The following is a 105,240-nucleotide window of genomic DNA, read 5'->3' on the forward strand; positions in this document are numbered from 1 at the left end:
CCATGCTCAAGCACCGTGCCCTCTACCAGCCCGGACACGAACAAACAGCCTGACCAAGCCCACAGCCCTTGACCGAACAGATAGAAGCACCCCCCCCCGACGCCATCCCTGGCCTCAGGGCGGGATGGACCTGGCGATCGGCGCGAAGCGGGTGTGCGTGGTGATGACGCTGTTGGCCGGGAACGGCTCGCCGAAGTTCTGGAGACCTTCGGTATCACCCGCGACGACCTCGCCGAGAGCCCCGACATCCCGCTGGTGCGAGCGCCTCAGCCGAAGAACACCTGCTGAAGCAGGTACGCGTTGATCCCGGAGATGAGCAGCGCCGCCACCCATCCGACGAACGTCGTCACGCGACGGTTGACCAGATCCCCCATCAGATCCCGGCGGCGGCTGAGCAGGACCAGCGGGACGAGCGCGAAGGGGATCCCGAAGGAGAGCACCACCTGCGACATCAGCAGTACCGTGTCCGGCGACACCCCCAGCCCGAGGACGGCCAGCGCGGGCGCCATGGTGACGGCCCGGCGCAGGAACAGAGGGACCCGTATCCGCAGGAAGCCCTCCATGATGACCTGGCCGGAGTAGGTGCCCACACCCGAGGAGGAGAGGCCGGAGGCCAGCAGCGCGGCGGCGAAGGCCAGCGCCGCGCCGCCGCCCACGAGCCGGCCGAAGTCCTCGTGGGCGCTCGCCAGACTCCCGTCGAAGTCTCCGGCCGTGCCGTAGAAGACGGCGGCCGCGACACAGAGCATGGACAGGTTGATCAGCCCGGCCAGGCTCAGTCCCGCCATGGTGTCCACGCGCAGGGTACGCAGGGCGCGCCGGCGCTCCGCGGACCCCCGCGGCCGCTGCCGCTGCGCGGTGAGAGCCGAGTGCAGGTAGATGACGTGAGGCATGACGGTCGCGCCGATGATGCCGATGGCCAGGACCACCGAGTCGGTGCCGTGGAACTCCGGGACCATTCCCGCTGTCAGTCCCGAAGCGGACTGCCCGCCGGCCGCGATGACGGTGTAGGCGAAACCCAGGGCGATGATCGAGAGCAGGAAGACGATCACCAGCTCGAAGGGGCGGTAGCCGCGCTGCTGGAGGGCCAGGATCGCGAAGCTCACCACTGCGGTGATCAGCGCGGCAGGCAGCATCGGCACCTCGAGGAGGAGATAGAGACCGATCGCCGCGCCCACGAACTCCGCGAGGTCGGTGGCCATGGCGACGATCTCGGCCTGCACCCACAGCCCCCTGACGACCGGACGGGGAAAGTTGTCCCGGCAGAGCGTCGGCAGGTCCCGGCCGGTGGCCAGGCCGGTCTTCGCTGACAGGTACTGGATGAACATCGCGACCGCGCACGCCGCGACAAGGACCCACACGAGTAGATAGCCGTGCCGGGCTCCCGCCTGGACGTTGGTGGCGAAGTTGCCCGGGTCGACGTAGGCCACGGCGGCGACGAAGGCGGGCCCGTAGAAGGCGAACCGACGCCGGCGTGCGGCTCGGCGGAGTGCGGGGCCCCGCACGAGGGCGGGTGCTGCTGCGGAGGTACCGGTACTCATGTGGGCTCCTGCGGTGCAAGCTGTATCGGACCGTATGTGCGTATGATTGTCATACAAAAGTTCGGCGTATGGCAATGGGAGAGCAGTACCGCAGATGGGGATCGCCGGTTGCCGCGCGGCCGACGTGGACCGTCAGTCGCGGGGTGTGCCGGACTCGTTGGTGTCGAGGTCCGCCAGTGCGCTGAAGGCCGCCTGGTAGGACCGGTCCACATGGGTGCAGCAGGCTCGGACCGCCCGTTCGGCATCGCGGTCGGCCAGGGCGTCGTAGATCTCGCGCAGCTCGGCGCCCGCGACCCGGGCGCGACCGGGCGAACACAGCGAGACGCACATCAGTACGACGATCCGCGTCCGCAGTTTGGCCAGGGCGTCCAGGGTGGTCATGACGCCGGCGGCCCGCAGCAGCAGGCCGTAGAAGTTGTCCCGCGCGTGCAGCAGGGCCGCGGGGTCCGGCGGCAGCTCCGCCAGCGCCTCGAACTCCAGCAGGGTGCCGTGCAGCGCCCGCAGCTGGGAGTCGGAGGCCTGTGCGATGAAGCGGCGCACCGTGACCTCCTCCAGGGCGCGTCGTACCTCGTCGATCTCGGCGGCCTCCTCCGGTGAGGGCACCCGGACGACGGAGCCTTCGTCGACGCTGGTCAGCCAGCCCTGCTCGGAGAGGTCACGAAGGGCCTGGCCCACCACGGCCCGGGAGACGCCGGTGCGGGCCATGACGACGTTCACGTCGAGCCGCTGGCCCGGTGCCAGCCGCGACCAGCAGATGTCCTCGCGTACCGTCCGCAGGACGCGCTGCCTGGAGTCGGCCAGTACCGCCGCCGACTCCAGACGCGAGGGAGGCTTCCTTGCCCCTGAGCCTTCGTGCTCCACGGCAGCGAGGCTACGGTGACATCGTCATACGATCAATGCCTCATGTGGTGCCATTTCTATGCTTCCGCGCCGGGATGCGCGGGGGCCTCGTCGACGATCTCGACCCGTTCCAGCAGGCGCGTGCGCAGCATACGCCGCAGCCGCACGATCGAGTCCTCGTTGAGGTGGTGCAGGGGATCGTCGTACGTCGTGAACTCGACCCGGGCGCCCAGCGCGGCCAGTGCGCCGGCCGTCCGCTCGGCGCGGGGGAGCGGCACGAACTCGTCCTCCTCCGCGCACAGCAACACGATCTCGGTGCCCGGCAGGGCGTTTCCCGGCCCGGCCGGCCAGGGCACGGCGTCCGGCCCCAGATGGCCGCCGGTGTGCAGGAAGGCCCCCGCGTACGAGGGCTGGTCCCGCAGCAGGTACTCGGAGAGCAGACAAGCGCCCTGGGAGAAGCCGAACAGGACCACGTCCCGGGCAGCCCAGCCCGCGCGTGCGAGGTCGGCGAGGTGGGTTCGTACCGTGTCGAGCGCGTGGTCGAGGTGGGGCTGGTTCTCCTCCAGCGGCTCCATGAAGGCCCGCGGGTACCAGGTGTCGCCGTCGGCGCCGGGGATCACCCACGCGACCCCCGGCAGGTTCACCCGCTCGTACTGATCGACCATGAATCCGGGGCCCTGGCCCCGTCCGTGCACCGCGTACACCACCAGTCCGGCGTCGGCCAGAGGCGCGCCGCGCAGCAGGGGCGGCGCGGCGAGATGCGGGTTGCCGGGCCTCGTGCCGAATACCGTCGTGTTCATCTCAGTCCGCCTCACTGTCTCGTGGGGTCTCCCCGGCCCAGGCGCGGGTGAGCAGACCGGTCAAGATGTCCGCGTCCACCGGAACGGGGTTGTTCCGTGGCAGGTACGGCAGGATCAGCCGGGCCGCCTCCGGGATGTCCTCGCGTCGCATTCCGTGGTCGGCCAGGGCGCGCGGGGCATCGAGCTCCTCGCGCAGTGCGTTCAGTCCCGCCACCGGGGTGGCGCTGCCCAGCGCGGCGGCGATCCGGTGCGCGGAGTCCGGGGCTCCCGGGGCGTTCAGTTCCAGTACGTACGGCAGCACGGTGGCGTGGGTCTGCGCATGCGGGAGGTCGTACGCGCCGCCCAGTACATGGCAGATCTTGTGGTGCAGCCCCGAGCCGGCCGAGGCGAAGGCCACCCCGGACAGGTAGCAGCCGTACAGCGTGGCGTCACGCCCGGCGACGTCCTCCGGGTCCCGTACGACACGGCGCAGTCCGTCCGCCACCGCCCGCAGGCCCTCCATCGCGAAGGCCTGGTTCACGGGGTTGGCGCGCGGGGCCCACATGGAGTCGACGCAGTGGGCGATCGCGTTCAGCCCCGAGGCCACCGAGAGGCCGACCGGCAGCGAAAGGGTGAGCGCGGAGTCGTACACCACGGTGACCGGGAGGACCACGTCGTCGACGCCGGTGGTCTTGCGGGAGTTCTCCGTGAGCCCCCAGACGTTCGTGGCCTCGGAACCGGCGTACGTCGTGGGCACGGCGACGATCGGCAGCCGGTTGGTGAGTGCGACCGCCTTGGCCAGTCCGGTGGTGGACCCGCCGCCGACACAGACGACGAGGTCCGCGCCGCATTCGGCCGCCGCGGCCCGGGCGGCCTCGGCCTGCTCGACGGGGACATGGGGGCGTACGTCGCTGTGCCGGAGCACCACCGGCAGGTCCGCGGTGACGCGGTCGGTGATCGCGGACTCGGCCGGGGCGGCGATCACCATGACCCTGCGTGCGCCCAGCCGGTCGATCTCCGCGGCCAGATGCCGGGTGGCGCGTCCGTGGCCGAAGACGACGCGCTGGCCGAGCGTGATGTTCTCGAAGGTGAGGCTCACTGTCCGTTCCTGGTGGGAGTCGGGGGCCCGGACGCGTCCAGCGCCCGGGCCCTGGGGCGTACAGCGGGACCGTCAGTCGGTCGTGACCGGCTCCAGGCGCGACAGGATGCTCTCCCGCTCGCTCTCGAACTGCGGCGGCAGCATGAAGTTCTTGCCGAGTTCCTCGGGGGACTCGTCGCAGTCCCAGCCGCCGGCGTCGTCGGTGACCGCCAGCTCGAACAGGGCGCCGCCGGGGGTCCGCACGTAGTGGGACTTGAAGTAGGTGCGGTCCTTGAGCTCGGAGATGTCGGTGTAGCCGGCGCCCTCGATGTCGAACTTCACCGCGGACTGGTTCTCCAGGGTGTCCAGGTTCCAGGCGAAGTGGTGGTAGGTGCCGGCGCCGAAGGTCCAGGTGCCCTGGTCGTCGGTCCGGTTCCCGCGCAGCTCGATGAAGTTTCCGTACTCCTGGGTGCCGACCTGGAAGGAGGCGATGTCGCCCTCCTCCGAGACCTTGCCCTGGGAGAAGAAGGCGTCGTTGCCGAAGTCGACCATGCGGTCCTGGTCGTACACGTGGAGGCCCACGCCATGGATGCCGTGGACGGCGGCCGCGGCGTCCACGCCGTTGCCCGTGAAGCCCTCGCGCGGGTCGTTCTCGTTGCCGACCAGGACGTACTCGATGCCGGACGGGTGCTCGAAGGCGACGCGTCCGGTGCCGAGGGCCTCGAAGCGCCTGGCCTGGATGTCGTGCTGTGCGAGCCGCTTCGTCCAGTAGTCGAGGGAGTCGGCGGGGACGGAGAGGAGCACCTCGCGTGCCTGGTTGGTGCCCCGCTTGCCGTACACACCGGCCTGCGCCCAGGGGAACGTGGTGACCACGGAGGACGGGTCGCCGTTCGCGTTGGAGTAGTAGAAGTGGTAGATCGGCGCGGAACCGTCGTACAGCACGGTCTTCTTGATGAAGCGCATGCCCAGGACCCTGGTGTGGAAGTCCACGTCCTCCTGCGCGCCACCCACGGACAGCGTCACGTGGTGGGAGCCGACGAGATACGTCATTGCTCGAGTCTCCTTCTCTGGGGAAGTCAGCCGTATGATTGTCATACGATATGACGGCCCAATGTCAATGGGGAGACCCGAATCGGGCATGGTCGGCCTGGTGATCGCGCCGATCGCCCCCGTTGTCAGGGCGTTTGGTCTGCGCTAACGTGCCGACCGTGCTTTGTCGGACAATAATACGGAGATACCGTGAGTCGATTGCTCGCCGACGACACGTACGAAGTCCTCATCGTGCGGTACGCGTCCCGCATGACGACCCGCGGTCTGGTCTTCCTCAACCACCACCTGTACGGCGAACCGGACGGCCCGATCGGGATGGACTACTACGTCTGGGTCGTCCGCAACGAACGGCGCTGCATCGTCGTCGACACCGGATACAGCGAGCTCGGCGGGCGCAACCGGGACCGCGGCCACCTCATCCACCCCGGTGAGGCGCTGCGGCGCCTGGGCGTGGAGTCAGCCGACTCCACGGTGGTCCTCACCCACGCCCACTACGACCACGCCGGCAACGTGGACCTCTTTCCGGACTCCAAGGTGATCGTGCCGCGTACCGAGTTCGACTTCTGGACCGGCGACTGCGCGCGGCGCTTCCAGTTCCACCACACCGTCGAAGAGACCGAGATCGACCATCTGCGCAAGGTCCACGAGCAGGGCCGCATGGTGTTCCACCGCGGCCACGAGGAGATCGCGCCCGGCGTGGAGCTGATCGAACTCGGCGGCCACTCACCGGGGCAGGCGATCCTCACCGTCAAAACCGACGAAGGGCTCGTCCTGCTCGCCTCCGACGCCACGCACTACTACGAGGAACTGGAACGCGACCTGCCGTTCCTCGTGGTCGCCGACCTGGAGGCGATGTACCGGGGCTTCGACTTCATGAAGCAGGTCATCGCGGACCGCGAGGCGATCCTCGTCCCCGGCCACGACCCGCACGTACTCGACCGGCACCGGCGGCTCGACGGCCCGATGGGGGAGTTCACCGCGGTGATCGGCGCCCCGCGAAACGAAGGAGCACCAGCATGACCAGCGCCCCGACGCCTCCGGTGGGCTTCATCGGACTCGGCAACATGGGCGGCCGGATGGCCCGCCGCCTGGTGGACGCCGGGCACCAGGTGCTCGGACACGACACCCGCCCGGAGAACATCACCGCCTGCGGAGCCACCCCGGCCGCGTCCGTCGCCGAGCTGACCCGGCGATGTGACGTCGTGCTGCTCTCCCTCCCGGAGAGCAAGGTCGTCGAGGCCGTGGTCCTCGGCGAGGAGGGCCTGCTGGCCGGCGCCAGGGAAGGGCAGGTCGTCGTCGACCTGAGCACCTCGGCACCCGACTCCACCGTTCGCCTTCACGGCGAACTCGCCGACCGTGGCGCCACCCTGCTCGACGCCGGGATCTCCGGCGGCGCAGCGGCGGCCGAGAAGGGCACCCTCACCCTCATGGTCGGCGGCGACACCGCCGCCCTGGACCGGGTGCGCCCGCTGCTCGACGCCTTCTCCGTCAACGTGTTCCACTGCGGAGCCGTCGGCACGGGCCACACGGCCAAGCTGCTCAACAACTTCCTCAACGCCGTCGCCCTGTCCGCCACCGCCGAGGTGATGGTCGCCGGGCGCAAGGCGGGACTCGACCTCCAGGTCCTCCTGGACGTGCTCAACACCAGCTCGGGTGTCAACTTCGCGACACGGAACCGTTTCCCGAAGATCATCCACGGTGACTACCTCAAGGGCGGCCTGACCAACGCGCTGATGATGAAGGACGTCCTCGCCTACGTCGACCTCGTCACCGGTCTCGGCGTCGCCAGCCCCAACTCCGCCGCCCCGCTGGCCTCCTTCGGCCTCGCCCTCCAGCTGGGCTACGCGCAGGACATCAGCAACACCGTCGTCGACGCGATCGGCGATGTCTCCGGGCGCGTCCGCGTCCACGGCGGCGCGTACGACGCCGGAAAGGACAAGTCGTGAAGCTGATCCACGGAACCACCCAGCACGGAGCAGGCACCAAGACCGGCTCGCAGTTCACCGGCACCGTGCACGCCTACCTCACCATGCCCGCCACCGACGGTGTGACCATCAACACCGTCAACTTCGCACCAGGTGCCCGCACCTACTGGCACACCCACGAACACGGCCAGATCCTCCAGGTGCTCGCCGGAAGCGGATACGTCGCGACCGAGCAGGACGGCGTCCGGCTGCTGCGGGCCGGGGACACCGTGTGGTGCCCGCCGGGCGAGCGGCACTGGCACGGCGCCGCCCCCGACTCCTTCATGAGCCACACGGCCATCTCGCTCGGGACCACCGCCTGGGCCGAGGAGGTCGCCCCGGAGCAGTACCCCGCCCCCTCACCGCAGAGGACTGAGACACCATGACCGTCGAACCGCTCACCACCGACGTCAGCCCCCGCGACGCCACCCACCACGACACCTACGAGGCAGGCCTCGCCATCCGCAAGGCGGTGCTCGGCGCCGACCACGTCGAGCGCTCGCTGGCCGGGGTCAGCGACTTCGCCCGACCCATGCAGGAACTGGTCACCGAGTACTGCTGGGGCGCCGTGTGGAGCCGCCCCGGACTCGAACGGCGTACCCGCAGCCTGGTCAACCTCGCCATGCTCACCGCCCTGGGCCGCAACCACGAACTCGGAGTCCACGTCAAGGGAGCCCTCACCAACGGGGTGACCGTCGAGGAGATCCAGGAAGTGCTGCTCCAGACGGCCGTCTACGTCGGCGTCCCGGCGGCACTGGAGTCCTTCCGGGTCGCCGAGCAGGTCCTGAACGAGGTCAAGGGCGATGACTGACCACTCCGAAGCCCTCCCCGCGGTCGCCTTCGTCGGCCTGGGCAACATGGGCGGGCCGATGTCCGCGCGCCTGGTCCGTGCCGGATACCCCGTGACCGGCTACGACCCGGTGCCGGGGGCCCGCGCCGCACTGGCCGGGGCGGGCGGCCGTACCGCGGAGACCGCTGCCGAAGCGGCCCGGAACGCCGACGTCGTCGTCCTCATGCTCCCGAGCAGCGAGGTCGTCGAGGCAGTCCTCGGCGACCCCGCCGTTCTCGCGGCACTGGGCGAGGGCGGCACAGTCGTGGACATGAGCTCCTCCGACCCGATGTCCACCCGGCGCCTTGCCGCGAGCCTCGAAGCCCGCGGCGTCACACTCGTCGACGCACCCGTGTCCGGCGGGGTCAAGGGCGCGGAGAACGGCAGGCTCACCATCATGGCGGGCGGTGCCGAGGACGAGGTGAAACGGCTCTCCCCCCTGTTCGCCACCCTGGGCACCGCCCGGCGGGCCGGTGAGGTCGGCGCGGGACACGCCCTCAAGGCCATCAACAACCTGCTCTCCGCCACCCATCTGCTCGCCACGGCCGAGGGCGTCCTCGCCGGTGAGCGGTTCGGGCTCGACCCGGCGGTCATGGTCGAACTGATCAACTCCTCCAGCGGTCGCAGCGGTTCGACCGACAACAAGTTCCCGAACTTCGTGCTGCCCGGCACCTACGACTCCGGCTTCGGCATGAAGCTCATGGTCAAGGACATGCGCATCGCCGTCGGCCTGGCCCGTGCACTCGGCGTCGCCGGCCCCCTCACCGACCACGCCGTGGCCCTCTGGGAACAGGCGCTCGCCACCCTGCCCGACACCGCGGACCACACCGAGATCGCCCGCTGGGCCTTCGCGGGCGCCGCCGACCGAGAGCCGGTGACCGGATGAGCACGCCCACCCAGGACGAACTCCGACTCCGCGAGGCCGTGGTCGAGTTGCACGGTGCCTGGGACGAGCAGTGGCAGGCGGTCCTCGAACTCGCGCCCCACCTCCTCGCCGCCTACGTACGGCTGGCCGGTGTCCCGCAGCGCAAGGGGCACCTCGACCCCAAGACCCGCGAGCTGATCTACCTGGCCGTCGACGCGGCCGCCACACACATGTACGCACCCGGCGTACGGCGCCACATCCGCCGGGCACTCGAACTCGGCGCCACACCGGGCGAGATCACCGAGGTCGTCGAACTCACCACGACCCTGGGCATCCACGCGATGAACATCGGAGTGCCCCTGCTCGCCGAGCTTCTCCAGGAACGCGGCCTGCGTGACGGCCCGGCCGAACTCGACGCCTACCAGAAGGAGCTGAAAGAGCGGTTCACCGAGACCCGCGGCTACTGGCACGAGTTCTGGGACGAGATCCTCGAGCTCGACCCGGAGATGTTCGAGGCCTACACCGACTTCTCCTCGGTGTCCTGGGAGCACGGCTCACTGAAGCCCAAGGTCAGGGAGTTCGTCTACACGGCCTTCGACTGTGCCTCCACCCACCTCTACGTCAAGGGGTGGAAGCTGCACATGGACAACGCGCTCGGTTACGGAGCGACCGTCGGCGAGCTGCTCGAAGTCATGGAGATCGCCGCGGTGATGGGCATGCAGAGCGCTCTCCAGGCACTGCCCGTGCTGCGCGAGGAACAAGCCCGATCCCTGCGACAGACGGGAGCAGAAGGAAAATGACACTGCGTGGACTGGCCGGGAAGACGGCCGTCGTCACCGGCGCCGCCGGCGGCCTCGGACGAGCCACCGTGGAGCGGCTCGCCGAGGAGGGCGTGAGGGTCGTCGCCGTCGACCTCGACGAGGCGGCGGCCAAGGAGGTCGCCGCGTCGGCCGGCGGCGACGTCGTCGGTGTCGGGGCGGACGTGACGACCGAGACCGGCGTCGACACCTACATGCGGGCCGCCCTGGACGCCTTCGGACAGGTGGACCTGCATCATCTCAACGCCGGGATCGCCGGTTCCCTCGCCGACCTCGTCGACGTGACCGTGGAGGAATGGGAGAAGGTGATGGCCGTCAACCTGCGCGGCCCCTTCCTCGGCGTACGCGCGGCGTTCCGTCACTACCTGGAGCGCGGCGGCGTCGGCTCGATCGTCGTCACCGCGTCCATCGCCGGACTGCGCGGCAGCAACGACCTGCTCGCGTACACCACGTCCAAGCACGGCACGGTCGGCCTGGTCCACGGCGCCGCCGTGTACGGCGGGCCCATCGGCGTGCGGGTGAACGCGGTGGCGCCCGGTATCGTGCCCACCCCGATATTCGGCGAGGCCGGGATGGCCGACATGCGCCGCCGCGCGGGCACCTCGCCGCTGCGGCGGGCGGGCCGCCCGGACGAGGTGGCTGCGACGGTCGCCTTCCTGCTCAGTGACGAGTCGAGCTATGTCACCGGCGAGATCTTCTCCGTCGACGGCGGCGCCAGCGTGCAGAACACCAACCGCAGAGGCGGGGGAGCGGGGCTGTGGGACGTCTCGGTGACGGACGAGGCGCTCCTCGCACGCCATCGGGCAGCGGCCGCGGAACAGGAGACGACACGATGAAGACGATGCCGACCATGCGCGCCGCCCTGCTCCGCGGCTTCGAACAGCCCCTGAACGTCGAGGAGGTCGAACTCCTCGACCTCGCCCCGACCCGGGTCCTGGTCCGCACGAAGGCGACCCCGTTCTGCTCCACCGACGTGACCAGCTTCCACGGCCGCCTCGGCAAGGTCCCCCCGACGATCCTCGGCCACGCCGCCGTCGGCGAGGTGATCGAGGTCGGCGGCGAGGTCCGCGGCATCGAGGTCGGACAGCGGGTCGTCGTCCCCGGCACGCCCGAGTGCGGCGACTGCTTCTACTGCGCCCTCGGCCGCCCGGACCAGTGCTCCGAGCTGTTCGACCTCGCCGGCGTCTATCCGGACGTGGCGCGTACCTCCGACGGTCTGCTGGTGAACGCGGCGGGCTGCGTGGGCGGATACGCCGAGATCATGAGCGTCTCGCAGAACCAGGTCTTCCCCGTCGACACCGACCTGCCCTGGGAGGTGATCTCCCTCCTCGGATGCGGTATCACCACCGGGGTGGGGGCCGTCCTGAACGTCGCCCGGGTCGGGCCGGACGACGCGGTCGCCGTGGTGGGGGCGGGACACGTGGGACTGTGGGCCGTACAGGCCGCTCGCCTGGCCGGGGCCCGCGAAGTGGTCGTCGTCGAACCCCTGGAGCACCGCCGCGAGGTGGCGCTCCAGGTGGGTGCCACGGTGGCCGTCGCACCCGAGGACGCGCCGACCGCCGTACGGGACGTGACGCAGGGACGAGGCGCCGACAAGGTCGTCGAGGCAGCCGGCCCCCCGTCCGCCCAGCGGCTGGCCCTCGAACTCTCGCGGCGGGCCGGGACAGTGGTGCTCTCCGGCCTGAGGGACGCGGCGGCTGAGGTCTCGTTCTCGCAGATCCCGCTCGCGATCCACAGCCGCCAGGTGCTCAGCACACAGAACGGCAACGTCCGGATGCGCCGCGACCTCCCCGCCTACATCCGTCTCCTGGAACGCGGAGCACTCGACCCGGCGCCCGTCATCACCTCCACCTATCGCCTCGACGACATCAACACCGCGCTCCAGCGGTCCGAACGCCTCGAGGACCTCTCGGGCGTGTTCGTCTTCTGAGGAGGGGGACCATGCCAGTGCCAAGGACGGGGGCCACGCCGGCCGCCTCGAAGCCCGCCACCCCGCCCCCGACCGCGAACTCCCTCGCCTCGGCCTGGGCCACCAGCCCCGTCGGCCGCATCGCCGCACCCCTGCGCGAGCAGGTCGTCACAGCGCTGCGCGAGGCGATCCTCGACTTCCGCCTGGAACCGGGCCGACGGCTCGTCGAACGGGAACTCGTGGAGCAGCTCGACGTCTCCCGCACCACCGTCCGCGAAGCCCTGCGTGAGCTGACCTCCGAAGGACTGATCAAGGTCGTCCCCCAGAAGGGAGCCGTGGTCGCGGCGCCCACCCACGACGAGGCACGCGATCTCTACGACGTCCGGTGCGCGCTGGAGACCCTGCTCGTGCGCCGGTTCGTCGAGAAGGCTCCACGCTCGAAGGTCCACGCCCTCGAAGCGGCGGCTGAACACTTCGCCGAGGTCGCCTCGCGGGAGAACGTCGAGCCCCGCGAGGTCCTGGAGGCGCGGCGCGCGTTCAACGCCGTACTCCACGACGGCGTCGGCAGCGAGGTGCTCCGGCAGCTCGTGGACGGCGTCCAGGCCAAGGTGCGCGTGCTGGTCGTCAAGGGCATGTCGACGAACCACTCCGAGGTGATCTCGGAGCTGCGTGACATCGTCGCCGCGGTCAAGAAGCGGGACGCGGACACGGCGGTCGAGGTCTACACCAGGCACATGCGACGCGTTGCCGCGAACGCCCTGGAGGGCCTGAAGAGGCTGGAGGGGCACCAGAAGCCATGACAGCGCAAGGCGCACGGCAGTGCACCGGAGGGGCCGAGAAGAGAACGACTCGGCCCCTCCGGTGCTCCGTCAGAACGTCAGCGGCCGGCCGAAGTGGTAGCGCGACACCGACCCGTACGTGACATCCCACTTGGCGGCGATGTGCGTCCTGAACATCGCCACGTCCCGGTAGTACTTCTCCATCGGCGAACCCCTGCGTGCCGAACTGGACCCGGCGGTGGAGAAGGCCAGGTCCACGGCCTGGTTGGCGAGCTGAGCGCCCTGCAGGATGACTCCGCGCAGCCGGGCGTCCTCCTCGGGCGTGAACTCCTGACGGGTGCGCTCCCAGCGTCGGCCCAGCTCGGTGTACTGCCGCATCGCGCCGAGCAGCAGGGTCTCGCCGGCGTCGATCTGGGCGAGCATCTTGCCGTACCAGCGGTGGAACTCCGGCGACTCGGTGCGCGGCATCATCGGCGGGAAGCTCGTGGGGCGGGCGGTCATCAGCTCGTCGAAGGCGTCGAAGGCGGCCCAGGCGGCCCCGATCTGGGTGGCGACGAGTTCGCAGTTGAAGAAGGCGAGGGTGCGGCCCAGGTACATCGGGTTGCCGTGCAGTCGGTATCCGACCGTGCCGTGCTCGCCGAGCGTGTGGTCCTTGAAGTCGTAGACCACGCTGAGGTGTTCGGGCACGAGGGCGTCCTCGACACGGACCGAGTTGGAGCTGGAGGCCCGCATGCCGAGGACGTGGTCACCGCCCCAGTCGTCGAGGATCTCGTAGTCGCACCGCGGCACGAGATACGCGCGCAGCCCGAGCGGCTCCTCCCGCTCGGTGAAGGTCGGCGCGACGAGCATGGCGTGGGTGCTCCACATCGAGCCCGAGCAGTAGTCCCAGGTGCCGCTGAGCCGGTAGCCGCGCGCGGTGCGGACCGCCCGGCCGCGAGGGATGGTGCGGCCGGGCGCGATGACGTCCTGTGCGAACAGCTCTTCCTGCGCCTGCTCGGAGAAGAAGGACGCGATGTGCCACGCGTGCCCGGCGCCCAGCACGAACGACCACCCGACGCCCGGATCGCCGCGCGAGATCTCCACGGCGACCCGCAGGAAGTCCTCCAGCGGCAGCTCCAGGCCGCCGTACCGCTTCGGCTGGAGCATCCGGTAGAAGCCGGCGTCGAGCAGCTGTTTGTGGATCACTTCCGAGTAGCCGCCGAGCGTCTCGTGCTCCGCCTGCGCGGCCCGCAGGACCGGGCGGAGCCGGGTCGCCACTCCGAGGAGGTGGTCGACTGTGCCCTCCGCCGCAGACGGGGGCGCGGAGTCCGCGGCGTACAGGCTTGCGCTCATCGAGCTCTCCTCTCGACAGGTAACTTTGTATGACGATATTATCGTCGTGCAGCGGATGACGCCAGATGGAACCGCTCATCAGTGGGATGGCCCAGGTGGAAGCCCGCCATCCACCTCTTTACGTCATTGTGCGATCGTCATACAGTCCCCTCGACGTGCTCGTCGATGTGCCGGGACCTCAGAGGAGTTGGTTGTGATGTCCACGCCGTCCGTCGTCACCCAGTCCGGCGCCGGCCCGGTCACCGCGCGGGAGTTCCGCGACGTCATCGGGCGGTTCGCCACCGGCGTCACCGTCATCACGACGGAGCAGGACGGCACGCGCTACGGCAGCACGGCCAGCGCGGTCAGCTCCCTCACGGACGACCCGCCGATGCTGCTGATCTGCCTCAACCGCAACTCGGCCACCGCCTCGGCCGTCCGCGACAGCGGCTCCTTCGCGGTGAACGTCCTCGCCGAGGACCACGTCGACCTGGCCACCCGGTTCGCCTCCCGCGTCCCGGACAAGTACGACGGCGTGCCCACCGAGACCGCCTCCAACGGCTCACCCCTCCTGGTCGGGGCCATCGCGCACCTCATCTGCCGGGTCGCCGAGCAGGTCGAGGCCGGGACCCACTACGTCTTCCTCGCCCATGTCGAGGAGGCGATGTCGTACCCCGGCCATCCGCTCGCCTACTTCCGTGGCCGCTTCGGCCGGATGCAGACCGCGCCCGAGGCCGCCGTCCTGCGCGAGGTCCGCGCCCGTGTCCTGGACGCCGGCAGTGACGTCGAGGAGGTCATCGACACCAGCCGCTGGGCCGAGGAGTTCGGCGTCGACGTGGGCCGAGTCCACCGCGCCCTGGTCGCCCTCGCCGACGAGGGGATCGTCCGGCGTCAGGCAGGGGAATACCTCATCACCCCCGTCCCCGACTCGATCATCGACGAGGTCTACAGGGCCAAGCTCACCATCGAGACCGGCGTCGCGGAACTGACCGTCGGCCACGCCACCGACGGGCAGCTCGCCCGGCTGCGCGAGCTGATGGAGGACACCCTCGGCTTCGTCAAGGACGGCCACTTCACCGACCCCGAGGGCTGGGTTCGGGCCAACGAACGCTTCCACGAGTACATGGTCGAGCTGGCCGGCTCGGCGATCCTCCTCGACACCTACCGCCGGCTCTGCCTGCCGGGACTCAACCTGCGCGCCCTCGACGCTGCGAGCTACGCCTCCAGCTCCCTCCTCGACGACCACCGCAGGCTCGTCGAGGGTTACGAGGCCGGCGACCTGGCGCACGTCCTGGCCGTCCTCCGCCAGCACGCGCAGCGCCCGCTGGAGATGCGCCGCGAGGACCAGCTGCGCCGCTCCGCCGACGCCAACCCCGTCGGCTGACCCGGGCCACGCCCTTCAGGACGCTTAGGAGATCAGATGACCACAGTCCACGCCCCCGCACAGCCCGGCCTCGACGCACCCTCCGAGGAGGAACTCGTCGGACGGGCCCGCGCGATGCGCGAGGAACTCCTCGCCCGCCAGGAGGAGGCGGAGAAGCTGACCCACCTCCCCCCGGACCTGCACGAGCAGTTCCTCGCCCACGGCTTCTACGACATGTTCGTACCGAAGACCTACGGCGGCCTGGAGGTCTCGCCCAGGACGTTCTTCGAGGTCTGCAAGGAACTCGCCCGCGGCGACATGGGCAGCGCCTGGTGCTTCGCACTGGCCGCCAACCACGCTCTGCACGTGGCCTCCTGGTACCCGAAGGAGGTCCAGGACCGGGCCTTCGGCAACCGCGACTTCCGTGCCGCGTCGGTCTCCGCGCCCACGGTCAGGGCGAGGCGGACCGACGGCGGCTATGTCCTCGACGGTGTCGTCGACTACTGCTCCGGCATCCCCCACTCCACCTGGTACCTCGGCCAGTGCATGGTCGAGCAGGAGGAGGGGGCTGCCCCTGTGATGGGCATGTTCCTCGCGCCCCAGGACACCTTCGAGCGGATGCACAACTGGGGCGAGTCCACCGGCCTGAAGGCCACCGGCTCCGAGAGCATCCGCTTCACCGACGCGTTCGTCGCGGCCGACCTGGTCATCGAGGACGCCAACATGATCGACATCCCGGTGAAGGACGGCACGGTCGGTTCCCGGCTGCACGGCAACCCCATGTACGCCGGGCGCGGCCTGCTGACGTTCACCGTCTCCCTCGCCAGTCTCGCCGTCGGCGGCCTCTACCACGCCCTCGACGAGTTCGAACACCTCATGCGCACCCGCAAGACGCCGCTCCCGCCGGTCCAGCTGCGCCTGCACGACGTGGACTACCAGCGCCACTACGGCGCCGCCTGGACGAAGATCAGGACCGCCGAACTGGCCCTAGACGGCGTCATCGCACAGCACGCCGAGTACTGCCGCGGCACGGTCGACGGCACCCGCGAGTACACGTTCCTCGACGACTGGAGCCTGTCCTGCGTGGTCCGCGAGATCATCGTCCAGCTCTGGGAGACCCTCCAGCACGATCTGCTGCGCGTCGTCGGCTCCGGTTCCATGCGCCGAGGCGAACGCTTCGAGCGCATCTTCCGCGACATGAGCTCGCTGCTCACCCACCGCAACCCGATGCTGCGCGAGCAGGCGTTCCGCAACACCGCCAACCTGCTCCTGGAGATTCCGCCGCCCGAGGCCCGCTGACCTCGACTCCCGTATTTCCCTGTTGGGCCGCTGCGAGACAGGACGACCGAGCATGACCCACACACCGCCCCATCTGGACGACCGGATCGAGCCGATCACGATCCGCACCGGCTTCCTCTGGATCCCGGGCGAACAGATCCCCACCCCGCACGGCACCCTCCCGCGCGGCCCCCTCTACGTCGAGTGGCTGGCTCCCGCCGAGGTCACCCGACCCCACCCCCTCGTTCTCGTCCACGGGGGCGGCGGCCAGGGCACCGACTGGCTCGGCACCCCCGACGGACGTCAGGGCTGGGCCTACGACCTCGTACGCGCCGGATACGCCGTCTACGTCGTCGACCGCCCCGGCCACGGCCGCTCACCGCACCACCCCGAAGGCCTCGGCCCGACCGCCCCGCCGCTCCCGCTGGAGTTCGCGAGCTTCCTGTTCGCCCCTCCGGAATCCGCTGACGCGCACACCCAGTGGCCCTGGGAGCGCGGATTCGACGGCCCGGAGTTCCAGCAGCTCACCTCGGCCATGGGCTTCTTCCTCGCGGACTTCGCCGAGGGGCAGCGCCTGGACGGCGAACGGCTCGCCGCCCTGCTGGACCGCATCGGACCGGCCGTGCTGGTCACCCACTCCGCCGGCAGTCCCGGCGGCTGGCTCGCCGCGAACCGGCGCCCCGACCTGGTGAAGGCGATCGTCGCGGTCGAACCGATGGGACCGCCGTACGCCGACTTCCCCGGACTCGGCGAGATCACCTACGGCCTCACCTACGCCGAACTCACCACCGAACCGCCCATCGACGCCCCGGAACAGCTCAAGGCCGACCCGGCCGCCCACCGCGTCCCTGGTCTGAGCGGCACCCCGATCGCCGTCGTCACGGGCAGCGCGTCCGGCAGTGCGGCGCAGTCCCCACCCCTGGTCGACTTCCTGAACACGGTCGGCGCGGACGCCGAACTGCTTCCCCTGGAAGACTCCGGCATCGTCGGCAACGGCCACGGACTGATCCTGGAGGCCAACTCCGCGGAGACGGTCAAGCCGGTCATCGCCTGGCTCGACGCGCTGGAGGAGTCCCGATGACGGCCACCGCGAACGAGCGCACCGGCCTGCCGGAGGAGGTGGTGCGCCGGCTGACCGAGGCCGTGGGCGCCGACGCCGTCCTGCTCTCCGAAGCCGAACGCGACACCTACCGGGACCCCTACTGGTTCCAGGGCGACCGTACCTATGACTCCTCCGCCGTGGTCTTCCCCACCACCACCGAGCAGGTACGCGAGATCATCCGCGTCGCGAACGACCACCGCATCCCGCTGTGGACGTCCTCACAGGGCCGCAACAACGGCTACGGTGGCCCCTCGCCCCGCGTCCGCGGCTCCCTCCTGATCAGCTTCCGCCGAATGAACCGGGTCCTGGAGATCAACCGCGAACTGGCGTACGCCGTGGTCGAGCCGGGCGTGCGCTGGTTCGACCTGTACGAGGCTCTGGAAGCCTCCGGCAACGGCGACCTGTGGTGCTCGATCCCCGACCTCGGCTGGGGAAGCGTCATCGGCAACTCCCTCGACAACGGGGTCACCTACGGCCCGAACGGCTCCGACTTCCAGAAGCTGTGCGGGATGGAGGTCGTCCTCGCGGACGGTGAGGTGCTGCGGACCGGGATGGGCGCCCTCCCGGACAATCCCTCCTGGCACGTCTACCAGCGAGGCCTCGGCCCCGTCCTCGACCCGCTGTTCATCCAGTCCAACTACGGGGTCGTCACCCGCGCCGGAGTGTGGCTCCAGCGCCGCCCCGAGGCATACGCCCCGATCTACCTCACCGTCCCCCGGGACGACCAACTCGCCCAGGCCGTGGACATCATCCGCGAACTCCGCCTCGACGGCGTGCTCCGCGGTGTGCCGAACCTGCAGAACACCATCACCATGGCCGCGCAGTTCCCCGATCTGCTCGGGGAGTTCGCGGGCGCGGAGGGCCCGGCGAGCGAAGCGGCCCTGGACGATCTCGCCGCCCGCACGGGCCTCGGACGCTGGGGTCTGCGCACCGCGCTCTGGGGAGACGCCCCGGTCGTCGAACACCACCTGCGGCGCGTCCGCGCGGCCTGGTCGGCCATCGACGGCTCGCGTGTGGACCACCACCGCACCTTCCTGCGCCACGAGTGGGGCGAACTGACCACCTTCATGGAGAAGGTCCAGGCCGGCATCCCCAGCATGGACCTGATGGAGGTCCTCCCGCACTTCGTCGGGCACATCGGCTTCTCACCGGTGGTTCCGCTCACCGGGGGAGAGGTCCGCAAGGTGGTGGACGTCATTCACCGCCTGGTCACCGACCGGGCCGGAACGAACTTCGTCTGCGCGGTCTTCCCCATCAACGACCGCAGCGCCATCGTCGTCAGCAGCATCAGCTTCGACACCCGCGACGAGAAGCAGGTACGGGCCGCGGTGGACACCGCGAAGATGCTGGTCGGCGAGGTGGGCGCGCTCGGCTACGGCGAGTACCGCGCCCATCTAGACTTCATGGACCTCGCGGCCGACCAGTACTCCTTCAACGACCACGCCTACCGCCGCTTCGTCGAGCGGATCAAGGACGCGGTCGATCCGAACGGCATCCTCTCGCCCGGCCGGCACGGGGTGTGGCCGGCCGCCTACCGCAGGGAGCGCTCATGACCGGGATCAAGGACGTGACCGGCCTCGTCGCGGTGGTCACCGGCGGTGCGTCCGGCATCGGCAGGGGCATCGCGCAGCGGCTGGTGGAGCGCGGCGCGCACGTGGTCGTCGCCGATATCGAGCAGGGCCCGCTGGAGGCGACCGCCGAGGAGACCGGAGCGGTCGGGATCCGCACCGACGTCTCCGACGCCGCGAGCGTGCACGCGCTGGCCGGGCAGGTCGCCGAACGGTTCGGAAAGGTACACCTGGTCTTCAACAACGCCGGGGTCGCCCCCGAATCACGCCTCGCCGACATGACCCTCGCCGACTGGAAGTGGATCCTCGACGTCAACCTCTCCGGCGTCATCCACGGGATCGATGCCTTCCTGCCCCTGTTGAAGAGGCACGGAGAGCCCGCGTACATCGTGAACACCTCGTCCATGGGCGGCTTCGTCGCCGACATGCCCGGCCTCGGGGCGTACGCCACCACCAAGTTCGCCATCATGGGCCTCACCGAGGCACTGTCCCACGAACTGGAGCGGGAGGGCTCGAACGTGGCGGCGGCGGTGCTCGCACCGGGCACGGTCCGCAGCAACATCGCCCGGAGCCTGCGCACCCGGCCCGGCAGGGCGCGGGGCAGCAGCTTCGTGCAGAACGACATCTCGCAGAACGCGGACCTGGCCAACCTGCGCTGGCTCGACCCGACCGAGGTGGGAGACATCGTGCTGGCGGCCCTGGCCCGAGGCGCGACGCACATCGTCACCCATCCCGAGTGGTACCCCATGGTCGCCGAGCGTGCGGCCGGTATCGAGGAGGAGTTCAACCGGGCGGCAACCCTCACCGGGGGAGAACTCTGATGGCAACCGGCCCGAAGGACGTCGTCCGGGCGTTCGTCGACGCCCTCAACCGCCAGGACTGGGACCGCGTCGGCCGCATGGCCGCACCGGACTTCAGCTACACGATCATGAGCTATCACCTGCCCGGTGCGGGGACGCCGATGGACCGGGAGACCATGCTCAAGGTGCTCCCCGGGGCGTTCGCGCTCTTCGACGAGACCGGCCCGCAACTGGAGATCACCCGTCTTGTCGCCGAGGACGACTGGGTCGTGGCCGAGGCACAGGGGAGCGGGTTCTTCCGCGACGGAAGCCCGTACACCAACCGTTACGCCAACCTCTACGAGGTCGTGGGCGACAGGGTGAGAACGATCCGGGAGTACATGGACACGCAGCACATGGCGCACTCGTTCGCCGTCGTAGGCGTTGTCGGGCGCCCGGGTCGCCCAGTGCCGGACGGAGGATGACCGTGTCTTCGACACTGCGTGCGCTCGCCGGACACATCGCCGTGATCGGAGGGCTGGGCACCCTGTCCATGGTCCTGTACAAGGCAGCCCTGCGCCGGGCAGATATCGAGATGATCCCGGCCTCCGCCATGCCCAGGGTGCGCTGGTGGAGCACCCATGCTTCCGCGGTCCTCACCGTCAGCCTCGCCCTGGCAGTCCTCGGCCTCTCCCTGCTCGCGGCCACTTGAACACCCTCGGAGAACGGAACAGCGACAGGAAGGCGGTGAGGCCCCGGGCCTCACCGCCTTCCTGGTGTCACCGTCTCAGTCGCGATCGGCGTGGTGGCGGAACTTCTCCGGCCAGATGCCGTGCCGGCCCGGCGACAGGATGCCGTTCGGGTCGACCGCGTCCTTGACGGTCTCGCAGAAACGTCGGTAGGCGTGGTTGTTGAAGGAGTACTGCTCGGAGGCCAGGTCCATGAAGTCGAGGTGGGCGCGGTACTCGCCGTACCCCCGCCGTCCCGCCTCCGCGACCAGCACCTTCACGGCGTCGTACGCCCGTCGGCACTGCTCCGCGTCCCGGTAGTCGTAGTTGAGCCCGGTGACGTACAGCGCCGTCCGCTCATTGATGATCAGCAGGCCGCCGGCGACGTTCACCCCGACCTGCTCCCTGACGATCCGGTCGAACAGATCGACGACCTCCCGCACATCCGTCCCGACCAGAGGAATCGCGGGGGAGAAGCCGATGTGCGCGATCCCCTCGGGGATGGCCTCGATCAGGTCGAGACCGGGCAGGCCCGCCTGGCACTTGTCGGGGATCGTGCGGATCTCGTCGTACTCGCCGGGACCGTACGTCCGCTCGAACAGCACCTGCCCGCCGGGGATCGCGCTCCACGCCGCCCGGATCTTCGCAAGCTGGTGGTCCACCACGGGGCCGTCGCCCCACAGGGCTCCCCGGAGTGCCCATCGGCCGAGCCCGGTCGCGTCGGCCATCTCGTCCAGCGTCTCCTCGCTGAAGGCACCCTCGGCCCCCGCGAAACGGCCCATCACCTCGGGGAACTGGGCCGCCAGTGTGACGGTGTTGTACATGCTCGGCACCCCGCGCAGGGTGCCGTCCAGCCGCAGGCGGCGAATGATGTCGACGGCCTGTTCGAGGTGTTCGTCGCGCGGCACGGTGAGGAAGAACGGCGCATACGCCTCCGGGCGGGGCATCAGCCAGTAGCCCATCCGCGTCACGATGCCGAAGTTGGACTGTACGAACAGTCCGTCGAGGACCGGGCCGAGGCCGCGCTTGTAGGTGTGCCAGGACTTGTTGTCCGGGATGGCGCCCATGCCGGTGCGCAGCAACTCCCCGTTGGCCAGGACCACTTCCATGCCGCAGGGCGCCATGAAGTCGGCGCCGTAGGGCTGGTAGGTGATGCCGCAGTCGAGGGAGTTGCCGATGACGCTGCCCCAGCCGAGGTCGGGGACGGTCACCATCAGGTCCTCGTTGCCGGACTCCTTGAGCGCGTCGTACAGGTCGAACCAGCGCACGCCCGGCTCGACCACGGCGTACGCCAGCTCACGGTTGATCTCCAGGACCCGGTTCATCCGGGTCAGGCTGACCACCACGGTCGCCTTCAGCCGGGGCGAGGAGCCGCCATAGCCGTAGTTGCGGCCCTGGGAGGAGGTCCAGACGGGCACGCCGAACTCGTTCGCGATCCGGACCACCGCCTGCACCTCCTCGGTGCTGCGGGGGAGGAGCACGGCGGCCGGGTCGTAGGTGTCGTCGTCGCGGTGCCAGTACTTGTCGCGGTACTGCTCGTGGAAGCGGCCCTCATCGAGGACCACGCCGTCCTCGCCGAGCACGTCGGTGAATCGCCGCAGGGCCTTCTCGCTGAGGTAGCCGCCGTCGCCGACGGTGTCCGTGTGCGTGTCGGTGGTCATCGCGTGGCCTCCTCGACGGCGCCGGCGGGCGTCCAGGTCGCCGCCGCCTCCTCCAGTACCGACCGCATCGAGCGTGGCTCCCGTCCGGCCAGGGTCCGTACCGCGTCGCTCAGGGACGCCATGTGCCCGAGCCGGATCGCGCGGCTGAACGACACCATGTCGTCGCTGTTCCAAGGGATCGGTGAGGAGGCGATGGCCTCGGGGTCGTACTCCCGGGGCACGCCCAGGGAGTCGAAGATGGCGTACTGCTCATCGTCTCCGATCGGCACGTACGTCACGTCCACGCCGCTGATCTCGGAGACCAGCGCACATACTTGACGATAGGTCAGCTGCTCCGGGCCGGTGATCTCGTAGGCGCGGTCGTCCTCGCCGCGGCCGAGCAGCGCTCCCACGGCGGCGGCCGCGCAGTCGTCCCGGGACACGAAGCCGACCGTGCCCTCGCCCCAGGCGCCGACCATCTGCCCCAGGGCGACCGCGCCGGGGGCGATGAAGTAGGCGACCGCCTGCGCGTACTGGGAGTCGCGCAGCACGTTCCAGCGCAGGCCCGAGTCCCGGAGCATGGCCTCGGTCGCGCGGTGCTCGACGCAGACCACGGCGTCGTTCTCCGCGATGCCGGCACCGACGATCGAGGTGTAGGCGAGGTACCGGACGCCCGCGCGCCGGGCCGCGTCGATCGCGGTGCGGTGGAATCCGATCCGCGAGCCGACCTGGGCGGTCGACACGAGCAGCATCCGCTCCGCCCCGGCGAAGGCGGCCTCCAGGCTGTCCGGTTCGGCGAAGTCGGCGTATCGGACGTGGACGCCGCGGTCGGCGAACGCCTTGAGGCTGCCTGGCGCCCGCGTCGTCAGGACGACCTGGTCGGCGGGAACCGACTCCAGCAGCAACTCCGCTGCGGTCTGGGCCAGCCCTCCGCTGGCACCGGTGATGAGGTACACGCGCGCTCCTTGTGCTCGCCGCCCCGGCCCGCCCGGGTGTCGGTTTCGGCAAACCGTACTCTTTGTATGACGAGACGACAATCGTGTGTCAGGGCTTTCAGGTGGGGGAGGTCTTTCCGGAATTTCCTGGTAATCCACCTCTGGACGCCGGTTTCGCCGCACGCTACGGTCCTCCTCGCAGAGAATAGATTGTATGACCAGACGACAATCATACGGTCTGGGGTCCGTCTGTCTCGCTCAAGTCCGTCCCATCCAAGTCAGGAGGGGGTCAGTGTCGACCCACCCGCTCACCTGTCTCGACGACCCAGCCGAGCCGGAGGCCGTCCTGGCGGTCGACGGCCTTCGGAAGCGCTTCGGTCCGACGGTCGCCCTTCAGGACGCCGCACTCCGCCTGTTCCCGGGCGAGGTGCACGCCCTCGTGGGAGAGAACGGATCCGGGAAGTCCACCCTGGTCAAGATCCTCAGTGGAGTGCACCGCCCCGACCATGGGTCCATGACGGCCGACGGCCGGCCCTACACCCCGCACACTCCGGCCCACGCGCTTCGCGCGGGCGTCAACACGGTGTTCCAGGAGGTGCTCGGCGTCGAGAACCGCACCGTCCTCGACAATCTGTGGCTCGGCGCCGACCGTTTCCTGCGACCGGTGACCCGGGACACGGCCCGCCGCGAGAAGGCGGCGGAGATCCTCGCCGCGCTCCTGGTTGCGCCCCCCGCCCTCGACGCCCCCTTCGGCTCGCTGCGGCTCAGTGACCGCCAGGCCTGCGGCATCGCCCGCTCCCTCCTGCGCGACCCGAAGGTGCTGATCCTCGACGAGGCGACCTCGGCCCTCGACCACGACACCCGCACCCGGCTCTTCGCCCTGGTGAGGGAGCGCGCGGAGCGCGGTATGAGTGCCGTCCTCATCACCCACCGGATGGACGAGATCAGGGAGATCGCCGACCGCGTCACCGTCCTCCGCTCCGGCCACACGGTCGGCACCCTCGGCGCGGACTGGGACCACGACGAGATGATCCGGCTCATGAGCGGTGGCCCGCACCCGGTCCGGGACACCACGGCGGCCGTCCCCGACCCGTCCACCGACCCCGTGGAGCGCCCTGTCGTCCTGCGGGTCACGGGCGTTCGGCCTCGCCCGGACGCCGCTCCCTGCACCGCCGAGTTCCGCCGCGGCGAGATCGTCGGGCTGGCCGGACTGGAGGGCCACGGCCAGGACGAGTTCCTGCGGCTCCTCGTCGGACACGGCGACCCCCATGCGGTCGTACGGCTTCAGGGGGAGCGCGAACAGCGGGTCACCGATCCGCGGCGGGCGCGGGATCTGGGCATCGCCTATGTCGCCCGGGACCGGCGCGGGGAGTCGATCCTGCCGTGGATGTCCATCCTGGACAACTTCGCCGTGGCCACCACGGAGCAGGACGTCAGGAAGGGACTGCTGTCCGAGCGCGCCGCCGAACGGCGGTTCGGGCACTACGTCGAGCGGCTCGCCATCAAGTACGGCCGCACGGCCGACGCGATCACCACTCTGAGCGGCGGCAACCAGCAGAAGGTCGTCATCGCCCGCTGGCTGGCCGCCGATCCCGACGTCCTGCTGCTCAACGACCCGACGAGGGGAATCGACCTGGGAGCCAAGCGCGACCTCTACCGGCTGCTGCGCGAGCTGTCGGAACGGGGCCTGACCGTCGTCATGCTGTCCTCGGAGGTCGACGAGCACGTCGAGCTGATGGACCGTGTGCTGGTGTTCCGGGAGGGCTCCCTCGCCACGGAACTCGACCGCGCCGACCTGAGCCGCGACCGGCTCGTCGACGCCTTCTTCGCCGACGCGGCGGTGACCGCATGAGAGTCGTCGACCAGCAGGCCTCGGCAACCCCGAAGCGTACGACCCCCGCACCCCGCCGGGGCGTCGGTTCCCTCTTCGCCCACCACACCCACCTCTTCGCGCTGACCCTCTCGGCCGGGCTCCTCGTCGCCGACCTGCTGCTGCTACCGGGCTTCGGTGTCACCTCCCAGCTCGCCGCGCTGGCCCCGCTCGGGATCGCGGCCATGGCGAGCGTCCCCTCGATCATGAGCGGGCGCGGCGGCATCGACCTGTCGATCAGTCCCCTGATGACCCTGAGCGGTCTGCTCTACGCCACCCAGCTTCAGCCGGCCGGTCTCGGCGGTTACGTCGCTCTGCCCCTCCTCATGGCCGCGGGCGCCCTGGTGGGAACGGTCACGGGCCTCCTCGTCGTCGTCGGCCGGCTCCAGCCGATCGTCGTCACCCTCGCGATGTTCTTCGTCGTCACCGGGCTCGATCTGAAACTGTCCCCCAGCCCGACCACCATCTCGGGCACCTGGATGGCCGGTTTCGCCGGCTCGATGGGGGGGCCGGTGCCGGGCGGGCTCGTCGCCCTGGCGGTCCCTGTCGCCCTCTGGCTGGTGGTCACCCGGCTGACCACCTACGGCGGACTGCTGCGCTCGGTCGGCGGCAACGACGTCACCGCGTTCACCAGCGGCGTCCCCGTCGGCACCGTCCGGGTGCTCGCCTACGCGCTCGGCGGCGCGATGGCCGCGGTCGGCGGCCTGGTCCTCATCGGCCTGGCGTCCACCGCCGAGGCGGGCACCAGCACCGCCTACACCCTCATCGCGATCGCCGCGGTGGCGCTGGGCGGCCTCCCGCTCCAGGGCGGAGGCGGCGGCATGGCCAACGCGCTCGCCGGCGCCGCCGCCATCTACCTCCTCCAGAGCCTGCTCGGTGCCCTCCAGGTCCCGCAGACCTGGCTGCAGATGATCTACGGGGTCCTGCTCATCGGCGCGGTGCTCTTCGGGGCGCTCACGGCCCGTACACCGAAGGAAGGGCGATGACGGCCATCCGGCAAGACCCACTCGACACATCCTCTCTCGCCCAGAAGGTCCTGGCACCGCCCGCACCTCCGGGCGCCACCGCCGGACAGCGCCTCCTGGCTCTCCAGCGCCGCTTCCCGCTCGTGCAACTGCTGCTCATCGTGGGCGTCCTCGGCTGGGGAGCGGCCGCCCTGCCGGGCCTGCTCGAACCGTCGAGCCTGCGGTCGGTGCTCGTGCTCTGCGCGCTCACCGGCCTGGCCTCGATCGGCCAGACACTCGTCGTCCTGATCCGGGGCATCGACCTGTCCCTGGCCGGGTTCATCGTGGCCGGCGCGGTCACCGTCACCCAGTTCGGCGATGTACCCGGAATTCCTCTGCCGGTGATGCTGGTCCTCGCCGTCGTCTGCGGTGCCGCCGCGGGCGGGCTCGTCGGCTACCTCTGCCACCGCTTCGGCATCCACCCGATCATCGTCACCCTCGCCGCCGGCTCGATCGCCGTCGGAGCGACCGCCGTTCTCAGCGGCGGGGGGACCGGCTCGGCAGCGCCCGGCTGGGTGACCCGGCTCAGCGCGCCCATGGCGTCCACCTTCGGCATCCCGGTGCCGCCCGTCGTCGTCATCTGGGTGCTCGCCGTCGCCGTCGTCTCCGTCCTGCTGCACCGCACCCGCCACGGTCGGCGCCTCCTGGCCACGGGCGCGAGCCCGGTCGCCGCGCACCTCGCCCTCATCCGCACCCGCAGGGTCTGGGTCACGGTGTACGCGCTGTCGGCGGCCCTCGCCGTACTCGCCGGAGTCGTCCTGGCGGGCTTCGCAGGCAATGTCGACAACCGCCTCGGCAACCCCTACCTCTTCCAGAGCATCGCCGCGGTCGTCCTCGGCGGCACGGCGTTCGGCGGCCCCGGCAGCTACACCCGCACCACCGTGGGCGTCCTCCTGCTCACCGCCGTCTCCACGGTGCTCGTCGGACTCGGCTTCCAGGAAGCCGACCAGCAGATCCTCAACGGCCTCGTCATCCTCGCCGCGATGGCGGTCTACGGCCGTGAGCGCCGGCTCCGCGACCAGGTCTGATCCGACCCCCCCCGCTCCTTCCACCTCTCCCCGCTCTCTCTGTGTGCATCTTTCGCCAAGAAAGGCTTCCCCATGAACAGATCCACCTTCCGCCGCGCCCGCACGAGCGTCGTGGCGTCCTCCACCGGGCTCGTGCTCACCGCACTGCTCACGGGCTGCGGCGGCTCGGGCGGTACGGTCGCCGCCGGCGCGAGCGACAGTGCCACGGACACCGCCGGGAAAGCGTCAGCCGCCTGCGGCCAGGTGCCGACCATCGCCCCCAAGGACCCCGACGGCGCGATCAAGGCACTCCCCGCGGAGCTGCAGAAGGCGTACAACGCCTACGGCGAGGACGTCTTCGCGAGCGCCTGGCGGAAGAAGAAGGAGCTGGGCCGTGCCGCGAAGGTCGGCTTCTCCTACCTCCCGGCGTCCAACCCGTTCGCCGCGGCGGTCGTCAAGCAGATCGAGGCGAGCTTCACGGCCGCCAAGGCGAAGGGACTGGTCCAGGGCAAGCTCGTCAAGCGGATCATGACCGACCCGGCGACCATGACCCCCGCCGAGCAGATCCGCGGCTACAACGAGCTGGTCGACTCCGGCGTCGACATCATCTACATCACTCCGCTCTCCGGCGACGCGATGGTCTCCGCGGTCGACGCCGCCGGAAGGAAGGGCGTGGTGACGGTCGCGCTCGGCTCCACCATCCGCTCCCAGTACGCCGTCAACGTCGCCGAGAACGCCTACCTGAACACCGCGGAGCCGACCGCCCTGGTCGCCGGACAGCTCAAGGGCAAGGGCAGTGTCGTGATCGTCCGCGGCTTCCAGGGGCTGTCGTCCGAGACGATCGGCTACCAGGGCGTCAAGGACGTCCTCGCCGCCTGCTCCGGCATGAAGATCCTCGGCGAGGTCAACGGCGCCTACGTGCCGGCGGTGGCCAAGGCCGAGATGCTGAAGTTCCTCTCCAGCCACCCGCAGCAGATCGACATGGTGGCGGAGGTCGGCATCATGGGCTCCGGTGTCTACGCGGCCTTCGACTCCACCGGCCGGGACATCCCCAAGGTCGTCGACGCGGGCGCGTCGGCCTCGTCGCTGGCGTCCTGGAAGAAACTGGAGACGGCCGACGGCTACGAGACCGCCGGCACGGGCGGCAACGGCACCCAGGAGGCGAAGGCCTGGTTCACCGTAGGGATGATGGTGATGGCGGGCGACGGCCCCAAGGTCGGCACGATCACCCGCGAACCCTCGGTGATCACGAAGGCGAACCTGGCCGACTACCTGCCCGCCGGTGCCGAGGTGAGCGACCCCGGTGAGGTCGAGGACGGCGAGGCGTGGATGCAGCAGTCCTACCTGGACCAGTTCTTCGACAACCCCTCGGCGAGCTGACGAGCAGGCGCGCATGAGCGCGTCACCCGGCGACCGCCGCCGACGATCCGCCGGCGGTCGGTACGCCCGGCAGTCCCCCGTTGGCCGGCTGGCGGGCAAGGCCGCGCTGATCACCGGCGCCGCCTCGGGCATCGGGCTGGCCACGGTTCGCCGGTTCACCGAGGAGGGGGCGCGGGTCCTGGCCGTGGACCTCGACGCGGGGCGCACGGCCCACGCCGTCGCCGGATACCGGGGCGCGGTGGCGGTCGGCACCGACATACGGGACAGCAGCCAGGTGGACGCGGCCTACGACCGTGCCTTCACCGAGTTCGGCCGGCTCGACACCGCGGTGAACGCCGCCGGTGTCTCCGGGGCGCAGGCCGACCTGTGCGACCTCACCGACGAGGACTTCGCGGACGTGGTGGCGGTGAACCTGGCCGGAACGTTCTACTCGGTGCGGGCCGCCGTACGCCTGATGCGGCGGATGTCACCGGCGGGCGGCAGTATCGTCAATGTCTCCAGTGTGGGGGCGCTGGCCAACTTCCCGCTGCCGGCCATGTACCCGGCGTCCAAGGCGGGGGTGCTGGGTCTCACTCGCGCGGTGGCCGCCCTTGTCGCGTCCGACGGGATCCGGGTGAACGCGGTGGCGCCGGGCGCGACGGACACACCGATGCTGCCTCAGGACGAGCCGGTCCGCCGCGCCGTCGTCGATCTGGGCGTGCTGCGCCGGGCCGCCTCCGCCGAGGAGATCGCGCACACGATCCTGTTCCTCGCGAGCGACGAGTCCGCGTTCTATACCGGCCAGACCCTTTCGCCGAACGGAGGGTACGTCATGCACTGAAGGACGACCGAAGCGCCGACGGCGAGGTTGGACGGAACGGCGCGACGAAGGGACTTCAAGCCGGGCCTCAGAGTGAGGCGGTGCTGAACGACGACAGCCCGCTGGTCGCGGACAGCCCCTCCAGCCCGGCCCGCCTTGCCTGCTCGATGTGATGGTTGCAGGCTCGCACAGCAGCCTCGGCGTTGCGCGCCTCGATGGCCTCCATCACGGTGCGCAACTCCTGCACGCTGCGTGCGGTCCGGCCGGGCTGGGACAGCGAGGTGGCCCGAAGGAGGCTGAGCCGCGCCTGGACACCGCCGAGCGTGGAGTGGACCGAGCGGTTTCCGCAGCCGCGCAGCAGGACGTCGTAGAACCGGTCCTTCGCCTGGAGGACCTGCAGGGTGGCGCCCTCGCCCCCTGCGGCCTCCGCCAGCTGCTCGAACGCGGTGCGGAGCTCCGCCACCTGCTGGTCCGAGGCGACCTCCGTGAACCGGCGTACGGCGAGCGCCTCCAGGGCGGCGCGCAGCTCGTAGAGCTCCAGGGCCTCCTGGGGGGAGGGCACCACCACCACGGCGCCCTTCTGCGGGATCGTCTTGACCAGGCCTTCGGCCACCAGCTCGCGCAGCGCCTCACGGATGGTGGTGCGCGAGACGCCGATCTCCTCGATCAGCTCGCGCTCGATCAGCCGCTGGCCAGGCGCGTAGTGGAAGCTGAGGATGGCCTGACGCAGCACTTCGACTACCTGCTGGCGCAGAGGTGCGGCGACCCGGCCCACCTGGGCGGCCAGGTCGACGGGTTCGGCGGAGCTGTGGGGTACGGGGCTGCCGGATGCGGTCACAGAATCAGAATACGGTAAGGCGATCGTACAACCCAGGGGGCTGGCTGCCTCGACGGCGCGTAACGTCGGCCACTGAGGATTTCGCGGGAACGACAGACCGTGAACGAAGATGATGATCAGCGAAGAGGCCACGTCAGGCAGCCCGTGGTCACGGCTTTCCGTGCAAACGCAGCTCGCCTGGATTGGGGCGATCACCGCGATCGTGACAACGATCGCGGCCGTGGTCTCCGCCGTTGCGGACGTGACGCCAGGCTGCTACCCAGCGTCGCGGCAGGAGGACGAAGCCCATCGCTCCCTCGGGCCTGCTCACGGTCTTGATCGTCAGGTTGAGGAAGGACTTGGCCCAGTCGACCAGCGTTCCGCCGTAGATGGAATCGGCCCAGACGAAGCCGGCCAGCGCCCACGACGCCGTCGCGGCCAATGACGAACAGCAGCAGCCCTTTCATGTCGACGACGATGTGTCTCTTCCGGCCCGGGATTTTCCTGCCCGCGTCGAACCCGGACGTGGATCTCGGGACGCGGCGTCCCGTCCACGATCAAGACCGTGGTCCGGCGGAACCTCTCTCGTTGCTCCAGCGCGAGCAGTGGGCCGATCCGGTCGATGACCCGGTCCGCTGTGGGCTTCGAAAAAGCCGAACAGCGCCGCCAGTTGGCGCAAGTGCACCATCACCGCAATGATCCCATGGCCGGCGGAAGAGACCGTCGACGGTGACTGCCCACCTGATCCGGCTCGCCATCTGCTCGAGGTCGGTGTGCTCGCACTTCGACGCGGGCGCGGTCCGAGGGCAGGGCGCCTACGCCGACCGCGCCCGATCCGCTGGACACTGATGGCCCGGCAATACGGCTCGATGATCGAGCTCGGCCGCGCACTGCGCCGTCTCGTGATCCAGGACATCCTGGCCGGCTCAGCCTGGCCGAGGGTCGTGGCCTGTCGGGTGTGTGTCGTGCTCGGCATGGGGTGGCCGCAGGCGTGGGTCAGCGGGTTGTCCAGGGGCGGAGCTTTTCGGGGTTGAGGACTGCCCAGATGTGGGTGATGTGATCGCCGGCGATGTTGAACGCGTACACGGCTACGGTGCGGCCGTCTTGCTGAGCGACCAGGCCGGGCCGGCCGTTGACCGTGCGCTCCGCGACGGTCAGGGTGCCGGGTGCCCTGGTGAAGAGGTCGGTGAGGTAGTGCGCGATCCGCTCGCTGCCTTCGATGGGGTGGAGTGAGGCTCGGGTGAGGCCGCCGCCGTCGGCGATCACTGTGGCGTCGGGGTCGAGGAGGCCGATGAGGGCACTGATGTCCTTGGCCCGCCACGCCTGTTTGAAGTCCCTGACGATGCCGGCCTGGTGGGCCGCCGGGGTCGCGGGCGTCTGGGAGGCGCGGATGCGGCGGCGGGCGGAGGAGGCCAGCTGACGGCAGGCCGCGGGTGTGCGGCCGACGATCTCGGCGACTTCGGCGAAGGAGTAGCGGAAGACGTCGTGCAGGATGAACGCGACGCGTTCGGCCGGGGTCATCGATTCGAGCACGACGAGAAAGGCCATGTTGACCGACTCCTCGAGGGTCACCCGGTCGGCCGGGTCGGCCGTGGCGCTGCCCGCCGGCCCGGTGGTCCACTGGGTGGGTTCGGGCAGCGGCTCGGGGATCCATTCACCTACGTAGCGCTCGCGCCGGGCCCGTGCCGAGCCGAGCTGGTCCAGGCAGATGCGCCCGGCGACCTTCGTCAGCCAGGCGCCGGGGGACTCGATGGCGTCCTGCTGTGGCCGGGACATGGCGTACCAGCGGGCGTAGGTCTCCTGGACGGCGTCCTCGGCCTCGGCCAGGGAGCCCAGCAGCCGGTAGGCGAGGCTGATCAGCTGACGCCGCTCGCTCGTGATCGCGCTCAGGCTCTGATCGTCTGCGGTGGTCACGGTTCTCCCCTTGCCCTGCGTCGGCCGGATCTGCTCTCACCGGATCGACGGGACAGCGCACCGGAATGTGAGGTCGGCGTCTGGCCTGACATTCCGGTGCGCTGCGCCGTCGTACTGCTGACACCGGCACAGCATCCCCGGTGGATGTGACAGGGAGGAAATGATGAGCGACTTCAAGGCGATCGCGGACCGGGTCGAGATCGAGGCGCTGCGCGGTGAGTTCACCGACGCGGTGATGATGTGTGACTACGACCGTGTCGCGTCGCTGTTCACGCAGGACGGCGTATGGCGGATGCCGGACATCCCCGCCGAGATGGCCGGCCAGGAGCAGATCCGAGCCTGGGGCCGACGGGTACCGGATTTCGTGGACTTCCTGGTGCAGAACACCCACCCGGGCATGATCCTGCTCGACGGCGACAGCGCGTCCGGCCGTGCGTACATGTCCGAGGTCGGGCGCGGCCGCGACGGCCGGTCCGGGGTGAACTACGCCATCTACCACGACCGTTACCAGCGCACCCCGGCCGGCTGGAAGTTCACCGAACGCGTGTACGAGATCCGCTACCTCGATGAGAGTCCCCTGACGGGCTCCGTGCCCCCGCGCGGCGCGGACGCCTGCTGACAGCTTCGTCGCACCCCCAACAGAGCAGGAGAACCGGACATGATCAGGATCGGCATCATCCTCGGCAGCACCCGCCCCCACCGCAACGGCGAACAGGTCGCCACGTGGGTTCATGACACCGCATCTCGCCGCACCGACGCCGAGTTCGAGCTGATCGACCTGCGTGACCACCCGCTGCCCCACCTGGACGAGCCGCCGGGGGCCATGCACGGCCACCATCAGCACGCGCACACGCGGGCCTGGGCGGCCAAGATCGCTTCGTTCGACGGGTTCGTCATGGTCACCCCCGAGTACAACCACTCCACTTCCGGGGTGCTCAAGAACGCCCTCGACCACCTCTATGCGGAATGGAACAACAAGGCGGCCGGGTTCGTCTCCTACGGTGTCGTCGGCGGCGCCCGGGCGGCCGAACAACTACGGCTGATCTGCGGCGCGCTACAGATGGCCGACGTGAGCCAGCAGGTCACGCTGTCACTGATGACCGAGTTCGAGAACTACACCACCCTCAAGCCGGCTGACCACAGCGCCACCGCGCTGGACACTCTGCTGGACCAGATCGTCACCTGGAGCACCGCGCTCGCGCCGCTGCGCGCCGCTTCCGAGGCCGCCGCCTGAACACCGGATGAGGGCCTGGTAGCCCTCCGACCGGACCAGGGACCGGGGCGGGCGACGCGGCCGCGGGTCGGGGCGGCGATGTCGGCGGCATCGCGGGGGCTGGGCGAAGTTGATCACGATAGAGGTGACCCGGTCGACCTCCTGCTGCGCCTCGCTCGTCTTCTCCGGTTGTCTCGCAGTCTGGCCAGCCGAATTTCTCTGGGTCACCGGCTCTCCGGCTCCGGGGACAGCAGGCCGGGCCACCGCAGATCCGGCCGAGTGAGGCCGCCTCACGTATGGGCGGTAGGACTGTGATCGGCCGATGGGGCCAAAGCGCGGCAGCGGCGTCGCTGGTCGGCGCGCAGTTCGAAGTCGCCGTAGCTGTTGTCGACCGGGTTGACGGTGACGCCCGGTGCAACGATTTCGTCGATGGCGTCGAGCACGTCGGACGACAACGTGACGTCGGCGGCGGGCAGGAACGCCTCCAACTGGTCCATGGTCCGCGGCTCGATGATCGCCGAGGTGACGCCGGGATGGTTGATGACGAAGGCGACGGCCGGCTCGATCAGTGTGAGACCCATTTTCTCTGCAAGGAGCGCGAGCTGTTCGACGGCGTCGAGCTTGCGCTGGTTTGCGGGCGTGCTCATGTCGAAACGGGCCTGGGGGCGTGCCGCAGAAGCAGGGCCCTCGGTGGCGTTCCTGCGGTAGCGGCCCGAGAGCCAGCCGCCGGACAGCGGGCTGTAGGTGAGGGTGCCCATGCCGTGGCGGCGCACGGTGGGCAGGACGTCCTCCTCGATGCCGCGGACCAGGATGGAGTACGGCGGCTGCTCGGTCACGAACCGTTCCAGGTGGCGCTCCCGCGAGGTCCACCGGGCCTCGACGATCTGGGAGCCGGAGTAGGACGAGGAGCCGATGTAGCGGACCTTGCCCTGGCGGACGAGGTCGGAGAGGGCGCCGAGGGTTTCGGTGACGTCCGTGTCGGGGCTGGGGCGGTGGACCTGGTAGAGGTCGATGTGATCAGTGCCGAGGCGGCGCAGGGAGTTCTCGACCTCGCGGATGATCCAGCGCCGCGAGCCGCCGCGCTGGTTGGGGTCGTCCTGGGCCATGGGCATGAAGAACTTGGTGGCGAGGAAGAAGCTGATGCCCGCGTCGAGGGCACGGTGGATGATCCGGATCGAGTCGGCCTCGTCCTCGTTGCCCCAGGGGTCGAACATCATCGCGCCCAGGCAGAGCGGGCTGACCCGGACGCCGGTTCGGCCGAGCGGTCGGTACTGCATGTGGCCCTTCCCCCTTTGGGTTTCTCTGTGTCCGGTCAGTCGCTGTTGGCAGGGATGTCTGCGCCGGTGGTGGTCCAGCTGGCGAGGAGGCCGAGGGCCTGCTGCTCGGGTGAGTCAGGTTCCGGGGTGTAGAAGTTGAGGCGCAGGCCGGGGTCGGACGGCAGCTCCATCGCCTCGTAGGGCAGCGCGAGGTCCCCGACCAGCGGGTGGTGCAGCCTCTTCAACCCGGAGCGGTGGAACTTCACGTCGTGACGTGCCCACAGGTCGGCGAACTCGCCACTCCTGGTGGTCAGTTCACCGATCAGGTCGGTCAGTGCCCTGTCGTGTGGCGCACGGCCCGTCTCGGTACGCAGGAAGGCGACGGCGTCGTCGGCGCCCTTGTCCCAGTCGACCCAGAAGTCCTGGCTCGCGGGGTCCAGGAACATGTAGCGGGCGGTGTTCACCGGCCCGCGCAGGGCGAACAGCGGTGAGTCGAAGACTGGTGCGTACAGAGCACGGCCGAGCGTGTTGGCGGCGACGATGTCGAAGCGGGCGTTGCGTACGTACGCCGGCACTCCGGCCATCGAGTCGAGCAGCCTGAGGATGGTGGGCCGGACCCGGGAGGCGGTCACCGCGGGGCGTCGGCCCGACGGTGTCGAGGCGCGGGCCAGGTCGTAGAGGTGGGCGCGTTCGGGCTCGTTGAGCTGCAGGGCGTGAGCGAGCCCTTCGAGTACGGCGTCGGAGGCGCCGCTGAGGTTTCCGCGTTCGAGACGGACGTAGTAGTCCACGCTCATGCCCGCGAGCAGGGCGACCTCCTCGCGGCGCAGCCCCGCGACGCGGCGGTTGCCCCCGTAGACCGGCAGTCCGGCCTGCTCGGGGGTGATCCGCGCCCGCCGGGTGCTGAGGAACTCCTTGACCTCGGCGGCCAGCTTCTTCTTGTCGGGGGCCAGGGACACGGGGACTCCTTCGAGATCGGCGTGGATCTTGTGCCGGTTTCTCCACGGTAGGCCGGTCGGGGATGGGCTGCGAGGTACTGCGAGTACCTGGAAGAGCAGTGACTCCCACCTGCGGGCGCAGGTGCGTTCTGCTGGAGAAGACCGAGGCCGGGGCGCCCGGGACCGCATCCCGAACCCCGACTGTGCACCGATCCGAAGGAACACTGTGCGCACCGCACCCGTACCCGCAGCGCGCGCCGACCGCGCGGCCGATCAGAGCGTCAAGGCGCCCACCGGCGCCCCGGTCCACGCGACGTTGATCCTGACCATCATCTGCGTCAGCTACTTCATGGTCATCCTCGACAACTCGATCGTCTTCACCGGGCTGCCGCAGATCCAGTCGGCCATGGGGTTCTCCGACTCCGGATTGTCCTGGATCACCAACGCCTACGTGCTGGTCTTCGGCGGGCTGCTGCTCCTGGGCGCCCGTGCCGGTGACCTGTTCGGGCACCGCAGGATGTTCGTGCTCTCCCTGGTCGTGTTCTCGCTGACCTCGCTCCTGGTGGGCACCGCGCAGACCCAGTGGTGGATCATCGGCGCCCGCGCCTTTCAGGGGGTCGGCGCCGCCGTGCTGGCCCCGTCCGCCCTGTCCCTGCTCACGCGCGGCTTCGCCGAGGGCCGGGCCCGTAACCGGGCGATGGCCGCCTACAGCGCTGTCGCCGGTCTGGGCGCCTCGCTCGGCCTGGTGGTGGGGGGACTGGTCGCCGACCTGGTCTCGTGGCGGGCCGGCTTCTTCCTCAACGTCCCGGTCGGCATCGTGATGATCGTGCTCGCGGTGCGGTACCTGTCCGAGACCGGGAGGCGGCGAGGCGGCTTCGACGTCACCGGCGCGCTCCTTTCCACCCTCGGCTCGACCGCTCTGGTCCTCGGCATCGTGAACGCCACCGAATTCGGCTGGACCGCCCCGGCCACCGCCGGCCCGCTGGCGGCCGGTCTGGTGCTGCTCGGCCTGTTCGTGGCGGTGGAGCGGCGGGCCGCACAGCCGATCGTGCCGCTGCGGCTGTTCGCCGGCCGGGAGCGCAGCGGCGCCTACGTCGTGCGGATGCTCTACATGGGCGCCATGATGGGGTTCTTTTTCTTCACCGCCCAATACGTGCAGAGTGTCTACGGCTGGACGCCCCTGCAGGCCGGCCTGGCCTTCCTGCCGATGACCTCGGTCAACTTCGTCGTCGCCGTCCAGGTGCCCCGCCTGCTCGAGCGGGCCCGCAGGCCGCTGGTGCTGCTGGCCGGCGTCGTGCTGACCGCTGCCGGCATGGTCTGGCTCAGCCGCCTCGGTCTGCACACGCCCTACGTCACGGGCGTGGCGCTGCCCATGATCCTGATCGGCGCCGGGCAGGGCCTGGCGCTGGCTCCGATGACCTCCAGCGGTGTCGACGGCGTCGCTCCCGAGGACGCCAGCGCTGCGTCGGGCCTGGTCAACACGGTGCATCAGATCGGCAGCGCGCTGAGCCTGAGCATCCTCACGGCCGTCGCCGCTACCGTCGGCACCGGCTCCACGGCCGCCGACATCGCATCCCGCTCGGGTGCGGCCCTGACCGGCTCCGCCGTCCTGCTCGCGCTCGCGGTCGTCGCCGTCCTCACCCTGATCGTGCCCGCACGGGCCACCCGTAACGAAAGGTCCCTGTGATGCAGACCCTCACCCTCAACAACGGCGTCCGGATGCCCGCCCTCGGGCTCGGTGTCTTCCAGACCCCGCCCGACGAGACCGTCTCCGCCGTCCAGGCGGCCCTCGAACTCGGCTGCCGTCACATCGACACCGCCGCCGCGTACGGCAACGAACGCGAGGTCGGCCGGGCCATCCGCGACTCCGGGGTGCCCCGCGAGGACATCTTCATCGAGACCAAGATCTGGATCAGCGACTACGGCTACGACGAGACCCTGCACGGCTTCGACAAGAGCGCCGCCAAACTCGGCGTCGACCGGATCGACCTGCTGATCCTGCACCAGGCCCTGCCCACCGAGTTCGACAAGACCCTCGCCGCCTACCGCGCCCTGGAAAAGCTCCTGACCGACGGCAAGGTCCGCGCGATCGGAGTCAGCAACTTCATGGTCGACCACCTCACCGCGCTGCTCGACGCCACCGACGTCGTCCCGGCCGTCAACCAGCTGGAGATCCACCCCTACTTCCAGCAGCGCGACGTCCTCGACTTCGACAACGACCGCAGCATCCTCAACCAGGCGTGGTCGCCCATCGGCGGCATCACCTTCTACCCGGGCTACGGCGAGGACCGAAAGAGCGTCCTTGCGGACCCGGCCGTCACCGCGATCGCTGCGGCGCACGGCAAGAGCCCCGCCCAGGTACTGCTGCGCTGGGGCATCCAGCAGGGCCGCTCGGTGATCCCCAAGTCCACCAAGCGCCACCGCATCGCGGAGAACATCGACGTCGTCGACTTCGAGCTCAGCACAGACGAGCTGACTGCCCTCGACGCCCTGGAGACCGGCCGGCGCGGCGGCCCCGAGCCCGAGAACATCACCCTCGCTGCCTACGGCCGCGCCATCCCCGAAGCCTGACGACACCTCCTACCTGCACAAAGGAATCACCATGCCTACCACCGTCAACGCGTTCGGCACCCACGAAGCGGGCAAGCCGCTCGTTCCCGTCACCATCGAGCGCCGCGACGTCGGACCGCACGACGTCAAGCTCGGCATCCTGTACTGCGGGATCTGTCACTCCGACATGAACTACGTCGACGGCACGTTCGGCCCGCTGGCCATCAGCCCGCTCGTCCCCGGCCATGAGATCGTCGGCCGGATCACCGAGATCGGCCCCGACGTCACCCGCCACCAGGTCGGCGACTTGGTCGGCATCGGCTGCATGGTCAACTCCTGCCGCACCTGCGAAAACTGCCGGGCGGGCCAGGAGCAGTACTGCCTCCAGGGCAACACCCTGGTCTTCGGAGCTGCCGACCCCGCCGAGCCCGGCGCCCACACCCAGGGCGGCTACTCCGAGGCGATCGTCGCCCCGGAGGACTTCGTCGTACGCCTCCCCGAGAGCCTCGACCCGGCCGCCGCCGCTCCGCTGCTGTGCGCCGGCATCACGGTCTACTCCCCGCTCAAGCGGTTCGGCGCCCAACCCGGCACCAAGGTCGCGGTCGTCGGCCTGGGCGGCCTCGGCCACCTCGGCGTGAAGATGGCCAAGGCCATGGGTGCCGACGTGACCGTCCTGTCCCAGTCCGCCGGCAAGCGCGAGGCCGCCGCTGCCCTGGGCGCCGACCACTACGCCGTGACCGGTGACGGCTCAGCGTTCACCGAGCTGGCCAACACCTTCGACCTCATCCTGAACACCGTCAGCGCTCCGGTGTCCCTCCCCGACTACCTCGGGATGCTGCGCTTGCACGGCACCATGGTCAACGTCGGCGTGACGACCGAGCCGATGCCGATGGAGGTATTCGCCCTCCTCCAGAACGGACGGTCCTTCGTGGGATCGCTGTTCGGCGGCATCGCCGAGACGCAGGAAATGCTCGACTTCGCGGCCGAGCACGACGTCACGGCCGACATCGAGCTGATCGGGGCACAGGACATCAACACCGCCTACGAGCGCATCCGCGCCTCCGACGTCCGCTACCGGTTCGTCATCGACGGCGCGACTTTCCCGAAGCCGAACCAGTCCTGATCCGCCGCCCGCGGTCGACGAGCCCTGGAATCGCCCTTGTACACGGGTGCCCTGCGGCGACGACACCGCAGGGCGGGCCGCTGCACAGAGCGCGTGGTCGTCAGGCCCGAGTGGAACCGTCGACGTGGGCGCCGGTCGCGCCCCACCTTCTGCAAGGAACAGAACATGGCAACCCATCCACTGACCGTGCTGGTGGTCGGCGCCACCGGCAGCATCGGACGGCTCGTCGTGGCCGAAGCCATCGCCCGCGGGCACACCGTCCGGGCGCTGGTACGTGACCGCGCGAAGGCAACACAGCTGCTGCCCGCCGACGCCGAGCTCGTCACCGGCGATGTCACCCGGCCCGAGACCCTGCCTGACGCGGTGGCCGGAGCCAACGCCATCGTCCTCACCCTCGGCTCCTTCGGCACCGGCTCCTCCTCCCCGGAAACGGTGGACTACGCAGGCGTACGCAACGTCCTGACCGCCCTGGCCTCCTTGGACCGCGCACGGCCCCGCGTGGCGCTGATGACCTCCGTCGGGGCCACCACCCGCAGCAGCGGCTACGGCCACCTGCTGGAATGGAAGCGCCGCTCGGAACGCCTCGTACGGGCCAGCGGCCTCACCTACACCATCGTGCGGCCGGGCTGGTTCGACCTGAACGGACCCGACGAACACCGGCTGGTGTTCCTCCAGGGCGACCGCCGCCGGTCCGGCGGCCCCGCCGACGGAACGGTCGCGCGCGCCGACATCGCACGGGTCCTGGTGGCGGCCCTCACCGCACCCGAGGCGGCCGCCCGCACCTTCGAGTTGATGACCGAACAGGGCAGCGCACCAAGCGACTTGGGCCCGCTGTTCGCGGCACTGGACCAAGACCCGCCCGGCTCCGTCGACGCGGTACGCGACGAGGCCAACATGCCGCTCGCCGATGAGCCGCAGCGGGTCCGCGACGACCTCGAAGCTGTCCGGGCACGCGCCGCAGCCTGACGAGAAGCCCGGGCCGCGCCGCGCAATGCCCACCACGCACCAAGGAGTCAGCGTGCCACCGAACCCCACGGGGACGGGCCGGGAGCCCGTCTTCCAGGCCCACCACGCCTACCTGAACGCCATGGTCGAAGGGGATACCCAGGCACTCGACGAATTGCTCGACGACGGTTTCACCCTCACCCACATGACGGGATACGTGCAGCCCAAGGCCGCGTGGCTGGCCGAGATGCGGGCCGGACAGTTCGTCTACCACTCCATCGACGAGGTGGACACGACCCTCTGCCTCGACGGCGGCACCGCGCATCTGACCGTCCGGACCATGACCGACGCGACGGTGTACGAAAGCCGGGCCGACTGGCGGTTGCTGCTGACCACCGACTACGCCCGCCGCGGTGGCGCGTGGATCCCCCTGAGAACGGTCGCCACTACATGGTGACCCGCAGCGTGCCGGCCCTTGAGTTCGTCGTGCTGCTCGGCTGCGCCCTGCTGGCCGGCGGCGCCCTCGCCCGTCAGCTCAAGGTGGCCACCCCCGTGATGCAACTGGCCGCCGGTGTCCTGCTCGGCTTCGTACCCGCGCTGCGCGAGACCGAGCTGCCCCCGGAGGTGCTGCTGCTCGTCTTCCTGCCGGTGCTCCTGTACTGGGAGAGCGTGACGACCTCGCTGCGGGCGATCCGGCGCGATCTGCGCGGCATCGTCCTGACCGGCACCCTGCTGGTGGCCGTCACCTCCTGGTCGGTGGCGGTGCTCGGGCACCTGCTCGGCCTGCCGTGGGGCCCGGCCTGGGTCCTCGGTGCCGCCGTCGCACCGACCGACGCGACCGCCGTGGGCGTGGTCTCCCGGCTGCTGCCTCGGCGCAACGTCACGCTGCTGCGCGCCGAGTCCCTGATCAACGACGGTGCGGCGCTGGTCATCTACAGCCTGGCGGTCGGCGTCACCGTAGGATCCGAGCACCTCGGCGTGGCCCACGTGAGCGGCCTGGTGGCGCTGTCCTACGGCGGCGGCATCGCGGCGGGCGCAGCGATCGCATGGCTCGGCATCCGGCTCCGACGCCTCGTGCGCAGGCTCGGCGAGACGATGCTGGACAACCTTACGATCATCCTGATCCCGTTCAGCGCCCACCTGCTGGCCGAGCAGGTCGAGGCGTCGGGTGTGCTCGCGGTGGTGGTGTGCGGCCTGGTCATGAGCCAGGCCGGGCCGAGCCTGGGCAGAGCCGAAGCCCGGCGACAGACGATGGCGTTCTGGTCGCTGGCGATGTACCTGCTCAATGGCGCCCTTTTCGTCCTGGTCGGACTCGAGGCACAGGCAGCGGTCCGCGAACTGTCGGGCACCGCACTGACCGACGCTCTCTGGATGGTGGCCGCGATCTCTTGTGCGCTGGTCGTCGTACGGTTTCTGTTCCTGTCCGTCGCGGCGTACACCATCAGAGCGCTGGACCGGCGCCCGCAGCAACGCGAGCGCCGCATGGGGCACCGGGCCCGTGTGGTCAGCGCCCTGGCCGGATTCCGCGGAGCGGTCTCCCTGGCGCTCGCCCTGTCCGTGCCCCACACCCTCGACTCCGGCGAACCCTTCCCCGACCGCGACACCATCGTCTTCGTCACCGCCGGCGTCATCGTGACCACCCTCGTCGTACAGGCCCTGGTCCTGCCATCCGTCGCCCGCTGGGCCCAACTGCCCCACGACACGGACGCCGACCGCGAACTCGCTCTCGCCCGGACCGCGGCGTCCGAGGCCGCGCTCGACGCCCTGCCCGCGGTGGCGGCCGATCTCGGCACCGATCCCGAGGTCGCCGAGCGGCTGCGCGTCGAGTACGAGACCCACCTCAACACCCTCCGGGCCACCGAGACGATGGACACCCCGGACGCCGATGCGCTCGTACGGCACCACGAGCAGGACACCGTCCTGCGCCTGGCCCTCCTGGAACACAAACGCTGCGCCGTCACCGGCCTGCGCGACGCCCGACGCATCGACGACGCCGTTCTCCAGCGGGTGCAGGCCCAACTGGACGTGGAAGAGGTGCGCCTGACCCCGGCGGCGGATCTGGAGTGAAGGCACACAACAGGTAACCGACGGGACGGAGGGCAACAGCCAGTGGTCGCACACGGCGAACAGCACGATCGACAGCCAGGCCGGCAGGACCGACAGCAGGACCGGTCGATGGCCGGGCGCGCGCTGCCCCTGGGCAGCCTCGCCGGCCAAGGACACGGCTGCACAGCCGGCTCGACATCGGCGACACGAGCCAGAAAGCGAAGAACGCGGGCAGGGAGCCGCTACGAATGCATCCCGAAGACGCGGCAGCCCGTGGCGTGTCGGACGCAGACGTCGTGCAGGTATACCTCTGGGGTTGTCGCGTTCGATGATGCTCTCGGGTCGCCTGGTCGTTTTCTCCGACGTCGTATCGGGTCGCGGGGCGGCGGAGATCCGCCACGGCTTCGCGGGTGAGTGAGCCGGAGCTGGGTGTGGGCGGCGATCACGAGCCACGTCCAGTGGTCTCCGGCGTCGGGGGTGCGGATCGTCGGGGCGGGTCCACCCCAGGGTCTGCTTCATCAGCCAGAAGGTGTGTTCCAGGTCGAAGCGCCGCAGGAATGCCTGCCGGCGCACGTCGACGTCCTCGCCGCTCAGGCACCGGCAGACACAAGCGCACAGAGGTCAAGAGACAAGCTGAGGACCTGATGCTGCAGGGGCTGGTCACCGTCGTGGTCCCAACCCGTGTGGGCTGCCCAACGGGCAAGGAACTCCAGCCCGCGATCGCGGGCCGTTCGCGGGTGGGGCTGAGCTGGGGCTTCGACAGAACTCCCTGATCGGCTGCAGATGGGTTTTCTCGTTACTCCACAGCGTGGCCGATGAGTTTGTGGCTTCCGGCCGGTCCAAGCTCGTGACACCCCAGGAAAGGACACTGCCATGTCGGAGCTTCTCGTCGACTTCATCACCTCCCTCGACGGCTACGCATCGGGAGAGGGATGGCCCGGGTTCTGGGGCCTCGAGGGCCCTGAGTACCTCGCATGGCTCGGCGAGCAGCCCGAGGCCACCTACCTGATGGGAGCGAACACCTACCGCCTGATGTCGGGTTTCGCCGCAGGCGAGGTCCCGAATGGCCAAGACGAGTTCAGGCCCGAAGAAGAGGCGTCCGTCGACGAGCTCACGCAAGCGTCCAAGGTGGTGTTCTCCTCCTCCCTCGAAGATCCACTGACGTGGGCCAACTCCACGCTCGTCCGCGACGACGCCGTTGAGGTGGTCCGCGCCATGAAGTCGAGTGGTTCGGGGCTCCTCAGCACGATCGGCAGCCTCGGCCTGTGCCGGTCCCTGCTACGAGCCGGACTCGTCGACCGCTTCCGGGTCGTGATGTTCCCGGTGATCACCGGGGCCACGGGCGAAGAACGCATCTACGACGGCTATCCGGACGTTGCCCTCGAGATGATCGGGCATCGCACCTTCGACGGCCGCATCCAACTGGTCGAGTACAAGCCCCGCGTGCTCGAGCACCCACCGCTCGGCGTCCCTGCGTGAAGTCGCCCCGCCGGGCAAGACCTTGAGCGTCTCGCCGAACCGCCCGGCTGTCATCACCCACACGGGTGGCGCCCCGCTCACACCGCGGCGGCCTTTCGGTCGGCTTGATCCACCCCAGGGTGCGCAGTGGTCGAACTCGACTCGCCTCACCCGGAGTCGTTCGGCGGCCTGGTCGGGACCGAGCGGGGTGTTGGCGGCGACCAGGGCGGCCAGGCCCTCGCGCCGGCACACGGCGTCGACCTGGTCGGGGTTGACGAGCGACCCCTCCGGGTTGCCGCTGAGGTCGGTCAGCAGACAGCCCGCGATGAGCCGGCGGACCACGAGAGCGGTCACGTTCGCCCGCTCGCCGCCCTTCCGGCGCGCGGGCGGTCCGGCAGATGTCACCGTGCCTGGTCGTCAGGGGCTGCCTCAAGCCGGGCCAGGAGCTCTTCAAGTGCCGGCATGGCATGGCCGGTGCGGCGGCCTTCGGCCAGGCAGTCGTGCAGGGTTTCGACGTCCTGGGCGCGGACCTTGCCGCCATGGTGGAAGCGATTGAACGCCTGGTAGTCCAGCGGCAGCATGTCCCGTTCGATGCTCTCGTGCGTCTGGGCGGTCTCGCGCGGGCCCATGGCCTTGGCCATCTGCTGCCCCGTCTCGCCGTGGCGCGGGAGAGTCATGATCTCGGACTGGGCGCTGCAGGCCAGATTCCACAGCTCCTCGTCCTGCGTCAGGGTCGCGAAGTCGGGCCAGCCGGCGAGCTCGCCGGCCGCGTACACAGGCGCGGCGGCGTTCAGGAAGACGTCGTCGACGGCGCGGGGGATCTGCGCACACTGCGATTGACCGCTGCGCTCGTACAGCGAGGTGAACCGCTCGGCGGCAGCGGCATTGCCGGTCTCGATGCGGAAGCCGATCCGGTTCGCCGGATGCCGGTAGCAAACGCTCGCCTGCGCCAGTGTCGCCGGGTCCGTCGGCGGATGCACGGGCAGGTCGGCCGCGGCCTGGTGGCTGAGCATGCCGAGGAACCCGTGGGTGAGCCGGTCCTCCTCGATGCCCAGGGCCTGGAGGTGGTGCTCGCGGACGCCGAGGCCGAAGCCGCACATGATGACGTGTGCGTCGCAGGCCCGGACCACCTTGCCCAGGCCGCGCAGCAACTCGGTTCCCTCCCGCGTCCGGCTGGTGTGGCCGTCCAGCGTGATGATGACGAACTCGAAGCCCGTACCCGCCAGTTCCGTCACGTCATCGGCGACGCGGTAGTTGCCGAAGGTCTTCAGTTCGGTGTCGTCGTAGCAGTACAGCTGCTGCGTGGAGCCGAGCGCCCCCTTGCGGCCCGGCCGTACCAGGAAGGTGATGTCGGCTCCCGCCAGCCCGAGGTGGTAGCCGACGGGCAGCCCCGTGGCTCCGGCGCCGACGATGAGGACGGATGGGGTGGTCATGCGAATGCCTCCGGTTGAACAGTGGTTGATCGGTCTGGTTGATGCAGGGGTGCTCGGGGTCGGCCGAGCTCGGCCAGGCATCGGGCGGCCGGGGGCGCCGCTGTGGAGCGCGTCACCGCTGTGGTTCACGGCCTTACTGATCCCGGCTCGGTCCCGGCCCACGCCGCCGCGGTGCCTGCGCAGAACGTCCAGCCTGTCCGCACGCGTGTGAACCATGAGCGCTTCTCGGAAATAATGATCCACATGTGAAACATTGTGTCAGAGTAGACGGGGGTGTTCAGGACTGCAATCTTGAGTCTTTCCTGCAGTAGCATCGGAGGCGTGACCCCAGCCGTGACCCGAACCAGCACCCGCGACATCGCCCGCAGTGCCGTACGGGCCGAGCTGGCCCAGGTGGCCTTGGACCTGGTCCGCCGCGAGGGGTACGAGAACGTCACCGTGAACGACCTCGCCACCGCCGCCGGCGTCTCGCGCAGCACGTTCCTGCGCTACATCGGCAGCAAGGAGGAGGCCGTCCTCAGTGCCTTCGACGCGCACGGCGAGCAAGTCGCCGAGGCGCTGCGCGCCCGCCCTGCCACCGAGGACGACTGGACCGCGCTACGGCGTGCACTGGACACCTTGATGGAGCGCTATCGGCAGGACCCGCAGAGCGCGCTCGTGATCACGCGGCTGGTCCAGGACACCCCGGCGCTGTGCGCGCGTCACCTGGAGAAGCAGAAGGGCTGGCGGCCGACTCTCGCGAAGACCCTCGCCGAGCGCACCGGTGAGGCCGAGCCGACGACGCTGGCCCACGCCACACGCGCCGCCGCGGCACTGGAATGCCTCGACGTCGCCCTCGACCACTGGACAGCCTCCGACGGCCGGCTGGACCTGCCCGACCTCTTGGACGAAGCGTTCGCCGCCCTGACTTTCTGACGCAAGCCGCGGAGCGGTGACCCGTACCGCTCCGGCCGGGGGAGGGCGGGGGCCCGGGGAAGCCGAACGCGTCTCTCCTCGGACCGCAGCAGGAGTATCTGTCTGCCTGATCGCCGGTGTCCCCGAGAGCGACTCGTTCGAGGCGACCGCGACGCTGTTCTCCTCCTCTCGTCCGAGGCATAAAAGAGTCGCACGCAGTCGATGAGGATCACCGGATAGACCGGGCGCTCTCCACTGATCGTCGCGAATCAGCAGCAGGCCAGTTCGATCTGCGGCTCGAAGCTGCCGTCGCGGTCACGCGGCACCGTGATTTCCGCCGGGCCGACGTCGGTCAGTACGGTCTTGGACCGGGCCCCGTTGCGGCTGTTGCAGCTGCCGGCACCGGCCGGGTCGTGCTTCTCGTAGCCGAGGTGGTCGGTGATCTCGCCTTCGAGGGCGGACTGCAGCATGCGCTTGGAAGCTCCTATAGATCGTCAAGCAGCCTGCTGGAGCTGCGCGGCTGTGATGCCGGGGTGTGGGAGGTGTTTGTAGACCTCGCGGGCGACGAACCGTTTCAGACAGCGGATGATGTCCTTCTTCGACATGCCGTCGGCGGTGCGACGGGCCACATACTCCTGTGTCCGGCGATCGTGTCGCATGCGGACGATCACGATCGTGTGCAGGGCCCGGTTGGCTTGACGATCACCTCCACGGTTGAGCCGGTGCCGATTCGTACGGCCGGAGGATGCCGGAATGGGTGCGGCCGCACACAGGTGCGCGAAAGACGCCTCGGACCTCAGCCGCCCCGGGTTGTCACCAGCCGTAATCAGGAGCTGTCCGGCGGTCTCGGGACCGACACCCGGCAGGGCGACCAGCTGCGGTGCGGCCCTCGTCACCAGGGGCTTCAGCTCAGCGTCCGCATCGGCGATCTCCTGGCTGAGCGCCCGGTAACGACGGGCAAGACGCCGCAGAGCCGTCCTGACGGCGCAGGCCGGGTCCGCCAGATCGCCGGCCGGGCGGGAGCGGGCCAGGTGGTCACTCAGCTCCACCGTGGACAACCCCCGGAACTGCTCGCGCACTTCGGCAGGGGCCGTGACGATCAAGGTGCGGATCTGGTTGATAGTCTGGGTGCGGGCCTTGATGGCCGAGCTGCGGGCTACCCGCAGGGCGCGGATAGCCTCGGCGATGCCGTTGCGCGACTTCGGCGTCCCCTTCGCGCGGCCCGAGAGCACGGCCGTTGCCGCGGCGTAGGCGTCGACAGGGTCGGACTTGCCGTTGTCCCTTCGGGCCTTGCGGTCCGGCCGGTCGACCTCCACGACGGTGATGCCATTCGCCGACAGGAACCGGGCCAGCTCGGCTCCATAGGCGCCGGTGCCCTCGACGCCGACGGCCAGGACCTCGCCGTGCGAGCGCAGCCAGCCCAGTAGCTGCTGGTAGCCAGCTGGGCTGGTGGGGAACGGCTCCGTGGCCAGGTGACGGCCGACCGTGTCGATGACCGCGGCCTGATGGGTGTCGGTGTGGGTGTCGATCCCGCCGATGACGGCTATCTCATCCGCTGCCATGCTGGTGTCTGCTGTCCTTCCGTACGACACGTGAGAGGCGGCACGCGCGCCGGTCAGGCCGACGGACAAGACAGTGATGGGACCTTTGGCCGGGCTCCTATGAAGTCACAGACGCCCGACCGGCCGCGCGCAGCGACACCACTTGGAAGATCGACAATTCCAAGCAAGGACAACCCAAGTGCCGGTCAGCCGCCGGGTCAGACCTCCAAGCGGTGCCGCGGGCTACATCATCACTGTCAGCTGCTGCAGCAGCCCGCCCTGCCCGATCAACCGCCCGTCCAGCACGTCCGCCGACAACTCGGTCGCACGGACCTCTTCAACCGCCTCGGCAGAGACAGTCACGTCGCTCGTCAGGTGCTCGTGTGGTCCCGTGCCCTCCCGCAGGGCGCGCAGCCGTCCACGGTGACCGTGTCGCAGGACGCGGCCGGACGCTGGTACGTGTCCTTGCTGTGCGAGGACCCCGGCGGGAACTGTCCCTCAAGGCCAGGGGTGACGGCACCAACCGGGCCAAGGCCCGCCGGGAAGGTCGCCCGCATCGCCGACCGGCGACGTGACGACCTGCACAAGCTCACCACTCGGCTCGTTCGTGAGAACCAAACGATCGTGATCGAGGACCTCGCCGTCCGCAACCTGCTGAAGTACGGCCGCCTTGCCCGCGCCATCCTCCTCCAAGCTGTGTTCGAACTGCGGAGCCCTGCAGGACAGGATGCCGCTGCGCGCACCGGCCCTCGTCCGGCCGGGTCATTCGGTTCGGCCGGCCGGCCGGCTCTGGTCTGCTGTTGGCCGCGCGTCGGCGGGCGCCTGCATCATCTGCGCTCACGCGCGGGGCACCCCATCCGATTTGACCGGAGGGTTCCTCCGTTTTACCGTGGAGGTAATTCGGAGGTGGCCTCCGGTTCGGGTCGGGTCGCCGTACCGAAAAGGGTGTAGGAGGGTACATGAACGCCAGGGAGCAACAGGGGCGCAAGCCCCGTGCCGACGTCCAGCGCAATCGCGCGGCCCTCCTGGAGGCCGCCCAGCGCCACTTCCTGCGGGACGGGGTCGGTACGTCACTGGAGGCGGTCGCCAAGGAGGCGGGCGTCGGGCCGGGAACGCTGTACCGGCACTTCCCCACCCGCGAGGCCCTGCTGGCGGCCGTACTCCAGTCCCGCACCGAGGAACTGGTGGCCCGCCGCGAGAGCATCGCCGGCATCGACGACGCCGGCGTGGCGCTGACACAGTGGCTGCGGGCGATGGAGGACTACCTCAGCGCCTACAGCGGACTCCCGGAACCCCTCATGGCGGCGACCCGAGCAGAGGACCCGGACAATCCGCTCACCGTCCCCTGTGACGAGCTCATCGCCACGACCGACGCGTACGTGCGAGCGGCACAGCGCACAGGGTACGTACGCCCGTCGGTGACGGGCTACGACCTGTTCCTCGCGGCTTGCTCGGTCGCCTGGATCAAGGGCACCGGCGCCACCGGGGAATCGATCGAACGGCTGCGGGCGCTCGTCGCCCGCGGATACCGCGAGCCGGACGGCCGCATCTGACCGTCGGCACCTCGCTCAAGGCCGGACCGCGGGGACACCCCGGCGCTTGACGGGATCGGGCAATGGCCCGGCGATCCCGCCACCCCGTCATCACATCAAGCCGCCCGCAGGGGTGGCACAGCCTTCGAAGGGACAAATCATGAAAATATCTGTTATCGGCGCTGGAGCGATCGGCGGAAACCTGGCCCGCAAGCTGAGCCTGGCCGGTCATGACGTCCAGGTCGCGGACGCCCGGGGGCCCGAGGCCGTCACGGCCGAGGTGCTGGAGGCGGGCGCCCGCGCGGTGGCCCTGGACGCGTCGGTCCAGGGCCGGGACGCGATCGTCCTGGCGATCCCGTTCGGCGTGCAAGGACAACTGGCGGAGCTGATCGCCACCGCCCCCGCCGAGACCGTGGTCATCGACACCTCGAACTACTACCCGCACCTCAGCGGGCGGATCGAGGCGGTGGACGACGGCCAGGTGGAGAGCGTGTACGCCTCCGGGCTCCTTGGCCGGCCCGTCGTCAAGGCGTGGAACGCCGCCCTGGCCGAGACCCAGCGCACCCGAGGTCTTCCGGCAGGCGCGGCGGGCCGAATCGCCATCCCGGTCGCCGGCGACTCCGCGGACGCGAAGAAGGTGGCCATGAGCCTGGTCGACGACACCGGCTTCGACCCCTACGACGCCGGCGCTCTGGCCGACTCCTGGCGCCAGCAGCCGATGGGCCCCGCCTACTGCACCGAGCTGACCCTCGACGAGCTCCCCGCCGCCCTGGCCGCGGCCGACCGCGTCAAGGACACCGCCGTCCGCGACAGCATGCTCGAGCGCTTCGCCGCCCTCCCCGACAATCCCACCCTGGACGACCTCGTCGAGATGAACCGCGCCGCCCACCGGTGACACCCACCTCCCGCAGGACGGCGCCCGCGCGGGGCCGCTGCGCCGGAGACGCGACGGGACGTGCCCGATGTCCGTGCGCCGCCGGTGCCGCGGCCTCGCGCGGTTGCGCTGCGCGGCCGCCCGCCGGACACGCAGGCGCAGCGGCCCGGACGTATCGACCGCACCCGGCGCTCCCGGCCACCGGGCACCACTCTCCTTGCAATACGGAGGCATCCTCCGTATTGTCGGGAAGGTAATCGGAGGCATCCTCCGTTTTCCTTTCGCCTGTTTGGAGGCGTCCCATGACAAGCCCGCAGATGCTCCTGGCCATGCAGTTCACCAGCGGCTATGGATCCGAGCCCGGGGCGTGGCGGCTGCCCGGGGCGAACCTGTCCAGCTACACGGACATGGACCAGTTCGTGCGCTACGCACAGGCCGCCGAGCGCGGCAAGATCCAGCTGCTGTTCATCGCGGACACCCCGGCCCTGGACGTGGACCTGGAGACCGAGCACCCGCACACCCCCATCGACCCGCTCCTCGTCCTCACCGCGATAGCCCGCGAGACCGCGCGGATCGGCCTGGTCGCCACCGGCTCCACCACCTTCAACGAGCCCTACAACCTCGCCCGCCAGTTCAAGGCCCTGGACGTGATCAGCCACGGCCGGGCCGGCTGGAACGCGGTCACCACCTCCCACCCGGCAGCCGCGGCGAACTTCGGCTCCCGCATCCCGCCCCGCGCGGAGAAGTACGAGCGCGCCGACGAGTTCGTCCAGATCGTGCAGGCCCTGTGGGGCAGCTGGGAGAAGGACGCATGGGTCCTCGACGTCGCGGGCAAGCGGTTCGCCGACATGGGCAAGATCCAGCCGGTCAACCTGCAGGGCCGCCACGTCGCCTCCCGCGGGCCGCTGCCCATCCCGCCCTCCGAGCAGGGCCAGCCGGTCGTCTTCCAGGCGGGCGGCGGCGGTTACGGCGCGGAACTGGCGGGCCGGTACGCCAGCGGCGTCTACGCCAACCCGATGACGATCGACGACGCCATCGCCCAGCGGGGCACCCTGCGGGACGCCGCCAAGCGGGCCGGGCGCGACCCGGACGAGGTGAAGGTGTTCGCCGGCTTCATGCCGACCATCGCCCCCTCGCGCCAGGCCGCCCTTCAGCGGCGCCGCTTCCTGGACGAGTCCGTCGACCTGCGCCAGCGCGTCCGCTACCTCGGCGCGATGATCGGTCTGCCGCTCAGCCACGAGCAGCTCGACGAGCCGCTGACCGAGCGCCAGCTGGCCGATGCCGCGCCCAGTCCGCACGACGCACGCTCCGCCCGCGCCCTCGAGGTGGCGCGGGAGGGCTGGACTCTGCGAGACGTCCTGGCGCACGGCGTCATCGACTACCACCCGGTCGTCGCCGGCACCGCCACCGACGTGGCCGACCACATGCAGGAATGGTTCGAGGCCGGGGCCTGCGACGGGTTCTCTCTCGCCATCGACGGCTACCACGACGGCGTAGACGCCTTCGTCGACCAGGTCGTCCCGATCCTGCAGGAACGCGGCCTCTTCCACCACGACTACGAGGGAGCCACTCTCCGTGACCACCTCGGGGCCCGCGACCAGTACGGTCTCGACCCCCGTGTCACAGAAACGGCCCGGTCATGACCGCCACCCACCTCCCCGGCACCGCCACCCCGCAGGTGTTCCGCGACGCCATGGCCACCGTCGCCTCCCCCGTCGCCGTGGTCACCGCGATGGACGGCCCGCGCCCGCACGGCACCACGGTCAGCGCCTTCGCCTCCCTGTCCCTGACGCCTCCCATGGTGCTGGTGTCCCTGGACAACCGCTCCCAACTCCTGGCGATCATCCGCCGCACCGGACGCTTCGGCCTCAACATCCTCGGCACCCACCAGGCCGGACTCGCCGCCGCCTTCGCCCGGCCGGGCCGGGACAAGTTCGACGACGTCATCTGGTCGCCCAGCGCGAACCTTCCCCGCCTGCCCGGCTCGGCGGCATGGATCACCGCCGAGGTCGACGACTGCATCACCGCCGGCGACCACACCCTCCTGCTCGCCCACGTCCGCGCCGCGGAACCCGGCGAGGAAGGCCCCAAGCCCCTCACCTACCACCAGCGTTCGTTCGGCACCCACACGCCACTGGCCACCTGAGCGGCGCGCTCCTCCCCACAGCCTTCGCCGCGCCTGCCTGGCTTCCCCTCACACGTCGTGCGCACAAGACAACTCCGCTGCCCGGCGGCCCTCGACTGGGCTGCCAGCAAGGACACAAACACCATGAAACTCTCCCTCGTCGAGCTCTCCACCGTCGCCCCCGGCGGTGACAGGGCCCAGGCCCTCAGGGACTCGGTCGACGCCGCGAAACAGGCGGAGGACCTCGGCTACCACCGCATCTGGTACGCCGAGCACCACGACGCCGCCGGCGCCGCCTCCTCAGCACCCGAGATCCTCATCGCCCTGGCCGCGGGCGCCACCTCCCGTATCCGGGTCGGCTCCGGCGCGGTGCTGCTCAACCATTACAGCCCCTACAAGGTCGCCGAGACGTTCCTCCAGCTCGAAGCCCTCGCACCGGGCCGCATCGACCTCGGCCTCGGCCGCCCCACCGCGGGCCCCGTGGTGGACCTCGCCCTGCGCCGCGACCGCGACGTACCGCCCGCCGACGATTTCGCCGAGCAGGTCCAGGAAGTACTCGCCCACTTCCACGGCCACTTCCCCGCGGGCCACCCCTTCGCGCGGCTGAACCCGGCCGCGGGCGTCGCCTCGCGACCCGAAGTGTGGATTCTCGGCTCCTCGGGCAACAGCGCCCGGATGGCCGGCGAGCTCGGCCTCGGCTACGCCTTCGCGGGTTTCATCAACCCTGACGGCGCCAGTCGCGCCCTGCTGCGCCACGGCGCGTTCTCCGCACCCGTGGCCGACGGGCCGGCCGGAGGTCGCGGCATCCTCTCCGTCGGCGCCGTGGTCGCCGACACCGACGCCGAGGCGCGGCGGCTGAACTGGTCCAGGACCGCCCTGATGGCACGCCTGGCCCGCCAAGGGCCCGCGGCCCAGGTTCCCACGGTCGAGGAAGCCGAGCGGGAACTCAGCCAGGACCAGAAGGACACCCCCGCCGTCATCACAGACGGCCGCTGGCCCCGCCAGCTCGCCGGCAGCCCGCAGACCGTACGGGATCAGCTGGAGCAGATGACCAAGGCCACCGGTGTCGACGAAATCATGGTCCAGGACCTCATCGCGGACCCCGCGGACCGAGCGCACTCCCGTGCCCTGCTGGCCCAGGCCCTCGACGTCGCTGCTCGTTGACGGTCCCCGTGTAGAGGCGTTGGCCAGATCACTGGTGCGGACGGTGAGGAAGCGGGGCAGGCCACGTCGACGGGGTTCCCTCGTCGGCTTCGGACACGTCGGCAGACATCAGGTTCAGCTGCATGATCCGGCCCGGCAGCTTCCGGCAGACCGGTTCACCGGTGCTCCAAGCCTCTACCGTCAGTTAGCCTGTCCGCCACGTCGAGCCCTGACGCGATCCGCGCCGGTGAAGTCACCGCGGCGATCTTCGCAACCGGCATGCCCTGCGCGAACAGCAGGATCATTTGATCCCGACGCCGGATCGCCACCGATCCCGTGCCCCGGCGGAGGATCCGCACCAGCCGTCGGCCCTCGTCATCACCGATCTCGATGCTTGGGGAGTTCCCCCTGCTCGGTGATCATTCGCATCCACCCCTCGAGGGTGGCGACGAACTCGTCGAGGTCGGAAGTGGTGTGGGAGGCTCCTTCATGGTCCCAGTCGGGGTTGAGGACGACAACGCGGAAGCCGTAGCCGTGGTACCAGCCGGCGTCGATGTTGATCTCCCGGGCCTGCAAGCCACCCTTCCGCGCCGCCTCCTGCGCGGTCAGCCACGGCGGTCGTGCGGTGCGTGCCCAGTACAGGTCCTCGGAGTCGTTGACCTCGACTCTTCCATCCGGCAGCCGTCGGGCCAACAAGGTGTTGTAGACGATGTTCCAGCCCATGGGGACACGCAGCGGGAGCAAACCCCAGTCCTCGCAAACAGCTGTGGCCAGCGGGGATTGAGGCGGAAGCCTGAAGATCGCGTCCATGTGCCGACAGCATAGTGAGGGCATACGTCCTCTGCGCAGGTCAAGGCCCGAACGAAGTCCCAACCCCTGGCGATGTCCGCGCCAGTCGGTGTCGGCGGCCTCCCTGTCGACCACGTCGCGGAGGTCGGTCTCGCCGTCCTCCGGTCGATCACGGCTCAGCGGTGTCAACCACGACCGGCCGGATCAGCTTGACGGGCTCCTCGCCCGGCTCCATCCGGAATACGTCGGCGTCACACACGGTGTACGGTCCCATGAGCCGCGTGCCGGCAGTGCTGGCCAGGTACCACCGGCCGCCGACCAGCGCCAGCCGGTAGTACGGATCCAGGGGGTCGACATCGCACACGGACGGATCGACGCCGCACAAAACGTCCACGCCGTGTCGCACTCCCATCTGCTCTGCGACGCGGAGGTCGGGGTACGACCCAAGTCCACAGTCGTATCCGCCCAGCACATCCAGTGAAAGCGGCCACGCCGGATCTTCGTTGCCCACCAGGCGTATCCACAGATCCCCCGTGTCAGCCGGAATGTCAGCCTCGTCCGGCTGAACCACCAACTGCAGGCCAGGCGGGATCAATTCCACGAACGTGGCAACCACGTCGGCAACGGTGAGTGCCCGCGACACGGTGATACTGAACATGATCGTCACATAACCATGCCGGCCAACTGTCACGAGCTGCATTTCGATATCTGTGTGGCAGGCGAGCGGGTTCCCCGGTCAGACACCGCAGACAGGAGATCGTGGAGCCGGCCAAGGCGCGTGCGAAGGGTCGCGGGATGAGTCCGGGCGACTACCGTCCTCGGGCGAGAGGACACGGGCCGCCTGCGGCAGCGGGGGCTGGAAGCGGCAGGGTGCCTCCTTGACCAGAACCAGGAGGTGGTCGGCGAGGCCGACCGGCACCGGGCGAAGGCGCGCGACGCCTGATGGGGCTCCACATCGACGTTCCCTGGATCCTGCAGTTCTCCGATCTCGCCGGCGCGGACGATCCCTCGCCGGACGACTGCGGAGACCCGGCGGCGGCGCCTGAACCGCCAGGTCGAAGACCACATGATGTGCCGGCCACGGCGCGACGCCTCGATCGCACCGGCACCGCGCCGGGCGAGCCGCTGCCGAAGCCGCTCGAACGCCGACCGATCCCGCTCCCGCACCACCTGCTCGCCGTCCAGTGCAAAACGGGAATCAGGCCGCGACGAGCTCCTTCTCGCGGTCCGGCGTCTTGACCGTGGGCTTCTTGTTCGGCAGCGAGAGCCGGAAGACCTTGCGCCACGCGGAGAACAGCTGCTTGGGCAGCGGCCCGGTGACGTACTCCAGCTCGTACTTTTCGAACAGCGCGCGCACCTTCACCGCGACCTCGGCGTACCGGTTGCTCGGCAGGTCCGGGAACAGGTGGTGCTCGATCTGGTGCGAGAGGTTGCCGGTCATGAAGTGCATGGCCCTGCTGCCGCTGATGTTCGCCGAGCCCATCATCTGGCGCAGGTACCACTGGCCGCGCGTCTCGCCCTTGATCGACCGGCGCTCGAAGACCTGCACGCCCTCGGGGAAGTGCCCGCACATGATCACCGAGTGGGACCAGATGTTGCGGACCAGGTTCGCGGTGAACGTGGCGGCGAGCGTGGTGAGGAACGACGGGCCCGACAGCAGCGGGTGGATCACGTAGTCCTTGAGCACCTGCTTGCGGATCTTGCGGCCCACGGCCTTGGCCCGCGCGCGGAACTCCGGGTTCTTGCGGCGGCCCTTGCGCAGGTTCCTGCCGAGCTCCAGGTCGTACGCGGCGATGCCGTACTCGAAGAAGCAGGCGTTGATGAAGTTCCACAGCGGCTGGCCGAGGTGGAACGGGTGCCACTTCTGGTCCTCGTCGACGCGCATGATGCCGTAGCCGAGGTCGTTGTCCTTGCCGATCACGTTCGTGTACGTGTGGTGCAGCTCGTTGTGCGAGTGCTTCCACTGCTCGGACGGCGAGACGTGATCCCACTCCCAGGTGGTGGAGTGGATCTTCGGGTCCCGCATCCAGTCCCACTGGCCGTGCAGGATGTTGTGGCCGATCTCCATGTTGTCCATGATCTTCGCCACGGACAGACCGGCGGTGCCGAGCAGCCACGCGGGCGGGAAGAACGAGAACAGCAGCACGCCCCTGCTGACCAGCTCGAGCTTGCGCTGCGCCGAGATGACCCTGCGGATGTAGGCGGCGTCCTTCTCGCCGCGGTCGGCGATCACCTCGTCGCGGATCGCGTCCAGCTCGCGGCCGAGCTCCTCGATCTGCTCCGCGGTCAGGTGGGCGGTGGGGTCGATGGCGGTCAAGGTGTTCCTACCGTTCGATGTCGCAGGGGCCCGCTGCGGCGGACACGCAGGTCTGGATGAGGACGCCCGGTTCGGCCTCGGTGATCTCGCCGGTGCGCAGGTCGCGGACGGCGCCCGCCTTGAGCGGCGTGATGCAGCCGAAGCAGATGCCCATGCGGCACCCGGAGGGCATGAGCACGCCGGCCTCCTCGCCGATGTCCAGCAACGGCGTGGCGCCGTCCGCGTCGACGGTCTTGCCGGTGGCGCTGAACGTGACCTCGCCGCCGTCGCCTGCGACGACGATGCTGGGGCGGAAGCGTTCGGTGTGCAGGCGCTCTGGTATGCCGTGCGCGCTCCAGTGCTCTTCGGCGGCGTCGAGCAGGCCCGCGGGCCCGCAGGCCCAGGTCTCGCGCTCGGCCCAGTCGGGCACGAGTTCGTCGAGACGGGCGACGTCGAGCGTGCCGTCCGTGTCCGTGTGCACCTCGGTGAGCCGCAGCTTCTTGTCCGCGACCAGGTCGTGCAGTTCGTTGCGGAAGATCACGTCCTGCGGCCGTGGCGCGCAGTGGACCAGGACGACGTCGTCGAACTCGGTGTCGCGCAGCATGCCCATCACGGGCGTGATGCCGCTGCCGGCCGTCAGGTAGAGCACCTTGGCGGGCTTGGCCTGCGGCAGCACGAAGTCACCGGTCGGCTGGTCGAGCTGGATCAGCGTGCCCGGTCTCGCCCTGCGGACCAGGTGGTTGCTGACCTTGCCGTCCGGGATCGCCTTCACGGTGATCGTGAGGCGGCCGTCCTGGCGGTTCGTCGGCGAGGTGATGGAGTAGGCACGCCACAGGCGCACCCCGTCGACGTCGACCCCGATCCGCACGTACTGACCGGCTGTGTGGCCGCGCCAGCCCCGTCCCGGCCTGATCACGATGGTCGCGGCGTCACCCGTCTCGGGGTGCACGGCGTCGATGCGCCCACGCAGGTCGGCGCCCGCACGCAGCGGGCTGACCAGGTCGAGGTAGTCCGACGGCAGCAGCGGCGTCGTGACCATCTCCAGCAGTTTCCACGCCCTGCTGCGGAGGGCTGCACTCGTCATGACTCCAGCTTGCTGTGCCTCAAGGCGTAAAGTCCTGACCGCAGGACGTAAATCTGGTCGGTTGAATTGTTCGCAGGGAACAAAAACATGAGCCATGCAGTCCGGAGGGCCAGCGAACTGGCCCTGGATGAGACGACGGTCACCGCACTTCGGTCCGCGCTGAAGACCACCGCCGACGAGGTCGTCCAGGCGATCATCGACGAGGTCCCTCCCTACGCAGGCGCCCTTGCGGGCAGCATGGGCGGCACCATCCGCCGAGCCGTCCGCACCGCCCTGGGGCACTACCTGGACCTCGCGAGCGGGAACGCCACAGGCGGCGACGCCGGTGACGCAGCCTACGAGCTGGGCCGCGGCGAGGTGCGCGACGGCCGTTCGATGGACGCCCTGCTCAGCGCCTACCGCGTCGGCGCCCGCGTGGCCTGGCGATGCCTCGCAGCGGGTGCCGTACCCGCGGGTCTGCCCGCCGCCGAGGTCGCCAAGTTCGCCGAGCTGACCTTCGCCTACATCGACGAGCTCTCCGCCGCGAGCGCCGCGGGCCACGCCGACGAACTGGCCGCCCGGGGCAGGGCCCACGAGCGTCACCTCGAACACCTGGCCCGCGACCTTCTCGCCGGCGCGAGCCCGGACGTCCTGCTGGCCTCTGCCCAACGGGCCGGGTGGCAGCCTCCGGTTTCGCTGACCGCGGTCCTGCTGCCCGCCGCCCAGGCCCGGCCCGCCTACCGCGCGCTCGACCCGGGCACCCTCGTCCTCGACGATCTGCCGGACGCCTTCGGCCTGCTGCTCGTCCCCGATGCCGACCGATCACATCTCTTGCGGCAGCTGACCGACCGCACCGCCGTGGTCGGCCCGGCCCGGCCATGGACTCGTGCGTCCGCGTCGTACGCACGAGCCATGCGCGCGCGCTCCCTCTCCTCCGATATTCGCGACACCGAGGACCACCTGCCCGAGCTGGTGCTGAGCGCCGATGTGGACGCGTTCGCAGACCTGCGTGCCCGAGCCCTCGCACCGTTGCGGACCTTGCCTGTCGCGACCGCACAGCGGCTGGAGGAGACGCTGCGGGAGTGGCTGCTGCACCAGGGCAGGCGGGACGAGGTGGCGGCGGCGCTGTTCGTCCATCCCCAGACCGTCCGCTACCGGATGTCGCAGCTGCGGGAGCTGTTTCCGGATCTCGCATCGCCACACCGGGTCCTGGAACTGACGCTGGCGGTCGGTCTTCGGGGCAGCTGACGCGTACCCGACTGTCCACGAAGACGTCCGCGAGCTGTCCAGGAATCGTGCCTGGTTCTCGGTGCCGTCAGCCGGCTCACGCGGCCGGGAAGAGCGGTATCAGCCGGCTGAGACCGGGGGTGGACGTGGAGACCGGACAAGGCGTCGCAAAGCCCGTCGGGGGCGCTGTCTCCGAGAAGCGCGTGTCCGGTGGCTGCCACGCCGCACCGCTCGGGGAGCCGGCAGCGGCCTGGTTCCCGTCGATGGCCTGAGTCGTTCTCAACTCCTGTCCTTTCTGGAGCTGTCCGTGGGGCGACCACGGTGGACGTGCCGATGAACCGGCGCCCCCCGTCAGGCTCGGCCGATCGCGTCCTCGCGCTCGGCGCTGGTGACCCGCGTGCGGGCCCGGGTGATTTCGGCGCGGGCGGCACCACGAAGAAGCGAATGGCGAGACAGCGGCCATGTCCCGTCGCGGGGAACTGCTCCAGCAGCTTCAGCACCAGGGCGACGGCACGATCAGCCGGTCTCCTGATCGGGGTCGTGGTGTTGCGCTGAAGGGGGTTTCCTGGCCGGTTGTGCACTGTCGTTGGGTGCGCGTGCGGATCAGGGGAGGTCGGGGTGCGGTTAGAGCTGCAGGTCGGGCTGGGGGCGGGGGAGTTGCGTTCGCTGCAGGGTTGGTTGCGTGCGGATCCAGGGGTGCGCCGGTCTGCTGCGGTGGAGCTGCGGGGTGGTGTGCCGGGGCCGGGGGAGATGGGCACTTCGGGCCTGGGCGGGGGAGCCGGGGCTGTCGATGCGGGCCGTCGCCCAGGAGCAGGTCCTCACGACAGGTGGCGCCACGCGTCTGGTGGACCGTATGGAGGCGGCCGGCCTGGTCGAACGCGTCGAGGATCCCGGTGACCGGCGCGGAAGGCTGGTGCGCCTGACGCCGCTCGGCGAGGAGACCACGGTCTTCGCGTCCCGGGGTCATGTCGAGAACATCTGGCGCTACTTCCCGGTGGAGGACCGGGACCGGTTCGCCGAACACCTTCGCATCCTGAGCCACACGGCACGTGACACACTGCCCCGGCTTCCCTGAGGGGTGTGGGCCGTCCCGGAGGCCCCTCCCCGCGTGCGTCGCTGCACCGGCGACGACCTCCAAGCCGCGCAGCACCTCGTCGACCCGTGCCCCCGCGTCATGGCACACGTCAACCTGGCTGTGGCCCTGCTCCCGGCGATCTCCCCCGCACCCCCCAGCCGTGACCCGAACCAGCACCCGAGACATCGCCCGCAGTGCCGTACAGGCCGAGCTGGACCAGGTGGCCTTCGACCTGGTCCAGCCGCGAGGGGTACGAGAACGTCACCGTGAACGACCTTGCCACCGCCGCCCGCTGCGTACGACCTCCGCTGACTGCGCAGCCTCTGCGCACCGGCCCGATGCAAGGTTTCGTGATCGAGACCGCCGCCGCATCGCTTCCGCTCGTCTGCGGCAGGCCGGGCTCCCCGATCCGCGGCAATTGCCGCTTGTCGCGGCTGTTCCGCCGCGGCTGCAACCGCGCCCGGACTGCAGACGCTACCTCTGGGCGCCCGCGCTCGGCTGCTTCGGGATCCAGCGCACCCACCCGCTCAAGAACGTCATCGTGAACGCGGGCGCCGGCGTCGGCGGCCGTTCACTCGTCTACGCCAACACGCCGTACCGGCCGCCCCAGGCCGTTCTACACGGACCGGCAGTGGGCGCACATCACCGACTGGGAGTCGGAACTGGCGCCCTACCACGACCAGGCCGGCCGCATGCTGGGCGTCGTCACCAACCCGACCACGACCGCCTGCGACAAGGTGATGCTCAAGGTCGCGGTACTTCGGCGGCGCCGGCCCCCGGCGGACCGGCTGCACCGAGTACGGCCCTGCATGACGGGGCGCCGGGTCGGCGCGAAGAACGCCCTGGTGAAGAACTACCTCTACCTCGCGGAACGCGCCGGTGCGACGGTCATGCCGATGACCACGGTGGACGCCGTGCGGCCCCGGTCCGACGGGTCCTTCGTGGTGGATGTCCACAGGACCGGGAGGCGCTCCCGCAGCTTCCGGCGGAGCCTGACGGCGACCCAGGTCGTCCTGGCCGCCGGCACGTGGGGCACGCAACGCCTGTTGCACCGGATGCGGGACAACGGCGTACTGCCCGAGCTCTCCCTGCGGCTGGGGGAGCTGACCCGCACGAACTCGGAGGCGATCCTCGTCGTCATCCGGCCCGCGGTCGCCCCGGAGCTCGACCTCACCCACGGTCTGTCGATCACCTCGTCGATCCACCCGGACGACGACACACACATCGAGGCCGTGCGGTACGGCAAGGGCAGCAACTCGATCACGACGTACACCAGGCGGGGACTGTTCGGGGGCCGCAGGTTCACCTCGAAGCAGGGGCACGGCGCGCAGAACCCGACGTTCATCCCCGCCGGGCACTCGGCGAGCCTGCGCGCGGCCGGGCACATCGGCGGCATCGCGGCCGGGACGTGGGGCGAGATCTTCAACAGGCCGATGACCGCGCACTTCTTCGGCGGTTCACTGATCGGGACCTCTGCGCAGGGCGGGGTGATCGACCCGTACCACCGGGTCTTCAACTACCCGGGGCTGTCCGTCGTGGACGGGACCGCGCTGACGGCGAACCTCGGTGTGAACCCGGCGCTGACCATCACCGCCCAGGCGGAGCGCGACTGGCCCTGTGGCCCAACAAGGGCGAGCGCGATCCGTGCCCAGTGCCGTCGCGGCCCTACCGTCGGCTCACCACGGTGGCCCCCGCCAATCCCGCCGTGCCCGCCGCGGCCCCGGCTGCCCTGCGGCGGCCGATCGTGGGGTGGACCTCCCTCCCGCGACGGGGCCGGAATGCCGGCCCCGTCGGCGACAAGGCGTCCGCCCGGCCGGATGAGGCCGACGTGGTCGCATGGGCAGACTGCCCGCAGGAACAGGGGAGCGGTCCGGAGAAGGGGCGTGCCGTCAGTGGCCGGACATGCCGCCGTCGACGGCGAGTGTGGTGCCGGTGATGTAGGACGAGGCGGGGCTGGCGAGGAAGACGACCGCGGCGTCGAGCTCATGCTGCAGTCCCGGCCTGCCCATCGGGCTGGTCTGCCGGATGAACGTCATGAGCTGTTCCTCGGGGATCTGGGAGGTCATCTCGCTGGCGAAGTATCCCGGTGCGACGGCGTTGACGCGGATGCCCCGGCGTCCCGTCCATTGCTGGGCGAGGTCGCGGGTGAGGCCGATCAGGCCCGCCTTGCTGGCGGCGTAGGCTGCTTGTGGGGCATAGGACTTGATGAGTCCGAGCACGCTGGCCACGTTGACGATGCTGGAGCCGGGCTGCATGACGCGGCCGCAGGCCTGTGCCGCCCAGTAGGCGCCGTTGAGGTTGATGTCGATCACGCGGCGGAAGTCCTCGGGGCGTTCCTTCAGGGCGGGGACCGCCGTGCCGGTGCCGGCGTTGTTGATCAGGATGTCGACGCGGCCGAACTCGTCGACCGCCGCGCGGGCCATCGCCTCGCACTGCTCCGGATCGCCGACGTCGGTGGCGACGGTGACGGCGCGGCGGCCGGTCTCCTGCACCTGCCTCGCGGTGCCGGTCAGCCGGTCGGCGCGGCGGGCGGCGAGGACGACGTCGGCGCCGGCCTCCGCGAGCGCCCGGGCGAACCCGGCGCCGAGGCCGGAACTCGCCCCGGTCACGACGGCGACCTTGCCGTCGAGCCGGAAGAGGTCGAGGACGTTGCTCATCAAGGCTCCCGGTGTGTCAGTGCCCGCAGGCCGGCGGCGGTGAGCGGCGCGACGGCGCGGCCGACCGTGTCGAATCCCGTGCCGCGGGTCAGGCCCTGCTGGAAGCGGGCGTGGATCCCCTCGGCGATGACGGCGATCTTGAAGTAGCCCAGCGCGAGGTAGAAGCCGAGGTCGCCGAGGTCGCGGCCGCTGGCCCGGGCGTAGCGCTGGGCGAGGTCGGCCCGAGCGGGCAGGCGGTCGCTGGTGGAGGCGGCCGATCCGCTGAGCACGGGCGAGAAGGCGGGGTCGGCGTAGACGAGGTGCAGACCGAGGTCGGCCAGGGGATCGCCGAGGGTGGCCATCTCCCAGTCGACCACCGCACGCACGATCGCCGGGTCGGCGAGGTCGAGGATGGCGTTGTCGATGCGGTAGTCACCGTGCACGATCGACGCTCCGCTCTCCGCCGGACACGCGGCGGCGAGGCGGGTGTACAGCCGCTCCATGTCGGCGAGTTCGCGGGTCCGGACGCGCTGCCACTGGTCGTACCAGCGCCGTACCTGGCGGGTCAGATAGCCCTCGGGCCGCCCGAACCCGGCCAGCCCGACCGCGCCGGGATCGACGGCGTGCAGGTGCGCGAGCACGTCGACCAGAGCGTGGGCGCAGCGTGTGATCTCGCCGCCGGGCAGGGCGTGCAGCTGCTCGCGCGTCCGGATGACCTGGCCGTCGATGTGCTCGACGACCGAGAAGGGCACCCCGAGTCCGGTGCCGGTGTCCCCGAAGGCCACGGCACGGGCCACGGGGACGTCACTGTCCGCGAGTGCGGCGACGACCCGGTACTCGCGCTGCATGTCGTGCGCGGAGGGGGTGAGCCCGCCCAGCGGAGGACGGCGCACGACCCACCGCGTGTGCCCGTCGGTGACCAGGTAGGTCAGGTTCGACCGCCCGCCCTGCAGCAGCTCGGCGGCAAGTCCGCCGCGGAAGCCGGGCACGTGCTCGCCGAAGAACCGCTCGAGTGCGGGCAGGTCCAGGCCGTCCACGGTGACGCGGTCCGTGTCGCTCATCGCGTGGCCGTCTCGGTGTGGCGGCGCAGGACGCGGCGGGCGATGGCCCAGCGGTGGGTCTCGGACGGGCCGTCGTAGATCCTGAAGGGCCTCACCTCGCGCAGGAACCGGCCGAGCAGGATGTCGCCGGACACCCCGAGCGAGCCGCAGATCTGCAGCGACCGGTCCACGACCCGCCACACGGCCTCGGCGCAGAAGGTCTTGGCGATCGAGGTGGACTGCGCGGCGGAGCGGCCCTGGTCTAGCTCCCAGCAGGCCTGGAGGATCAGTCCGCGGGCGGCGGCGATGTCGATCTCGTTGTCGGCGATCATCTGCTGCGCCATGCCGAGATCACCGAGCCGCGAGCCGAACAGCCGACGCTCCGCGGCCCGGGCGACGGCGATGTCCTGCGCACGGCGGGCGATGCCCAGCCACCGCATGCAGTGGGTCGTACGGGCGGGCCCGAGCCGCACCTGTGCGTAGCGAAAGCCCTGGTCGACCTCGCCGAGCACCGCCTCGTCCGGTACGACACAGTTGTCGAAGCGCAGCTCGACGTGACCGCCGTAGAGGCTCTCGTCGAGCGTCTCGATGTGCCGGACGATCTTCATGCCGGGGTTGTCGGCGTCGACCAGGAACATGGTCGCGCCGCCCTGCTCACCTGCTTCGCCCGAGGTCCTGGCCATGCAGATCGCGAACCCGGCGCCGTCGGCGCCGGTGATGAACCATTTGTGTCCGTCGATGCGCCAGCCGCCCGGCACGCGCTGCGCGCGGGTCGTCAGGGCGCTGGGGTCGGAGCCCGCGCCGGGTGCCGGTTCGGTCATCGCGAAGCAGGAGCGGACGGTGCCGGCGGCGAGCGGGAGCAGGTAGCGCTCCTTCTGCTCGGCGGTCGCGATGGCTTCCAGCATGTGCATGTTGCCCTCGTCGGGGGCGGCGATGTTCAGTGCCAGCGGACCGAGCAGGGAGTACCCGGCCTCCTCGAACACGGCGGCCCTGCCCCGCATGTCCAGGCCCTGCCCGCCGTACTGGGTGCCCACGTGCGGCGCGAAGACTCCCGCGTCCTTCGCGGCCCGCTGGAGTCCGATCCGGACGTTCTCGGTCCGCGCGACGCCGCGGTGCTGTTCCTCGGCCGGGATCACCAGCTCGCGGACGAAGTCGGCGGTGCGGCTCGCGAGGTCCGCGGCGACGGGATCGTGGGTGAGGTCGACTGCCATGGCGACTCCCGATCTGGCTAATGGGTATTAGCCGTGACTCTAAGCGGTCGCTTGGTGAAGCGCACCATGGTGCATGTCACAGCCGCCGGGACGGTGGGCTATCGTGTGTTAGTCCTGAAGGGGTGGAGGCGAGGGTGGGTCGAGCCGACGACATTCGTGCCGCGGCGCTGGAGCTGTTCACGCGCCTCGGCTACGAGGCGACCACGATGGCCGACATCGGCCGTGCGGTGGGCATCCGCGGACCGAGTCTGTACAAGCACGTCGCGTCCAAGCAGGACCTGCTCGCCCAGATCATGATCGGCACGATGGAGGACCTCCTCGCCGCGCACCGCGCAGCCGTCGCCAGCAGCGACGGACCGGTGTCCCTCCTTCGCCGGGCCACCGAGGCGCACGTGCGCTACCACGCCCGGCACCGGCTCGAGGCCTTCGTCGGGAACCGTGAGATCCGCTCTCTCGCCGAGCCGCATCGCGGCCGTGTGCTGGCTCTGCGCGCGCAGTACGAAGCGGGCTTCCGCGCGATCGTCGACGCGGGCGTCAGGGAGGGGTGCTTCACGGTCGCCTCCCCCCGGCTGGTCTCCTATGCCGTCCTAGACCTCGGCATGGGGGTCGCGGCCTGGTACCGCGAGGACGGCGAACTCTCCGAGGACACGATCGTCTGGCAGTACGGCGACTTCGCCCTCCGCCTCGCGGGCGTGAAGCCGCAGGGCTAGTGCGGGATCCTGCGTTCGCCACGTCGAGGCGTGTGCGGCGAGCAAAACCCGTCCAACCGAACGCCGGCACGTCGACCTCGGCCACGTGCTGCCAGAAGCCGCCTGATCAGTCTCCGGTCCGCCGGACCCGGCCAGCCGGTTCACGCAGTGCCACTGAATGCCTGAGCAGTTCACGGTGGTCGGCAGGCGTTCTGCTCGAGCAGTCAACCCCGGGCTGTATCCAGAACTTCGTCCCGGTCGCGTGCCACTGGGTGCGGCTCTTTGACGATCTCTTCATCCGGTGGGATCGGTGCATCGTAGGTACGGCCCGTACGGTCCGCGTCCTCGGCTTCCGTCAAGATCAGCATGGCCCCGCCTGACAGGCGGTACTTCCCGTTCCCGGCAGGCACGCCATAGGTTCGCTCGCCGAAGAACCGGGTGTCCGGACGCCCCCGGAAGGCCACCACGACCGCTTCACCGGCCCGGCGGGGCACTCCCTGCACCTCGAGCAGCCCAGGACGGTCGCCGATCACATCCTGGGCTTTCTGAACGGCTGACGCCCTGCCCACCAGCCAGGGTCAGGAGTCCTTCCTCTGCAGCCTCTGTTCGGGCCGGCCTGCTACCAGGCGGCCAGTGAGCCGTCGGTGTTGCGCCAGACCGGATTGCGCCAGCGGTGGCCGCGTTCGGCGGCGGCGCGGACCGCGTCCTCGTCGATGGTGATGCCGAGACCGGGTGCTGTCGGGCGGTCGATGTAGCCGTCGCGGAACGTGAAGGGCGTGGTGTCGGCGAGGTAGTCGAGGAGGCCGCTGCTGTCGCCGTAGCCGATGCCCAGTGCCTGTTCCTGGATGAGGAAGTTGGGGATGGCGAAGTCGAGTTGGAGGCTGGCGGCGAGGGCGATCGGGCCGAGCGGGCAGTGCGGTGCCACCAGGACGTCGTAGGTTTCCGCCATCGCGGCGATGCGACGGGTCTCGGAGATGCCGCCGGCGTGGCTGATGTCGGGCTGGGCCACCGCGATGCCGTCGGAGAGCACCGAGCGGAAGTCCCAGCGGGAGTAGAGCCGTTCGCCGGTGGCGATGGGGATGGACGTGGAGCGCACGACGGCGCCGAGGTCCTGGGAGAACTCCGGCAGCACGGGCTCCTCGACGAAGAGCGGCAGGAGCGGCTCCAGGAAGGGCAGGACACGGCGGGACATCGCCCCGCTGAACCGTCCGTGGAAGTCCAGCGCCAGATCGCGGTCCGGCCCGATGGCCTCGCGGACCGCGGACACGCCGGCCACGATGGCATCGATCGCGGCGGGTGTGGCGAGGGGTTCCAGCTGGCCGCAGGGGTTGAGCTTGACCGCGGTCATGCCCTTGGCGACCTGTTCGGCGGCCGACTCGGCCAGTTCCGCGGGGGTTTCGCCGCCGACCCAGCCGTAGACGCGTACCCGGTCGCGCACGTGGCCGCCGAGCAGTTGGTGGACCGGGACGCCGTGGGTCTTGCCCGCGATGTCCCACAACGCCTGGTCGATTCCGGCCAGGGCGCTGCTGAGGACGACTCCGCCGCGGTAGAAGCCGCTCTTGGCGAGCACCTGCCAGTGCTCCTCGATACGGGCCGGGTCCTGGCCCAGGAGGTAGTCGAACATCTCCTCGACGCAGCGGGCGACGGTCTGGGCCTTGCCCTCGACTATGGGCTCGCCCCAGCCGGAGATGCCCTCGTCGGTGTCGACGCGGAGGAAGAGCCAGCGCGGTTCGACGAGGAAGAGCTCGTATCCAGTGATCTTCATGGGAGGGACCTCCGGGTCCTGTGCTGTGTGCGGCCTGATGCGGGGCCGGGGGCTCGTGAGGGGTGAGTCAGGGGCGTGGTCGCACCGAGGCAGTGGGCCATTGCCCGCTCGGTGGCTCGGGAGAGACGTCGTAAGGGCGTGCAGGGCCGTTGCGGGCGCAGGAGGGGAGTCGCGGTGGTGTCGGGTCGTTGCCGGAGCGGGCGGGGCGGGTCTTCGCCCGGGACGGGTGCGGCCGGTGGCCTACTCGTGGGAGCTGATGCTGCGGCCACCGTCCACGAGCAGGTTCTGGCCGGTGACGAAAGAGGCGTCCTCGGAGGCGAGGAAGGCCACGGCGGCGGCGATGTCCTCGGGGACCCCGAGCCTGCCGACGGGGGCGCGGGCGGCGGTCTGCGCCTTGTACTCCTCGGGCACCTCGGCCCACAGGGCGGTGACCACGGCTCCGGGAAGGACGGCGTTGAACCTGATCTGACCTCCGTACTCGACGGCCAGCTGGCGTACGAGGGCGTCGATCCCGCCCTTGGCGGCCGCGTAGGCGGGGAAGCCCTTGAAGCCGATGGCAGCGTGCACGGACGAGGTGATCACCACCGCGCCCCTGGCCGTTCTCAGCAGGGGCACAGCGGCCCGGACGCCGTAGAACACCGAGTCGAGGGAGAGCCGCAGCTGGTCGTGCCAGCAGGTGTCGTCCAGTTCGTGTGCCGCCGCGGGCAGGTTGCGGCCGGCATTGAGGTGGAGCACGTCCAGGTGTCCCGTCCAGGCCTCGGCCTCGGCGACGGCCTCGGCCCATTCCCCCGGCGAGGTGACGTCGAGGCGCCGGTCCCGTGCCCGTCCGCCCTTGTCGCGGATCTCCTCGGCCACTCGCCGGGCGCCTTTGGCGTCCACGTCGGTGACCATGACGGATGCGCCCTCCGCCGCCAGCCGGTGGGCGGTGGCCGCCCCGATGCCGGAGGCGGCCGCGGTGAGCAGGGCCGTACGGCCGGTGAAACGCGCCGTTGCGGCGGCGGTCATGGCGTTCCTCCTGGTTCTGCAGGTCTTGCCGTGGAGCTGCGCAGCACCAGCCGCGGCTCGGTCGGTACGACGACGTCTCCCGTCGGCCTGCCCTCGATGGTGGCCACCAGGGCATCCACCGCGGCGGTTCCCAGCTCGTGCAGGGGCATCGCGACGGTGGTCAGCGGTGGATTGAGGTGCGCGGCCACGGGCAGGTCGTCGTTGCCGACCACGGAGACGTCTTCCGGGATCCTGAGGCCGAGGTCCCTGATCGCGGCCATGGCACCTATCGCCTGCGCGAGCGAGCTGGTGTAGAGCGCGGTGACGGGTGACCGCCCGCCACCGTCGGCGGGGCGCAGCAGTTCCCGCGCGGCGGACCCGCCACCCTCCTCGGTGAAGTCCCCGGACGCGACGGGCGCCGCGTCCAGCCCGAGTGTGTCGGCGTACCGGAGAAACGCCTCCTTGCGGCACTCGCTGGGGGTGATCCCGGGGGGACCCGCGATGTGGCCGATCGCGCGGTGACCGAGGCCGTGCAGGTGGTCGAGTGCCGTCACGCTGGAGCGGGCGACGTCCATGGTCACGTTGCGGCCCGATCCCTCGACCGAGCGGTTGAGGAAGACATGGGGGACCGCGCTGCGGCTCAGCGCGTCCACCAGTGGGTGGCCCGGACGGGCCGAGGCGATGAGCAGTCCGTCGACCCTGCCTTCCTGGACCAGGTCGTTGAAGGACTCGTCAGCCTCCTGCCCGTCGAAGTCCTCGGCCAGCAGGGAGAGGTAGCCCAGTTCACGGGCCCGCTGGTAGGCGCCGCGGGCGATGGTGACGTACGTGGGGTTGGCGAGTGCGGGGATCAGCAGGGCCAGCGCGTGTGTGTTGGCGCCGGCCAGTGCCCGAGCCCCGGAGTGGGGCCGGTAGCCGAGCGCCTCGGCGGCCTCGTGGACGCGCCGGCGCGTCTCCGGCCGTACGGACAGGTCCTGGCGGCCGTTGAGCACCTTGGACACGGTGGCCTTGGAGACCCCGGCCGCGTGTGCCACATCCACGAGCTTGGCCCGGACGGGCTTTTCCGGCACGTGCTCCCCCCCTTCGGTGGGCGTTGCCCTGGTCCGCCGTGCGGGACTCAGAGTGACGCGTTCTGGCCTCTTGACACCTTCTGGAAACGCAACTTAACGTTCGCGAAAGTTCCAGTCAACCGGTTTCCTCAGACCGAAATAAGCGATAAGTCTGAGCGAAATCCACAAAATCGGTCATAACGATACAGCTGGATGTCGGCCACAGTTGACGGCACGTCAACTGCGGTCGAGGGGTCACCTCCAGGCTCACCGCGTACGCGACCACCGTCGCACTCGCGATCCAATGCCCCCGAGCGCGCACTCGTCCACGCAGACGGATGCGCCCGATTCGGGGCACCGCGCACCACCCCCGGGCGAGCCGGTGCACCGCCGGCCGCCGTACTCACCCGTTCGCTTCCCGCGACAGCCCTTCATGCCGCCATGGACTCCGTGGTACGCCCCGCAGCCGCCGTACGTTCCGCAACGCGTACGTTCCGCCCCGAAAGGCCTATCAGCATGCCTATGTCAACGACGACATCCCTCGACAGACGGCGCTTCCTCGCCCTCTCCGCCACCACCGCGCTCGCCGCGACCGGTCTGTCCGCCTGCGCCGGCTCGGCCGGCACCAGCACGAGCGGATCCGGCGGCGGCAAGACGACCCTCACGTTGATGTCGGTCGCGAACGAGTGGGACAAGAAGACCCTCAAGGCCGCCGAAGAGGCGCTCGGGATGAACATCAACCTCATCCTCTGGGACGCCACCAAGCTGAACGCCATGCTGGCCGCCAAGAACGCACCGGACGTTGTCCGCGGGTTCGGCGCCACCGAGACCCCGTACTTCGCCGCCCGCGGCCTGATGACGGACCTGGACCCGTACTTCGCCAAGAGCTCGGTGCTGAAGGACTCCGACCTCGCGCCGGTCAACGACGTGTGGCGCTACGACGGCAAGAAGCAGGGCACCGGACCGCGCTACGGCATGGCCAAGGACTACTCCCAGGACTCCATGTTCTGGTACCGCGACGACTTCTTCGAGGCCGCCAGGCTCGACGCGCCCAGCGCGACCGAACCGATCTCCTACGACGAGTGGCTCGACCTCGGCAAGAAGCTGGTCAAGCGCCGCCTGGGCAAGGTCAAGGTGTACGGCCTGAACGCCACCGGCATGGGCGTGTTCCCGCAGCTCATGGGCATGACCGCTTCCGCAGGCGGCAGCGTGTTCACCGAGGACCTGGCCAAGGTGGACTTTTCCTCCCCGGAGGCCCGCAGGGCAGTGCAGTGGTACCTGGACTACGCCAAGGCCGACATCGGCCCCAGCGTCATCAACCCCAACCCGGACGGCTGGGACGGCCCCACCTACCAGGCCAACCGGATGGCGATGAGCTGCAACGGCTACTGGTTCGGCGGGCTGATAGGCGCCGACCCCAAGCTCGCCGGGGTCTCCCGCTTCGCGCCCGCGCCGCAGCTCGGCGACCACCGCGTCAGCTCCTGCTTCGGCGCCACCGGCTACTGGATCCCGAGGGACGCCAAGAACAAGGACGCGGCCTGGAAGTTCTTCGAGTGGTACTTCGGCGGCCAGCCCGCCCAGGACCGCGCCGCCAGCGGCTGGGGCATCCCCTCGCTGACGTCCCTGAACTCGAAGATGCCGCAGACCAACGACTTCCAGAAGCAGGCGTTCCAGGTGCAGCAGCAGGAACTGCCGCACTTCTCCGTCATCAGCTTCACCCCGTACGCCCAGCAGGCCGCCCTGGAGGGCGTGCTGACCAAGGTCCTGCCGGGTGCCGTGAAGTCCGGCACACCCGCGGGCAAGGTCGCCGACACACTCAACTCGCAGATGAACGAGCTGCTCGCCCAGGGCAAGGAGCTCGTTGGGTGATTACCGAACAGATCACCGCGCCGGGCGCGCCGTCCCCCTCCGGGGAGACGGCCGCCCGGCCCGGGCCCCGCACCGGCGCCCCCGCCGGTCGTCGATTCCGCTCGCTCACCACCCGCCGCGCCTTCGCCTTCTACGTGTTCGCCGGCCCCTGGATGCTCGGCTTCCTGGCCCTGACGGCCTTCCCACTCGGCTACGCGTTCTGGCTGAGCCTGACCAACTCCGACGGGCTGTCGAACAACTCCCGATTCGTGGGCCTGGACAACTACCGCGAGGTCTTCTCCGACCCGGAGACGATGTCCTCCCTGGCCCGCACCGGTGTCTTCACGGCGATCACCGTGCCGCTCACCATCGTGGCGGGCCTGCTGCTGGCGATTCTGGTCAACCAGCCCATCAGGGCCCGCGGCCTGTTCCGCACCCTGCTGTACCTGCCGGCGGTCGTCCCGCCGGTCGGCGCCGCCCTCACCTTCAAGCTGATCTTCGACCGGGACTCGGGCGCGGCCAACGGAGCGCTGGACGCCCTGCACATCGACGGTGTGAGCTGGCTGACGGACCCCTACGCCCGCTGGGTCCTGATCAGCCTGACCCTGTGGGGCGCCGGCAACGTCATGATCATCTCGCTGGCGGGGCTCCAGGACATCCCCAAGGAGATGCACGAGGCCGCCCGCATGGACGGCGCGAACGCCTGGCAGACCTTCACCCGGATCACCGTGCCGCTGCTCTCCCCGGTGCTGTTCTTCCAGGTCATCACCGGCATCATCGCCGCCGTGCAGAGCTTCCTGCCGCTGCTGATCTCGCTGGATCCCACCCCCAGGGGCGTCACAGCGGTACCCGAGGGCAACTACCTGTTCATGATCCACGTGTTCGCCCAGTACTTCGCCAACGGCCGTTACGGCTACGCGTCCGCGATGCTCTGGGTGCTGTTCCTGATCATCGTCGCGGTGACCTTCCTCGTCTTCAAACTCAGCAAGGGCGCGGTCTTCTACGCCGTCGACCCGGAGTCGGCCAAGCCGTCCCGGCCCCGCACGATCGGAGGCAAGTGATGGTGTTCCCCCGCAGAAGTGCCGTCTACATGCTGCTGGTCGGCATCGTCGTCCTCTTCCTGGGCCCGTTCGCCTGGCTGCTGGACACCGCCCTGAAGGCACCCTCCGAGCTGCGCGTGCTGCCCATCCACTGGTGGCCGCACCACCTGAGCCTGAACAACTTCCAGGACGCGCTGACCCAGATCGACTACCTCGGCTACGCCCGCAACTCCCTGACGATCGCCACCCTCTACGCCGTCCTGGTCACCCTCGCCTCGGCATGGGCGGGCTACGGCTTCGCCCGTCTCAACGCGCCCGGCAAACGGGCCATCTTCAACGTCCTGCTGTCGACGATGATGCTGCCGCAGGTCCTCACCCTCATCCCGACCTATCTGCTGTTCGCCAAGATGCACCTCACCAACACCTATGTGCCGTGGGTGCTGTGGGGCCTGTGCGGAGCGCCGTACCTGATCTTCCTCTTCCGGCAGTTCTTCTCGAACATGCCCAAGGAACTGGAGGAGGCCGCGATCGTCGACGGCTGCGGGCAGATCCGAATCTTCTGGCGTATCTTCCTGCCGCAGTCCTGGCCGGTCATCGCCACCAGCCTCATCCTCTCCTTCAGCTGGACCTGGGGCGACTACATCGCGCCCGCCCTGCTGCTCGACGACAACCACACCACCCTCGCGGTCAAGCTCGCCTACGGATACATGAACGAGCACGGGGCACCGCTCTGGAACCTGGTCGCCGCGGGCGCGGTGATGTACGTCGTGCCGGTGCTGGCGCTGTTCCTGATCATGCAGCGGGGCTTCGTCGCCGGCGTCGCCACCTCTGGACTCAAGTAATTCCCTTCACCAACGCACCTCGCAGCAAAGGAACTTCGCATGACGGACACCCAGGCAACCGCCATGTCCCCTGCGGCGGTGGGGTCATGACGGAGCGTCCCGCTCTCACCCCGCAACTCGACCGGACACGGGTCATGGCCATCCTCAGGTCGGCCGACGCCTCCGGCCTGCCCGCCGTGGCCCGGGCCCTCGCGTCCGCCGGTGTCACCTGCCTCGAAGTCACCCTCACCACCGCCGGAGCGCTCGACGCGCTGGCCGCCATCAGGGCGGAACTCGGCCCGGACGTCGCGGTCGGCGCCGGCACCGTGGTCACCGAGGACGAGGCCAGGGACGCCCTGGCGGCGGGAGCGGAGTTCCTGGTCGCCCCCGTCGTGGACACCGCCGTCGTCCGGTACGCGGCGGACCGGGGCGTGGCCTGCTACCCGGGCGCCTGGACCCCGACCGAGGTGTCCGAGGCGTGGCGGGCCGGCGCCGCCGCCGTCAAGCTGTTCCCCGCGAGCACGGGCGGGCCCGCTCACCTGCGCCAACTGCGCGCCCCACTGCCGGACATCCCCGTCGTCGCCGTCGGCGGTGTCGCCATCGACGAGGCGCGGGACTACCTGGACGCCGGCGCCCGCGCGGTCGGCATCGGCTCCCCGCTGCTGCGCGGGGCCGACCAGAACCCGACTCCCCAGGCCCTGGACGCCCTCGTCACCAGGGCGCGCACCCTGCTGGACGCGGTGGGGACCACCGCACGGGCCGGGGAGGCGAGCGCGTGAGCACCTCCGCACCCCCGCCCGACGAGCCCTACCTCGTCACCTTCGGCGACGTGCTCGCCGTCATGGCGGCCCGGGATCCCGGCCCGTTCGCGCTCGGCACGACACTGCGCCTGGGTATCGCCGGCGCGGAGTCCAACGTCGCCATCGGGGTCAGCCGACTCGGCGGAGCCGCGACCTGGATCGGCCGCGTGGGCGACGACGAACTCGGCGGACTCGTCCTGCGGGAACTACAGGCCGAAGGGGTCACCACCGTCGCCGTACGCGACCCCGCCCCCACCTCCCTGCTGCTGAAGGAACGCCGCACGTCCACGCACAGCCGTACGCGCTACTACCGCACCCACACGGCCGGAGCCCGGCTGACCGCCGACGACATCCCCGAGCACGTCGTCGCGGGGGCGGCGGTCCTGCACATCACGGGCATCACCCCGGCACTCGGGGAGGGCCCCGCCGCGGCCGTGACCCGGGCCGTGGACATCGCCGCCGACGCCGGTGTGACCATCTCACTGGACATCAACTTCCGTTCGCTGCTCTGGAGCGAGGCCGAGGCCCGGACGATCCTGCTGCCCCTGCTGCGCAGGAGCGACCTGGTCTTCGCCGGACCGCACGAGGCCGCTCTCATGGTGCCCGGCGCCGACGGACCGGAGGAACTCGCCAGGGCCATCTGCGATCTGGGACCCGGCGGGGCCGTGATCAAGCTCGGCGCCGACGGGGCGTACGCCCTCCTCGACGGGCTTCCTCACCGGCAGCCCGCCATACCCGTCCACGTGCACGACTCGGTGGGCGCGGGAGACGCGTTCGCCGCCGGGTACCTCGCCGAACTGCTCGCGGGAAAGCCCCCGGAGCGGCGGCTGAGGACGGCGGCCCTGGTCGGCGCCTTCGCGGTGAGCACCGCCGGCGACTGGGAAGGCCTGCCCCGGCGCTCCGAACTGGAACTGCTCGACCACCACGACGACATCGTCCGCTGAGACGTTCTCCACCCACCCCGCTCGATGAACCTCCCAGGACCACCCATGCACACCAGCGCCCGCACCGACGCGATCCCCGTCCTCACCGGCTCCCACACCCCCGCCACCGGTGGCGACGGCCCCGGCGTCGCCGCCCTGCGGCTCGATCCCACGACCGGACAGCTCTCGTACGACGAGGTGGAGCCGCTGCCCGTGAGCGGGGCCTCGTTCCTGGCGGCGCACCCGTCGCTGGCCGTCGTCTACAGCACCAACGAGACCGAGACGGGAACCGTCAGCGCCGTCACCCGTGACGGCGGGCTGTCCCCGCTGGGCGACCCGATGAGCAGCGGCGGGGCGAACCCGTGCCACCTCACCGTCCACCCGGACGGAGAGTGGCTGCTCACCGCGAACTACGGCAGCGACACCGCGCCGGGCACGGTCGCGGTGCACCGGCTCGGCGCGGACGGACGCCTGCTGGAACCGGCCGACCTCGTCGTCCACGACGGGGCGGGACCGGTCGCAGGACGGCAGGAGGGCAGCCACGCCCATCAGGTACTCGTCGACCCGGCGGGCCGTTTCGTGCTGGCCACCGACCTGGGGGCGGACGCCGTTCTCACCTACCGGCTGGACACCCGCACCGGAACCCTGGAACGGGTCGCGGTGAACTCGATGCGCGCGGGATCCGGCCCCCGCCACCTCGCCTTCGCGTCCGACGGCGACCTGGTGTTCAGCGCGGACGAACTGTCCTCGACCGTCACCTGCCACCGCTACGACACCGGTACGGGCACCCTGACCGCTCTCTCCTCCGTACCCGCCACGGCAGCCGAGGACGTCGCCAACCAGCCCGGGGGAATCGTCGCCTCGCCCTGCGGACGCTTCGTGTGGGTGACCAACCGGGGCGCGGACACGGTCGCCGCGTTCCGGCTCGCAGGCAGCACCCTGGAACCGCTCGGCGAGATCTCCGCCGGCGGCACATGGCCCCGCGGCCTCGCCCTGGTGGACGGTCATCTGCTGGTCGCCAACCAGCACAGCGGCTCGCTCGCCGTCCTGCGCGTCCTGGGCGACGGAACCCTGACCCAGCCCCGACCACCGGTCTCCGCCCCCTCGGTGGTCTGCGCACTCGCGCTCTGACCACCCTCTCCTCCCTCTCCTCCCTCTCCTCCCTCCCTCCCTCCCTCCCTCCTGCCCCTCCTTGTCACCTACGAAGTGACGTTCGAAAGGCATTCATGTCCGAGCCCACCTCCTCCTCCGCCGCCCGCTTCGCCCTCGACTCGGCGTTCACCGTCGGCAGTGTCAACCCGCGTCTGTACGGATCGTTCGTCGAGCACATGGGCCGCTGCGTCTACACCGGCATCTACGAGCCCGGCCACCCCGCCGCCGACGCCGAGGGCCTGCGTCAGGACGTCCTGGCGCTGGTCAGGGAGCTCGGTGTCACCACCGTCCGCTACCCCGGCGGCAACTTCGTCTCGGGCTACCGCTGGGAGGACAGCGTGGGCCCGCGCGAGGAACGCCCGGCGCGGCTGGACCTGGCGTGGAAGTCCACCGAGACCAACGAGTTCGGCCTCGGCGAGTTCATGGACTTCTGCGGCAAGACCGGCATGGAGCCCATGATGGCCGTCAACCTCGGCACGCGGGGCGTGGAGGACGCGGTACGGCTCCTGGAGTACGCGAACCACCCCGGCGGCACCGAACTGTCCGACCGCCGCGTCGCCGACGGCGCCAAGGAGCCGTACGGCATCCGGATGTGGTGCCTGGGCAACGAGATGGACGGCCCCTGGCAGACCGGGCACAAGACCCCCGAGGAGTACGGCCGCCTCGCCGCCGAAACCGCCCGCGCCATGCGGCAGGTCGACCCCGACCTCGAGCTGGTCGCCTGCGGCAGCTCCAGCTCCTCCATGCCGACGTTCGCCTCCTGGGAGGCGACCGTCCTCCAGGCCGCGTACGACCTCGTGGACTACGTCTCCCTGCACGCCTACTACGAGGAGACCGACGGTGACCGAGACTCCTTCCTGGCGTCCGCGGTGGACATGGAGCACTTCATCGAGTCGGTCGTCGCCACCTGCGACCATGTCCGCGCCCGCCTCAAGGCGGACAAGCGCATCAACCTCTCCTTCGACGAGTGGAACGTCTGGTACCAGAAGCGGCCCAACCCACACCCGGTGCAGGAGTGGCAGCAGGCGCCGCGCCTGCTGGAGGACGTCTACACCGTCACCGACGCGGTCGTCTTCGGTTCGCTGCTCATCGCGCTGCTGCGGCACGCCGACCGGGTCACCGCCGCCTCGCTGGCTCAGCTCGTCAACGTCATCGCGCCGATCATGACCGAACCGGAGGGGCCCGCCTGGCGGCAGACCACCTTCTTCCCCTTCGCGCACGCCGCACGGTACGGGCGCGGCCGGGTGCTGCGCGTCGAGGTGGCCAGCCCGACCTACACCACCGCCCGCTTCGGTGACGTACCGCTGCTGCACGCCACCGCGGTGATCGACGACGAGACGGACGCCGTCACCGTCTTCGCGGTCAACCGCAGCCAGACGGACGCCCTTCCCCTGAGGGTCGACCTGCGCGGCGTCGACGCCCACACCCTGGTGGAGCACCTCGTCCTGGCCGACAGCGACCCGGAGGCCACCAACACCGCGGACCGGCCCGACCGTGTCACCCCGCACGCGGCCACGGGCACGGCCGTCACCGACGGCGTCCTGCACGCCGAACTCGAGCCGCTCTCCTGGAACATGATCCGCCTGACGCGCCGGCCCGCCTGACGACGTCGCCGAACCGGCCGCCCATGGGCCACCGCCTCCTCACTCCTGGGAAGAACCGATGACAACCGTTGCCCGCCCCCTGTTCCGCGACCCCGTTCACGACGGGGCGACCGACCCCACCGTCATCTGGAACCGGCACGCCGGCGAGTGGTGGATGTTCTACACGAGCCGTCGCGCCGACGCGCCGCCGATGAACGACGTGAGCTGGGTACACGGGACCGACATCGGGATCGCGTCCTCCTCGGACGGCGGGGCCACCTGGCTGTACCGGGGAGTCGCCGGGGGGCTGGACATCGAGCCCGGACGGCACACCTACTGGGCCCCCGAGATCGTGGACGACGGAACCGAGTACCACATGTTCGTCAGCGTCATCCGCGGTGTTCCGACCCGGTGGGAGGGCCACGCCCGCACGATCCGCCACTACACGAGCCACGACCTCTTCTCCTGGACCTACCGCTCCACCTTGTCGTTGTCGTCCGACAAAGTGATCGACGCCTGCGTCCTGCGGCTTCCCACGGGCGGCTACCGCATGTGGTACAAGGACGAGGCCGACCACGCGCACACCTATGCGGCGGACAGCGACGACCTGACGCGGTGGACCGTCCGGGGACCCGCCGTCGAGTGCTCCGCGCACGAAGGTCCCAACGTCTTCGAGTTCGGCGACAGCTACTGGATGCTGGTCGACGAATGGCATGGCCTGCGCGTTCTTCACTCACGGGACCTGGAGACATGGGAACCGCGAGGACTCGTCCTCGATCGTCCCGGAAAGGGCCCGGACGACGGCTCGTACGGCTTCCACGCCGATGTCGTCACCAGCGAACTCGGCGCGTTCGTCTTCTACTTCACCCATCCCGGGCGATCCGGCGACAGCCCCGGACAACGACACGGCGACCACGACGACCGCCGAAGCTCGATCCAGGTCGCCCGCCTGCGGCTGCACGCGGACAGCCTCGCGTGCGACCGCGACGAAACGCTGGAAGCACCCATCCTGCCTCTCGAAGGGCCGGTCAGGTGACGGCGATCCGACGAGTGACCGTGAGGGCCCGCCGCGCGGGGATGATCCCGTTTGTCGCCGCGCTCCTGCTCCTCAGCGCATGCCGAGCCGAAGCACCGGCAGGCTCCGGTGTGACCCTGCTCGACGGGAACCACATCTCCCTGTCCGGCCCGACCGTCGTCTCGGCCCTTCCCGTCGACGACCAGGGCGACGTCGACGTGGTGGCGGCGCGGAACCAGATCCCGTCGCTCAAGAGCGTGGCGCTCCAGTACCCCGACGTCAGGGTCCTCGTCACCGACTCGGACGGGCACACGACCGACGACGCACTGCAGAACTTCGCGGCGAACTGGGCCCTCCCGCCCGAACTCGTGGTCGCCGCGGACTCCGCCTCCGTGGGCGCACAACTGCCCACGGACGGACAGCTCCACACCCTGCTGATCGGAGCCGACGGACACGTCGCCGCCGAATGGTCGAACCAGGCCGCTCCGACGCAGGCCATCGTCGCCGCACTCCGCAAGGTCACGGCGAGCCCCTCCACCCCTTCCGACAACGTCGTACGGAAAGAAGCACCATGAGACAAGTCGCAGAGATCAGACGGCTGTTCGCAGGCGCGGTCGTCACCATGCTGCTCGCCTGCGCCGCGGTGGCCCTGACCCCGGCCACACCCGCCCACGCGGCGGGCTCGGCCTACTACGTGGACTGCTCGGCGGCATCCAACGGCACCGGAACCTCCGCCTCGCCGTGGAACTCGCTGGCGGGCCCGAACGCGACGACGTTCGCCCCCGGCGACCAGTTGCTGTTCAAGCGGGGCACGACCTGCACCGGCCTGCTGCACCCGCTCGGCTCGGGCAGCGCGGCAGGCGGATCGATCACCATGAGCGCGTACGGCACCGGCGCCCTGCCGGTCATCGCCGGTGGCGGCGGCACAGACGCGATCTACCTTTACAACCAGGAGTACTGGGAGATCTCCGACCTGGAGGTGACCAACACCGGCGCCGTGAAGGGCGCGAACGCGCGGCGAGGCGTCTACGTGGTCCTCGAGAACTTCGGGACCGGAGATCACTACAAGATCAGCAACCTCAACATCCACGACGTGAACGGAGACCAGTCGAAGGAGGTCAACGGCAGCGCCGGAATCCTTTTCGCCGTCATCGGGACCACCACCCCCAGCGCCTTCAACGACGTCGACATAGACGGCAACACCGTGGCCAACGTCTCCCGCAGCGGTATCAACATGGGCAGCACCTGGCTCTGCCGGGCGTCCATAGGCTGCAACAACCCGGCCTGGACTCCCTGGAGCGGCGTCGTCGTCCAGAACAACACCGTCCACGACACGGACGGCGACGGCATCGTCGTCCAGATGTCGCAGAACGCCCTCATCGACCACAACGTGGTCTACAACGCGGCCAAGACCAACTCGGCGAACGCCGGCATCTGGGCCTGGGACTCCGACGGCACCGTGATCCAGTACAACGAGGCATACGGGACCCAGAAGAACACCGGGAACACCGACGGCCAGGGCTTCGACGTCGACTACGGCCAGGACGGCACCATCGTCCAGTACAACTACAGCCACGACAACGCGGGAGGGTTCATCCTCTTCTGCGGCTGCGGCGGCGGATCGCACCTCGCGAGCAACGCGGTGGTCCGCTACAACGTCAGCGAGAACGACCTTCTTCGCGCCATCACCATGGACGGCTCGCAGGACTCCGCGCTCTACAACAACACCATCTACATCCCGTCCGGATCCACCGCCAACGTCCTGGAGGTCACCGGCGCCTGGAACGACCTCACGCTCGCCAACAACATCATCTACAACCTGGGCAGCGGCGGCTACGTCTACACGGCGGGCCAGCCGGCCTCGAACTTCGCCTGGCGCAACAACCTCTTCTACGGCAACCACCCGGCCAGTGAGCCCGCCGACCCGGGGAAGATCACGGCGGATCCGCTGCTCGCCTCGCCGGGCAGCGGCGGCACGGGCATCGGCAGCGTCGCGGGCTACCAGCTGACCGCGTCCTCCCCGGCCATCGGCGCGGGTGTCGTCGTCCCGAACAATGGCGGCAAGGACTACTGGGGATCGGCCGTTCCCGCGACCTGCGCACCCGACATCGGCGCCGACCAGTACAGCTCGCCCTCCGACGCGACCTGCCTCGCCAACGAGAACCTCGGCTTCGAGAAGGGGACGACCTCGGGCTGGAGCGCGTGGAACTCCGCCTCGGTGGTGAACACGGGCGCCCACTCCGGGACCTACGACGCGCGCGTCGGGCCGTCGCCCGCCTCGCTCGAACAGTACGTTCCGGTCGCGCCCCGGACGACGTACCGCGTCTCGGGCTGGGTGAAGTCGGCCGTCGCCGGCGAGGTCATGAACGTCGGTGTCAAGAACACCGGTGGTCTGGAAACGGTGGCGAGCTCCAGCGGTACCTCGTGGACGTTCGTCTCCGCCGACTTCACCACCGGGGCGACGAACAACACCGTGCGGCTGTACTGCTACAAGAGTTCGGGTACGGGCAACGGCTACTGCGACGACATGGCCGTCACCCCCGTCAAGAACTACGCGATCAACGGCAACTTCGAGTCCGGCCACACCGTGCCCTGGCGCAACGGCGACTTCTCGCTCACGAGCACGGCGGCCAACGGCAACGCGGCCGGGCTGGCGAACGCGTCCCTGACCTCAGCCTCCCTGTTCCAGATCGTCACCGGCCTCACGCCGAACACCACCTACCGGCTGACCGGCTCCCTCGCGAGCCAGACCGCCGGCACCACGACAGCACTGGAGGCCAAGCTCTACAACGGCAGCGCCGTCACGAGTGCCTCGACCACGTCGAGCACCTACTCGAAGCAGTCGACGACCTTCACCACGGGCGCGGGCGTGACCTCCGCCCGCATCTACTGCCACCTCGTCTCCGGAAGCGGCGACGGCTACTGCGACGAAGTCACCCTGACCCAGCAGTGACCGGCAGCGTGGGCGTCCCGCACGGTCCCGCATCGCGCGGGACGCCCACGTGCTCCCCCTGTCGATCGAGCAGGTCGGCGAGGGCCGCGGTGGCGCTGTCACCACGGACGCTTTCCGTAGTGAGGCCGTCATGCTCACCACCCGCGGTGGTGAGCATGACGGCCATGTGCGTACAGTCCTCGTTCCGCTGCCACGGGGGAATCCTCCACTCGAAGGCGATGCGCTCATCCTGCCCACGCAATAAGCCGGTTGATGGCAGTCGTGGTGTCCCACGTCGTGGTTTCGGCTGCTCGAGGACTGTCGAGGATTGTCGAGGCAGACGGAGTGGACGTCTTGAGGAGAGCCGGCTCATCGGCCTCTGAGCGGCTTGTCGCCGGTAGTGGCTGGTCTGGGATCGGGCCTGGTGGCGGCGTCGCCAGACGGACCAGTCAAGCCGGTGGACAGGGTCAAAGACGGGCCGGTTGACGAGCGTGATGAACGTTCTTTGGATCTCGTTGCAGGTGAGCGGTATCAGCTCGTCGGGTGCGGGGTGACGGTCGTGTTCGTTCGCGCGAACGACGGCGAGGAAGGCGTGCGCGAGCATCGCCAGGGTGACCCAGCGGGACCAGGACGAGTAGCGGCGGACCTGGTGCTCCTCCAGGGCCGCCAGGCCCTGGCCGGACTGGAAGAACTCCTCGACCCGCCACCTTGATCCAGAGACGCGTGCGAGGGTGGTCAGCGGCACTGCGGCGGGTGCATAGCAGCGGTAGTAAGCGAGTTCGCCGGTGTTGCGGTTACGGCGGATCAGCAACTGCCGGCTCCCGGGCCGGGGTCGGTGAGGTCGATGACGGCCCAGTCGTAGAAGCGGTGGCCCTTGGCTCCGACCCCTGCGGACAGCTTCTGCCAGGCCCTCTTGGGCACCTTCCTGGCCAGCGTGTCGGCGCGGAACTTCCCGGCGCCTGTGGTGACTTCGTGCGAGCAGGCCACCGCGAGGACGTAGCCGGTGCCGCGTTCCTCCAGGGCGGTGCGCAGCCTCGGGTTGCCGCCGTAGACTTCGTCTCCTGCGACCCAGGCGGCCTGGTGGCCGGCGTCCAGGAATCGGATGACCATGCGAGCGGCCAGCTCTGGCTTGGTCGCGAACTCCGTCTTGTCACCGAGTCCGGCGGCCCGGCAGCGGTCGGGGTCGGAGGTCCAGGAACGCGGAACATGGAGTTCCCGGTCTACCGCGGCGTGCCCGCGGCGGCCGGCGTAGACCAGGTAGACGGCGACCTGGGCGTTCTCGATCCTGCCTGCGGTGCCGGTGTACTGGCGCTGGACACCGACGGTGTCGGTGCCTTTCTTCACGTCGCCGGTCTCGTCGACCACCAGCACCGCCTCGTCGTCGTGCAGATACTGCACCACGTAGTCACCTACGTCGCCGCGGACCTGGTCGGCGTCCCACTTGGCCCGCCCGAGCAGGTGCTGCATGCCGTCCGGGGTCCTGTCCCCGGCCCACTCGGCGATGGTCCAGCAGTTCTTGCGCGGCAGGTCCGACAGCAGGCCGAGTACCAACTCCGGGCCCGGCACCGGGATTCGACCCGCGTGAACCGTCCCGCTATCCGGTTCATCAGGCCCTCGAACGCCTCCTGCCAGCGGGCAGGGTCTACGCTGTGACCTGCGGCCACCGCATGATCTTCAGTCTTCACACACCGATGATCAACGGTGGCCACACCCCTCTCCGCAGTGCGTCAGGATCGCGCAGCGTCTGCCTGCCGTCCCGTGTCTGGAGGACTTGTGCAACGTGGCGAAGTCTGGTGGGTCCAGTTCGACGAGAGGAGGTTGGTCGTACTGCTGTCGGGAGACGACACGTCCGGGATCCGGGTGATGCAGGTCGTCGCTCCGGCGGGCGTCGACATCAGCGGTCTGGGCATCGAAGTGATGGTCGGCGCCGGTGAAGGACTGCCGTTCGAAGGCGTGCTGCGGCTCGCGTTCCCGCGTCCGGGCTTCACCCCTTGCACGTGGCTGACCACTGTGTCCCGGGACGACCTGATAGAGCGGGCAGCCGTCCTGTCCTCCGTGAAGCTCAGCGAGATTGACGATGCCCTCCGACTCGCTGAACAGGCGCAGGAGCGGACCCCGGCAACGACCGCGAAGCTCAGCGAGATAAGGGACGCCCTCCGTCTCGGTGAACTCGGGTAGACGGAGAAGGAACCGACGCCCGCGACGGCGTGGGCGATCTCGGGCGGGATGATCGACGCTGGCCACCTGTCGCCTCAGCGTCCCTAACCACCGAGATCACGTACTCCAGCCGTAGATCGTGATCTTCATAACCGGGCGGCTTGCCGCCGGCAGTGGCTGGCCTGGGACCGGGCTTGGTGGCGGCGTCGCCAGTGGGACCAGCCAAGCCGGTGGGCCGTGTCGTGGACGGGTCGGACTACGAGGGTGATGAAGAGTCGCTGGATCTCGTTGCAGGTGAGCGGTATGAGGGCGTCCGGGGCGGGGTGGCGGGTGTGTTCGTCGGCGCGGAGGACGGCGAGGAAGGCGTGGGCGAGCATAGCCAGGGTGACCCAGCGGGACCATGATGCGCAGCGGCGGACCTGATGCTCATCGAGTCCGGCCAGGCCTTTGCCGGACTGGAACGTCTCTTCCGCTCGCCACCGTGATCCAGCGACCCGCGCCAGGGCAGTCAGGGGCACGGGCTGGGATGAGTAGCAACGGTAGTAGGCGAGTTCGCCGGTGGTGCGGTTACGGCGGATCAGCAAATGGCGGCTGCCCGGTGCGAAGTCGGCCAGGCTGATGGCGGCCCAGTCGTAGAAGCGGTGGCCCTTGGCCCCGGCCCCTGCGGAGAGTTTCTGCCAGGCCCGCTCGGGCACCTTCTTGGCCAGGGCGTCCGCGCAGAACTTTCCGGCCCTGGTGGTGACTTCGTGCGAGCAGGCCACGGCCGGCACGTAGCCTGTGCCCCGCTCTTCCAGCGCGGCCCGCAGTTTCGGGTTGCCGCCGTAGACCTCGTCGGCCGCGACCCACGCGGCCTGGTGGCCGGCGTCCAGGAACCTGGCAATCATGTGCGTGGCCAGTTCCGGCTTGGTCGCGAAGGCGGTGTCCTCGCCGAGTCCGGCATCACGGCAGCGGTGGGGGTCCGCTGTCCACGAGCGCGGAACGTAGAGCTCCCGGTCCACTGCCGCGTGCCCGCGGCGACCGGCGTAGACGAGGTAAACGGCGACCTGGGCGTTCTCGATCCGGCCGGCGGTGCCGGTGTACTGACGCTGGACTCCGACCGTTCTCATGCCCTTCTTCACGTCCCCGGTCTCGTCGACGACCAGCACCGCATGGTCGTCGTGCAGGTGTTCCACCACGTACTCGCGCACGTCATCGCGTACCTGGTCGGCCTCCCATTTGGCCCGGCCGAGCAGGTGCTGCATACCGTCCGGGGTGGCATCCCCTGCCCACTCGGCGATGGTCCAGCAGTTCTTGCGCGGCAGATCCGCCAGCAGACCGAGCACCAGCCGCCCCGCCCGCCGACGGGGCTCGACCCGGCTGAAGCGGCCCGCGATCCGGCCCATCAGACCCGCGAACGCAACCCGCCAACGGGCAGGATCCATGTCGTGGCCCGCGGCCACCGTCTCTACGTCGGTCCACACAGCTCACGATGATCGACAGTGACCGCACACACGCCCGTACCGGCCCCGGTCTGCAATGGTTCCCAGGTTGCCGGAAGTGGCAGCAGGACAATGCAGTTGCTGCTCTGGGCATGACCGTCAGTCATGGACATACTGAGTTCCACGGCTACGGATGGGGGACAGTCGATGGCGGCCCTTGACAGCGAGTGGACGGTACAACGGCTCACCGCGAACTACACCATCGAGTACCAGGGCTCCCACAGCGGCCGAACGTTCCGGCTGCTGCACCGCGTGCGGTCGAACCAGCCCATCGAGGTGCATGAAACCCACAACGGCGAACACTTCTGCGCGGTGCTGGCCCAAAGCGCTCTCCGGCGCCGGTGGCGGCGTGCCGTCCCGGGCTCCTGGCTGGTGACGCGTCAGGTCGACAGAGACGGGCGTCTGGCCAATTCACGGTATCGCCACGAAGCGACGAAGCTCGGCGCAGCCAAGGAGTACCTGTTCTTGCGACCGCATTCCACTCTCTCGCAAGAACTCGACGAAGCCGAGGCCCGCCCGATGCCGGAGCAACTGTGGGCCTGTGGATGGACGATGGTTGCTCGTACACCCGATGGCTGGGCGGAGATCTACGAGGGTGACGGGCTGCCTGTCGTCCTTCACCTCGTGGAGGACGGGACTGCCTGGCTGCTGAGATGGGGGTGGGAACTGGTGGTGTGGGATACAAAGACGAGGGAGCTCGTGTACGAGAAGGGCGGGATGGTGCCGGTGCCGCTTGGGTTGAAGAGTCACTCGTACTACTCCGGCGGTCTCGACGACCTGTTGGAGTTGCACCGGCAAGACCGGCCGGACGAGGGCGGATCCACCGGCTCGTACACCTGGCGAATGCCCGACTTTCACTACCACACCTCGGACGGCGCCGTGGTCTGCACCGAATCTGACGGCATGTCTGCGGACAGACGGAACGATCCGTGGCCGTACACGGACGAACCCCTCGGCCCCGGCGACTGACGACGGCAGCCCCGTATTCGGAAGTGTCGCCCATCGCACGATGTGGGAGTGTCCGCGCGAACAGGCTTGTCGCGCCAATAACCGCCTGTTCGGGCCGGACGACTGCCATGTCAGCCGCTGCGTCCTGGCGCCTCTGGATCACCCTTATCATCCGACCCGTCCACGACACGACCCACCGGCTTGGCTGGTCCCACTGGCGACGCCCGCCACCAAGCCCGACCCCAGGCCAGCCACTACCGGCGGCAGGCCGCCCGGTTATGAAGATCACGATCTACGGCTGGAGTATTAACCGCATCGGATGTCTGGTCACAGCCTTGCCCTGTCCACAGTCATCTGGAACAGAACAGCACGGAATAAGCCAGCAGGATCGGTGACGCGGTTCTTACCGGCACCCCTACGAGAACAGGGCCGAGATCCCCGCGGGTTCGCGGAAACTGAAGCCTATCCAGCGGGAACCCGAGAAGGCCAGGGTTGCCATTCTCGGGGGTTGACCCGTGGGTTCGCGGTGAACACGCGGGATCGGCTTCGAGGTCGGCCTGGAGGAGCTGCCGGGCCGAGTCCGCGTAGCGGATGGATGTCTTCTCGTCGATGCCGAAGACGAGCGCGAGGCGGAGCGGATCGGGCCCGGGGCCTGGGGAAGGGGGCTCACACACCGCCCTCAATGAGGGTCCAGCCCGAGGAGACCTGGGGTAGCGGGCCGACGTTGGTGTAGTTGCCGTTCACCAGCGTCGAGGTCCAGGCGGTGCCGTCGTCTTTGTAGAAGAACAGGCTGTCCGAGGTCCGGCCCACCTTGTTCCACATGCCGGAGGTTCCGATCTTCTGGAAGGAGATGCCGGTGCCGTTAGCAGCCTTGGACGCCCGGAACTCGAGTTCGCCGCCCGCCCTGGCCCACGACAGCGCGGAGTCGCTCGTGGCGGTCAGCTCCCCCAGGAAGTCGTCCCTCGGGATGCTGCCCTTGTCCGTGTAGACGCCGTCGGAGAGGGTGCCGTACCCCACGTTGCTCCAGGGGAACTCGGTAGAACCGTGCCGGGCCGCCGCGACCAGCGTGTCGTAGGAGGAGGCCATGGTGCCCCAGCCCGAGCTGAAGTCGTTGTACACGCGGACCTGCTGGAACGCGCCGTTCTTGAGGGTGCCCGTTACTCCGCGGCCGGTCGCGTTGTAGAAGATCACGGAGTCGCCGGACGCCTCGATGAAGGTCCAGTTCGGGGCGAACCCGTAGGTCTTGACTCTGGTGTACGTGCCGCCCGTGAAGGTGCCGACCTCCCCGGCCCCGGTGCCCTGGTTGTAGAGCAGTAGCGAGTCACGGCTCGCGGCGCCGTGCGTGTACCCGGTCGGGAGGCGCAGCGTCGCCTTGGCCTGCCAGCGGCCGCCGGAGAGAGTGCCCGTGCCGGCTTGGCCGTTGTCGGACCTGTAGAACAGGATCGAAGTGTTCGGCGTGGTCATGGATGCTCCCCTTTCCTCGCGCTCGGAGGCGCGCGGTGCGGCTGGATTCGGCGGGGCACGCGCCGCCGCCGTGCGGTCTGCAGGAGGACGCCCCTACGCGCTGACCGGCCAGCCACTGCTCCGCCCCCGCAGGCCCGGCCGTTGCTGCTGCTGGGACGTTCTCATTCATCCTGTGCCGTGGGGAGCCGCCTCGCATCTCGGCGCAGGTCAGGCGAGCAGCCCCAGGTGGACCGGTTCGGCGGGGGTGCGGGCGAGAGGGGCCCGGACCTCGCCGCCCTCCAGGCCGGCGAAGTTCCCGGGCCCTGCCTTGCTCCCTCTGACCGTGCGTCACTCTGATTACAGAGAGCTATTTGCCGCTTTGCCTCAGCTTCGGGAGAACAGGGCCGTGATCCCCGTGGGTTCATGGAAACCGAAGGCTCTTCAGCCTGAACCCACGGGTCCATCGGTCTGCTTCAGGTCGGTGCATCCGCGGGTTCGGTGGGAAAATGAGGATGCTGTGCAAGCCGAAGAGCTTCGGCTGTGACATCGGCGTCGACCTGTGCCGGTGTTCTGTCGCCCGCTCGTGCGCCTCACCACGTAGGACACGGTCCTATGCAGGCCGGCGGTTCAACGGCGGTACCCCGGGCCCGGTGTAGCGTCCTGCCGTCGTGCTCAGGGCGGGCTGCCATCCGTCGGTATTGCTGAAGCTTTCCCAGGACACGCTCGTGAGCTGGTCGTGCGGCGCTCCGGTCCGGGCCTCGTAAGCATTGCTGGCGAGGTACAGGAGAGACTCGAATTCCATCCCGGTAGGGAAACGCGAGGGATCAGCGAGTACTCCCTCGTAGAACTCCCTGCCGTTCGCTACCACCACACAACGCCGGTACAGGAAGTCGTCAGCGGAGATGTAATCGTCTCCATCGTCCGGATCTGCCTCCCCCTGATAGCACCAACGAGCGTGCTCTCGCGTATCCAGTGCGTAGAGCTTGGCGGCAAGCAGTTCCTCGAACGCGACGATCTCCTCAGGTGCCAGCCCTCGAAGCACCTGTGAGGCAGGAGCGAGCACCGCCTCGTCATCACCGGCTCGTTCCCAGTCGAACGATGCGATGAGGGCCCAGAAACGTATTTCATTCATGGTTCGATCCTTGCACAGGCTCAAGGCCGCTCAGCCTGCGGAAGCTGCGTCCACCGACTTGCATCATTCCACTTCTGTACATGGCCACTTTGTCATCGGTCAGGTCTTGTGGAGCCCAGCGGCGGTTCGAAAACAAGCGCTCAACGCTTAATTGTGAAGACCGCCGAGGACGCCTGCCCTTCGCCGAACTCCCATCCGGCGATCGTTTCGTGGCCGGGCCGGCGGCTGACCCAATCGAGCTGAAAGGGGCATGTGCCAGGTCCAGAGCCGAGAAAGTGTGCACCATAGCCACGAGCCCAATGAGCTGTCAGGGACAGCATGCGAAGGTGGTCGCGCAGCTGGGTGTTGGGAATCCGCTGCAGACTCCTGTCCCACTCAGGCTCCACCTCTGCCCCCTCCTCCATCTCGACGAGGCTGTCCGGGCCGCCCATCGTCCACGTCGCGGCACGCATTGCGTCGAACAACGTCCCGTCCGTGTCGATCCGCAGGACCAGGTCCACCATCACCCCATCACTGTCGACCTCGTCCAGCTCGTTGCTGTGCGCGGCGAGCACGCCTGCGAGGTCAGCACCGGAGACCGCCCATCGCCCGTCATCAGTGTCGGCCGAGACCGTCCTCAAGGCCGTACCGATCGACACCCCGAACCCTCCGTCCGCTTCGAACGCGTCCTCTTCGAGTAGCCATGTCGACCGTCCGAGATCCAGGGCCCGCTGGCTCAAGCCGAACGGGCTGTCCTCGTGCCAGCGGGCACCGTCGATCGGTTCGTCCCGCATGACCGAACTCAGGTCCAGCTCGCCACTGACGAGTTTCTCGAGCATCATGGACGACATTTCGTCGTCCAAGTAGTAGAACGCGTACTCCGTCGCTGTCGGGAACTCGCCGAGCGGCTTGCCCAGCAGCACCTCGAAGGAGTTGGCCAACTCGTGCTTCCACGCCTCAAGGGCAACGACGGAATCGGGGGCGGACATCAGGGGTGCTCCTCGTGCAGTATGACTTCCGGGCCTACCTGGCCTGTCGAACAGTCCTGCGGTTTGCCCGCATCAGTGGAACTACGTAATGGTCTGCCGCATCCTCGGCCAGGAAGTGGGTCCGACGAGTCGCACACGCCTGATCCGCCGGGCCCCGGCAAACCACCCCCGATACCGAGTCGACCGTGCCCGAGGGCACGCCTCGCGCAGGCTCAGCAGGATCTCGTGCACGGGGCGCTCCGCAGCCGCTGGCGGCGCGCACCGTCTCCTTCGCCCGGCTGGTGTCTGAGCCTGGCTCGGGGAGCGGGATCCCGAAGGCGTTCCGGTCAGCTGCGGCGGACGTGGGGTGTGGTCGGTGTCTGCTGGCGGTGCAGGATCGGGATGGACGGCGGGATGGCCGTGCGCGGGGCGGGGGCTGGCTGGTAGGTGATGCCGGTGTCGCGGGTGTAGCGGTGGGCCTCGGCGGCGGAGCCGGTGGTCTTGTACGCGAGGATTCCCCGGTGTGCCGGGTCGTCATCCGTGAAGTCGAATCCGACCTGGCCACGGGCGGCGCCGACAAGGTGAACATGCTCGCGATCGGTGCGGGGCTGACGGCCTGGCTCGCCGAGGAAGGTGACCGCGACACGGCCGACATCATCGCCGAGTTCGAGAAGACGGTCGCCGCCCGCAGCCTCCAGCCGGCTCCGCCGGTGGAGATGCTCAAGACGTTGCTGACCGGCCCCACCGGTATGGAACAGACCGCGGACTTCATGGTCAGGCTCTTCCACGACGACGAAGAGGCCTTCTACGACCTCATCGTCGACCTCGGCGGCTACATCGCCGACTGCATCGGCCTGCTGACCGCGCTCGGTATCAGCAGCCCCGACGACACCCTGGACCCGCTGGAGGACATGCTCACCACGTTTTTCGTCCGCTAGCGCCCCGTGCGGCCCTGCCCGGCCCAGCCCCGGCGGCCGCGGTGCCGTGGTCCGTGCCCGGGGTGATTGTGCCCTCCCGGATCGTTCGTGTCGGCGGGACGCTGTGGGAGTCGGGCGCCGTTGCCCGGGGATGCCGGCCCGAACTGGCGGTACTGTGATTCGACGTGCCGCAGCCGTCACTGGCGGCGGGTCCAGCGACACAACGAGATCTGCCAGCGGGCCGTGTACCAGGGGCTGGGGCTCATCAGGGGCGAGCTTTTGTGGGCGCAGGCGCGGTGTCCGGTGTGCGGGGTGCCCGTCTCGATCCGCAAGCGGACCGACTCGGTGTATTGCTCGCCGAAGTGCCGGACGCGGGCATGGCGTCTTCGCCGCGAGGCCGCCGACCGCGTGTGACGCATTCGAACGGCCGTTGCGCTACCCGTCACCGCGTGACGGCTTCTCGGGAGGTGAGGAGCATCGACGTCGGATCGTGCGCTTATGCCGCGTCCGTCGTGGATCGTCAGGTCCCGGCCGCCGTCGGCTTCTGAACCGGCGTGCGGTCGTGGGTGTTCCAGGCTGTTCTCGCGTTCGGAACACCCACGACGCCAGAGCAACAGCAATGGCTTACCTGGCAAGTTCGACCGATGTGTCCAGCCGCGTCAGCTTCTGCGGGTTTCTCACCAGGTAGACCCGGGTGACTTGCCCGTTCTCCACCACGAGGCTCAGTGCCGTGGCCAGCTCTCCGTCGATCTCGATCCGGCCCGCAGGCGCGCCGTTGAGCCACACGGCCGTCGCGTCGAGCGCGGCCGCTTCCACCCGGTTCGCGCGTGCGAGCACCTTCGCCACCAGTTCGACCCCGTGGATCGGAGCCAGAGCAGCAGCCGCAAGCCCGCCACCATCGGCGATCAGGACCACGTCCGGCGCCATGACCTCCATCAGCTCCTGCAACTGCCCGGTTCGCAACGAGGCCAAGAACTGCTCCACCACGGCCTGCTGCTCCGACCGGCTCACCTGCACCCGCGGCCGCCGAGCCGCCACATGCTCGCGGGCCCGCCGCGCGATCTGCCGGACCGTGGTCGCGGGCTTCCCCACGGCCCCGGCGATCTCGCCGTACGGCATCTCGAAGACCTCGCGGAGCACGAACACCGCCCGCTCCGTCGGCCCGAGCGTTTCCAGCACGGTGAGCATCGCGATCGAGACGCTCTCCGCGAGTTCGACGTCCTCGGCGACATCAGGGCTGGTCAGCAGAGGCTCCGGCAGCCACTCGCCAACGTATTCCTCGCGGCTGCGCGACAACGAACGCAGGCGGTTGAGTGCTTGCCGTGTGACGACCCGAACAAGGTACGCCCGCGGGTCACGTACCTGCGAGTGGTCGACGTCGGCCCACCGCAGCCAGGACTCCTGCACCACGTCCTCCGCATCGGCCGCCGACCCGAGCATCTCGTAGGCGACCGTGAACAGCAGGCTGCGATGGGCGACGAAGGGGTTCTCGGTCATGCCGACGACGCCACGCGGGTCTCAGGACGCGTGGCCAGCGGAATCTCGCACGCGTCGGAGAAGCCCTGCGAGCTGATCCCGTTCGCGTTGTTGTTCCTGGTCGCCATGTTGACGAAGGCGATGTACGCGGTGAGCTCGACCATCGCCGCCGGGCCGAGCCGGTCGAGCAGGCTCGCGTACATTTCGTCGGTGACGGTCGGCGGCGTGTTCGTCATGGCCTCGGCGTACTCGAGGACGTCCCGCTCCAGCGGGGTGAACACCTCTGACTCCCGCCACCTCGGCACCTGGCTCGCCTTGGCCAGGTCCAGGTTCTGGTTCTGCGCCTGGAAGTAGCCGACGTCGAGGCACCAGCTGCAGCCGACCTGCGCCGCGACCGCCATGTGCGCGAACGACTTGAGGCTCGCGTCGGCCTCGTCCCACTCGGCCAGCTTGGCGGAGAACTCCAGGTTGGACGTGGCGACCTTGGGGCTGTGCCACACCACCTCGACGGGCTCGGCCACAGCACCGAGCTGCTTGATCATGTTTTCACCGAGTTCGATGGGGAGCTCCGCCTTCGGAACGCGCAGTGCCATGGTGTCCTCCTTGGACGTTTGCTTGTCGGGCATGAAGACACCGCCGGGCCCGCGATTGTGACAACCGCCGTCGCCGCCGCGCACGGAGATCGTTAGCGTGCACAGGCCCGCAGCCGCTCTGGGACGACGACGGCCGGAAGACCGTTCCTCGTCGCCAGGCGCGCTCGGGTCAGCGGCTGCCTCACTCCCTGGAAGCGGTCAAACCCCACGGCGGAGCCGGACCAGATCAACTGAGACAACTCGCCATCCCTATTCCCGGGACCAGATCACCCGAGACTCCCGGCGACCCGGCGCCAACTCATCTGGTCGCCGCAGGTCACAGCACCGTCCACGGACCGGATCAGTTGGGACGGGACACTTGGCCAGAAAATCAAACATGTGTCCCAATGGGGGTGTAGGCCGTGTCGACTTCCCCCACCATCTGGTGCGTCTGCAGGCGGACTGGTACCGCACCTACGACGCGCTTGCCGCGCCCCGTCCGGCCCGGGTGACCGCGTTGCGCCGGCGGCTGCATGCGCTCTCCGTCCGGTTGCGCTGGCATCCCTACTGGTCGCGTGAGGTGGTGGCGGTGCCGACGGCGCGCTCGGAGCTGCGCCGCCGGGGCCGTGCTCTGGAACGTGGCCGGTGAACCGGCGTCCGCAGCACCTCATCCTCCGCGAGGAGGGCGCGGCGCGGTCCTGAACGGCATGCCCTCCCGGGCGCGTGAACACCCCTCGGCCGTCGCCCTGGCCCGGCTGCGGCTCTCGGTGGTCCAGGCGTACGCGGACGGCGCCCTGAGCGCGGGCACGCCGGAGAACGCCGTCCGTGAACTGCGCAAGGCGGCCGACCTGGAGCCACTGCACGAAGGAGTCCACGCCTGGCTGATGCTGGCGCTCGCCGCCTCGGGCGAACAGGGCGCGGCCCTGAGCCTGTACTCGGCACTGCGCGACCGCCTGGACGAACAGCTCGGCGTCCGCCCCGGCCCGGAACTGACCGACGCCCACCTGCGCGTCCTGCGCATGGACGTCCCGTCCCCCTCCGCCGCCCGGGCGACCGCGTCATCGGCGCCTCTCACCCTGTCGACAGCCCCCGCGCTGCTGCCGTACGACGCGGCGTTCTTCACCGGACGCGACGATCACCTGGCACGTCTGGACGCCCTGCTCGCCGCCGCCGGGGACAACCCCGCGCGCGGGAGCGTGGTCTGTGCCCTGACCGGCGCCGCGGGCGTGGGCAAGACCGCCCTGGCGGTGCACTGGGCGCACCGGGTACGCGATCACTTCCCGGACGGTCAGCTGTTCGTGGACCTGCGAGGTCACTCGGCGCAGGCTCCGGTGCGTCCGGTCGAGGCGTTGGCCCGGTTCCTGCTGGCGCTGGGCGTGGCGGCGGAGCGGATTCCCGGGACGCCCGAGACCGCCGCCGACCTGTACCGCACACTCACCGACGGACGGCGGATGCTCGTCGTGCTGGACAACGCCGTGGACCCGGAGCAGGTCCGGCCGTTGCTGCCCGGCGGCCCCGGCTGCGCGGTACTGGTCACCAGCCGCGACCGGCTGGCCGGTCTGGCCGCCCGCGACGGGGCCCGCCGTATCGAGGTGGACATGTTCGCTCCGGAGGAGTCCCGGCTGCTGCTGCGCCGCACCCTCGGCGAGAGCCGGGTCGACGCGGACCCGCAGGCCGCGGCGGACCTCGCCCACGCCTGCGGCCACCTCCCGCTGGCCCTGCGGATCTCGGCCGCCAACGTCGACCACACCCCCTGGCGCACCCTGCGCGACCAGGTCGACGAGTTGCGCGAGGGCGACCGGCTGACCGCCCTGTCCGTCACCGGCGACCGGACCACTGCCGTACGGACCGCCTTCGATCTCTCCTACCACGCCCTCGACGCCCCGGTCCGGCGGATGTTCCGCCTGCTGGCCCTCCTGCCCGGCCCGGAAACCGGCCTCCAGGCCGCCGCCGTCGTCACGGGTACCACCATCAAGGACGCCGCCCGGCTGGTGGAGCGGCTCACCGCCGCCCACCTGCTCCGCGAGCACCGGCCCGGACGCTACCGCTTCCACGACCTCGTGGCGCTGTACGCCGCCGAACGGCTCCGCCTGGAGGAGACCGGTACCTCCCGCCGAGCTGCCTCCGACGCCCTCCACGCCTGGCTGCTGGCCACCGTGGATCGCTGCGCGCTCCTGCTCTACCCCGGGATGAAACAGCGCCTGCCCGGTGACGAGAACGCTGCCCGCAGCGATGCGGAGCTGCCGGAGATCACCGACGCCACGGCGGCGATGCGCTGGCTGGACGCTGAACTGCCCAACCTGGCGGCGGCCGTTCACCAGGCCGCCGCCGAGGGCCGTCCCACGGCCTGGCTGCTCGCCAACGCCCTGCGCGGCTACGCCTGGATACGCAAGCACACGGTGGACTGGACGGCCCTCGGCCAGGCCGCTGCCGGCGCCGCCGGGGAGCCTCTCGCCGAGGCCGCCATGCACCATGTTCTCGGCCACGCGCAGGTGCAGCAGGGCCGCGCCGACATCGCGACCACCCACTTCGAGCAGTTGCTCGCCCTCGCCGAGGCCGTCGGGTGGCCGGAGGGCGCCGCCATCGCGCATACCAATCTCAGCATGATCACCCGGCTCAGCGGCCGGCTGCGGCACAGCGCGGAGCACCTGGAGCGGGCCATGGAACTCGACCGGCATGGCGGCCTGTCGGACGGGCACCCCGTCGTCCTCGGCAACCTCGCCCACGTACTGCGTGACCTGGGCCGCCTGTCCGAGTCCCTCGACTGCCTCGTTCGGGCGGAACGCCTTCCGGCGGCCCTGGACAACCAGCACAATCAGATACGGAGGCTGGCCGACCTCGGCCGTGTCCGGCACCTGCTCGGCGACACGGCGGATGCGACGCGCCACCTTCGAGCGGCCCTGACGACGGCCAGGGAGTGCGGCGACCTGGGGGGCGAGGCGTATGTGCTGCGGCTGACCGCCTCCGCCCGCAGGGACGCGGGCGACCTCGTCCACGCCCTGGAACTGGCACGGACCGCCACCGCCCTCAGCGACCAGGACGTCGACGGATATTTCCGGGCCGCTGCCCGCCTCACCCTCGGCAGTGTGCTGCTCGCCCTCGACCGGCCCGGCGAAGCCTCCGATGCATGGCGGGAAGCACTGAAGCTGGCCCGCGAGCGCGGCGCGCATGACCTGGAGGCGCGCTCCCTGATCGGGCTGGCGTCCTGCTGGCGCCCCCTGGACCGCGAACAGGTGGCCACAGCGCTGAGCATCGCCCGCCGCACGGAGTACGTTCTGGTGGAAGGCGAGGCACTGACCGTCCTGGCCCGCGGGGGCCTGGAACACGGCGAACCCGCCGTCGCAGCCGGCTACGCCCGCCAGGCCCTTGCCATGCACCGCCGTTCCGGCCACCGCAAGGGTCAGGCCAAGGCCCTGGACCTTCTCGGCCAGGCCGTCGACGCGACGGGTGAAGAGGACCCTGCGCCGTACTGGCGAGAGGCCCGGGAGATCTTCCGGGCACTCGGCGTCCCGGCCCAGCGGCACTGAGGCCCGCCGCTGCCCTGAGCGGAGCGGGGGGGCCGGACTTCCGGCCTCGCGTCGGCTCAACCGTGGCGGCTACCGGCAGGCCAACGCCGCCCTGCACCGTATCGTGTTCACCCGGCTGCGCGTCGCCCCCGCACCCTGAGGTACTTCGTGAGGAGGCCGAACGCTGGCAGGAGGCTGCGTGCTTGGCGGGTACTGCGATGCCCTGGAGGGCCGTCTGGCCCAACCGGGCGGTGCCGTGGACGAGCCGGGTCTGGAATCGACCAGACGCTGGTTGGAGTGGGCACGTGCATTCGTGCGGGCGATCGACCCATTGCACCGACTTCCGGGGATGCCCACTCCAAGGGAGCCGACGCCAGATGAGCTCCAGGCATACCTCACGGGTGGAGTCCGTACGGACCGGAACGCCAAGGCGGACGATGAAGCGTAGTACGGACGGTTCGCTGAGTGCGTTGTGGCTAACCGGATTTCGTTTGAGGTGTGCGGCGCGGGTGGTCATCTGGACGGAGGTTCGGGTGCGGTCGCGGGCATGAGAGAACGGGCCCCTTGGCAGTGACGCGGTTACGACACCAGCACGGCCAGGGAAGCCCGCTGCCCGGTCAGTTGAGCAGCATCTCTGTGCCTGTGTCCACCGCGGTCACCCCTGGGTGTGACTGCTAGGTGCACCGGTTCGGTTCGCTCGCTCCGGGACGGCGGGCAGCCTGCTGTCCCAGTGACATGACGGATGCGGAGCGGGCTGAGGTCCGCCCGGCGATGCCGGTGCCGGCGTGGCTGCTCAGGCGAGGCCGGCGTCCGCAGGCGTATTGCCACCGCGAGATACTCGACGATGTGCGTTATCTGGCCGACAACGGTGTGAAGTGGACGGCCATGCCGGTCGACTTCCCGTACCGGCGGGCGCTCTACGACTTCTTCCGCCGCCGGCGGTCCTACGACTATGTGCGTGAGCTGTACGAACGCCTGCGCCGTTCGGCGAGGGAACGCTCAGGCCGCAGTGCCGAGCCCGGTGCGGCAATCATCGACAGTCAGTCGGTGGACGCCTCCGAGACCGTCGGCGAGGACAGCCGCGGATACGACGGCGGCACGTCACGTGACGGGCGCAAGAGTCAGATCCTGACCGATACCGAGGGCCTGCTCCTGGAGGTCACCGTGACCACGGCCGATGTGCACGACTCCAAGGCCGCCCCCGCGCTGCTGGAGACGTTCATGGACCAGCCGGGCCGGCTGCTGAGGCTGGTGTGGGTCGACAGTGCCTACCAGGGGCCGGCGCCGGCGAAGGCGTTCGCCCGTCACGGAGTCCGGATCGAGATCGTGCGCCGCTCCGACGGACAACGCGGATTTGTCGTACTGGCCCGCAGATGGGTCGTGGAGCGGACGCTGAGCCGGCTGGCCCGCTCACGCCGCCTCAACCGCGACCACGAACGCCGCCCCGACCACCACCGGCAGATGGTGTGGTGGGCTGCTGTGATCAGGCTGTCGAGGCGCCTGGCCGCAGACGCTCCGCGCTGGCCGGAGAAGCGCTCCGGCCGGCTGCCCCGGGCGCGGGCATGAACCGTCCGTCCTTCGCCCGCAGCAGCCAGCCCCGCTTCTCCAGCACGCAGGCACGGTGACGGATCTTCTCCACCTCGTTCTTGATCTCCGTCTCCCGGCCCACCGCCCGCGTCAGCTCCACCCCGTTCACCGGCCCCGAAGCGGCCACCACCGCGGCGGACACCTCCCGATACAGGCCGCCGAGCACCTCTTCACCCATGCCCGACCGCCACACCGGCGGCCGCTCGCCATACCCCGCGCCGGAGCCGCTCGATCCCACGGCGGCAGCCATCCCACCACCAGAAGGCACAACCCCAGCACCGACGGCATCGCACCCTCCTCGATCCACAACAAGCCGTCCGCTGCCTGCCCCTACCCCGCCGCGATCATGCTCCGCACACGACGAAGCCCCTGCTCATCGACCAGGCACTCCCTTTGCCACAACGCACTTACCTCTACACCAGGGTGACCGACCGTTCCCCGCGCCCCTGCTTTCCCGGGGACGAGGGGAACCGCGTGAACGGGCTGGACCGCAATGTCTGTGGGTGCCACAGAGATCACAGCGTCGTACGCGCATCTGCGATGCTGGGCAGATGAGCAAGGTGTGGCAAGGACACGCCATCGATGGCACGCGCTTCGTGGTCCCGGCGTCCGGTGTGACGCCGAGGCACGTGCTGTGCGCGGTCGGCGTCGGCCTGGATCCCGATGTCATCAGCCGGGTGGTCGAGGAGGCGGGCGCGGGGGACTTCACGCTCGACGAGTTCCAGCGGGAGCCTGACCCCCGGATGCGTGAGGCGTTCGACGTCGCGGTGGCTTCCCGCCGGGCCACCGGCGTCGACGAGTTCGGCGACGACGACTGGGCCGCGGTGGACGCACATGACTCGGTCGCCTATGTCCTGTCACCGCCGGTCTCCCAGGCCACCGGCCTCGACGTGTCCCGCCGGGCGCTGGCCGTCACGGCTGCCCTGCTGGCCAACGGAGCCACCGCGGTGAAGAACGAGTCCAGTGGGGTGGCCTGGGGTCGGGAGCGGTGGCTGGCCCTGGCGAGCGAGGCGGCGGCCGCCGAGACCGCGGACGATCTGGTCGGCGCCCTCGTCCGGGCGTGGGTCGTGCCGGTGATTCACGACGGGGAGGTCTACTACAGCTGCGGCATGCATCTCCTGGGCGAGGCCGACGTGGAGTTGGCCCCCGGAAGCACCGCGGTGCCCGAGCCGGAGCTGCTGTGGGAGTGGGTGAGCACCATGGAGATCGCGTCGTACTACCTGCTGACCGAGCAGCCGGACCACGGCGTCCAGAATGGCGAGGGCTTCCGCATCGCGCAGGACGCCACGCGCTGGATCATGAACCGTGTGGAGTGTGAACGGTTCGAGGACGACGACTTCTTCCACAACCCGTACGGATACTGGCGCCTGACCCCGGCTGCCCGCGACCCACGAAGGGGGGCGAGGCTCAAGAGGCGCAACCCCCGCACGACCTTTGGAACGCGACGGAAGGGGTGAGAGCGGGGAATGCGTGGAGATCTCCGGACCACGGGCCGAACGCCGCGCCCTTCTCCGGCGTCTCAGTACCAGTCGCGGTCCCGCCCACCCGGGCAACCGCACATGGGGCGAAGTGCGATGTGCCGGTTTTGGTGTCAGTGGGTGGGTGTCAGTGACGGCACATCAGATCTGGGTGTTTTCGATGGTCGGGTGCTGAGGACGGCGGGGTCACTGTCGTCGGGCCGTTTCTGTAGCGGTGCGGCTGTCATGGGGGCGGTACACCCCGCTCCGTTCCACTGTCTTGAGAACGGCACTTCTGATTCTTCCGAGGGCTGCGCGGCGGCACGGTGGTCCGTGTCGGTCTTGCGCGGGCGGAAGGGGGCGGGGTGGGGGAGCCGGGCGCGTGGGGTGAGGTCACGGCGGGGTTGAGGGTGTCCATACCGGTGCTGGTTGCGCGGCTGCTGGAGCTCGAGGCGGCTGGGGCGTTGACCACGGCGCATGTGCGTGCGGGCGCCCAGGACGGCGGGGTGAATGTGCGCACGGTGTGGCGCTGGCTGGATGCGGCGCGGACGGAGGGCCGTGTCGAGCGCAGGCCGTGGGCCCGGCTGGAGTTGTCCGACCAGATGTGGGAGGCACTGGCTCAGGCGGGCGGGAACGTTGCGGCGCTGCACCGGCATCTGAAGGCGGCCGGGGGCGAGGTGCCTTCCCTGGCGTCGTTGCACCGGGCGGTGCGCCGGGACCTTCAGGCCGGCAGGGTCCTGCCGGACCGCGCGGTGGCGCGGCGGGAGCGGGAAGAACAGCAAACGCGGCAGGCACTGGCTGACCTCGCCCTGGCCGGACCGAGTGAGGGAGGTGCGGCGAAAGTGGCTGCGCGCCGACTGCCGCGTCTCGTACCAGAGGCGACCGGGCGCTTGCCGGTGGGGGAGAACGGTGCGCTGGCAGGCGTGGCCTTGCCGGCGGGAGCGCGGCTGGTGCCGACGTCGTCGGTGCGGGCCGTGGCCGAGGCGGTCGGGCAGGCGATGGCGACCCAGGGCGCGGTGTGTCTGTTCGGCGACCCGGGGTGGGGCAGGGCCGTCGGCTCAGGGCGCGGCGCCCGGCCGTACGGGGCAGCGCTGCGGCGGGGGCCGGTGCTGTCTGGTCTGCAAGCCGTTCGGCAGCGAGCCGGGCGCGCGGTGCGTTAGGCAATGCGGTACCGGCGGGACGGGGCCGGTGCCCAGCGGGCGGCGGTCAGTCATTGCCCCATCCTGTCTGCTCGCGCCGCCCGGCCCGCACCACCGCGGAGGGGCACGCCTGGCTGAACGCTGCGGCCGTGTGGGCCTGGTTCATCGGGCGAGGACTACGCCGAGCAGGGTGGCCATGAGGGTCACGGCGCCGAATGCGGCGGTGAGTGGCTGGCTCCAGGCCGGATGGCGGTGGACGGCGTACGCGGTGCCGGCCGCGAGCATCGCCATCACGACGGCCAGGAGCAGCAGCACGATCAGGGTGAGCGTGGACACGAACGGTTCCCCCTCAGGGTTCAGGCACGCCGCGGTACGGAGGCGGGCAAGTCCAACGAATGAAGATGGGCGCGGATCTGGGCTGTGCGGGCCACTGTCGTGGGTGTGAGAGATCTGTGGGGTATCGCTGTCCCCAGGGTGTTATCGCGCCCTGTGACGGTGGCTTTGCAAGCCACCGCCCGGGGCGTGGCGCCCTTCCGGATCGGTCGTGTCGGCGGGACGCTGGGAGGGTGGCGAAGAAGTCTGTGCGCCGGTGCGGGCAGTGTCGGGCGCCGTTGCCCAGGGACGCCGGCCTGAACCGGCGCTACTGCGGTTCGGCGTGCCGCAGCCGTCACTGGCGGCGGGTCCGGCGGCACAACGAGATCTACCAGCGGGCCGTCTACCAGGGGCTGGGGCTCATCAAGCGGACCGACTCGGTGTACTGCTCGCCAGCCGTCGCCGAGTCCCTCCTGGACCGCCTCATCAACACCAGCCACCAGGTCATCATGAACGGCCCCAACAAGCGCCCGAAGAGCCCCACCGACAAGAACGGCAGGACCCCAACCAAGTAGGAAAACCGGTGGACGCCGTCGAGATACTGCCGTCATGGCCGTCACCCAGCAACTCGCCCGCGTCCCGGTGGAGTATCTCGCCGCCTGCCGCCTGCCGCCTGCCGCCTGCCGCCTGCCGCCTGCCGCCTGCCGCCAGTCAGCCGGAACGTCGACCGATGGAGATCCCAATTGGGATCTCCATCGGCGGACGTCCTGGACCTGGACTGGGCGCCGGCCGTGTTGGAACGGGTCTGCGAGCTGGCAGGTCTCGACGGCGTCCACCTCGATGCTCTTCGGCAGGCCACCGAGGGTGACTCGGTGATCGATCTCGGCTTCCTCAACACGCACCCGCATGCCATTGGTCCCTTCGGACCGCCTCCCACTGCCCTTTCCGCAGCTCAAGTGGCCCGCGTCTCGGAACTGCTCGGTCAAATCGACTTTCCGGCCGTCCTGGCAGGCCTGCCGGCCGAAGACACCGAGGCAGCTTCCTTGATCGGTCATGGGGCGGACAAGATCGTCAGCGGCCCGAGGAAGTACCTGCTGGGCCACTTCAATGCCCTGCGCGAGTTCTACCTTGCTGCATCCCAACGGCACCTTCTCCTCGTGCTCTGGTGGAACTGACCCAGGACCTCCCCGTACGAGGCCGGCGAGGCGGGGGACGTGAGGTTCTTCCTGGCCGACGAGACCGGCCGGGAGCAGTGGCTGCGGCTGGATTGAGATCCCGCTGCCGCCTTCCGTCCCGGCCGCCTGGCCTCGATCGTAGGTGGGTCTCGGGACTCAGCCGTCGGTGGGGCGTCGGCTGCGGCGAGCTGCTCGGCGAGGGCGGTGCCGAGGAACATCGTCGGCGGGGGGCGTCGTCCAGAGCGAAAGCCCGGATATCGGCCATGAACTGGTCGGGGGACGCCGCGACGAAGGCACCGAGGGCGTCGAGGTCCACGCCGCCCTGCCACTGGCGCACGAAGTCCAGGAAGACGTCCGGCTCGGCGACGGCGGCCTCGGCGGGGCCGGACTCGGCGAGCGCGGCGGTGACGATCCACCTGGCCTCGCTCTCGCCGACGACGGTGCTGGGCTCCAGCAGGGCGCCGGTGTTGGTGTAGTCGACGTACAGGCCGCGTGGTCGGTGCTCTGACATCCCCCCCTCAGAGCACCCCACGGCCGCCCCGGCCTGGAAGTAGAAGGGTGGGAGGGAGCGGGCGGGGTGTGGGGAGCGCTGTGGGGGATCGGGTGGCTCGCCGGTTGTCTTGCGCGTCGGTGGGGCCGCGCGCGGGCCGGGCGGTGGGTGCTGCCCGGCCGGTGGAGTGTGATGAGCCGAAGCTCAGTAGTTGTCACCGGCAGAGCTGGCTGACGTGGCGAACGAGACCGAAGGAAGCAGCGCGGTTGTCACCGATGAGGCACGCGGCTTGTCACACGTGCTCATTCAGCAGCCTTTCTGTCACCAGCACCGCGACTGGCTCCGTTCGCAAGCCCGTCGGCGACGGCGCTAGTGATCATTCTACTGTCAGTAAGAAGATCACTGTGCCCAGGATGAGGAGGAGCCCGCCCAGTACGGCCGCGATGAAGAGCGTGCTGGCGACACGAGCAATCAAGGCGCCCCAGAACTCTGCCCGTCGGCCGTCGGGAGTGTCGGTGCGCCAGTCTGACGGGATGTCGACGTGTCCCTTGGCGATGGCCGGCGCGGCCCTGCGTACATCCCCTGGGTGGAAGGAGTAGAAGGTCGGCTCCGCTCCCCACGTGCCCCGGCTTGCCCCGCCGAAGCTGCGGACGCGGACATCCGCACGACGGGCGACACCCGGCAGCCAGTCCTTGCGCACCGGCCACAGCTTCGCGACTTCGTTACTGCTGAGCCAGGGTTCCTCCTCATGCCCTGACTCCGGTGTTCCCGGCTCCGGCGTGTTCGGCATGCCTCCCCCTCGATGCAGTAGACATTCAGTACACATCAGCTGCCCTGCACGCCGATAGAGCGCCTGCGGCACAGTGCGACACGGGACAGGGCCGGCCCTTCCGGACCGTTAGGTGTGGACGATCGCGAACCTCGCGCCGATGTCCTCCGTGTGGTGGCTGGGCCAGTCCTGCATGCTCGGTCTCGACAACAGCAGCCAGACGACCGCGAACCTGCTTCGCGAGGGCGAATGCGTGCTCAACCTGCCCTCATCGGCGATGGTTGACGCCGTGGACCGGATCGCGCTCACCGGATCGCGCTCACCACTGGGAAGCCGACCGTGTCGGACCACAAGGCGAAGCAGGGCTACCGGTACGAACCGGACAAGTTCTCGGCCGCACAGCTGACTGAGCAGGAATCGGAGCTGATCCGGGCGCCTCGGGTCGCGGAATGTCCGATCCAGCTGGAGTGCAAGGTCGTCTCGTCTCATCCCTTTGGCAGCCCCGCTTCCTATGCCACCGCTTTCCAGGCCGAGGTCCTTCGGGCCCATGTCGAGGATGAGTTGGTCATCCCGGGAACGCACTATGAGCTCGTAACACGATCATGATCGGTGCTTCTTGAGGCGTCTCCAGCAGATGAGGCTGCAGGCCAGCGTGAGGAAGGCGTCGTGGAGTTCGGTTCGGCGTTCCCACCGGACGGCGAGGCGCTTGAACTGGTGGAGCAGCGCGAAGGACTGCTCGACGACGTAGCGGAGTTTGCCCAGGCCCTTGATGTTCGGGGCGCCCTTGCGGGAGATGACCGGCAGGATCCGGCGCTTGCGCAGTTCCTCGCGGTTGGGGTTGGAGTCGTAGCCCTTGTCGCCGAGCAGCGAATCGGGGCGGCGGCGTGGCCCGGCCGGGACGTCCGGCCACGGGCGGGATGCCGTCGACCAGGGCGAGGGTCTGGGTGACGTCGTTCACGTTGGCAGCGGTGGTGATGGCCTTGAACGGGGTGCCGCGTCCGTCGCAGATCAAGTGGTGCTTGCTGCCTGTCTTCCGCCGGTCGACCGGCGACGGACCGGTGTCGGCTCCCCCTTTTTCGCGCGGATGTGGGAGCCGTCCACACACGCCCTGGACCAGTCGAGTTCACCGGCCGCGTTCAGCTCGGCCAGCAGAATGCGGTGCAGCCGGTCGAAGACTCCGGCCTGCTGCCAGCGGTCCAACCGTCGCCAGCAGGTCTGTCCCGAGCCGAACCCCAGCTCCAGCGGCAGGAGTTGCCAGGCTATGTCGTTGTGCAGGACGTACAGGATGCCCTGCAGACACAGCCGGTCCGCCACCGGCCGCGGGCCCGGCGACTTCTCCGGCCACGGCGGCAGTAACGGCTCGATCAGCGCCCACAAGTCATCGTCCACGATCCACGGCCGAGTACTCACACCATCCCGAACGGCCGAATCGTCACACCGGTCACGCCCAACCAGGGCACTTCAACAAGATCGTGTTACGAGCTCTATGTGGATCCATGCGGCTGGGATCCGCTCATCATGAAGTTCTGCGAGTACTTCGGCGGTGGACGCAACGTTCATCCCTCGAAACTCGCCGAAGGCTGGATCATGCCGCATCAGCTCCAGCCAGCGGCCGTCTGAGCTGGTACCGCCTGGCAGTTGTAACCCGCTTGCATTTGGTAAGCATTCATGCGGGATGATCACGGTATGCACGATGGGGACGGGCTGTTCGACGAGGTCAAGCTGGTCGAGAGGAAGCGGACGCAAGGCCGTCCGGTGGCGGTGGGCAAGCGGTTCCGGGCGTTCGACCCGCATCAGGTCCTGCTGCTGCCGCCGTCGCTGGACGACTGGCTGCCCGAGGACCACTTCGCCCGGTTCGTCGCCGACCTGGTCGACGAGGTCCTCGGCCCCTCCCCGATCCTTGCTGATTACACCGAAAAGTGCGGCTTCCCGCCCTACGATCCCCGTCTGATGGTGCGGCTGCTGATCTACGGCTACACCACCGGCGTCCGCTCCTCGCGGGCCATCGAGCGCAAGTGCACCGACGACGTCGCGTTCCGGTTCCTGGCCGTCGGCCAGGAACCCGACTGCCGCTCGATCGCCCGGTTCCGCCGCCGTCACCTGGACGCACTCGCCGACCTCTTTACCCAGTCGCTGCACCTCGCGCAGAAGCTCGGCATGGTCAAGATGGGCCGCGTCGCCCTGGACGGCACGAAACTGGAGGCCAACGCCTCCAAACACAAGGCGATGAGCTACGGCCGCCTGGTCGACAAGGAGGAGCGGATCGAGGCCGAGATCGCCGAACTGGAGGCCAAGGCCGCCGCCCTGCTGGCCGATGCCGAGCACGTCGACACCGAAGAGGACCAGGCATTCGGCGTCGACGGCAAGGAGAGTGACCTGCCCGCCGAGCTGGACCGGCGCGAAAAGCGCCTTGCCAGGCCAGAACGGCCGCCGGCTCCTTCTGCGCGGCGAAGACGGCGCCCGCGGCGAGTGGCGCCTGCTGGCCGCTGCCACGACCTCCGCAAGATCTTCCGACACGCCAGAACCGCCGGATTCGCCACCACGATCGGCTGATCAGCCGGGCCACGGCTCCACCATGGCCCAACCAGGCCGCCCACCTGACGGGCAGAACCTCACCCCACCCTCACAGGCGCCAACCGGGCGACCGCGACGGATCCCACCGCTCACGGCCCCCCGACCAGTTGCCCGTTACTGACCCACGCTCTCCTAGCCGCGCCCTGGTCGGGCACAGCAGACAAACAGCCGGGCCCGGACCTCCCGCAGGAGGTCCGGGCCCGGCGCTTTGTCT

The 105,240-nt window shown here is 69.7% G+C and carries 96 protein-coding genes and 13 pseudogenes; 66 read left to right on the plus strand and 43 right to left on the minus strand.

Translation table 11 applies throughout. The features are described from left to right. Positions 1-266: 266 nt before the first annotated feature. From ABZ464_RS39280 to ABZ464_RS39300, 5 genes are all read right to left on the minus strand, one after another. Entirely contained in the window at positions 267-1,538 is a 1,272-nt protein-coding gene (locus tag ABZ464_RS39280; protein ID WP_359286008.1) for an Nramp family divalent metal transporter, read from the minus strand. Between the two features lie 132 nt (positions 1,539-1,670). Further along, positions 1,671-2,399, minus strand: a complete 729-nt coding sequence (locus tag ABZ464_RS39285; RefSeq protein ID WP_359286011.1) for a GntR family transcriptional regulator — start codon at positions 2,397-2,399, stop codon at positions 1,671-1,673. Positions 2,400-2,455: 56 nt separating this feature from the next. Next, positions 2,456-3,178, minus strand: a complete 723-nt coding sequence (locus ABZ464_RS39290) for a hypothetical protein (RefSeq protein WP_359286014.1) — start codon at positions 3,176-3,178, stop codon at positions 2,456-2,458. Position 3,179: 1 nt separating this feature from the next. Beyond that, positions 3,180-4,256, minus strand: a complete 1,077-nt coding sequence (locus ABZ464_RS39295; RefSeq protein ID WP_359286017.1) for a maleylacetate reductase — start codon at positions 4,254-4,256, stop codon at positions 3,180-3,182. A gap of 72 nt (positions 4,257-4,328) precedes the next feature. Next, positions 4,329-5,285 (minus strand): VOC family protein, encoded by a 957-nt coding sequence (locus ABZ464_RS39300; protein ID WP_359286019.1) that lies wholly within the window; start codon positions 5,283-5,285, stop codon positions 4,329-4,331. Between the two features lie 189 nt (positions 5,286-5,474). Here ABZ464_RS39300 and ABZ464_RS39305 point away from each other — a divergent pair, with 189 nt between their 5' ends. Genes ABZ464_RS39305 through ABZ464_RS39345 form a run of 9 tightly spaced genes read left to right on the plus strand, consistent with a single transcriptional unit; the run spans position 5,475 to position 12,470 of the window. Beyond that, positions 5,475-6,305: an N-acyl homoserine lactonase family protein gene (locus ABZ464_RS39305; protein ID WP_359286021.1), complete on the plus strand. Its 831-nt coding sequence runs from the start codon at positions 5,475-5,477 to the stop codon at positions 6,303-6,305. After that, a complete protein-coding gene (locus ABZ464_RS39310; RefSeq protein WP_359286024.1) occupies positions 6,302-7,231 on the plus strand; it encodes an NAD(P)-dependent oxidoreductase in 930 nt (309 codons plus the stop codon). Before ABZ464_RS39305 ends, ABZ464_RS39310 begins: the two co-directional genes overlap by 4 nt. Continuing rightward, a complete protein-coding gene (locus tag ABZ464_RS39315) occupies positions 7,228-7,635 on the plus strand; it encodes a cupin domain-containing protein (protein ID WP_359286027.1) in 408 nt (135 codons plus the stop codon). The genes ABZ464_RS39310 and ABZ464_RS39315 overlap by 4 nt, the downstream gene beginning before the upstream one ends. Continuing rightward, complete coding sequence (gene pcaC / locus ABZ464_RS39320; protein ID WP_359286030.1) at positions 7,632-8,060, plus strand: 4-carboxymuconolactone decarboxylase; 429 nt, start codon at positions 7,632-7,634, stop codon at positions 8,058-8,060. The genes ABZ464_RS39315 and pcaC overlap by 4 nt, the downstream gene beginning before the upstream one ends. After that, positions 8,053-8,964, plus strand: a complete 912-nt coding sequence (locus tag ABZ464_RS39325) for an NAD(P)-dependent oxidoreductase (protein WP_359286032.1) — start codon at positions 8,053-8,055, stop codon at positions 8,962-8,964. The genes pcaC and ABZ464_RS39325 overlap by 8 nt, the downstream gene beginning before the upstream one ends. Then, the gene (locus ABZ464_RS39330; protein WP_359286035.1) at positions 8,961-9,743 is read left to right on the plus strand and encodes a carboxymuconolactone decarboxylase family protein; all 783 of its coding nucleotides are present in this window, start codon (positions 8,961-8,963) and stop codon (positions 9,741-9,743) included. Before ABZ464_RS39325 ends, ABZ464_RS39330 begins: the two co-directional genes overlap by 4 nt. Then, on the plus strand, positions 9,740-10,597 hold the full coding sequence (locus tag ABZ464_RS39335) for an SDR family oxidoreductase (RefSeq protein ID WP_359286037.1): 858 nt from the start codon (positions 9,740-9,742) through the stop codon (positions 10,595-10,597). Before ABZ464_RS39330 ends, ABZ464_RS39335 begins: the two co-directional genes overlap by 4 nt. Further along, positions 10,594-11,691: a zinc-binding dehydrogenase gene (locus tag ABZ464_RS39340; RefSeq protein ID WP_359286039.1), complete on the plus strand. Its 1,098-nt coding sequence runs from the start codon at positions 10,594-10,596 to the stop codon at positions 11,689-11,691. The genes ABZ464_RS39335 and ABZ464_RS39340 overlap by 4 nt, the downstream gene beginning before the upstream one ends. Before the next feature lie 11 nt (positions 11,692-11,702). Beyond that, positions 11,703-12,470: a GntR family transcriptional regulator gene (locus ABZ464_RS39345; RefSeq protein WP_359286042.1), complete on the plus strand. Its 768-nt coding sequence runs from the start codon at positions 11,703-11,705 to the stop codon at positions 12,468-12,470. Between the two features lie 69 nt (positions 12,471-12,539). On the opposite strand, the gene ABZ464_RS39350 is transcribed toward ABZ464_RS39345, so the two are convergent. Beyond that, positions 12,540-13,781 (minus strand): acyl-CoA dehydrogenase family protein, encoded by a 1,242-nt coding sequence (locus ABZ464_RS39350; protein ID WP_359286044.1) that lies wholly within the window; start codon positions 13,779-13,781, stop codon positions 12,540-12,542. Between the two features lie 196 nt (positions 13,782-13,977). On the opposite strand from ABZ464_RS39350, the gene ABZ464_RS39355 reads away from it, so the two are divergent. From ABZ464_RS39355 to ABZ464_RS39385, 7 genes are read left to right on the plus strand one after another with little or no spacing between them, the layout of a single operon-like run. Continuing rightward, positions 13,978-15,144, plus strand: a complete 1,167-nt coding sequence (locus tag ABZ464_RS39355; protein WP_359286046.1) for a flavin reductase — start codon at positions 13,978-13,980, stop codon at positions 15,142-15,144. 36 nt (positions 15,145-15,180) lie between these two features. Next, positions 15,181-16,422 carry an acyl-CoA dehydrogenase family protein gene (locus ABZ464_RS39360; RefSeq protein WP_359286049.1) on the plus strand — a complete coding sequence of 414 codons (1,242 nt, stop codon included), beginning with the start codon at positions 15,181-15,183 and terminating at the stop codon, positions 16,420-16,422. A 52-nt stretch (positions 16,423-16,474) separates the two neighbouring features. After that, complete coding sequence (locus ABZ464_RS39365) at positions 16,475-17,482, plus strand: alpha/beta fold hydrolase (RefSeq protein ID WP_359286051.1); 1,008 nt, start codon at positions 16,475-16,477, stop codon at positions 17,480-17,482. Further along, positions 17,479-19,056: an FAD-binding oxidoreductase gene (locus ABZ464_RS39370; RefSeq protein WP_359286053.1), complete on the plus strand. Its 1,578-nt coding sequence runs from the start codon at positions 17,479-17,481 to the stop codon at positions 19,054-19,056. The genes ABZ464_RS39365 and ABZ464_RS39370 overlap by 4 nt, the downstream gene beginning before the upstream one ends. Further along, positions 19,053-19,892, plus strand: a complete 840-nt coding sequence (locus tag ABZ464_RS39375; RefSeq protein ID WP_359286055.1) for an SDR family NAD(P)-dependent oxidoreductase — start codon at positions 19,053-19,055, stop codon at positions 19,890-19,892. The genes ABZ464_RS39370 and ABZ464_RS39375 overlap by 4 nt, the downstream gene beginning before the upstream one ends. Next, positions 19,892-20,335, plus strand: a complete 444-nt coding sequence (locus ABZ464_RS39380) for a nuclear transport factor 2 family protein (RefSeq protein ID WP_359286058.1) — start codon at positions 19,892-19,894, stop codon at positions 20,333-20,335. Before ABZ464_RS39375 ends, ABZ464_RS39380 begins: the two co-directional genes overlap by 1 nt. Positions 20,336-20,337: 2 nt before the next feature. After that, positions 20,338-20,562, plus strand: a complete 225-nt coding sequence (locus tag ABZ464_RS39385) for a hypothetical protein (protein WP_359286059.1) — start codon at positions 20,338-20,340, stop codon at positions 20,560-20,562. Positions 20,563-20,637: 75 nt separating this feature from the next. Here ABZ464_RS39385 and ABZ464_RS39390 read toward each other — a convergent pair whose 3' ends face one another. Then, the gene (locus ABZ464_RS39390) at positions 20,638-22,239 is read right to left on the minus strand and encodes an FAD-binding oxidoreductase (RefSeq protein ID WP_359286062.1); all 1,602 of its coding nucleotides are present in this window, start codon (positions 22,237-22,239) and stop codon (positions 20,638-20,640) included. After that, the gene (locus ABZ464_RS39395; RefSeq protein ID WP_359286065.1) at positions 22,236-23,174 is read right to left on the minus strand and encodes an NAD(P)H-binding protein; all 939 of its coding nucleotides are present in this window, start codon (positions 23,172-23,174) and stop codon (positions 22,236-22,238) included. The genes ABZ464_RS39390 and ABZ464_RS39395 overlap by 4 nt, the downstream gene beginning before the upstream one ends. Before the next feature lie 271 nt (positions 23,175-23,445). On the opposite strand from ABZ464_RS39395, the gene ABZ464_RS39400 reads away from it, so the two are divergent. The 5 genes from ABZ464_RS39400 to ABZ464_RS39420 all read left to right on the plus strand — a co-directional run bounded on the left by ABZ464_RS39400 (position 23,446) and on the right by ABZ464_RS39420 (position 29,234). After that, the gene (locus ABZ464_RS39400) at positions 23,446-25,005 is read left to right on the plus strand and encodes a sugar ABC transporter ATP-binding protein (RefSeq protein ID WP_359286068.1); all 1,560 of its coding nucleotides are present in this window, start codon (positions 23,446-23,448) and stop codon (positions 25,003-25,005) included. Continuing rightward, positions 25,002-26,009 carry an ABC transporter permease gene (locus ABZ464_RS39405; RefSeq protein WP_359286070.1) on the plus strand — a complete coding sequence of 336 codons (1,008 nt, stop codon included), beginning with the start codon at positions 25,002-25,004 and terminating at the stop codon, positions 26,007-26,009. Before ABZ464_RS39400 ends, ABZ464_RS39405 begins: the two co-directional genes overlap by 4 nt. Then, positions 26,006-27,055 (plus strand): ABC transporter permease, encoded by a 1,050-nt coding sequence (locus ABZ464_RS39410; RefSeq protein ID WP_359286073.1) that lies wholly within the window; start codon positions 26,006-26,008, stop codon positions 27,053-27,055. The genes ABZ464_RS39405 and ABZ464_RS39410 overlap by 4 nt, the downstream gene beginning before the upstream one ends. 72 nt (positions 27,056-27,127) lie before the next feature. Then, a complete protein-coding gene (locus ABZ464_RS39415) occupies positions 27,128-28,414 on the plus strand; it encodes a substrate-binding domain-containing protein (protein WP_359286075.1) in 1,287 nt (428 codons plus the stop codon). Between the two features lie 13 nt (positions 28,415-28,427). After that, positions 28,428-29,234, plus strand: coding sequence for an SDR family NAD(P)-dependent oxidoreductase (locus ABZ464_RS39420; RefSeq protein ID WP_359286077.1), 807 nt, complete (start codon positions 28,428-28,430; stop codon positions 29,232-29,234). A gap of 67 nt (positions 29,235-29,301) precedes the next feature. Here ABZ464_RS39420 and ABZ464_RS39425 read toward each other — a convergent pair whose 3' ends face one another. The 4 genes and pseudogenes from ABZ464_RS39425 to sigJ form a co-directional block, all read right to left on the minus strand. Beyond that, entirely contained in the window at positions 29,302-30,051 is a 750-nt protein-coding gene (locus tag ABZ464_RS39425) for a GntR family transcriptional regulator (protein ID WP_359286080.1), read from the minus strand. 256 nt (positions 30,052-30,307) lie between these two features. Next, positions 30,308-30,569, minus strand: a pseudogene (locus tag ABZ464_RS39430) (IS5/IS1182 family transposase); the annotation flags it as partial. A gap of 4 nt (positions 30,570-30,573) precedes the next feature. Next, positions 30,574-30,678 (minus strand): annotated as a pseudogene (locus ABZ464_RS39435) (IS5/IS1182 family transposase); the annotation flags it as partial. A gap of 348 nt (positions 30,679-31,026) precedes the next feature. Next, positions 31,027-31,944: an RNA polymerase sigma factor SigJ gene (gene sigJ, locus ABZ464_RS39440; RefSeq protein ID WP_359286083.1), complete on the minus strand. Its 918-nt coding sequence runs from the start codon at positions 31,942-31,944 to the stop codon at positions 31,027-31,029. Between the two features lie 163 nt (positions 31,945-32,107). Here sigJ and ABZ464_RS39445 point away from each other — a divergent pair, with 163 nt between their 5' ends. Both ABZ464_RS39445 and ABZ464_RS39450 read left to right on the plus strand, forming a co-directional pair. After that, the gene (locus tag ABZ464_RS39445; protein WP_359286086.1) at positions 32,108-32,563 is read left to right on the plus strand and encodes a nuclear transport factor 2 family protein; all 456 of its coding nucleotides are present in this window, start codon (positions 32,108-32,110) and stop codon (positions 32,561-32,563) included. A gap of 39 nt (positions 32,564-32,602) precedes the next feature. Continuing rightward, the gene (locus tag ABZ464_RS39450; RefSeq protein WP_359286089.1) at positions 32,603-33,178 is read left to right on the plus strand and encodes an NAD(P)H-dependent oxidoreductase; all 576 of its coding nucleotides are present in this window, start codon (positions 32,603-32,605) and stop codon (positions 33,176-33,178) included. A gap of 269 nt (positions 33,179-33,447) precedes the next feature. Here the strand turns inward: ABZ464_RS39450 and ABZ464_RS39455 are convergent, their stop codons facing one another. Next, a complete protein-coding gene (locus ABZ464_RS39455; protein ID WP_359286092.1) occupies positions 33,448-34,434 on the minus strand; it encodes an aldo/keto reductase in 987 nt (328 codons plus the stop codon). Between the two features lie 35 nt (positions 34,435-34,469). Further along, positions 34,470-35,369 (minus strand): helix-turn-helix transcriptional regulator, encoded by a 900-nt coding sequence (locus tag ABZ464_RS39460; RefSeq protein ID WP_359286095.1) that lies wholly within the window; start codon positions 35,367-35,369, stop codon positions 34,470-34,472. A 205-nt stretch (positions 35,370-35,574) separates the two neighbouring features. Between ABZ464_RS39460 and ABZ464_RS39465 the strand changes: the two genes are divergently transcribed. The 7 genes and pseudogenes from ABZ464_RS39465 to ABZ464_RS39495 all read left to right on the plus strand — a co-directional run. Beyond that, a complete protein-coding gene (locus tag ABZ464_RS39465) occupies positions 35,575-37,035 on the plus strand; it encodes an MFS transporter (RefSeq protein WP_359286098.1) in 1,461 nt (486 codons plus the stop codon). After that, on the plus strand, positions 37,035-37,919 hold the full coding sequence (locus ABZ464_RS39470) for an aldo/keto reductase (RefSeq protein WP_359286101.1): 885 nt from the start codon (positions 37,035-37,037) through the stop codon (positions 37,917-37,919). Before ABZ464_RS39465 ends, ABZ464_RS39470 begins: the two co-directional genes overlap by 1 nt. Positions 37,920-37,950: 31 nt before the next feature. Further along, on the plus strand, positions 37,951-39,021 hold the full coding sequence (locus ABZ464_RS39475; RefSeq protein WP_359286104.1) for an NAD(P)-dependent alcohol dehydrogenase: 1,071 nt from the start codon (positions 37,951-37,953) through the stop codon (positions 39,019-39,021). A 165-nt stretch (positions 39,022-39,186) separates the two neighbouring features. Continuing rightward, positions 39,187-39,987, plus strand: a complete 801-nt coding sequence (locus ABZ464_RS39480) for an SDR family oxidoreductase (RefSeq protein ID WP_359286107.1) — start codon at positions 39,187-39,189, stop codon at positions 39,985-39,987. Positions 39,988-40,039: 52 nt separating this feature from the next. Next, positions 40,040-40,423: a nuclear transport factor 2 family protein gene (locus tag ABZ464_RS39485; RefSeq protein ID WP_359286110.1), complete on the plus strand. Its 384-nt coding sequence runs from the start codon at positions 40,040-40,042 to the stop codon at positions 40,421-40,423. A gap of 8 nt (positions 40,424-40,431) precedes the next feature. Continuing rightward, positions 40,432-42,033, plus strand: coding sequence for a Na+/H+ antiporter (locus tag ABZ464_RS39490; RefSeq protein WP_359286113.1), 1,602 nt, complete (start codon positions 40,432-40,434; stop codon positions 42,031-42,033). A 152-nt stretch (positions 42,034-42,185) separates the two neighbouring features. Continuing rightward, positions 42,186-42,344: pseudogene (locus ABZ464_RS39495) on the plus strand (molybdopterin dinucleotide binding domain-containing protein); the annotation flags it as partial. An 84-nt stretch (positions 42,345-42,428) separates the two neighbouring features. On the opposite strand, the pseudogene ABZ464_RS39500 reads toward ABZ464_RS39495, so the two are convergent. Continuing rightward, positions 42,429-42,594 (minus strand): annotated as a pseudogene (locus ABZ464_RS39500) (transposase); the annotation flags it as partial. A 291-nt stretch (positions 42,595-42,885) separates the two neighbouring features. Here ABZ464_RS39500 and ABZ464_RS39505 point away from each other — a divergent pair. Then, entirely contained in the window at positions 42,886-43,491 is a 606-nt protein-coding gene (locus ABZ464_RS39505; protein WP_359286116.1) for a dihydrofolate reductase family protein, read from the plus strand. Positions 43,492-43,871: 380 nt separating this feature from the next. Here the strand turns inward: ABZ464_RS39505 and ABZ464_RS39510 are convergent, their stop codons facing one another. Further along, positions 43,872-44,903, minus strand: a complete 1,032-nt coding sequence (locus ABZ464_RS39510) for a ketopantoate reductase (protein ID WP_359286119.1) — start codon at positions 44,901-44,903, stop codon at positions 43,872-43,874. 321 nt (positions 44,904-45,224) lie between these two features. Between ABZ464_RS39510 and ABZ464_RS39515 the strand changes: the two genes are divergently transcribed. Beyond that, positions 45,225-45,818, plus strand: a complete 594-nt coding sequence (locus tag ABZ464_RS39515) for a TetR/AcrR family transcriptional regulator (RefSeq protein ID WP_359286121.1) — start codon at positions 45,225-45,227, stop codon at positions 45,816-45,818. Between the two features lie 266 nt (positions 45,819-46,084). Here ABZ464_RS39515 and ABZ464_RS39520 read toward each other — a convergent pair. Together ABZ464_RS39520 and ABZ464_RS39525 are read right to left on the minus strand one after the other, a co-directional pair. Then, a pseudogene (locus tag ABZ464_RS39520) lies at positions 46,085-46,276 on the minus strand (transposase); the annotation flags it as partial. 15 nt (positions 46,277-46,291) lie between these two features. Then, positions 46,292-47,359 carry an IS110 family transposase gene (locus ABZ464_RS39525; RefSeq protein ID WP_359286247.1) on the minus strand — a complete coding sequence of 356 codons (1,068 nt, stop codon included), beginning with the start codon at positions 47,357-47,359 and terminating at the stop codon, positions 46,292-46,294. Between the two features lie 363 nt (positions 47,360-47,722). Here ABZ464_RS39525 and ABZ464_RS39530 point away from each other — a divergent pair. The 6 genes and pseudogenes from ABZ464_RS39530 to ABZ464_RS39555 all read left to right on the plus strand — a co-directional run. Beyond that, positions 47,723-48,074: pseudogene (locus tag ABZ464_RS39530) on the plus strand (transposase); the annotation flags it as partial. A gap of 223 nt (positions 48,075-48,297) precedes the next feature. Further along, on the plus strand, positions 48,298-48,891 hold the full coding sequence (locus ABZ464_RS39535; RefSeq protein ID WP_359286124.1) for a TetR/AcrR family transcriptional regulator: 594 nt from the start codon (positions 48,298-48,300) through the stop codon (positions 48,889-48,891). Between the two features lie 139 nt (positions 48,892-49,030). Beyond that, positions 49,031-49,765, plus strand: coding sequence for an NAD(P)-binding domain-containing protein (locus ABZ464_RS39540; RefSeq protein WP_359286127.1), 735 nt, complete (start codon positions 49,031-49,033; stop codon positions 49,763-49,765). Positions 49,766-50,046: 281 nt separating this feature from the next. After that, positions 50,047-51,387 (plus strand): NtaA/DmoA family FMN-dependent monooxygenase, encoded by a 1,341-nt coding sequence (locus ABZ464_RS39545; protein ID WP_359286130.1) that lies wholly within the window; start codon positions 50,047-50,049, stop codon positions 51,385-51,387. Continuing rightward, positions 51,384-51,890 carry a flavin reductase family protein gene (locus ABZ464_RS39550; protein ID WP_359286133.1) on the plus strand — a complete coding sequence of 169 codons (507 nt, stop codon included), beginning with the start codon at positions 51,384-51,386 and terminating at the stop codon, positions 51,888-51,890. Before ABZ464_RS39545 ends, ABZ464_RS39550 begins: the two co-directional genes overlap by 4 nt. A gap of 123 nt (positions 51,891-52,013) precedes the next feature. Then, the gene (locus ABZ464_RS39555) at positions 52,014-53,033 is read left to right on the plus strand and encodes an LLM class flavin-dependent oxidoreductase (protein WP_359286135.1); all 1,020 of its coding nucleotides are present in this window, start codon (positions 52,014-52,016) and stop codon (positions 53,031-53,033) included. Between the two features lie 215 nt (positions 53,034-53,248). On the opposite strand, the pseudogene ABZ464_RS39560 reads toward ABZ464_RS39555, so the two are convergent. The 3 genes and pseudogenes from ABZ464_RS39560 to ABZ464_RS39570 all read right to left on the minus strand — a co-directional run. Beyond that, positions 53,249-53,404: pseudogene (locus ABZ464_RS39560) on the minus strand (IS630 family transposase); the annotation flags it as partial. Beyond that, positions 53,391-53,756 (minus strand): hypothetical protein, encoded by a 366-nt coding sequence (locus ABZ464_RS39565; protein ID WP_359286138.1) that lies wholly within the window; start codon positions 53,754-53,756, stop codon positions 53,391-53,393. The pseudogene ABZ464_RS39560 and the gene ABZ464_RS39565, both read right to left, overlap by 14 nt. A gap of 214 nt (positions 53,757-53,970) precedes the next feature. Then, positions 53,971-54,501 (minus strand): hypothetical protein, encoded by a 531-nt coding sequence (locus ABZ464_RS39570; RefSeq protein WP_359286141.1) that lies wholly within the window; start codon positions 54,499-54,501, stop codon positions 53,971-53,973. A 242-nt stretch (positions 54,502-54,743) separates the two neighbouring features. On the opposite strand from ABZ464_RS39570, the pseudogene ABZ464_RS39575 reads away from it, so the two are divergent. Then, positions 54,744-54,842, plus strand: a pseudogene (locus ABZ464_RS39575) (fic family toxin-antitoxin system, toxin component); the annotation flags it as partial. Positions 54,843-54,999: 157 nt separating this feature from the next. On the opposite strand, the gene ABZ464_RS39580 reads toward ABZ464_RS39575, so the two are convergent. After that, entirely contained in the window at positions 55,000-56,118 is a 1,119-nt protein-coding gene (locus ABZ464_RS39580; RefSeq protein WP_359286144.1) for an acyl-CoA desaturase, read from the minus strand. 7 nt (positions 56,119-56,125) lie between these two features. Beyond that, positions 56,126-57,181 (minus strand): ferredoxin reductase, encoded by a 1,056-nt coding sequence (locus tag ABZ464_RS39585; RefSeq protein ID WP_359286147.1) that lies wholly within the window; start codon positions 57,179-57,181, stop codon positions 56,126-56,128. A gap of 87 nt (positions 57,182-57,268) precedes the next feature. On the opposite strand from ABZ464_RS39585, the gene ABZ464_RS39590 reads away from it, so the two are divergent. Next, positions 57,269-58,408, plus strand: coding sequence for a helix-turn-helix domain-containing protein (locus ABZ464_RS39590; RefSeq protein ID WP_359286150.1), 1,140 nt, complete (start codon positions 57,269-57,271; stop codon positions 58,406-58,408). Positions 58,409-59,096: 688 nt separating this feature from the next. Continuing rightward, positions 59,097-59,462: a MarR family transcriptional regulator gene (locus ABZ464_RS39595; protein WP_359286250.1), complete on the plus strand. Its 366-nt coding sequence runs from the start codon at positions 59,097-59,099 to the stop codon at positions 59,460-59,462. Between the two features lie 859 nt (positions 59,463-60,321). Here the strand turns inward: ABZ464_RS39595 and ABZ464_RS39600 are convergent. Then, the gene (locus ABZ464_RS39600; protein ID WP_359286152.1) at positions 60,322-60,978 is read right to left on the minus strand and encodes a hypothetical protein; all 657 of its coding nucleotides are present in this window, start codon (positions 60,976-60,978) and stop codon (positions 60,322-60,324) included. Between ABZ464_RS39600 and ABZ464_RS39605 the strand changes: the two are divergent. Beyond that, positions 60,950-61,009 (plus strand): annotated as a pseudogene (locus ABZ464_RS39605) (hypothetical protein); the annotation flags it as partial. The gene ABZ464_RS39600 and the pseudogene ABZ464_RS39605 overlap by 29 nt on opposite strands. 342 nt (positions 61,010-61,351) lie before the next feature. Here ABZ464_RS39605 and ABZ464_RS39610 read toward each other — a convergent pair. Genes ABZ464_RS39610 through ABZ464_RS39620 form a run of 3 tightly spaced genes read right to left on the minus strand, consistent with a single transcriptional unit; the run spans position 61,352 to position 64,349 of the window. Beyond that, positions 61,352-62,119 carry a glucose 1-dehydrogenase gene (locus tag ABZ464_RS39610; protein WP_359286155.1) on the minus strand — a complete coding sequence of 256 codons (768 nt, stop codon included), beginning with the start codon at positions 62,117-62,119 and terminating at the stop codon, positions 61,352-61,354. Beyond that, positions 62,119-63,159: a phosphotransferase family protein gene (locus tag ABZ464_RS39615; RefSeq protein WP_359286158.1), complete on the minus strand. Its 1,041-nt coding sequence runs from the start codon at positions 63,157-63,159 to the stop codon at positions 62,119-62,121. The genes ABZ464_RS39610 and ABZ464_RS39615 overlap by 1 nt, the downstream gene beginning before the upstream one ends. Continuing rightward, positions 63,156-64,349: an acyl-CoA dehydrogenase family protein gene (locus tag ABZ464_RS39620; RefSeq protein WP_359286161.1), complete on the minus strand. Its 1,194-nt coding sequence runs from the start codon at positions 64,347-64,349 to the stop codon at positions 63,156-63,158. Before ABZ464_RS39620 ends, ABZ464_RS39615 begins: the two co-directional genes overlap by 4 nt. Positions 64,350-64,483: 134 nt before the next feature. Between ABZ464_RS39620 and ABZ464_RS39625 the strand changes: the two genes are divergently transcribed. Further along, positions 64,484-65,059, plus strand: a complete 576-nt coding sequence (locus ABZ464_RS39625) for a TetR/AcrR family transcriptional regulator (protein ID WP_359286164.1) — start codon at positions 64,484-64,486, stop codon at positions 65,057-65,059. Positions 65,060-65,262: 203 nt separating this feature from the next. On the opposite strand, the pseudogene ABZ464_RS39630 reads toward ABZ464_RS39625, so the two are convergent. From ABZ464_RS39630 to ABZ464_RS39645, 4 genes and pseudogenes are all read right to left on the minus strand, one after another. After that, positions 65,263-65,520 (minus strand): annotated as a pseudogene (locus tag ABZ464_RS39630) (peptidase S41); the annotation flags it as partial. 137 nt (positions 65,521-65,657) lie between these two features. Further along, entirely contained in the window at positions 65,658-66,803 is a 1,146-nt protein-coding gene (gene dgoD / locus ABZ464_RS39635) for a galactonate dehydratase (protein WP_359286166.1), read from the minus strand. 240 nt (positions 66,804-67,043) lie between these two features. After that, entirely contained in the window at positions 67,044-67,808 is a 765-nt protein-coding gene (locus tag ABZ464_RS39640; RefSeq protein ID WP_359286169.1) for an SDR family NAD(P)-dependent oxidoreductase, read from the minus strand. Next, entirely contained in the window at positions 67,805-68,854 is a 1,050-nt protein-coding gene (locus ABZ464_RS39645; protein WP_359286171.1) for a LacI family DNA-binding transcriptional regulator, read from the minus strand. The genes ABZ464_RS39640 and ABZ464_RS39645 overlap by 4 nt, the downstream gene beginning before the upstream one ends. Positions 68,855-69,355: 501 nt before the next feature. Between ABZ464_RS39645 and ABZ464_RS39650 the strand changes: the two genes are divergently transcribed. From ABZ464_RS39650 to ABZ464_RS39695, 10 genes are all read left to right on the plus strand, one after another. Continuing rightward, on the plus strand, positions 69,356-70,702 hold the full coding sequence (locus tag ABZ464_RS39650) for an extracellular solute-binding protein (RefSeq protein ID WP_359286173.1): 1,347 nt from the start codon (positions 69,356-69,358) through the stop codon (positions 70,700-70,702). Then, positions 70,699-71,742, plus strand: a complete 1,044-nt coding sequence (locus tag ABZ464_RS39655) for a sugar ABC transporter permease (protein WP_359286175.1) — start codon at positions 70,699-70,701, stop codon at positions 71,740-71,742. The genes ABZ464_RS39650 and ABZ464_RS39655 overlap by 4 nt, the downstream gene beginning before the upstream one ends. After that, a complete protein-coding gene (locus ABZ464_RS39660; protein WP_359286177.1) occupies positions 71,742-72,563 on the plus strand; it encodes a carbohydrate ABC transporter permease in 822 nt (273 codons plus the stop codon). The genes ABZ464_RS39655 and ABZ464_RS39660 overlap by 1 nt, the downstream gene beginning before the upstream one ends. 86 nt (positions 72,564-72,649) lie before the next feature. Then, on the plus strand, positions 72,650-73,321 hold the full coding sequence (locus ABZ464_RS39665; RefSeq protein WP_359286180.1) for a bifunctional 4-hydroxy-2-oxoglutarate aldolase/2-dehydro-3-deoxy-phosphogluconate aldolase: 672 nt from the start codon (positions 72,650-72,652) through the stop codon (positions 73,319-73,321). Continuing rightward, the gene (locus ABZ464_RS39670) at positions 73,318-74,286 is read left to right on the plus strand and encodes a sugar kinase (RefSeq protein ID WP_359286182.1); all 969 of its coding nucleotides are present in this window, start codon (positions 73,318-73,320) and stop codon (positions 74,284-74,286) included. Before ABZ464_RS39665 ends, ABZ464_RS39670 begins: the two co-directional genes overlap by 4 nt. A gap of 45 nt (positions 74,287-74,331) precedes the next feature. After that, positions 74,332-75,396, plus strand: a complete 1,065-nt coding sequence (locus ABZ464_RS39675; RefSeq protein ID WP_359286184.1) for a lactonase family protein — start codon at positions 74,332-74,334, stop codon at positions 75,394-75,396. Between the two features lie 95 nt (positions 75,397-75,491). Continuing rightward, complete coding sequence (locus ABZ464_RS39680) at positions 75,492-77,021, plus strand: alpha-N-arabinofuranosidase (protein WP_359286187.1); 1,530 nt, start codon at positions 75,492-75,494, stop codon at positions 77,019-77,021. A gap of 58 nt (positions 77,022-77,079) precedes the next feature. Continuing rightward, entirely contained in the window at positions 77,080-78,036 is a 957-nt protein-coding gene (locus ABZ464_RS39685) for a glycosyl hydrolase (protein ID WP_359286189.1), read from the plus strand. 110 nt (positions 78,037-78,146) lie between these two features. Then, on the plus strand, positions 78,147-78,590 hold the full coding sequence (locus tag ABZ464_RS39690) for a hypothetical protein (protein ID WP_359286191.1): 444 nt from the start codon (positions 78,147-78,149) through the stop codon (positions 78,588-78,590). Further along, positions 78,587-80,968 carry a carbohydrate binding domain-containing protein gene (locus ABZ464_RS39695; RefSeq protein ID WP_359286192.1) on the plus strand — a complete coding sequence of 794 codons (2,382 nt, stop codon included), beginning with the start codon at positions 78,587-78,589 and terminating at the stop codon, positions 80,966-80,968. The genes ABZ464_RS39690 and ABZ464_RS39695 overlap by 4 nt, the downstream gene beginning before the upstream one ends. 358 nt (positions 80,969-81,326) lie before the next feature. On the opposite strand, the pseudogene ABZ464_RS39700 reads toward ABZ464_RS39695, so the two are convergent. After that, positions 81,327-82,554, minus strand: a pseudogene (locus tag ABZ464_RS39700) (IS701 family transposase); the annotation flags it as partial. Between the two features lie 166 nt (positions 82,555-82,720). Here ABZ464_RS39700 and ABZ464_RS39705 point away from each other — a divergent pair. Next, positions 82,721-83,125: a type II toxin-antitoxin system PemK/MazF family toxin gene (locus ABZ464_RS39705; protein WP_359286194.1), complete on the plus strand. Its 405-nt coding sequence runs from the start codon at positions 82,721-82,723 to the stop codon at positions 83,123-83,125. 125 nt (positions 83,126-83,250) lie between these two features. Here ABZ464_RS39705 and ABZ464_RS39710 read toward each other — a convergent pair whose 3' ends face one another. After that, positions 83,251-84,486, minus strand: coding sequence for an IS701 family transposase (locus ABZ464_RS39710; RefSeq protein ID WP_359286253.1), 1,236 nt, complete (start codon positions 84,484-84,486; stop codon positions 83,251-83,253). A gap of 243 nt (positions 84,487-84,729) precedes the next feature. On the opposite strand from ABZ464_RS39710, the gene ABZ464_RS39715 reads away from it, so the two are divergent. Beyond that, positions 84,730-85,551: a hypothetical protein gene (locus ABZ464_RS39715; protein ID WP_359286197.1), complete on the plus strand. Its 822-nt coding sequence runs from the start codon at positions 84,730-84,732 to the stop codon at positions 85,549-85,551. Between the two features lie 645 nt (positions 85,552-86,196). Here ABZ464_RS39715 and ABZ464_RS39720 read toward each other — a convergent pair. The 3 genes from ABZ464_RS39720 to ABZ464_RS39730 form a co-directional block, all read right to left on the minus strand. After that, on the minus strand, positions 86,197-86,994 hold the full coding sequence (locus tag ABZ464_RS39720) for a hypothetical protein (protein WP_359286199.1): 798 nt from the start codon (positions 86,992-86,994) through the stop codon (positions 86,197-86,199). Between the two features lie 589 nt (positions 86,995-87,583). After that, on the minus strand, positions 87,584-88,105 hold the full coding sequence (locus ABZ464_RS39725) for a DUF4240 domain-containing protein (protein WP_359286201.1): 522 nt from the start codon (positions 88,103-88,105) through the stop codon (positions 87,584-87,586). A gap of 140 nt (positions 88,106-88,245) precedes the next feature. After that, positions 88,246-89,073 (minus strand): hypothetical protein, encoded by an 828-nt coding sequence (locus tag ABZ464_RS39730; RefSeq protein ID WP_359286203.1) that lies wholly within the window; start codon positions 89,071-89,073, stop codon positions 88,246-88,248. A 500-nt stretch (positions 89,074-89,573) separates the two neighbouring features. Here ABZ464_RS39730 and ABZ464_RS39735 point away from each other — a divergent pair, with 500 nt between their 5' ends. After that, positions 89,574-89,990 (plus strand): hypothetical protein, encoded by a 417-nt coding sequence (locus ABZ464_RS39735; RefSeq protein ID WP_359286204.1) that lies wholly within the window; start codon positions 89,574-89,576, stop codon positions 89,988-89,990. Positions 89,991-90,593: 603 nt separating this feature from the next. On the opposite strand, the gene ABZ464_RS39740 is transcribed toward ABZ464_RS39735, so the two are convergent. Both ABZ464_RS39740 and ABZ464_RS39745 read right to left on the minus strand, forming a co-directional pair. Beyond that, positions 90,594-91,466 (minus strand): RNA polymerase sigma-70 factor, encoded by an 873-nt coding sequence (locus ABZ464_RS39740; RefSeq protein WP_359286207.1) that lies wholly within the window; start codon positions 91,464-91,466, stop codon positions 90,594-90,596. Then, the gene (locus ABZ464_RS39745) at positions 91,463-92,038 is read right to left on the minus strand and encodes a carboxymuconolactone decarboxylase family protein (RefSeq protein ID WP_359286210.1); all 576 of its coding nucleotides are present in this window, start codon (positions 92,036-92,038) and stop codon (positions 91,463-91,465) included. The genes ABZ464_RS39740 and ABZ464_RS39745 overlap by 4 nt, the downstream gene beginning before the upstream one ends. Before the next feature lie 376 nt (positions 92,039-92,414). Here ABZ464_RS39745 and ABZ464_RS39750 point away from each other — a divergent pair, with 376 nt between their 5' ends. The 3 genes from ABZ464_RS39750 to ABZ464_RS39760 all read left to right on the plus strand — a co-directional run bounded on the left by ABZ464_RS39750 (position 92,415) and on the right by ABZ464_RS39760 (position 97,089). Next, positions 92,415-92,666, plus strand: a complete 252-nt coding sequence (locus tag ABZ464_RS39750; protein ID WP_359286213.1) for a hypothetical protein — start codon at positions 92,415-92,417, stop codon at positions 92,664-92,666. Next, positions 92,551-95,544 (plus strand): BTAD domain-containing putative transcriptional regulator, encoded by a 2,994-nt coding sequence (locus ABZ464_RS39755; RefSeq protein ID WP_359286215.1) that lies wholly within the window; start codon positions 92,551-92,553, stop codon positions 95,542-95,544. The genes ABZ464_RS39750 and ABZ464_RS39755 overlap by 116 nt, the downstream gene beginning before the upstream one ends. A gap of 714 nt (positions 95,545-96,258) precedes the next feature. Further along, entirely contained in the window at positions 96,259-97,089 is an 831-nt protein-coding gene (locus tag ABZ464_RS39760; RefSeq protein WP_359286218.1) for an IS5 family transposase, read from the plus strand. Here ABZ464_RS39760 and ABZ464_RS39765 read toward each other — a convergent pair. Beyond that, on the minus strand, positions 97,007-97,360 hold the full coding sequence (locus ABZ464_RS39765; protein WP_359286220.1) for a hypothetical protein: 354 nt from the start codon (positions 97,358-97,360) through the stop codon (positions 97,007-97,009). The genes ABZ464_RS39760 and ABZ464_RS39765 overlap by 83 nt on opposite strands. A gap of 301 nt (positions 97,361-97,661) precedes the next feature. Between ABZ464_RS39765 and ABZ464_RS39770 the strand changes: the two genes are divergently transcribed. Then, positions 97,662-98,567 carry a hypothetical protein gene (locus tag ABZ464_RS39770; RefSeq protein WP_359286223.1) on the plus strand — a complete coding sequence of 302 codons (906 nt, stop codon included), beginning with the start codon at positions 97,662-97,664 and terminating at the stop codon, positions 98,565-98,567. A gap of 410 nt (positions 98,568-98,977) precedes the next feature. Beyond that, on the plus strand, positions 98,978-99,727 hold the full coding sequence (locus ABZ464_RS39775; RefSeq protein WP_359286225.1) for a hypothetical protein: 750 nt from the start codon (positions 98,978-98,980) through the stop codon (positions 99,725-99,727). 141 nt (positions 99,728-99,868) lie between these two features. Here ABZ464_RS39775 and ABZ464_RS39780 read toward each other — a convergent pair whose 3' ends face one another. Then, positions 99,869-100,042 carry a hypothetical protein gene (locus ABZ464_RS39780; protein WP_359286228.1) on the minus strand — a complete coding sequence of 58 codons (174 nt, stop codon included), beginning with the start codon at positions 100,040-100,042 and terminating at the stop codon, positions 99,869-99,871. Between the two features lie 230 nt (positions 100,043-100,272). Here ABZ464_RS39780 and ABZ464_RS39785 point away from each other — a divergent pair, with 230 nt between their 5' ends. The 3 genes from ABZ464_RS39785 to ABZ464_RS39795 all read left to right on the plus strand — a co-directional run bounded on the left by ABZ464_RS39785 (position 100,273) and on the right by ABZ464_RS39795 (position 101,669). Continuing rightward, positions 100,273-100,593: a hypothetical protein gene (locus ABZ464_RS39785; RefSeq protein WP_359286231.1), complete on the plus strand. Its 321-nt coding sequence runs from the start codon at positions 100,273-100,275 to the stop codon at positions 100,591-100,593. Between the two features lie 168 nt (positions 100,594-100,761). After that, a complete protein-coding gene (locus ABZ464_RS39790) occupies positions 100,762-101,193 on the plus strand; it encodes a DUF1877 family protein (protein ID WP_359286233.1) in 432 nt (143 codons plus the stop codon). A gap of 263 nt (positions 101,194-101,456) precedes the next feature. Next, positions 101,457-101,669, plus strand: coding sequence for a hypothetical protein (locus tag ABZ464_RS39795; RefSeq protein WP_359286236.1), 213 nt, complete (start codon positions 101,457-101,459; stop codon positions 101,667-101,669). Between the two features lie 390 nt (positions 101,670-102,059). Here ABZ464_RS39795 and ABZ464_RS39800 read toward each other — a convergent pair whose 3' ends face one another. Both ABZ464_RS39800 and ABZ464_RS39805 read right to left on the minus strand, forming a co-directional pair. Next, complete coding sequence (locus ABZ464_RS39800) at positions 102,060-102,473, minus strand: hypothetical protein (RefSeq protein WP_359286238.1); 414 nt, start codon at positions 102,471-102,473, stop codon at positions 102,060-102,062. 108 nt (positions 102,474-102,581) lie between these two features. Next, positions 102,582-102,713, minus strand: a complete 132-nt coding sequence (locus ABZ464_RS39805; RefSeq protein ID WP_359286241.1) for a hypothetical protein — start codon at positions 102,711-102,713, stop codon at positions 102,582-102,584. Between the two features lie 78 nt (positions 102,714-102,791). On the opposite strand from ABZ464_RS39805, the gene ABZ464_RS39810 reads away from it, so the two are divergent. Continuing rightward, positions 102,792-103,058, plus strand: coding sequence for a flavin reductase (locus tag ABZ464_RS39810; protein WP_359286244.1), 267 nt, complete (start codon positions 102,792-102,794; stop codon positions 103,056-103,058). On the opposite strand, the pseudogene ABZ464_RS39815 reads toward ABZ464_RS39810, so the two are convergent. Continuing rightward, positions 103,053-103,862: pseudogene (locus tag ABZ464_RS39815) on the minus strand (IS5 family transposase). The gene ABZ464_RS39810 and the pseudogene ABZ464_RS39815 sit on opposite strands and share 6 nt — an antisense overlap. 312 nt (positions 103,863-104,174) lie before the next feature. Between ABZ464_RS39815 and ABZ464_RS39820 the strand changes: the two are divergent. Then, positions 104,175-104,870: pseudogene (locus tag ABZ464_RS39820) on the plus strand (transposase); the annotation flags it as partial. Positions 104,871-105,240 lie beyond the last annotated feature (370 nt).

The sequence above is a fragment of the Streptomyces sp. NPDC005820 genome (genome assembly GCF_040630255.1).
Lineage (GTDB): Bacteria > Actinomycetota > Actinomycetes > Streptomycetales > Streptomycetaceae > Streptomyces.

Coding starts and splice junctions, on each gene's coding strand:
- ABZ464_RS39280 (WP_359286008.1), bottom strand. CDS start 1,538: ATGAGTACCGGTACCTCCGCAGCAGCACCCGCCCTCGTGCGGGGCCCC.
- ABZ464_RS39290 (WP_359286014.1), bottom strand. CDS start 3,178: ATGAACACGACGGTATTCGGCACGAGGCCCGGCAACCCGCATCTCGCC.
- ABZ464_RS39300 (WP_359286019.1), bottom strand. CDS start 5,285: ATGACGTATCTCGTCGGCTCCCACCACGTGACGCTGTCCGTGGGTGGC.
- ABZ464_RS39310 (WP_359286024.1), top strand. CDS start 6,302: ATGACCAGCGCCCCGACGCCTCCGGTGGGCTTCATCGGACTCGGCAAC.
- pcaC (WP_359286030.1), top strand. CDS start 7,632: ATGACCGTCGAACCGCTCACCACCGACGTCAGCCCCCGCGACGCCACC.
- ABZ464_RS39325 (WP_359286032.1), top strand. CDS start 8,053: ATGACTGACCACTCCGAAGCCCTCCCCGCGGTCGCCTTCGTCGGCCTG.
- ABZ464_RS39330 (WP_359286035.1), top strand. CDS start 8,961: ATGAGCACGCCCACCCAGGACGAACTCCGACTCCGCGAGGCCGTGGTC.
- ABZ464_RS39335 (WP_359286037.1), top strand. CDS start 9,740: ATGACACTGCGTGGACTGGCCGGGAAGACGGCCGTCGTCACCGGCGCC.
- ABZ464_RS39340 (WP_359286039.1), top strand. CDS start 10,594: ATGAAGACGATGCCGACCATGCGCGCCGCCCTGCTCCGCGGCTTCGAA.
- ABZ464_RS39345 (WP_359286042.1), top strand. CDS start 11,703: ATGCCAGTGCCAAGGACGGGGGCCACGCCGGCCGCCTCGAAGCCCGCC.
- ABZ464_RS39350 (WP_359286044.1), bottom strand. CDS start 13,781: ATGAGCGCAAGCCTGTACGCCGCGGACTCCGCGCCCCCGTCTGCGGCG.
- ABZ464_RS39355 (WP_359286046.1), top strand. CDS start 13,978: ATGTCCACGCCGTCCGTCGTCACCCAGTCCGGCGCCGGCCCGGTCACC.
- ABZ464_RS39360 (WP_359286049.1), top strand. CDS start 15,181: ATGACCACAGTCCACGCCCCCGCACAGCCCGGCCTCGACGCACCCTCC.
- ABZ464_RS39365 (WP_359286051.1), top strand. CDS start 16,475: ATGACCCACACACCGCCCCATCTGGACGACCGGATCGAGCCGATCACG.
- ABZ464_RS39370 (WP_359286053.1), top strand. CDS start 17,479: ATGACGGCCACCGCGAACGAGCGCACCGGCCTGCCGGAGGAGGTGGTG.
- ABZ464_RS39375 (WP_359286055.1), top strand. CDS start 19,053: ATGACCGGGATCAAGGACGTGACCGGCCTCGTCGCGGTGGTCACCGGC.
- ABZ464_RS39380 (WP_359286058.1), top strand. CDS start 19,892: ATGGCAACCGGCCCGAAGGACGTCGTCCGGGCGTTCGTCGACGCCCTC.
- ABZ464_RS39390 (WP_359286062.1), bottom strand. CDS start 22,239: ATGACCACCGACACGCACACGGACACCGTCGGCGACGGCGGCTACCTC.
- ABZ464_RS39405 (WP_359286070.1), top strand. CDS start 25,002: ATGAGAGTCGTCGACCAGCAGGCCTCGGCAACCCCGAAGCGTACGACC.
- ABZ464_RS39410 (WP_359286073.1), top strand. CDS start 26,006: ATGACGGCCATCCGGCAAGACCCACTCGACACATCCTCTCTCGCCCAG.
- ABZ464_RS39415 (WP_359286075.1), top strand. CDS start 27,128: ATGAACAGATCCACCTTCCGCCGCGCCCGCACGAGCGTCGTGGCGTCC.
- ABZ464_RS39420 (WP_359286077.1), top strand. CDS start 28,428: ATGAGCGCGTCACCCGGCGACCGCCGCCGACGATCCGCCGGCGGTCGG.
- ABZ464_RS39445 (WP_359286086.1), top strand. CDS start 32,108: ATGAGCGACTTCAAGGCGATCGCGGACCGGGTCGAGATCGAGGCGCTG.
- ABZ464_RS39450 (WP_359286089.1), top strand. CDS start 32,603: ATGATCAGGATCGGCATCATCCTCGGCAGCACCCGCCCCCACCGCAAC.
- ABZ464_RS39455 (WP_359286092.1), bottom strand. CDS start 34,434: ATGCAGTACCGACCGCTCGGCCGAACCGGCGTCCGGGTCAGCCCGCTC.
- ABZ464_RS39470 (WP_359286101.1), top strand. CDS start 37,035: ATGCAGACCCTCACCCTCAACAACGGCGTCCGGATGCCCGCCCTCGGG.
- ABZ464_RS39475 (WP_359286104.1), top strand. CDS start 37,951: ATGCCTACCACCGTCAACGCGTTCGGCACCCACGAAGCGGGCAAGCCG.
- ABZ464_RS39480 (WP_359286107.1), top strand. CDS start 39,187: ATGGCAACCCATCCACTGACCGTGCTGGTGGTCGGCGCCACCGGCAGC.
- ABZ464_RS39505 (WP_359286116.1), top strand. CDS start 42,886: ATGTCGGAGCTTCTCGTCGACTTCATCACCTCCCTCGACGGCTACGCA.
- ABZ464_RS39510 (WP_359286119.1), bottom strand. CDS start 44,903: ATGACCACCCCATCCGTCCTCATCGTCGGCGCCGGAGCCACGGGGCTG.
- ABZ464_RS39525 (WP_359286247.1), bottom strand. CDS start 47,359: ATGGCAGCGGATGAGATAGCCGTCATCGGCGGGATCGACACCCACACC.
- ABZ464_RS39535 (WP_359286124.1), top strand. CDS start 48,298: ATGAACGCCAGGGAGCAACAGGGGCGCAAGCCCCGTGCCGACGTCCAG.
- ABZ464_RS39540 (WP_359286127.1), top strand. CDS start 49,031: ATGAAAATATCTGTTATCGGCGCTGGAGCGATCGGCGGAAACCTGGCC.
- ABZ464_RS39545 (WP_359286130.1), top strand. CDS start 50,047: ATGACAAGCCCGCAGATGCTCCTGGCCATGCAGTTCACCAGCGGCTAT.
- ABZ464_RS39550 (WP_359286133.1), top strand. CDS start 51,384: ATGACCGCCACCCACCTCCCCGGCACCGCCACCCCGCAGGTGTTCCGC.
- ABZ464_RS39555 (WP_359286135.1), top strand. CDS start 52,014: ATGAAACTCTCCCTCGTCGAGCTCTCCACCGTCGCCCCCGGCGGTGAC.
- ABZ464_RS39570 (WP_359286141.1), bottom strand. CDS start 54,501: ATGCAGCTCGTGACAGTTGGCCGGCATGGTTATGTGACGATCATGTTC.
- ABZ464_RS39585 (WP_359286147.1), bottom strand. CDS start 57,181: ATGACGAGTGCAGCCCTCCGCAGCAGGGCGTGGAAACTGCTGGAGATG.
- ABZ464_RS39590 (WP_359286150.1), top strand. CDS start 57,269: ATGAGCCATGCAGTCCGGAGGGCCAGCGAACTGGCCCTGGATGAGACG.
- ABZ464_RS39610 (WP_359286155.1), bottom strand. CDS start 62,119: ATGAGCAACGTCCTCGACCTCTTCCGGCTCGACGGCAAGGTCGCCGTC.
- ABZ464_RS39615 (WP_359286158.1), bottom strand. CDS start 63,159: ATGAGCGACACGGACCGCGTCACCGTGGACGGCCTGGACCTGCCCGCA.
- ABZ464_RS39620 (WP_359286161.1), bottom strand. CDS start 64,349: ATGGCAGTCGACCTCACCCACGATCCCGTCGCCGCGGACCTCGCGAGC.
- dgoD (WP_359286166.1), bottom strand. CDS start 66,803: ATGAAGATCACTGGATACGAGCTCTTCCTCGTCGAACCGCGCTGGCTC.
- ABZ464_RS39640 (WP_359286169.1), bottom strand. CDS start 67,808: ATGACCGCCGCCGCAACGGCGCGTTTCACCGGCCGTACGGCCCTGCTC.
- ABZ464_RS39650 (WP_359286173.1), top strand. CDS start 69,356: ATGTCAACGACGACATCCCTCGACAGACGGCGCTTCCTCGCCCTCTCC.
- ABZ464_RS39660 (WP_359286177.1), top strand. CDS start 71,742: ATGGTGTTCCCCCGCAGAAGTGCCGTCTACATGCTGCTGGTCGGCATC.
- ABZ464_RS39665 (WP_359286180.1), top strand. CDS start 72,650: ATGACGGAGCGTCCCGCTCTCACCCCGCAACTCGACCGGACACGGGTC.
- ABZ464_RS39675 (WP_359286184.1), top strand. CDS start 74,332: ATGCACACCAGCGCCCGCACCGACGCGATCCCCGTCCTCACCGGCTCC.
- ABZ464_RS39680 (WP_359286187.1), top strand. CDS start 75,492: ATGTCCGAGCCCACCTCCTCCTCCGCCGCCCGCTTCGCCCTCGACTCG.
- ABZ464_RS39685 (WP_359286189.1), top strand. CDS start 77,080: ATGACAACCGTTGCCCGCCCCCTGTTCCGCGACCCCGTTCACGACGGG.
- ABZ464_RS39695 (WP_359286192.1), top strand. CDS start 78,587: ATGAGACAAGTCGCAGAGATCAGACGGCTGTTCGCAGGCGCGGTCGTC.
- ABZ464_RS39710 (WP_359286253.1), bottom strand. CDS start 84,486: ATGGGCCGGATCGCGGGCCGCTTCAGCCGGGTCGAGCCCCGTCGGCGG.
- ABZ464_RS39715 (WP_359286197.1), top strand. CDS start 84,730: ATGGCGGCCCTTGACAGCGAGTGGACGGTACAACGGCTCACCGCGAAC.
- ABZ464_RS39720 (WP_359286199.1), bottom strand. CDS start 86,994: ATGACCACGCCGAACACTTCGATCCTGTTCTACAGGTCCGACAACGGC.
- ABZ464_RS39725 (WP_359286201.1), bottom strand. CDS start 88,105: ATGAATGAAATACGTTTCTGGGCCCTCATCGCATCGTTCGACTGGGAA.
- ABZ464_RS39730 (WP_359286203.1), bottom strand. CDS start 89,073: ATGTCCGCCCCCGATTCCGTCGTTGCCCTTGAGGCGTGGAAGCACGAG.
- ABZ464_RS39740 (WP_359286207.1), bottom strand. CDS start 91,466: ATGACCGAGAACCCCTTCGTCGCCCATCGCAGCCTGCTGTTCACGGTC.
- ABZ464_RS39745 (WP_359286210.1), bottom strand. CDS start 92,038: ATGGCACTGCGCGTTCCGAAGGCGGAGCTCCCCATCGAACTCGGTGAA.
- ABZ464_RS39750 (WP_359286213.1), top strand. CDS start 92,415: ATGTGTCCCAATGGGGGTGTAGGCCGTGTCGACTTCCCCCACCATCTG.
- ABZ464_RS39755 (WP_359286215.1), top strand. CDS start 92,551: ATGCGCTCTCCGTCCGGTTGCGCTGGCATCCCTACTGGTCGCGTGAGG.
- ABZ464_RS39760 (WP_359286218.1), top strand. CDS start 96,259: ATGACGGATGCGGAGCGGGCTGAGGTCCGCCCGGCGATGCCGGTGCCG.
- ABZ464_RS39765 (WP_359286220.1), bottom strand. CDS start 97,360: ATGGCTGCCGCCGTGGGATCGAGCGGCTCCGGCGCGGGGTATGGCGAG.
- ABZ464_RS39770 (WP_359286223.1), top strand. CDS start 97,662: ATGAGCAAGGTGTGGCAAGGACACGCCATCGATGGCACGCGCTTCGTG.
- ABZ464_RS39795 (WP_359286236.1), top strand. CDS start 101,457: ATGAACTGGTCGGGGGACGCCGCGACGAAGGCACCGAGGGCGTCGAGG.
- ABZ464_RS39800 (WP_359286238.1), bottom strand. CDS start 102,473: ATGCCGAACACGCCGGAGCCGGGAACACCGGAGTCAGGGCATGAGGAG.